Source organism: Parasphingorhabdus sp. (assembly GCF_048269865.1).
Classification (GTDB): Bacteria; Pseudomonadota; Alphaproteobacteria; order Sphingomonadales; family Sphingomonadaceae; genus Parasphingorhabdus.
In genome coordinates this window covers 1-115,343 of sequence record NZ_JBLWUA010000007.1, presented here as the reverse complement: position 1 = coordinate 115,343, position 115,343 = coordinate 1, and the positions used below count along the sequence as shown (strand labels likewise).

Annotated in this window: 101 protein-coding genes and 2 tRNA genes (1 of these 103 running past the window's edge); 54 read left to right on the top strand and 49 right to left on the bottom strand. The window is 57.2% G+C overall.

The genetic code is table 11. From position 1 onward, the window contains the following. Together ACN0WW_RS10900 and ACN0WW_RS10895 are read left to right on the top strand one after the other, a co-directional pair. Positions 1–827, top strand: the 3' portion of a protein-coding gene (locus ACN0WW_RS10900; protein ID WP_417612329.1) for a ParB/RepB/Spo0J family partition protein. 127 nt of this gene lie to the left of the window's left edge; 827 of the gene's 954 nt are visible here — the last part of the coding sequence; the start codon falls outside the window, past its left edge; it ends in the stop codon at positions 825–827. A 265-nt stretch (positions 828–1,092) separates the two neighbouring features. Continuing rightward, positions 1,093–1,983, top strand: a complete 891-nt coding sequence (locus ACN0WW_RS10895) for an alpha/beta fold hydrolase (RefSeq protein WP_417612327.1) — start codon at positions 1,093–1,095, stop codon at positions 1,981–1,983. 10 nt (positions 1,984–1,993) lie between these two features. Here ACN0WW_RS10895 and ACN0WW_RS10890 read toward each other — a convergent pair whose 3' ends face one another. The 7 genes from ACN0WW_RS10890 to ACN0WW_RS10860 all read right to left on the bottom strand — a co-directional run bounded on the left by ACN0WW_RS10890 (position 1,994) and on the right by ACN0WW_RS10860 (position 11,888). Beyond that, entirely contained in the window at positions 1,994–2,902 is a 909-nt protein-coding gene (locus ACN0WW_RS10890) for a diacylglycerol/lipid kinase family protein (protein ID WP_417612325.1), read from the bottom strand. 72 nt (positions 2,903–2,974) lie between these two features. Continuing rightward, complete coding sequence (locus tag ACN0WW_RS10885; RefSeq protein ID WP_417612323.1) at positions 2,975–4,615, bottom strand: acyl-CoA synthetase; 1,641 nt, start codon at positions 4,613–4,615, stop codon at positions 2,975–2,977. A gap of 93 nt (positions 4,616–4,708) precedes the next feature. Continuing rightward, positions 4,709–5,860 (bottom strand): CaiB/BaiF CoA transferase family protein, encoded by a 1,152-nt coding sequence (locus tag ACN0WW_RS10880; RefSeq protein ID WP_417612321.1) that lies wholly within the window; start codon positions 5,858–5,860, stop codon positions 4,709–4,711. 92 nt (positions 5,861–5,952) lie between these two features. After that, positions 5,953–7,107 carry an NAD(P)H-dependent flavin oxidoreductase gene (locus ACN0WW_RS10875; protein WP_417612319.1) on the bottom strand — a complete coding sequence of 385 codons (1,155 nt, stop codon included), beginning with the start codon at positions 7,105–7,107 and terminating at the stop codon, positions 5,953–5,955. Between the two features lie 129 nt (positions 7,108–7,236). Next, a complete protein-coding gene (locus ACN0WW_RS10870; RefSeq protein ID WP_417612317.1) occupies positions 7,237–9,231 on the bottom strand; it encodes an acetyl/propionyl/methylcrotonyl-CoA carboxylase subunit alpha in 1,995 nt (664 codons plus the stop codon). 106 nt (positions 9,232–9,337) lie between these two features. Continuing rightward, positions 9,338–10,150, bottom strand: a complete 813-nt coding sequence (locus ACN0WW_RS10865) for an enoyl-CoA hydratase/isomerase family protein (RefSeq protein WP_417612315.1) — start codon at positions 10,148–10,150, stop codon at positions 9,338–9,340. A gap of 115 nt (positions 10,151–10,265) precedes the next feature. Then, a complete protein-coding gene (locus ACN0WW_RS10860) occupies positions 10,266–11,888 on the bottom strand; it encodes an acyl-CoA carboxylase subunit beta (RefSeq protein ID WP_417612313.1) in 1,623 nt (540 codons plus the stop codon). A gap of 120 nt (positions 11,889–12,008) precedes the next feature. Between ACN0WW_RS10860 and ACN0WW_RS10855 the strand changes: the two genes are divergently transcribed. After that, positions 12,009–12,737, top strand: coding sequence for a TetR/AcrR family transcriptional regulator (locus tag ACN0WW_RS10855; protein WP_417612311.1), 729 nt, complete (start codon positions 12,009–12,011; stop codon positions 12,735–12,737). A gap of 55 nt (positions 12,738–12,792) precedes the next feature. Here ACN0WW_RS10855 and ACN0WW_RS10850 read toward each other — a convergent pair whose 3' ends face one another. The 3 genes from ACN0WW_RS10850 to ACN0WW_RS10840 form a co-directional block, all read right to left on the bottom strand. Next, positions 12,793–14,982, bottom strand: coding sequence for a 3-hydroxyacyl-CoA dehydrogenase NAD-binding domain-containing protein (locus tag ACN0WW_RS10850; RefSeq protein ID WP_417612309.1), 2,190 nt, complete (start codon positions 14,980–14,982; stop codon positions 12,793–12,795). A gap of 108 nt (positions 14,983–15,090) precedes the next feature. Further along, on the bottom strand, positions 15,091–16,305 hold the full coding sequence (locus ACN0WW_RS10845) for an acetyl-CoA C-acetyltransferase (protein ID WP_417612307.1): 1,215 nt from the start codon (positions 16,303–16,305) through the stop codon (positions 15,091–15,093). Between the two features lie 138 nt (positions 16,306–16,443). After that, positions 16,444–17,604 (bottom strand): acyl-CoA dehydrogenase family protein, encoded by a 1,161-nt coding sequence (locus ACN0WW_RS10840; RefSeq protein WP_417612305.1) that lies wholly within the window; start codon positions 17,602–17,604, stop codon positions 16,444–16,446. A 141-nt stretch (positions 17,605–17,745) separates the two neighbouring features. Here ACN0WW_RS10840 and ACN0WW_RS10835 point away from each other — a divergent pair, with 141 nt between their 5' ends. Continuing rightward, the gene (locus tag ACN0WW_RS10835; RefSeq protein WP_417612303.1) at positions 17,746–18,312 is read left to right on the top strand and encodes an NADPH-dependent FMN reductase; all 567 of its coding nucleotides are present in this window, start codon (positions 17,746–17,748) and stop codon (positions 18,310–18,312) included. A 12-nt stretch (positions 18,313–18,324) separates the two neighbouring features. On the opposite strand, the gene ACN0WW_RS10830 is transcribed toward ACN0WW_RS10835, so the two are convergent. The 6 genes from ACN0WW_RS10830 to ACN0WW_RS10805 form a co-directional block, all read right to left on the bottom strand. Further along, positions 18,325–19,326 (bottom strand): SDR family NAD(P)-dependent oxidoreductase, encoded by a 1,002-nt coding sequence (locus ACN0WW_RS10830; protein WP_417612301.1) that lies wholly within the window; start codon positions 19,324–19,326, stop codon positions 18,325–18,327. A 175-nt stretch (positions 19,327–19,501) separates the two neighbouring features. Further along, positions 19,502–22,942, bottom strand: coding sequence for a TonB-dependent receptor (locus tag ACN0WW_RS10825; protein WP_417612299.1), 3,441 nt, complete (start codon positions 22,940–22,942; stop codon positions 19,502–19,504). 250 nt (positions 22,943–23,192) lie between these two features. After that, complete coding sequence (gene udk / locus ACN0WW_RS10820) at positions 23,193–23,798, bottom strand: uridine kinase (RefSeq protein ID WP_417612297.1); 606 nt, start codon at positions 23,796–23,798, stop codon at positions 23,193–23,195. Further along, positions 23,795–24,739, bottom strand: a complete 945-nt coding sequence (locus tag ACN0WW_RS10815; protein WP_417612295.1) for an isopenicillin N synthase family dioxygenase — start codon at positions 24,737–24,739, stop codon at positions 23,795–23,797. The genes udk and ACN0WW_RS10815 overlap by 4 nt, the downstream gene beginning before the upstream one ends. A gap of 44 nt (positions 24,740–24,783) precedes the next feature. Then, positions 24,784–26,016: a NupC/NupG family nucleoside CNT transporter gene (locus tag ACN0WW_RS10810; protein WP_417612635.1), complete on the bottom strand. Its 1,233-nt coding sequence runs from the start codon at positions 26,014–26,016 to the stop codon at positions 24,784–24,786. 40 nt (positions 26,017–26,056) lie between these two features. Beyond that, on the bottom strand, positions 26,057–26,626 hold the full coding sequence (locus tag ACN0WW_RS10805; RefSeq protein WP_417612293.1) for a TIGR00730 family Rossman fold protein: 570 nt from the start codon (positions 26,624–26,626) through the stop codon (positions 26,057–26,059). Positions 26,627–26,752: 126 nt separating this feature from the next. Between ACN0WW_RS10805 and ACN0WW_RS10800 the strand changes: the two genes are divergently transcribed. Then, entirely contained in the window at positions 26,753–27,394 is a 642-nt protein-coding gene (locus ACN0WW_RS10800; protein WP_417612291.1) for a queuosine precursor transporter, read from the top strand. Further along, positions 27,391–28,161, top strand: a complete 771-nt coding sequence (locus ACN0WW_RS10795; RefSeq protein ID WP_417612289.1) for a hypothetical protein — start codon at positions 27,391–27,393, stop codon at positions 28,159–28,161. The genes ACN0WW_RS10800 and ACN0WW_RS10795 overlap by 4 nt, the downstream gene beginning before the upstream one ends. Here ACN0WW_RS10795 and ACN0WW_RS10790 read toward each other — a convergent pair whose 3' ends face one another. The 5 genes from ACN0WW_RS10790 to ACN0WW_RS10770 form a co-directional block, all read right to left on the bottom strand. After that, positions 28,162–28,761 carry a nucleotidyltransferase family protein gene (locus tag ACN0WW_RS10790; RefSeq protein WP_417612287.1) on the bottom strand — a complete coding sequence of 200 codons (600 nt, stop codon included), beginning with the start codon at positions 28,759–28,761 and terminating at the stop codon, positions 28,162–28,164. A 7-nt stretch (positions 28,762–28,768) separates the two neighbouring features. Continuing rightward, a complete protein-coding gene (locus tag ACN0WW_RS10785) occupies positions 28,769–29,239 on the bottom strand; it encodes a c-type cytochrome (protein WP_417612285.1) in 471 nt (156 codons plus the stop codon). Between the two features lie 13 nt (positions 29,240–29,252). Beyond that, a complete protein-coding gene (locus tag ACN0WW_RS10780; protein WP_417612283.1) occupies positions 29,253–31,499 on the bottom strand; it encodes a molybdopterin cofactor-binding domain-containing protein in 2,247 nt (748 codons plus the stop codon). Beyond that, positions 31,496–31,981, bottom strand: a complete 486-nt coding sequence (locus ACN0WW_RS10775) for a (2Fe-2S)-binding protein (protein WP_417612281.1) — start codon at positions 31,979–31,981, stop codon at positions 31,496–31,498. The genes ACN0WW_RS10780 and ACN0WW_RS10775 overlap by 4 nt, the downstream gene beginning before the upstream one ends. A 120-nt stretch (positions 31,982–32,101) precedes the next feature. Next, positions 32,102–32,842 carry a hypothetical protein gene (locus ACN0WW_RS10770; RefSeq protein WP_417612279.1) on the bottom strand — a complete coding sequence of 247 codons (741 nt, stop codon included), beginning with the start codon at positions 32,840–32,842 and terminating at the stop codon, positions 32,102–32,104. 121 nt (positions 32,843–32,963) lie between these two features. On the opposite strand from ACN0WW_RS10770, the gene ACN0WW_RS10765 reads away from it, so the two are divergent. From ACN0WW_RS10765 to ACN0WW_RS10725, 9 genes are all read left to right on the top strand, one after another. After that, positions 32,964–33,629, top strand: a complete 666-nt coding sequence (locus tag ACN0WW_RS10765) for a hypothetical protein (RefSeq protein WP_417612277.1) — start codon at positions 32,964–32,966, stop codon at positions 33,627–33,629. Next, positions 33,626–34,906: a DUF4350 domain-containing protein gene (locus ACN0WW_RS10760; protein ID WP_417612275.1), complete on the top strand. Its 1,281-nt coding sequence runs from the start codon at positions 33,626–33,628 to the stop codon at positions 34,904–34,906. The genes ACN0WW_RS10765 and ACN0WW_RS10760 overlap by 4 nt, the downstream gene beginning before the upstream one ends. Then, positions 34,903–35,859, top strand: coding sequence for an AAA family ATPase (locus ACN0WW_RS10755; RefSeq protein WP_417612273.1), 957 nt, complete (start codon positions 34,903–34,905; stop codon positions 35,857–35,859). Before ACN0WW_RS10760 ends, ACN0WW_RS10755 begins: the two co-directional genes overlap by 4 nt. Continuing rightward, entirely contained in the window at positions 35,856–37,178 is a 1,323-nt protein-coding gene (locus tag ACN0WW_RS10750; RefSeq protein ID WP_417612271.1) for a DUF58 domain-containing protein, read from the top strand. The genes ACN0WW_RS10755 and ACN0WW_RS10750 overlap by 4 nt, the downstream gene beginning before the upstream one ends. Then, positions 37,175–38,197: a stage II sporulation protein M gene (locus tag ACN0WW_RS10745; protein WP_417612269.1), complete on the top strand. Its 1,023-nt coding sequence runs from the start codon at positions 37,175–37,177 to the stop codon at positions 38,195–38,197. The genes ACN0WW_RS10750 and ACN0WW_RS10745 overlap by 4 nt, the downstream gene beginning before the upstream one ends. Next, positions 38,194–39,141: an RDD family protein gene (locus ACN0WW_RS10740; protein ID WP_417612267.1), complete on the top strand. Its 948-nt coding sequence runs from the start codon at positions 38,194–38,196 to the stop codon at positions 39,139–39,141. Before ACN0WW_RS10745 ends, ACN0WW_RS10740 begins: the two co-directional genes overlap by 4 nt. Positions 39,142–39,274: 133 nt before the next feature. After that, positions 39,275–40,471 carry an acyl-CoA dehydrogenase family protein gene (locus ACN0WW_RS10735; protein WP_417612265.1) on the top strand — a complete coding sequence of 399 codons (1,197 nt, stop codon included), beginning with the start codon at positions 39,275–39,277 and terminating at the stop codon, positions 40,469–40,471. A gap of 24 nt (positions 40,472–40,495) precedes the next feature. Further along, positions 40,496–41,629, top strand: a complete 1,134-nt coding sequence (locus ACN0WW_RS10730) for an acyl-CoA dehydrogenase family protein (RefSeq protein WP_417612263.1) — start codon at positions 40,496–40,498, stop codon at positions 41,627–41,629. A gap of 150 nt (positions 41,630–41,779) precedes the next feature. Further along, positions 41,780–43,081: a spinster family MFS transporter gene (locus ACN0WW_RS10725; protein WP_417612261.1), complete on the top strand. Its 1,302-nt coding sequence runs from the start codon at positions 41,780–41,782 to the stop codon at positions 43,079–43,081. 1 nt (position 43,082) lies between these two features. Here the strand turns inward: ACN0WW_RS10725 and ACN0WW_RS10720 are convergent, their stop codons facing one another. After that, a complete protein-coding gene (locus tag ACN0WW_RS10720; protein WP_417612633.1) occupies positions 43,083–43,820 on the bottom strand; it encodes an SDR family NAD(P)-dependent oxidoreductase in 738 nt (245 codons plus the stop codon). A gap of 87 nt (positions 43,821–43,907) precedes the next feature. Between ACN0WW_RS10720 and ACN0WW_RS10715 the strand changes: the two genes are divergently transcribed. Together ACN0WW_RS10715 and ACN0WW_RS10710 are read left to right on the top strand one after the other, a co-directional pair. Beyond that, a complete protein-coding gene (locus tag ACN0WW_RS10715) occupies positions 43,908–44,681 on the top strand; it encodes an SDR family NAD(P)-dependent oxidoreductase (protein ID WP_417612259.1) in 774 nt (257 codons plus the stop codon). Positions 44,682–44,749: 68 nt separating this feature from the next. After that, the gene (locus ACN0WW_RS10710) at positions 44,750–46,066 is read left to right on the top strand and encodes a spinster family MFS transporter (protein ID WP_417612257.1); all 1,317 of its coding nucleotides are present in this window, start codon (positions 44,750–44,752) and stop codon (positions 46,064–46,066) included. 4 nt (positions 46,067–46,070) lie between these two features. Here ACN0WW_RS10710 and ACN0WW_RS10705 read toward each other — a convergent pair whose 3' ends face one another. The 3 genes from ACN0WW_RS10705 to ACN0WW_RS10695 all read right to left on the bottom strand — a co-directional run bounded on the left by ACN0WW_RS10705 (position 46,071) and on the right by ACN0WW_RS10695 (position 49,596). After that, complete coding sequence (locus tag ACN0WW_RS10705; protein WP_417612255.1) at positions 46,071–46,844, bottom strand: SDR family NAD(P)-dependent oxidoreductase; 774 nt, start codon at positions 46,842–46,844, stop codon at positions 46,071–46,073. 24 nt (positions 46,845–46,868) lie between these two features. Then, positions 46,869–48,473, bottom strand: a complete 1,605-nt coding sequence (locus tag ACN0WW_RS10700; RefSeq protein WP_417612631.1) for an FAD-binding protein — start codon at positions 48,471–48,473, stop codon at positions 46,869–46,871. 208 nt (positions 48,474–48,681) lie between these two features. Next, positions 48,682–49,596, bottom strand: a complete 915-nt coding sequence (locus tag ACN0WW_RS10695) for a hydroxymethylglutaryl-CoA lyase (protein WP_417612253.1) — start codon at positions 49,594–49,596, stop codon at positions 48,682–48,684. Positions 49,597–50,089: 493 nt separating this feature from the next. On the opposite strand from ACN0WW_RS10695, the gene ACN0WW_RS10690 reads away from it, so the two are divergent. After that, on the top strand, positions 50,090–50,851 hold the full coding sequence (locus ACN0WW_RS10690) for an SDR family oxidoreductase (protein ID WP_417612251.1): 762 nt from the start codon (positions 50,090–50,092) through the stop codon (positions 50,849–50,851). An 83-nt stretch (positions 50,852–50,934) separates the two neighbouring features. On the opposite strand, the gene ACN0WW_RS10685 is transcribed toward ACN0WW_RS10690, so the two are convergent. Continuing rightward, complete coding sequence (locus ACN0WW_RS10685) at positions 50,935–52,023, bottom strand: glycosyltransferase family 4 protein (protein WP_417612249.1); 1,089 nt, start codon at positions 52,021–52,023, stop codon at positions 50,935–50,937. A 199-nt stretch (positions 52,024–52,222) separates the two neighbouring features. On the opposite strand from ACN0WW_RS10685, the gene ACN0WW_RS10680 reads away from it, so the two are divergent. Further along, positions 52,223–53,233, top strand: coding sequence for a DUF1702 family protein (locus ACN0WW_RS10680; RefSeq protein ID WP_417612247.1), 1,011 nt, complete (start codon positions 52,223–52,225; stop codon positions 53,231–53,233). A gap of 115 nt (positions 53,234–53,348) precedes the next feature. Here ACN0WW_RS10680 and ACN0WW_RS10675 read toward each other — a convergent pair whose 3' ends face one another. The 3 genes from ACN0WW_RS10675 to ACN0WW_RS10665 are packed head-to-tail and all read right to left on the bottom strand — an operon-like array spanning position 53,349 to position 57,396. Further along, positions 53,349–54,041, bottom strand: coding sequence for a GntR family transcriptional regulator (locus ACN0WW_RS10675; protein ID WP_417612245.1), 693 nt, complete (start codon positions 54,039–54,041; stop codon positions 53,349–53,351). A 59-nt stretch (positions 54,042–54,100) separates the two neighbouring features. After that, complete coding sequence (locus ACN0WW_RS10670) at positions 54,101–54,856, bottom strand: SDR family NAD(P)-dependent oxidoreductase (RefSeq protein ID WP_417612243.1); 756 nt, start codon at positions 54,854–54,856, stop codon at positions 54,101–54,103. Positions 54,857–54,915: 59 nt separating this feature from the next. After that, complete coding sequence (locus tag ACN0WW_RS10665; protein WP_417612241.1) at positions 54,916–57,396, bottom strand: TonB-dependent receptor; 2,481 nt, start codon at positions 57,394–57,396, stop codon at positions 54,916–54,918. Positions 57,397–57,675: 279 nt separating this feature from the next. Between ACN0WW_RS10665 and ACN0WW_RS10660 the strand changes: the two genes are divergently transcribed. From ACN0WW_RS10660 to ACN0WW_RS10635, 6 genes are all read left to right on the top strand, one after another. Then, on the top strand, positions 57,676–58,878 hold the full coding sequence (locus tag ACN0WW_RS10660; RefSeq protein WP_417612239.1) for a class I SAM-dependent methyltransferase: 1,203 nt from the start codon (positions 57,676–57,678) through the stop codon (positions 58,876–58,878). Continuing rightward, a complete protein-coding gene (locus ACN0WW_RS10655) occupies positions 58,875–59,246 on the top strand; it encodes a hypothetical protein (RefSeq protein WP_417612237.1) in 372 nt (123 codons plus the stop codon). Before ACN0WW_RS10660 ends, ACN0WW_RS10655 begins: the two co-directional genes overlap by 4 nt. 61 nt (positions 59,247–59,307) lie before the next feature. Continuing rightward, positions 59,308–60,366, top strand: a complete 1,059-nt coding sequence (locus ACN0WW_RS10650; RefSeq protein WP_417612235.1) for an LLM class flavin-dependent oxidoreductase — start codon at positions 59,308–59,310, stop codon at positions 60,364–60,366. 226 nt (positions 60,367–60,592) lie between these two features. Beyond that, positions 60,593–62,650, top strand: a complete 2,058-nt coding sequence (locus ACN0WW_RS10645; RefSeq protein WP_417612233.1) for a hydantoinase/oxoprolinase family protein — start codon at positions 60,593–60,595, stop codon at positions 62,648–62,650. A gap of 1 nt (position 62,651) precedes the next feature. Continuing rightward, positions 62,652–64,550, top strand: coding sequence for a hydantoinase B/oxoprolinase family protein (locus ACN0WW_RS10640; RefSeq protein ID WP_417612231.1), 1,899 nt, complete (start codon positions 62,652–62,654; stop codon positions 64,548–64,550). Further along, a complete protein-coding gene (locus ACN0WW_RS10635; protein ID WP_417612229.1) occupies positions 64,547–65,761 on the top strand; it encodes a CaiB/BaiF CoA transferase family protein in 1,215 nt (404 codons plus the stop codon). Before ACN0WW_RS10640 ends, ACN0WW_RS10635 begins: the two co-directional genes overlap by 4 nt. A gap of 198 nt (positions 65,762–65,959) precedes the next feature. Here the strand turns inward: ACN0WW_RS10635 and ACN0WW_RS10630 are convergent. Next, positions 65,960–66,047, bottom strand: a tRNA-Leu gene (locus tag ACN0WW_RS10630). Positions 66,048–66,160: 113 nt separating this feature from the next. Next, a complete protein-coding gene (locus ACN0WW_RS10625) occupies positions 66,161–66,907 on the bottom strand; it encodes an MJ0042-type zinc finger domain-containing protein (protein ID WP_417612227.1) in 747 nt (248 codons plus the stop codon). Positions 66,908–67,104: 197 nt separating this feature from the next. Between ACN0WW_RS10625 and ftsE the strand changes: the two genes are divergently transcribed. The 4 genes from ftsE to ACN0WW_RS10605 are packed head-to-tail and all read left to right on the top strand — an operon-like array spanning position 67,105 to position 69,960. Then, entirely contained in the window at positions 67,105–67,833 is a 729-nt protein-coding gene (gene ftsE, locus ACN0WW_RS10620) for a cell division ATP-binding protein FtsE (protein ID WP_417612225.1), read from the top strand. Then, positions 67,830–68,726: a cell division protein FtsX gene (locus ACN0WW_RS10615; RefSeq protein ID WP_417612223.1), complete on the top strand. Its 897-nt coding sequence runs from the start codon at positions 67,830–67,832 to the stop codon at positions 68,724–68,726. Before ftsE ends, ACN0WW_RS10615 begins: the two co-directional genes overlap by 4 nt. A gap of 9 nt (positions 68,727–68,735) precedes the next feature. Continuing rightward, on the top strand, positions 68,736–69,269 hold the full coding sequence (locus ACN0WW_RS10610; protein ID WP_417612221.1) for a YdcF family protein: 534 nt from the start codon (positions 68,736–68,738) through the stop codon (positions 69,267–69,269). Position 69,270: 1 nt separating this feature from the next. Continuing rightward, positions 69,271–69,960, top strand: coding sequence for a lysophospholipid acyltransferase family protein (locus ACN0WW_RS10605; RefSeq protein ID WP_417612629.1), 690 nt, complete (start codon positions 69,271–69,273; stop codon positions 69,958–69,960). A gap of 39 nt (positions 69,961–69,999) precedes the next feature. Here ACN0WW_RS10605 and ACN0WW_RS10600 read toward each other — a convergent pair whose 3' ends face one another. The 4 genes from ACN0WW_RS10600 to hisC form a co-directional block, all read right to left on the bottom strand. Next, entirely contained in the window at positions 70,000–71,484 is a 1,485-nt protein-coding gene (locus ACN0WW_RS10600; RefSeq protein WP_417612219.1) for a spinster family MFS transporter, read from the bottom strand. 176 nt (positions 71,485–71,660) lie between these two features. Beyond that, entirely contained in the window at positions 71,661–72,089 is a 429-nt protein-coding gene (locus tag ACN0WW_RS10595) for an antibiotic biosynthesis monooxygenase (RefSeq protein ID WP_417612217.1), read from the bottom strand. 93 nt (positions 72,090–72,182) lie between these two features. Beyond that, positions 72,183–73,091: a prephenate/arogenate dehydrogenase family protein gene (locus ACN0WW_RS10590; protein ID WP_417612215.1), complete on the bottom strand. Its 909-nt coding sequence runs from the start codon at positions 73,089–73,091 to the stop codon at positions 72,183–72,185. Continuing rightward, on the bottom strand, positions 73,091–74,191 hold the full coding sequence (gene hisC / locus ACN0WW_RS10585) for a histidinol-phosphate transaminase (RefSeq protein ID WP_417612213.1): 1,101 nt from the start codon (positions 74,189–74,191) through the stop codon (positions 73,091–73,093). Before hisC ends, ACN0WW_RS10590 begins: the two co-directional genes overlap by 1 nt. Before the next feature lie 115 nt (positions 74,192–74,306). Here hisC and metX point away from each other — a divergent pair, with 115 nt between their 5' ends. After that, a complete protein-coding gene (gene metX, locus ACN0WW_RS10580; RefSeq protein WP_417612627.1) occupies positions 74,307–75,431 on the top strand; it encodes a homoserine O-acetyltransferase MetX in 1,125 nt (374 codons plus the stop codon). Between the two features lie 124 nt (positions 75,432–75,555). Continuing rightward, complete coding sequence (metW, locus tag ACN0WW_RS10575) at positions 75,556–76,143, top strand: methionine biosynthesis protein MetW (protein ID WP_417612625.1); 588 nt, start codon at positions 75,556–75,558, stop codon at positions 76,141–76,143. A 140-nt stretch (positions 76,144–76,283) separates the two neighbouring features. Here metW and ACN0WW_RS10570 read toward each other — a convergent pair whose 3' ends face one another. From ACN0WW_RS10570 to ACN0WW_RS10515, 12 genes are all read right to left on the bottom strand, one after another. Continuing rightward, complete coding sequence (locus ACN0WW_RS10570) at positions 76,284–77,585, bottom strand: hypothetical protein (RefSeq protein ID WP_417612211.1); 1,302 nt, start codon at positions 77,583–77,585, stop codon at positions 76,284–76,286. Positions 77,586–77,757: 172 nt separating this feature from the next. Then, the gene (locus ACN0WW_RS10565; protein WP_417612209.1) at positions 77,758–79,701 is read right to left on the bottom strand and encodes an alpha/beta hydrolase family protein; all 1,944 of its coding nucleotides are present in this window, start codon (positions 79,699–79,701) and stop codon (positions 77,758–77,760) included. 71 nt (positions 79,702–79,772) lie between these two features. Continuing rightward, positions 79,773–81,341, bottom strand: coding sequence for a peptide chain release factor 3 (locus ACN0WW_RS10560; protein ID WP_417612207.1), 1,569 nt, complete (start codon positions 81,339–81,341; stop codon positions 79,773–79,775). 63 nt (positions 81,342–81,404) lie between these two features. Continuing rightward, positions 81,405–82,316 carry an aldose 1-epimerase family protein gene (locus tag ACN0WW_RS10555; protein ID WP_417612623.1) on the bottom strand — a complete coding sequence of 304 codons (912 nt, stop codon included), beginning with the start codon at positions 82,314–82,316 and terminating at the stop codon, positions 81,405–81,407. Continuing rightward, the gene (gene pheT / locus ACN0WW_RS10550; RefSeq protein ID WP_417612205.1) at positions 82,297–84,669 is read right to left on the bottom strand and encodes a phenylalanine--tRNA ligase subunit beta; all 2,373 of its coding nucleotides are present in this window, start codon (positions 84,667–84,669) and stop codon (positions 82,297–82,299) included. The genes ACN0WW_RS10555 and pheT overlap by 20 nt, the downstream gene beginning before the upstream one ends. Positions 84,670–84,790: 121 nt before the next feature. Then, the gene (gene pheS / locus ACN0WW_RS10545; protein WP_417612621.1) at positions 84,791–85,906 is read right to left on the bottom strand and encodes a phenylalanine--tRNA ligase subunit alpha; all 1,116 of its coding nucleotides are present in this window, start codon (positions 85,904–85,906) and stop codon (positions 84,791–84,793) included. Positions 85,907–86,015: 109 nt separating this feature from the next. Beyond that, positions 86,016–86,378 carry a 50S ribosomal protein L20 gene (rplT, locus tag ACN0WW_RS10540; protein WP_417612202.1) on the bottom strand — a complete coding sequence of 121 codons (363 nt, stop codon included), beginning with the start codon at positions 86,376–86,378 and terminating at the stop codon, positions 86,016–86,018. Between the two features lie 39 nt (positions 86,379–86,417). Then, positions 86,418–86,621, bottom strand: a complete 204-nt coding sequence (gene rpmI, locus ACN0WW_RS10535; RefSeq protein WP_066741203.1) for a 50S ribosomal protein L35 — start codon at positions 86,619–86,621, stop codon at positions 86,418–86,420. A 390-nt stretch (positions 86,622–87,011) separates the two neighbouring features. After that, positions 87,012–87,791, bottom strand: coding sequence for a histidinol-phosphatase (gene hisN / locus ACN0WW_RS10530; protein ID WP_417612200.1), 780 nt, complete (start codon positions 87,789–87,791; stop codon positions 87,012–87,014). Next, a complete protein-coding gene (locus ACN0WW_RS10525) occupies positions 87,788–88,195 on the bottom strand; it encodes a hypothetical protein (RefSeq protein ID WP_417612198.1) in 408 nt (135 codons plus the stop codon). The genes hisN and ACN0WW_RS10525 overlap by 4 nt, the downstream gene beginning before the upstream one ends. Before the next feature lie 33 nt (positions 88,196–88,228). Next, entirely contained in the window at positions 88,229–89,164 is a 936-nt protein-coding gene (locus tag ACN0WW_RS10520) for a ribose-phosphate pyrophosphokinase (protein ID WP_417612196.1), read from the bottom strand. Positions 89,165–89,268: 104 nt separating this feature from the next. Further along, entirely contained in the window at positions 89,269–90,066 is a 798-nt protein-coding gene (locus ACN0WW_RS10515; RefSeq protein WP_417612619.1) for a LytTR family DNA-binding domain-containing protein, read from the bottom strand. Between the two features lie 167 nt (positions 90,067–90,233). On the opposite strand from ACN0WW_RS10515, the gene ACN0WW_RS10510 reads away from it, so the two are divergent. The 7 genes from ACN0WW_RS10510 (at position 90,234) to ACN0WW_RS10480 (ending at position 96,733) form a co-directional block, all read left to right on the top strand. After that, a complete protein-coding gene (locus ACN0WW_RS10510; RefSeq protein ID WP_417612194.1) occupies positions 90,234–90,752 on the top strand; it encodes a DUF2306 domain-containing protein in 519 nt (172 codons plus the stop codon). A 57-nt stretch (positions 90,753–90,809) separates the two neighbouring features. Continuing rightward, entirely contained in the window at positions 90,810–92,465 is a 1,656-nt protein-coding gene (locus ACN0WW_RS10505) for an NAD+ synthase (protein ID WP_417612617.1), read from the top strand. Continuing rightward, positions 92,462–93,799, top strand: a complete 1,338-nt coding sequence (gene gltX / locus ACN0WW_RS10500; RefSeq protein WP_417612192.1) for a glutamate--tRNA ligase — start codon at positions 92,462–92,464, stop codon at positions 93,797–93,799. The genes ACN0WW_RS10505 and gltX overlap by 4 nt, the downstream gene beginning before the upstream one ends. A gap of 148 nt (positions 93,800–93,947) precedes the next feature. After that, positions 93,948–94,613: a TonB family protein gene (locus ACN0WW_RS10495; RefSeq protein WP_417612190.1), complete on the top strand. Its 666-nt coding sequence runs from the start codon at positions 93,948–93,950 to the stop codon at positions 94,611–94,613. 96 nt (positions 94,614–94,709) lie between these two features. Further along, positions 94,710–95,117, top strand: coding sequence for a hypothetical protein (locus ACN0WW_RS10490; RefSeq protein ID WP_417612188.1), 408 nt, complete (start codon positions 94,710–94,712; stop codon positions 95,115–95,117). Next, entirely contained in the window at positions 95,111–96,091 is a 981-nt protein-coding gene (gene ribD, locus ACN0WW_RS10485; protein WP_417612186.1) for a bifunctional diaminohydroxyphosphoribosylaminopyrimidine deaminase/5-amino-6-(5-phosphoribosylamino)uracil reductase RibD, read from the top strand. Before ACN0WW_RS10490 ends, ribD begins: the two co-directional genes overlap by 7 nt. 33 nt (positions 96,092–96,124) lie before the next feature. Next, entirely contained in the window at positions 96,125–96,733 is a 609-nt protein-coding gene (locus ACN0WW_RS10480; protein ID WP_417612184.1) for a riboflavin synthase, read from the top strand. 40 nt (positions 96,734–96,773) lie between these two features. Here ACN0WW_RS10480 and ACN0WW_RS10475 read toward each other — a convergent pair whose 3' ends face one another. Continuing rightward, a complete protein-coding gene (locus ACN0WW_RS10475) occupies positions 96,774–97,556 on the bottom strand; it encodes a DUF1134 domain-containing protein (RefSeq protein WP_417612182.1) in 783 nt (260 codons plus the stop codon). 220 nt (positions 97,557–97,776) lie between these two features. Between ACN0WW_RS10475 and ACN0WW_RS10470 the strand changes: the two genes are divergently transcribed. Beyond that, positions 97,777–97,866, top strand: a tRNA-Ser gene (locus ACN0WW_RS10470). A gap of 84 nt (positions 97,867–97,950) precedes the next feature. Here the strand turns inward: ACN0WW_RS10470 and ACN0WW_RS10465 are convergent. Then, complete coding sequence (locus tag ACN0WW_RS10465) at positions 97,951–98,358, bottom strand: hypothetical protein (RefSeq protein WP_417612180.1); 408 nt, start codon at positions 98,356–98,358, stop codon at positions 97,951–97,953. Positions 98,359–98,381: 23 nt separating this feature from the next. On the opposite strand from ACN0WW_RS10465, the gene ACN0WW_RS10460 reads away from it, so the two are divergent. The 15 genes from ACN0WW_RS10460 (at position 98,382) to ACN0WW_RS10390 (ending at position 115,210) form a co-directional block, all read left to right on the top strand. After that, entirely contained in the window at positions 98,382–99,413 is a 1,032-nt protein-coding gene (locus tag ACN0WW_RS10460) for an N-acetylneuraminate synthase family protein (RefSeq protein ID WP_417612178.1), read from the top strand. A gap of 80 nt (positions 99,414–99,493) precedes the next feature. Next, positions 99,494–99,937 (top strand): hypothetical protein, encoded by a 444-nt coding sequence (locus ACN0WW_RS10455; RefSeq protein ID WP_417612176.1) that lies wholly within the window; start codon positions 99,494–99,496, stop codon positions 99,935–99,937. 167 nt (positions 99,938–100,104) lie between these two features. Beyond that, on the top strand, positions 100,105–101,451 hold the full coding sequence (locus ACN0WW_RS10450) for a hypothetical protein (RefSeq protein WP_417612174.1): 1,347 nt from the start codon (positions 100,105–100,107) through the stop codon (positions 101,449–101,451). Between the two features lie 423 nt (positions 101,452–101,874). After that, a complete protein-coding gene (locus tag ACN0WW_RS10445) occupies positions 101,875–102,543 on the top strand; it encodes a polysaccharide biosynthesis/export family protein (protein ID WP_417612172.1) in 669 nt (222 codons plus the stop codon). 24 nt (positions 102,544–102,567) lie between these two features. Then, positions 102,568–104,787, top strand: a complete 2,220-nt coding sequence (locus tag ACN0WW_RS10440) for a GumC family protein (RefSeq protein WP_417612170.1) — start codon at positions 102,568–102,570, stop codon at positions 104,785–104,787. Between the two features lie 46 nt (positions 104,788–104,833). Then, positions 104,834–106,027, top strand: coding sequence for a hypothetical protein (locus ACN0WW_RS10435; protein ID WP_417612168.1), 1,194 nt, complete (start codon positions 104,834–104,836; stop codon positions 106,025–106,027). A 41-nt stretch (positions 106,028–106,068) separates the two neighbouring features. Next, the gene (rfbA, locus tag ACN0WW_RS10430) at positions 106,069–106,944 is read left to right on the top strand and encodes a glucose-1-phosphate thymidylyltransferase RfbA (RefSeq protein ID WP_417612166.1); all 876 of its coding nucleotides are present in this window, start codon (positions 106,069–106,071) and stop codon (positions 106,942–106,944) included. Between the two features lie 7 nt (positions 106,945–106,951). After that, entirely contained in the window at positions 106,952–107,497 is a 546-nt protein-coding gene (rfbC, locus tag ACN0WW_RS10425; RefSeq protein WP_417612164.1) for a dTDP-4-dehydrorhamnose 3,5-epimerase, read from the top strand. Continuing rightward, on the top strand, positions 107,494–108,351 hold the full coding sequence (gene rfbD, locus ACN0WW_RS10420) for a dTDP-4-dehydrorhamnose reductase (RefSeq protein WP_417612162.1): 858 nt from the start codon (positions 107,494–107,496) through the stop codon (positions 108,349–108,351). Before rfbC ends, rfbD begins: the two co-directional genes overlap by 4 nt. Further along, entirely contained in the window at positions 108,344–109,399 is a 1,056-nt protein-coding gene (gene rfbB, locus ACN0WW_RS10415) for a dTDP-glucose 4,6-dehydratase (protein WP_417612160.1), read from the top strand. The genes rfbD and rfbB overlap by 8 nt, the downstream gene beginning before the upstream one ends. Positions 109,400–109,409: 10 nt before the next feature. Beyond that, complete coding sequence (locus ACN0WW_RS10410; RefSeq protein WP_417612158.1) at positions 109,410–110,381, top strand: glycosyltransferase family 2 protein; 972 nt, start codon at positions 109,410–109,412, stop codon at positions 110,379–110,381. Further along, a complete protein-coding gene (locus ACN0WW_RS10405; protein WP_417612156.1) occupies positions 110,378–111,547 on the top strand; it encodes a cytidylyltransferase domain-containing protein in 1,170 nt (389 codons plus the stop codon). The genes ACN0WW_RS10410 and ACN0WW_RS10405 overlap by 4 nt, the downstream gene beginning before the upstream one ends. 82 nt (positions 111,548–111,629) lie before the next feature. Next, positions 111,630–112,646 carry a hypothetical protein gene (locus tag ACN0WW_RS10400; RefSeq protein ID WP_417612154.1) on the top strand — a complete coding sequence of 339 codons (1,017 nt, stop codon included), beginning with the start codon at positions 111,630–111,632 and terminating at the stop codon, positions 112,644–112,646. Positions 112,647–112,685: 39 nt separating this feature from the next. Further along, on the top strand, positions 112,686–113,939 hold the full coding sequence (locus tag ACN0WW_RS10395) for a polysaccharide pyruvyl transferase family protein (RefSeq protein WP_417612152.1): 1,254 nt from the start codon (positions 112,686–112,688) through the stop codon (positions 113,937–113,939). An 8-nt stretch (positions 113,940–113,947) separates the two neighbouring features. Then, positions 113,948–115,210 carry a lipopolysaccharide biosynthesis protein gene (locus ACN0WW_RS10390; protein ID WP_417612150.1) on the top strand — a complete coding sequence of 421 codons (1,263 nt, stop codon included), beginning with the start codon at positions 113,948–113,950 and terminating at the stop codon, positions 115,208–115,210. Positions 115,211–115,343: the final 133 nt, after the last annotated feature.

Genomic DNA, 115,343 nt, shown 5'->3' with positions numbered 1-115,343 from the left:
CCGCCGATGGTGAAGGAAGCGCTGCATCTCCGGTCATCGACGGTTTGCGATCGATAGCGGTTGCCGATATCCGGCCCAACCCCGACCAGCCACGTCAGCATTTTGATTCCGACGCGCTGGATGAACTGGCTGACAGCATGCGGCAACGCGGTGTGATCCAGCCGATCGTCGTCCGCCCGCAAGGCAAGACATTTCAGATCGTTGCCGGAGAACGGCGCTGGCGGGCGGCCCAGCGTGCACGCTTGCACCAGATCCCGGCGGTTGTCCGCGACCTCAGCGATGAAGAAACGCTTGAAATTGCGATCGTGGAAAATGTTCAGCGCAGGGACCTCAATGTCATAGAAGAGGCAGAGGCCTATGCGCGGCTGAGCCAGGATTTCGGGCATAGCCAATCGCGGCTGGCCGAGGTCGTCGGCAAGTCGCGGAGTCATATCGCCAATCTGATGCGGCTGCTGGAACTACCCGCGACCGTCAAGGCGCTGGTCGTTGATGAAAAACTGTCGATGGGTCACGCGCGGGCGCTGATCAACGCACCGAATGCCGAAGAACTGGCACCCCAGATTGTCAAACAGGGCCTGTCGGTTCGCGATGTCGAGCGTCTGGTGCGGAAATCATTGTCTGGCGACAAGTCGCCTTCGCCGAAAAAAGCGGCAGCGACGTCGGAAAATGACGCCGATATACAGGCTCTGGAAAATCATCTCGGAGATCTGCTGGGGTTGAAAGTGAAAATTCAGTCGAGCGGGCAGGGCGGTACGTTGGCGATCGAATATGCCACTCTCGATCAACTGGACCTTATTTGCCAGCGTCTTACCGGGGAGCATATTTAGGATAGCCCAAAGTCGAATATTCATTGGCCCACCTTGTAAATAAACCTATATTTATCAGTGGGTTACATGATTCTTGGAACCTATTGAAGGCAATGGCCCGGTCTCTGCGTGAAGGCCAGGATGGCTGATGCCATCGAAAAGTCGCGCCGCGCAACTTTTTGGCCAGCGGCCCACAACGCATCGGGTTCGCCGCGTCGCTGGCCGTTCTTGTAACCCCAGCATATTCTGGTACTTAACCTCTTTTCCCGATGATCAGGATGAGCCCATGCAAGTTATCGCCAATGGCATCAATATTGAGGTCGAAGACCATGGGAATCCGGACGATCCGGCGATCCTGCTGGTTATGGGATATACCGCGCAACTGATCTACTGGCCGATGGATTTCGTCAACGGTCTGGTGGCAAAAGGCTTTCGGGTCATCACCTTTGACAACCGTGATGTTGGACTGTCCTACAAATTTGATGGCGTGCGCGGCCCCAATCCCATCCGGCAGCTGATTACCAAGCGTTTCTTTCCGCACCGGCAGATGGCACCCTATAATCTCAGTGATATGGCGCGGGATGCGGTGGGCGTGCTCGATGCTCTGAAGATTGACCGGGCGCATATTATCGGCGCTTCGATGGGCGGAATGATCGGCCAGCTGATCGCGGCGGATCACGCCAAACGGGTGCTGTCATTCACGGCCATCATGTCTTCAACCAATGGCCCCGGCCTGCCGGGGGCCAGTGCCGATGTCCGCCGGGTGCTGATGAAAACCGCCCGCGCCAACGCGCGAACCCCGGACGAAGCACTGGAACTGGGGCTGGCCTTCTCTTCGCTGATTGCCTCGGACGAGGGACGCAACCGTCCGGACGAGCGCCGGGCGATGATGAAACTGGCGCAGGAACGGGCTTTTTATCCGGCGGGTCCCAAGCGCCAGATGGCGGCGATCATCGATACCGGCAATCTCAGGCCGGTTGCCAACCGCATAAAAGTCCCCACGATGGTCATTCACGGTGCCGACGATCCGCTGATTCCGCCCGCTTGCGGCAAGGATATTGCGGCGAACGTCAAGGGTGCCCGGTTTGAGCTGGTCGAGGGCATGGGGCATGATCTGCCGTCCAGCAAATTACCCCAACTGGTCGATCTTATCGCCGACCATTGTCAGGCCACGTAAAAGCCGCCGGCTATTCCGGAATGGGCAGGCAATAGGTAACGGTTTGGCCGGTAATGCCGATCGTCCGTGGCTGCAGCGGCAGCATATCGCCATCGACCTGAAAGGCCGCTTCCCGTGTCGGCTCGTCCGCCGGGTCTATGGTCAGCCGACGGGCCGGTAAGGATTCAACGAAATCAAGCAGCGCCGGATCGCGGCCCAGCGCCACGGTTGCCAGAAAGCGGAAAAAATCCCGCCGCCGCGCAAGGTTGAGCAACAGGACATGACAAATATCCGTTTCCAGCGCGGCCTCCGGCGCCAGCACCCAGCGTCCGGCATAATGGCGCGCCTTGATCACGTAGATCGCAGCACAGTTGCGCTGTATTTTGCTTCCGTCCGGCGCTTCCACTTCTACTGCGAAACGCAATTTGGGCCAGTCGCCGAGCAGCCGGAGCATTGAAAAGGCATAGGCCGCGCCGCCGATCCGCTTCTTGAGCCTTGGACTGTGCCGTGCCACTGCCTGTCCGTCGGGACCGGCGCTGATGCAGGCGACGAAGGGCTGGTCATCGCTAGTGATCACCGGGGCCTGCAAGCGGGCGGCATCTCTGGCCAGAAAGCCGGCCATGACTTCCCGGGCAAATTTCTCCGGATGCGCCGAATAGCCCAGTTCCTTGGCAACCAGATTAACGGTACCGGCCGGAAAAATGCAGAGCGGTTTGGTGATCCCGGATTTGACCATCGACGCGACCACCAGCCGCAGCGCACCATCACCGCCGGACACGCAGACCAGATCGCATTCCGGGAAAATCTCGAACTTGCCATCGCGCTCGGTGCGCCCGAGCCGAACCTGCGCACCGCAGGCCTGAAACGCATGTGACAGGACCTGCAACCGGAAATCGTCGTGGGTGCCGGAGGCCGGATTGTGAATGAGCTCGACTAGCATGCGCCGTCCATGGAGCCGTCGGGAACCTCCCGTCAATGGTTGATCGGGCCGTCTCGCCGGCGCAGCCGCGCCTTAGGCCGGCACCTGCAGGCGTTCCAGTGCGATGTCTTTGGCTGCTTTATAGTCCGCTTTGCCATTGGCCGCGCGCGGCACCTCGTCGACCAGGATAAACACCCGGGGGGCTTTATAGGCCGCCAGTTTGGTCCGGACATGCTCGGCCAGCGCCGCTTCGTCGAACCGCGCGCCATCGACCATCGACAGGACCGCAGTCACTTTCTGGCCAAAGCGGTCGTCGGGCAAGCCGACAACGAGGCAGTCATAGACGGACTCGTCGGTCTTGAGCGCTTCCTCGACTTCTTCCGGGAAGATTTTTTCACCGCCGCTGTTGATACAGGCCGAGCCGCGGCCGAGCAGGGTGATCGAACCATCCGCCTCGACCGTCGCAAAGTCGCCCGGGATCGAATAGCGGACGCCATCGAAGGTTTTGAACGTGGCGGCGCTTTTCGCTTCGTCCTTGTAATAGCCCAGCGGCACCATACCGCCGTTGCAGATCAGTCCCATTTCGCCAGAGCCTGGTGCCACTGGCTTGCCATCTTCGGTCAGTACCTGGGTCGTCGGATTGAGTTCGAATTTCGCCGTCTGATCGTTGTCGACATTTTCTATTGTGGTGATTGCGGTCCCCATGCTGCCCTCGGTCGAGCCCATGCTGTCCACGATCGCCATCTGCGGCAGATGGCTTAACAGGCCGCGTTTCACTTCGGTCGACCACATCACGCCGGATGACCCCATCAACATCAGCGACGATAAATCATAGACTTGACCAGCGGCCTTGGCATCGTCGAGAGCGGCGAGCATCGGCTTGGCAAAAACATCGCCAACAATGGTGATGTCGGTGACTTTTTCGTCTTCCGCCAGTTGCCAGAGCGCAGCAGGATCGAAATGGCTGTTGTTGAACAGGACGACGCACCCGCCCAGACTGTGCGGGATCATCGCCCCGATCCACATGCCGGTACCGTGCATTAGCGGGCAGGCGGGGATGGCGCGCGAGGATGCGTCGAGTTCGTGCAGCTGCCTGGCCAGCGGGCCAAAGCCTGAAGCATCCGTTGGCGGCTCCATCATCCGCATTTCGAACCCCTTGGCGAGCAGTCGGCTGGCAAAGGTCTTGTGATCATACATCACGCCCTTGGGCATGCCTGTGGTGCCACCTGTATAGAGCATATAGAGATCATCATCAGACCGTTCGATCACCGGCATCGGCTGCGCGGCCTGCAGCGCCTCTTCGTAAGACACCGCCCCGTCGAGATGCTCGCCGGAGCCGTCGTCAATTTCCAGAAACAGTTTTATCTGGTCGAGCTGATCACGGATCGCGGCAACCCGCGGCGCGAACTGCGCCTGATAGACCAGCGCCTCGCTGTCGCTATTATTGATGACATGGGTCAGCTCCGCTTCGAGATAGCGGTAATTGACATTGACCGGGCAAATTCGCGCCTTGAAGGCTCCGAACTGGGTTTCCAGATATTCTGCCGAATTATAGGAATAGATCGAGATTTTTGCGCCTCGCTTGAGACCATGATCGGTCAGCACCTGCGCGACCCGGGCGGCGCGATTTTCATAATCCGCCCAGCTGTAGCGTTTGTCGCCGTCAACGATCGCGGGCTTTTCAGGTATCGCCGCGGTGATATTCTCCCAGATATCGGCCATCTGCCAGGTCATGCGATTCTCTCCTATTTTTTTCGATAGGATAGCTACATTGCAGCTTTTCGCAACAAAATGACCCAGCACCTCAGCGATTGAAATAATCTATCGTCAGGGTGCGCCGGCCAGTTCAGCGCGGATCACCTCACCATGCTCGCCCAACGCCGGGCTGGGGCCGCCGCCGGTCCGCTTGGCACCACCAAAGCGGGCAGGGGGTGTAACATGTTGGACCGGGCCGAGCAGCGGATGGTCGGCCTGTTCAAAAATCTCCATCGCCAGCACCTGCTGATCGGCGGGCAGATCCTCGAGCGACAGGCAGGGAGCTGCCGGTACGTCCTGTTCGGCCAGTCGGGCGACCATCTCGGCGCTGGTCAGGTCGGGCTTTTCGCTGGCGATGATCGAGGCCAGCTCGGCCATGTGGATGCTGCGGTTGGCCATGCCCCTGAATTTTTCCTCGGTCTTCAGGTCGGCGCGGCCGACGACATCGAATACCGCATCCCAGTGGGCATCGGTCATTGCGGCATAGGCGATGGCCCCGTCTTTCGAGCGTAGCGGCAGCTGATAATAGTCGGCGAAGGGTGCACCTTGCGCCACATCGTCGCCCTGCAACGTGAGATGCATGCCAGCGTCGGGCCAGAGGAAGGCGATGCAGCTTTCCAGCATCGACAGGTCGATATGCTGGCCGCTGCCGGTCCGTTCGCGGTGAAACAGCGCAGCGGTGATCGCCTGCGCGGCGGTATAGGCGGTGAGCTTGTCGCAAATCAGGGTTTTGACATAGGCAAAGCCTTCGGGGTGGCCCTGCAGGGTCATGAAACCGGACATGGCCTGCATCACATGGTCATAGGCAGGGCGTCTGGACAGCGGCCCTTCATGACCAAATCCAGTGATCGCGCAATAGATCAGGTCCGGCTTGTCTGCGCGCAGGGCGTTGCTGCCGAGCCCCAGCCGGTCCATCACGCCTGGCCGGTAATTGTGGATCACGACATCCGCCTGCAGGCAAAGCTGGCGCGCGGTGGCGACATCATCGGGTGATTTGAGGTCCAGCGTGATCGAGCGCTTGGCCTGATTGCAATTGTGGAACAGGCCGGAAATCCCCGCCTTCTGGCTCCCCAGCCAGCGCATCGGATCACCGATCCCCGGCGGTTCAACCTTGATCACATCCGCGCCCTGCTGGGCAAACATCATCGTCGCCAGCGAGGCGGTGATCATGGTGGAAAATTCAACGACCTTGATTCCCGCCAAAGGTTGCGCTGTGCCTGTCATGCCATCCTCAATCCGTGCACCGTCTTTGCGGAGCCGTCCGGACCATATGGTGCATTTAAATCGGCGACAAGCTCAGGATGGATAGGGGACAGTCATTCCCCGAGATTGGCGGCCAGTCTTTCATAGGCGGTGAGGAAATCTTCCTTGAAGCCCTGCACCACCTGGCCGGCCGTCATCTGCTCGTTCATCAGGCCGACGCCCTGTCCGACCCAATAGGTGGACAGATCCTTTGCGCCCTGATTATCGCCCTGACTGAGCTTGTCGAGCACTCGCAGCGGCGGTTCGGCGACCAGCGACTGCAGCGGCATCGGCAGCGGATTCGGGGCGCCTTCCGCTTCCCAGGCATCGGTCCAGGGCGAGCGTAACTGCCGCGACGGCTTGCCGGTGCGCGAGCGCGCCCGCACTGTGTCGCGCGAGCTGGCGGCGAGCATCTTTTCTTTTACCACCGGATTGGTTTCCGCCTCGACGGTGGTCAGCCAGACCGATCCGCACCAGACGCCGCTGGCACCCATCGCCATGGCTGCCGCCATCTGCGCGCCGGTGGCAATGCCGCCGGCAGCGAGAACCGGCGTATCATCGCCGATCTGGGCCAGCGCGTTGCAGACTTCCGGGATCAGCACCATGGTCGATATATCGCCCGTGTGACCACCCGCTTCGCCGCCAACGGCTATGATAATATCGACGCCCGCCGCGACCTGACTCATCGCATGGTCTCTGGTGCCGACCAGTGCTGCGACGGGCACACCATGGCTTTGGCCCATTTCCAGCATCACCTGAGGCGGGATGCCCAGCGCATTGGCGATTAGCTTGATCGGGTGGCGGAAAGCGACCTCCAACAGGGCCGCTGCCGTACCGCCGCGCAGATTGTCGGTGAAGGCGACCTGCCTTTTCCGCTCTTCCTCGACGTCTTGTGCGACACGCTCGGCATCGACGCCGTGGCGCTGCATTATCTCATTTGTAAATTGCTTTATTTCCGCGGGAATGGCGGCGAGAACCGCTTCATGGTCCGGCTGTTCGCCTTTGCCTTCGACCTTGTTCGGCACGATGATGTCCAAGCCATAAGGCTTTCCATCGACATGGGCGTCGATCCAGCTCAGCTCCTCCTCGAGTGTCTCGGGCGAGCAGTTGACGCCGCCAAAAACGCCCATACCACCGGCTCTGGAGACAGCGGCCACGACATCGCGGCAATGGGAGAAGGCGACCAGCGGGAATTCGATTCCGAGCATGTCGCAGATCTTGTTGTTCATGATATTCCTCCTCCCGTTAGCCCTGAGCCTGTCGAAGGGCGTCTGGCGACGAGAGGCGTGGTTCGACAGGCTCACCACTAACGGTATCCCTCTGACGTCCTTTGACAGGCTCAGGGTGAACTGAGTCCATCAAGCTTCTTCCTCCGCTTCGTCCGCGACAATTTCCAGGATCAGATCATCGGCGGCAATCTGCTTGCCTGCGGTTGCTGCGATGCTTTCGACTGTGCCATCGATCTCGGCGAGTATCTCATGCTGCATCTTCATCGCCTCGAGCACGGCCAGCTTGTCGCCCCTGGCGACGCGGGCACCGGTCTCGACCAATATTTCGAGAAGCAACCCGTGCATCGGGGCGATGACAGTGCCGCCACCACCGGCGTCCTCCATGGCGCTGAGACCGGTCAGGTCGGTGACGGTCAGCGATCGTTCGGGCAACGCCAGATAGAGCGTGCGGTGATCGTCATAATAGATCGTATCTACGGTACGGTCGTCGACGCGCAATTTTGCCTGGTCGGCGGTCAGGCTCATCAGGGTGACGGAGACCTCGTCTTCACCGGATATCACCCGGTACTGGCCCGGCTGGTCGACATGGACATGAACGGTCTGGGCAGCTTCGCCCTCGGCATATTGTACAACCGTCTCCAGCGCGCCGGTGTTCGACCAGTCGAGCATCTCCGGATTGACGTTGAGCGCGAGTCGGTGCGCTGCCTGTTGCCGCAGCTTGTGATGGATGACGGCGGCGATCGCGTAGGACGCAAAATCGGGCGCGCCGAGATCGACTCCGTCCTCACCATAATTTTCGGCGATAAAGGCGGTCGTCGCTTCGCCACGGACGAAATCGGGCTTGTCCAGCGCATCGATAAGGAAGTCGCGATTGGTCTTCGGCCCGAACAGCGCGGTTTCCGACAGGGCCTTGATCATCCGCCGCCGGGCCTCGTCGCGGGTGGCACCATGGGTGACGATCTTGGCGACCATCGAATCATAGAAGGGCGACACCTCGCCGCCGCTGGCGATGCCACTGTCGACCCGCGACAGATCGGACGGCTTCCAGAGATGGACCGGTCCGGTGCTGGGCAGGAAATCGTCCGCCGGGTCCTCGGCATAGAGCCGGACTTCCATGGCGTGGCCGGTAAGCGTGACATCCGCCTGCTCGAGACCCAGCGAGTCGCCTGACGCAACTGTCAGCTGAAGCGCGACCAGATCGAGTCCGGTGATTTCCTCGGTCACCGGATGCTCGACCTGCAGCCGGGTGTTCATTTCGAGAAAATAGAATTCGCCGGACTGGTCGAGCAGAAATTCGACCGTGCCGGCGCCGACATAATCGACGGCCTTGGCCGCGTCGACCGCCGCCGCACCCATTTGCTCGCGCAATTCGGGCGTCATCACAGGGCAGGGCGCTTCCTCGATCACTTTCTGGTGGCGGCGCTGCACGGAACAGTCGCGCTCGCCGAGATGGATGGTGTTGCCCTGGCTGTCGGCGAAGACCTGGATCTCGACATGGCGCGGCTTGATGATCGCCTTTTCGAGGATCAGTTCGCCATTGCCAAAGGCATTTTCCGCTTCCGAGCGGGCCAGCTTGATCGCATTGGGGACATCGTCCAGATCATGGACCAGACGCATGCCCCGGCCACCGCCGCCCGCTGCGGCCTTGACCATCAGCGGTACGCCGATTGTCTTGGCTTCGGCGATCAGCACATCGTCGGATTGATCGTCGCCCTGATAGCCGGGGACGCAGGGCACGCCCGCGGCGATCATCGCGCGCTTTGAACGGGCCTTGTCGCCCATCACGTCGATCGCCTTTTCCGGCGGTCCGACGAAGATGATGTCCGCATCGGCGCAGGCTTTCGAGAAGGCCGCATTTTCCGACAGAAAGCCATAGCCCGGATGGATCGCATCGGCGCCTGTGTCCTTTGCTGCCTGTATGATCTTGTCGATCAGCAGATAGGATTCGTTGACCGGTGCCGGACCGATCCGCACGGCGTCGTCCGCCATTTTGACATGGGGAGCATCCGCATCGGCGTCGGAATAGACCGCAACGGTGCGCATGCCCAGGGCCTTGGCTGTGCGCATCACCCGGCAGGCGATTTCGCCGCGATTGGCGACAAGAAGCGTATTGATTCTGGTCATAGGGAAACCTCGTCATGCTGAACTGGTTTCAGCATCTGGTCAGATGATGAAGGAGAAGGATCCTGAAACACGTTCAGGATGACGATCATGGGGCAGCGCCGCTTTTTCATTGCGGTTTCACCACCCAACTCGGCTTGCGCTTTTCGAAGAAGCTGGCGACGCCTTCCTTGGCCTCGTCGCTGACCATGCGATCGGCGAAATTTTCTGCCGCCAGCCGGATCACTTCGTCGCGCGGCTTGCCGGCGATCTGGCCGAGCAGCTCCTTGGTCGCGGCGATCGCGCCGGGCGCGGAGCCCAGCACCTGCTTGCGCAGCTGCATCTCGATCGCTTCGAGGCCTGCTACATCGTCGGCGATAAAATCGGCAAAGCCCAGTTCATGCGCCTCTGCGCCATCAAAGCGCGCAGCGGTCAGCATCAACCGGCGACCGGTGGCGTAGCCGAGTTTCTGGATCACGAACGGCGAAATCTGGGCCGGGGTCACGCCGATCGCGGTTTCGGTCATCGCGAAGCGCGCGCCGCTTTCGCAGATCACGACATCGGCGCAGCAGGACAGACCGAAGCCGCCTGCCATGGCCGCACCCTCGATCAGCACGATTACCACCTGCGGCGCGGTGTTGACGAGGTCGAAAATCTCCGCCGCTCCGCTCGACATTTTGATGATCGCCGCCCGGTCGCCGCTCTGCTGGAAATTTTCCTTGAAATTTTTCAGGTCTGCTCCGGCGCAGAAGACGCCGCCGCGACCGCGCAGGGTAATGCCGCGGACAGTCCGGTCGTCGCGTACGCCTTTTAACACCGTGGCCAGCTCCGCGACCAGTGCATCGCTGAGGGCGTTGCGATTGTCCGGCTGGTTGAACCAGATGGTGAGCCAGCCCTGCTGGAGCTCGAGTTCCAGGGTTTTTGTTTCGGGGAGATTGGTCATAGGTTGTATCCCTCGCTGTGCTCCGGCCTGCGAGCCGGAGCCTTGGCGTCGACCGTGCTTTGACTGCAGGGCTCCGCATCGAGTGCGGAGCATAGCGCGCCTTTGGGCAGGCCACTCATATCCGTGCCACCCCGAAGGCATTGGGGTGCAGCGTCCTGTTCTGCGCCTCGAAGATCGTTTCCAGCGCGAAGCCGAGCACCTTGCGGGTGTCGCGCGGATCGATCACGCCATTGTCGAGCACCCGGCCGGATGTGAAGAAGGCGCTTTCCTGCGCTTCGAAAATATCCTTGATCCGCTGTTCCTGCTTGGCAATCGCTTCCTCGTCCGGCTCCACGCCTTTGCGCTTCGCCTGGACCCGGGCGACATGGCTCATCGTGTTGGCGGCCGATGCGCCGGCCATCACGCCGGTCTTCGCATTGGGCCAGCTGAACAGGAAATCGGGTTCGAACGTGGTGCCGCTCATGCCGTAATTGCCGGCACCAAAGCTGGCGCCGATATAGAGGGACAGTTTGGGAACGCGGACGTTGGACACGGCCTGGATCATCTTGCTGCCCAGCTTGATCATGCCCTTATGCTCGGATTCGGTGCCAACGATATAGCCGGTGGTGTTGTTGAGGAAGATGATGGGCAGCTGCGACTGGTCGCAGAGCTGGAAGAAATGCGTGGCCTTCGCTGCAGCCTCCGGATCGAACGGACCGTTGTTGCCGATGATGCCCACCGCATGGCCCATGATGCTCGCCTGCATACAGACCGTTCCCGGACCATAGCGGGCCTTGAACTCTTCAAAGTCGGACCCGTCGACAATCCGCGCGGCAACCTCCCGCACGTCATAGGGCGTCGTATAGTCAACCGGCACGACCCCGGCGAGTTCGTCGATATCGTAGATCGGCTCTTCATAGTCGTTGCGGCGGATTGGCGTGCTGTTCTTGTTCCAGTCCAGCCGGCCCATGGTCTCGCGGGCAATCGCAATGCCGTGGGCGTCGTCATCGGCGAGATATTCGACGCTGCCGGTGGTCGCGGCGTGCATTTCGGTGCCGCCCAGTTCCCGGTCGTCGGCGACTTCGCCGGTCGCGGCATGGACCAACGCCGCGCCGCCGAGCGCGGCCATGCCATTGTCGCGCACCCCGATCACATAGTCCGACATGCCCGGCATATAAGCACCACCGGCCGTCGACGGGCCGTGCAGCACGACCATCGTCGGGATGCCGTCCGCGCTTAGCCACGCCAGGTTGCGGAACAGCATGCCGCCGTGCGCCCAGAGCTCGACCTTATATTCCATCAGGTTGGCACCGGCGCTTTCGACCAGATGGATGAACGGCAGTTTGAATTGTTGTGCCATTTTCTGGGCGCCCTTGCTGGCATCCCAGCCGCCTGCCGTCGCCGCCCCGGCGCGAATGCCGCTGTCATCGACCCAGATCATGCAGCGCACGCCTTTGACGAAGCCGATGCCGAGGATAACGCTGCCGCCGGGAATGCTGGTTTCCGGATTCTCGTCCTCGAGCAGATAATTGGCCATATTGTAGAGCTGCAGCCAGGGCATGCCGGGGTCGAGCAGCCGCTTCAGCCGTTCGTGCGGCGTCAGCTGGCCGCGCTTTTCAAAAGTCGGGCGCCGCTTTTCCGATGCTGCCACCGCGCGTGCTTCAAGGCTGCGCAGATGATCGATCAGCGTCAGCATGTCCTTGCGATTTTGCTCAAAACTGTCCGAGCCGACGGCGATCTTGGATTTAAACTGGGGCATGGGTGCAGCGCCTCTTTCCGATGTGATCGTGGGAACCATTCACCATTTGACACGGCGAGTCCATAAAGGCTAATTGAATAGCACTCGATATTATCGAGTCAAGTTCGCAAAGGAACACTGGTGGCTTCAAAGGCGGTCCCGTCGGAAACCCAGCGCAGCAAGCTTCAGCGCAAGGAGCGTGTCATATTGGACGCCGCGCGGGCGATTTTTGTCGATCACGGGTTCGACGGTGCCCGGATGCAGGAAATTGCCCGCCGCGCGGGGATCGGCGAAGGCACAATTTACAGCTATTATGAGTCCAAGGCGGAACTGATGCTCGCGGTGCTGCAGCGATTCTGGGACAGCCTTACTCTGGAAGCGGAAGGCGTCATGGCGTCAGCGCAAGCTACGGATTTCTTTGGCCGTCTCGAGGCGCTGGCCCACTATCATCTGAACACGGTGATCGTGAACGTGGATTTCATCAACCTCACCTTTGCCCTGCGCCGCAACAACAGCGAAGTGAGCGTGTCACGCGACCATCTGCGCCATTATGTCGCCGTCTTCGACCGGCTGTTTCTGCGTGGGCAGGATCGCGGCGAGTTGCGCGCCGATGCAGTGCTCTGGCGGGCCCGGGATATATTCTACGGGAGTCTCGAATATAGCGCCCGGTCGATCGAAATGACGATGGAGGCGGGTCGCAGCACGCGCGAGCAGACGCCCGTGGTGGAGGATCTCGTCGCGCTGTTCCGGGCGCATTATGGCGCTCTTCCCAAAGATGAAGCGATCGACGGTCCGACGGCGGCAAGCCTGTCCGCGCAGATCGAGCGATTGACCGAAAAAGTCGATACGCTTTCGAAACGTCTCGACTGACCGCCAAAAAAAAGGGCTCCCGAAGGAGCCCTTTCTTGTTGTTCTTTTGCCCTGATCAGGCGGCCTTGTAAAAGCTCTCGCCAGCATCCGCTTTCTCGCGGAAGCTCATCGGCGGCTTGAATCGTTCGCCATATTTCTGCGCCAGATTGTCGGCGATGCGGACAAAATTGTCGATGCCCATCGTGTCTATATGGCTCATCGGACCGCCGGTCCAGGGTGCAAAGCCCCAGCCGAAGATCGCGCCGAGATCGGCCGACTGCGGATCGGAGACCACTTCCTCGTCAAAGCATTGCGCAGTGGCGATCAGCTGGATGAACATCAGCCTTTGTTTGACCTCTTCGACGTCCGGCTGTTCTTCGGCCAGCGGGAAATGCTCGGCCAGGCCGGGCCACAATTTCTTCGAGCCGTCCTCGGCATATTCATAGAACCCGCCGCCGAAGCGCTTGCCGCGCCGGTCGATCTGGTTGACCATGATGTCCATCAGCTTTTCGGTGCCGCTGGGGACATAGGCGTCGCCCATTTCTTCCTTGGTCGATGTCATAATGTCATAGCCAAGCTGCAGCGTGGTTTCGTCGACCACGGCGAGCGGGCCGATTGGCATGCCCATGGCGATGGCAGCATTCTCGATCAGCGCCGGTTTCACCCCTTCGGCGACCATCAGCATCGCTTCATTGGCATAAGGCGGGAAGACGCGGTTGGTGTAAAAGCCGCGGACATCCTTGACGACAATCGGCACCTTGCGGATCTTGGCGTTGTAATCGAGCGCTGCCGCCAGGGCCCTGTCGCCGGTTTCGGCGCCGGGGATGATTTCCAGCAAGGGCATTTTCTCGACCGGCGAGAAGAAGTGCATGCCGATAAACTGGTCGGGCCGTTTGCTGTTCTTGGCAAGACCGGTAATCGGCAGAGTCGAAGTGTTGGAGGCAAAGACCACATCCTTGCCGATCACCGCTTCGGTTTTCGTGATCACATCTGCTTTGACATCGGGCCGCTCGAACACAGCCTCGATGATCAGGTCAACATCTTTCAGATCATCATAATTGTCGGTCGGTTTGATCCGCGCCATGAAGGCCTCGGCCTTTTCCTTGGTCATCTTGCCGCGTGCGACCTTCTTGTCGACGATCTTCTGGCTGTAGGCGATGGCTTTCTGCGCCTCTTCCATATTGCGATCCAGGACCACGACATTCATCCCCCCCTTGGCGGTGACATGGGTGATACCCGAACCCATCAGGCCGGCACCGAGCACGCCAACCGTCTTGATGTCGGATTTGGGAACGCCTTCCGGACGCGCCGCGCCCTTTTCCGCTGCCTGCTTGTTGATGAACAGGGTGCGGATCATGTTCTTGGCCTGCGGGCCGCTGAGCAGCTTGGTGAAATATTTGCTTTCGACGCGCAATGCGGTGTCGATTGGCAGCATCGAGCCTTCGTAGAGGCAGGACAGGATCGCCTTGACCGCTTCGTAATTGCCCTTGCTCTGTTTCAGCGCCATGGCCGAGGAGCCGAGGTAAAGAGGAACAGCGCGGGGGTCCATGGAGCCGGCACCGCCAGGAAACTTAAAGCCCTTCTTGTCCCAGGGCGCGGACGCTTTGGGGTTGGCCTTTACCCATTCTTTCGCCTTGGCGACGACTTCGTCAGCTGGCACGACTTCATCGATAAAGCCTTGTGCTTTGGCCGTCTGCGGATTGGCGGGATTGCCCATCATGATCATCATGCCAGCGGCTTGCAGACCGGCGAGGCGTGGCAGACGCTGCGTGCCGCCACCGCCGGGCAGCAGCCCAACCTGCACTTCGGGGAGGCCGAGCTGGATCTTAGGGTTGTCGGCGCAGACGCGATAGTGACAAGCGAGCGCCAGTTCGAGGCCGCCCCCGAGGGCAAGGCCGTTAAGCGCGCAGGCTACTGGCTTGGCGTGGGCCTTGCCCTTGAGCAGGTCCTTGGCGCTGTTGCCGCCGGTTTCCATGCGGCGCAGCATGCCGTTCAGTTCCCATGCGCTTTCAAAGGCTTCCGCCATGCTGTCGGCTTTTGACGCGCCCAGCATGTTGAGATCGGCACCGGCCAGAAAGCCGGAAGGCTTGCCGGAGGTAATCACCGCGCCCTTGATATCATCGTTGCTGATCAGCTCGTCGACGAAGCTTTTGAAATCGGTAATCAGCGCCTGGTTCCAGACGTTCATCGACTGGCCTGGCAGATCAATGGTGACGAGAGCGATGCCATCGCTGTCCGTATCGACTGTGAATGTTTCGTAGGTCATGTTTTATTCCTTACTGTCTCATCCGGTGCTCCGCATTTTATGCGGAGCCTTGACGAGAGGGCGGTTGCCAGCCCTCCGAAGCTCCGCATCAAGTGCGGAGCACAATTTCTAGTTCACGCGCTCGATGATCGTGGCGATGCCCATGCCGCCGCCGATGCAGAGCGTGGTCAGCGCGGTCGACTTGTCCGTGCGTTCCAGTTCGTCCAGCACCGTGCCGAGAATCATCGCGCCGGTCGCGCCGAGCGGATGGCCCATGGCGATCGCGCCGCCGTTGACGTTCATCACGCTGTGGTCGACATTCATCGCATCCATGAAGCGCAGGACGACCGCTGCAAAGGCCTCGTTCAATTCCCACAGGTCGATGTCATTTCCGGTCATGCCGGCGCGTTCCAGCGCCTTTTTCGCGGCAAATTCGGGGCCGGTCAGCATGATCGTCGGTTCGGAACCGATAGCAGCCATCGAGATGATCCGCGCGCGCGGCTTCAGGCCATATTTCTCGCCGGCCTTTTCGTTGCCGACCAGAACCGCTGCCGAGCCGTCGACGATGCCGGAGCTGTTGCCGGCATGGTGGACGTGGTTGATCTTTTCGACTTCAGGATGCTTGAGGATCGCGACATCGTCAAAACCGGGCATCTGCTTGCCCATCATCTTGAACGCCGGGCCCAGCGCGCCGAGCGACTGCATGTCGGTTTCGGGCCGCATCAGTTCGTCCCGGTCGAGCACAACCTCACCGATCACGTCGCGGATCGGCAGGATCGAATTGGCAAAGCGATTCTCGTCCCACGCTTTGGCAGCGCGCTTCTGGCTCTCGACTGCATAGGCGTCGACATCGTCGCGGCTATAGCCATATTTGGTGGCGATCAGGTCGGCCGAGATGCCCTGTGGCACGAAATATTCCTGAAAGACCAGAGACGGATCGGCCATGCCGCCGAGGCCGTCGCTGCCCATCGGGATGCGCGACATGGATTCGATGCCGCCACCGACCGCCAGATCGGTTTCGCCGGAGCAGACCTTGCCGGCTGCGATATTGACCGCTTCCAGCCCGGACCCGCAGAAGCGGTTGACCTGGATCGCCGAGGTGGTGTCGGCATAGCCGGCCTTGAGCGCGGCCATGCGGCTGATCACTGCGCCCTGCTCGCCGACCGGGGAGACGCAGCCAAAGGCGATGTCTTCCACTTCGTGGCCGTCCAGGCCGTTGCGGTCATTGACCGAGGCCAGCACCTGGGAGGCGAGGTCGAGGGCGGTGATTTCATGCAGGCTGCCGTCGTTGCGGCCCTTTCCGCGCGGGGAGCGCACTGCGTCGTAGATTAAAGCGTCGGTCATAGGGGGTCCTCTCGATAGACGAATATATTGGCTTGCCGACAATGCTAATGTTGCACTGCAGCGCAGTCAAGCAGTTTACGTAAACGTCAATTAGCAGAGAGAGGCGACTCGCCTCCTCTTCCTGACCTCCACCCTAAACTATTCGAGGATCGATTGGTATTTCTGGCTGAAAATGTCGCGTCCGACGATATAGCGCATGATCTCGCTTGAGCCGGCATAGATGCGGCTCATCCGGGCGTCGGTGAAGATCCGGCTGATTTCATATTCCTTCATATAACCGGCACCGCCGTGCAGCTGCAGTCCCAGATCAGCCATTTCCCATTCAATCTCGCTGCCCAGCATCTTGCCCTTGGCGGCGATATTGGCGGTAAGGCCGCCCTGGTTGTGGATCTCGACGCAATGGTCGACATAGACCTGCAACATGTCGATTTTGGCATCCATTTCGGCCATTTTGAACTGGGTATTCTGCATATCCGACAATTTCTTGCCGAAAACATTCCGTTCCATGACAAATTCGCGCGTGACATCAAAAGCCCGCCGCGCGGATGCGGCATAGCCGACCATCCCGATCAGCCGTTCCTCGGCCAGGCCTTCCATCAGATGGATGAAACCCTTGCCCGGCGTGCCCAGCGTGTTTTCCTTCGGTATCTTCACGTCATTGAAGAACAACTCCGCAGTATCCTGCGCGTGGAGGCCGATCTTCTCTAGATTCTGGCCACGTTCGAAGCCTTCCATGCCCCGTTCGACGATCAGCAGGACCATCGCATGCTTGTCATCGACGCCGTCAATCTTGGCAGCGGCAATGACGACGTCGGCGTTGATACCGTTCGAGATATAGGTTTTGGAGCCGTTGAGCAGCCAGTGGTCGCCCATGTCCTTCGCCGTGGTTTTCATCCCGGACAGATCGCTGCCGGCGCCGGGCTCGGTCATTGCGACGGCGAGAATCGTCTCGCCGCTGACGCATTTCGGCAGGAAGCGTTCGCGCTGTTCCTCGTTGCCGATATTCTTCAGATAAGGCCCGACCAGCCGGCTGTGCAGGGTATTATACCATTCGGAGCATCCGGCCCGCGCGGTTTCCTCGATGATGATCTGTTCATAGCGAAAATCGTCATCGCCCATGCCGCCATATTTTTCGTCGGGCCAGATCATCAGAAAGCCCTGGTCGCCAGCCTTCTTGAAGATTTCGCGATCGACAATCCCGGCTTCGCGGAATTCGTCCATCCGCGGCGCGACATCGTCGGCGAGAAAGCGGCGATAGGCATCGCGGAACATATGCTGTTCTTCGGTAAATTTGCGCATGAGAATATCCTTTGGTCAGACAGGGAGAAAGGCACGCGGTAACGCGCCGAATTTGCGCCAGTCTTAATGGGCGCGGTTTAATCGGTCAATTAAGAAACATGCCCGTTGCAATTGCCCGGCAACCCTCGGTATGGCGTGCCCGTGGAACAGATAAAAAAACCCTTCATCCTGGGATTGGGCGGAACGACCAATTCCGTATCATCAACCGAACAGGCGCTGGCGATTGCGTTGCACGCCGCGGAAGAGGCCGGAGCGGAAACCGCCCTGTTCGGATCCGATCGGATGATGGCCTTGCCGCACTATCGTTCCGATCCCGCGGGCCTGAACGAGACCGGTGAAGAGCTGGTTGCGCTGGTGCGCCGCGCCGATGGTCTGATCCTCGCCAGCCCTGGTTATCACGGCACGGTTTCCGGGCTGGTCAAAAATGCTATCGACTATATCGAAGAGACGGCCCGCGATGAGCGAATCTATCTTGATGGCCTGCCGATCGGCCTGATCGTCACGGCTTATGGCTGGCAAGCAGTTGGCAGCACGCTTGCGGCGCTGCGCTCGATCGTCCATTCGCTGCGCGGCTGGCCCACGCCGATGGGTGTCGGAATCAATGCATCGGGCGGGATCTTCAACGACGGTGTTTGCACGGAACAGGGTGTCAACGAACAACTGCAACTGGTTGCGCAGCAGGTCATGCAACGCGCCGAAACGCGCTGAACATTTCGCATATTAGCGAGGCGGCATATTGCCGTAAAAATCTCTGTACCAGCTGACAAAATTCTGCAGACCTTCCTTCAGCATCACCTTTGGCTGATAGCCGGTGAGCGCATGGAGCTTGCTGACGTCGGCAAAGGTTGATGTGACGTCGCCTGGCTGCATCGGCCGCATGATCTTCTCCGCCTTTATCCCGAGCGCGTCTTCCAATGTCTGGATCATCTCCATCAGACCGACCGGATGGCTGTCGCCGATATTGAGAATGCGGTTGCCGTGCGGTTCCGGGACATTGTCCAGTGCGCCCAATATGCCGTCGACGATATCGTCGATATAGGTGAAGTCCCGCGCCATCTTGCCCTCGCCGTAGACCTCGATCGGTTCGCCCGCCAAAATCTTCTGGGTGAAGCCGAAATAGGCCATGTCGGGGCGGCCCCAGGGACCATAGACGGTGAAGAAGCGCAGGCCGGTCTGGGGAAAACCGTAAAGCCTGGCATAGGACTGGCTCATCAGTTCGCAGGACCGCTTGGTCGCTGCATAGAGCGAGACCGGCTCGTTGACTGGTTCTTCCTCGGTGAAGCCGACGCCGCCCATCGGCTTGTCGCCATAGACCGAGCTGGAGGACGCATAGACGAGATGCTGAAAATCGGGCGCATGGCGGCTGGCTTCGAGCAGCGACAGATGGCCCTCAAGATTGGATTTCTGATAGGCGAACGGATTTTCGATACTGTAGCGCACTCCGGCCTGAGCGGCGAGATGGATGATCCGCTGCACGCCATTGTCCTGCACCAGCGCCTTCACGCGATCTGCGTCAGACACATCCATCTGCTCAAAACCAAAACCGTCCAGCGCGTTGAGATTGGCAAGCCGGGCGGATTTCAACGCCGGATCATAATAATCATTGAGATTGTCGATCCCGATTACCCGTTCCCCGCGCTGAATCAGCCGCGTCGAAACCGCATGGCCGATGAAACCGGCGGCACCGGTTACCAGAATGGGAGAAGGATCAGTATCGGACATAGTGGTTTCCATCGCTATCAATGGCGCGGCCTCTAGCATGAACCGGTAAAGATTTCACAAGCGAAAGCCGCCTGCCGGTTTGGTTCATCGCGATGCTTGCGCCCCAATCGACGACCGCCAAACAAAAACGGCGGCGCTTTGCAGCACCGCCGTTTTCTTGTTCTTGTCCGTTCGCCTAGAATTCGTAGCGAACACCGACCTTGATGGCCCAGCGGGATGGCAGGACATCGATATCATTGTCGCTGCCAACATTGAAGCCGCTGATGATATACTGGCCAGTGGCATTGTCGATGCCTCCGTCGACCAGATCAAGGAACCCGTCGGTTGTCTGGTTGCGGCGAGCATTACCATTGCTGTCGATAAAGTTCAGGAAATTGTCGAACACACCGAAGATTTCGATGTGATCTTCAACCCCGAAAAGACGTCCGGGACCAGGAATTTCCTGTGAAATTCGAAGATCCAGGTCATAATACCAGTCGTTGTTACAGGTGTTCCGTGGGATTGTCTGTCCGCGATATTTGGCGATGCATTTATTCTGACCGATAAACGCATCCAGATCATCCAATGCCGACTGATCTGACAGAGGCGAGACATTGGCATCGCCGGTTGCTCCGGTCGGGATATACAGCAATCCAGCGTCGCGGCTGCTCGAAATTTCGTCAAAGCCCGGATTGCCATCGAAGGTTATGCTGTACGGCAGGCCTGATTGAGCAGTGAAGACAAAGCCAAGGCTGGTCGCATAGTCGCCGAAGAATTTTTCTTCGAAATTCATCGCCGCAGTGAAGTTGTGCCGTGTCTCGAAGTTTGACGTTCCCACAGCAGGATTTTGCCGATCGAATGCAGCGGTTCGCGTGTAGTTTGAGGTGGCCGTCGAACTTGAATTATTCCGGTTATTATTGGAATCGGTCCAAGCATAGCCCAGGCTCACAAATACGCTGCCATTGTCGGTGAATATTCCGCTGTTGAAATTTTTCGTCAAGATGGCGGAAGCCGTATGGCTGTTGTAGGCACCGGAATTGGTAAGCTGAATTTCGTCTTCACGTCTTGAACCAGAAGTTGTGAAACATTCCGGATTGGCGTTGACGAATCCGCCGTTGGTTCCCGTGCCCTGATAGACAGCATTACAGCCGGGTTCCAACGGATCGATTGATTCATAGATTGGGCGGCCATCGATCATGAAGCCGTTCAGACCTTTTGTCGTGTTCACTGCATAAGTCAGATCGATGAAGTTATACGGATTGCGATTGCGGCTGAAAATATAATCGAGATTCAGTCCCCAGCCGTTAAAAAATCCACTTTCCGCGAAATTCAGACGGGTAGAGATACCAAGATTGGCACGCAACACCGTTGGAATTTTCAGGTTGGGGTCGGTGGACTGGACAGATGCGGTTCCACCAGCAGCTTCGGCGCTGGCTGATGCAACGGCACATCCGGGAATACCCGAGAATGTCCCGCCGGGCGTGATATCAACCTGGCCGTTCACTCTGGGCAGGGACGCACAGGCGGCATCGGACAGTTTCCCGATGGCGGTTACAAAGCCATCGTTGGAAAATGCATTGGAAAACCAGACGGTCGGGTCGCCGCCAGAGAATATGCCAACGCCGCCCTTGATCTGCGTATCCGAAAACAGGCCGTCGTTATACATGTCATACGTGAAGCCAAGCCGCGGCATAATGACCGGATCCAGTGCGCCGAAAGAGACGGCATTGGTATATCCATAGCGCTGTTGGAAAAGCGGGTTGGCGCGCGGCGCATCGCCCGAATACCAGTCTGCCCGGATACCAGCCAGCACGTTAAGCTGGTCAGTGGCTTGCCACTCGTCCTGCGCATAGACGGACCAGATTGTGCGTTTGAAACTGGCGGCCGCTTCATTGATGTCGCCCGAAGGTGTCGCACTGATCACGAAACCGTTGGCCTGTCCATCGATAATGTCATCTGTGCTAACAAATGTATCACGCGCGTCTCCGCCGCTCAACAGTCCAGCCTGAAGATCGGCAAAATTGTCGAAGAAGAATGTACCGGTGGCATTGACAGCGAACAGGTTGAACACATCGGCGCGATTGACTTCTCCACCAAATGTAAATGTATGATCGCCGGCAACGAGTTCCGCCTTGATCTTTGCCTGGTCGACTGTTTGCAGCAGAATATTGGCTGAACGGAACTGACCGGGACCTGCCTGGAATGTGCCGCGTTCACCCGTTACAGGATCTTCTACGCCAACTACAATCCGCGGGATGGGGTTACCGTCTTGGGCTTCGCCACCGTTGATCGGGTCCTGCTTGTCAGTGATGTCTGCACGCGAGAAACGAATTTCGGTCGAGAAATTGTCGCTCCATTCCGAGAACACACGACCGGAGAAATAGTCAGACCGCGTGCCTTCGTTTCTGTAACTTTGCAGACCGGTCACCTGCTCGGTGCCGAAGTCATCCGACAACTGCTTGTCTTCGTTCAGATATTGATAGGTGAACTCTGCACGATGACGGTCGGAAATCAACCAGTCCAGTCGGGCGAAATAGCGCGTATTGGTCTCAGGGTTGTTGCGAACCAGTGGTCCGACGGGGACGCCATAAATATTCTCGATGGTGGATGCGATCGCGTCATATGTTGCCTGATCGATAAAGGGCTGCTCATTCGGGTATCCGGTGCCTTTCGGGCCACGATTCTGGGGGCTGCCGGTAAAGTCAGCTTCTTCATATCCGACATGGAAAAACAGGTGATCAGGAACGATCGGTCCGGAGAGCGTAGCGCCCCAGCGCTTGTTTTTAAACGGCGACGGAACGGCAGCTGTGCCGCCTGCAGTATCGCCCGTCAAACTGTCGTCCTGATATTCGAAAAATGCGGTGCCGTGAAACTGATTGCCCCCCGATTTGGTAACGACGTTGATCGCGCAACCGGTAAACTGGCCATATTCAACATTGAATGGTGCCAGCTCGACCGACGTTTCCTTAATCGAATCAAAGGGAAGAGGAAGCGAGTTTCTGGAAGCAAAAGGGGTACCATTGAGGCCAAAGGTATCGGCTTGAACAATACCATCGACGGTAAACGTATTGGCACGGTCATTCGCACCAAGGCAGGTCACGCGATCGACTGATCCTCCTTGCTCCCGGTTCAGACTGACGCGCGGGTCAAGCCGGATGATATCTCTGATGTCACGGTTTACCGAGGGAACATTCGCGAGTACATCGGCGTCAAAAGATTGTCCTGGACCGATTGCCCGCTGCGAAACATTGGCACGAGATGCAGTAACAACGATCATTTGATCACTGGAACCGCCGGCCAATGCAAAGGTAAAGCGGGTGCTTCCCTGCAAGTTAATATAAACATCCTTTACGGTTTGACCTTCGAACCCGTCGGCTTCAGCCGTCACGGTGAACGGGCCGCCAGTGATCAAGGAAGCTGCGCGAAAGGTGCCATTGCTGTCGGAAGTAACCGAGCGAGCCTGCCCTGTCCGAGTATCGGTTACGACGACTGTTGCATTTGGAATCGCCATGCCATTTTCGTCGGTCACGCGGCCTTCAATAGATGAAGTTGTTTGCTGTGCCGCTGCTGGCGTGGCCATCAGGCCTGCTGTAGAAAGGCTGACAATGCTGGCAGCCAAAAGATATTTGATTTTCATGATATGCATTCCCCGTTTCATGAACCACTTAAAATAAAACTGTCTAAAAATGATCGTCTGCGAACTATCGCGAGCTCGGCCGAAGCAAGCCGTCTGTAGGGCCCATAAATGACAGTTTTGTCTCAAGTGAAACGAGAAATGCCGCGCTGCAGCATTTTATTTTCGCACTGCAAAATTCTGGTCCGCTATTTCGCGCGCAAAAACCGGTTGCGGCCCGAAATCGCCAAGACCAACCCGTTGGTTTTGCTTGCTATATTCGAGCGCATATTTGCGCGAACAGCTGTTCAAACGCGCTGGCGCACTGTTGCGAATTTATCACGATATCGGCATGGTGTTTTGAGGGCTCGACATGCAAGTCATGCATCGGCCCAACCTGATTGGCGAATTGTTCGTGCACGGATTGCGGGGTCCGCCCCCGTTCGCGAACATCGCGTTCGAGTCGCCGGGCAAAACGCGTCTCGGAATCGCATTCGACGAAGATACTGAGATCGAGAAGGTCGCGCAGGGGCGCATGCTGCAGGATCAATATGCCGTCGATCAAAATGATGGGGCGGGGTTCCGTTCGCTCGGTTTCCGCTTTGGGCATATGGGTGGGAAAGTCATAGAGCGGCCGGTCGATCGTCTGCCCCTTCTTGAGCTGCGCTAGCTGGGCGCACAGCTGGTCGAAGTCGACCGCATCGGGATGATCGAAATTGGGTCCGCCCTTGCCCTCGGGAGCATCGCCCAGGCCAAAAAAATAATCATCCTGCGGCAGAATCACGCATTGGTCGGGGCCGAGACGTTCTAATATTTTGTGGGTCAGCGTCGTTTTACCGGAACAGCTGCCGCCGCTGATGCCAACCGCTTTGGGCTTCATATCAGGCCGATCTCGCGCAGCCGCTGCTGCAGATAGTCATGCGCAGTGATCGGTTCCGGGTAGCGATTAGGATGCTCCTCATCGATGCAGCTCGGCAGCGTCTCGATCAGATAGTCGGGCCGGAAATGCAGGAAGAAGGGCATGGAATAACGCGAAAAACCGCGGCGTTCCGGTGCCGGGTTGACAACGCGGTGAGTGGTCGAAGGCAGGCGATCATTGGTCAGGCGCTGCAGCATGTCGCCGATATTCACCGCCAACTCGCCGGCTTTCGGCGTGACGGCGCGCCAGTCGCCCTTCCGGTCGAGCAGTTCCAGGCCCGCTTCCTCGGCGCCGATCAGCAGGGTGATGGTATTGATATCCTCATGCGCTCCCGCCCGCACGGCGGGCGAATCTTCCGGCACCGGCGGATAGTGAATCAGCCGCATCACCGAATTGCCGTCGCGTACGGTATCGACGAAAAAGTCGGGCGACAGCTCGAGAAAACGCGCGATCGCCTCGAGAATGCGCGCGCCAGCCTTGTCGAAGGCAGCGTACATTTCGCGATAGGTTTCCCTGAAGCCGTCGAGTTCCTTTGGCCAGATATTGGGCGGCATATAGGGTTCGAACTTGTGGCCGGCTGGCAGGTCGCGGCCGATATGCCAGAATTCCTTCAGATCCTGTATGTCCGAGTCCTTGGCGCTTTCGGTGCCGAAGGGCGTATAGCCGCGTGCGCCGCCGCCGCCGGGGATATGATAGGCGCGCTTGACCTCTTCCGGCAGCGCAAAAAATGCGCGCGACATCGCTTCGGCGCGTTCGATCAGTTCTGCCGGGATGCCATGGTCGGCGACCACGGCAAAGCCCCAGTCGGTAAAGCTGCGACCGATCCGCTCGGCAAAGCCATCGGGATTGTCATCCGCCATGGCCAGCGAAACGGCGGCGAGCGTGTCTTGGGTCTGGTTCATGGCGTTAAGATGCGTCCTTGCGCGTGTTTGTCAATCGGGATCGCTCAGCCGAGCGACAGCAGGATACCGGCGAGCGCGGCGCTCATCAGATTGGCGAGCGATCCGGCGGCCAGCGCGCGCAGGCCGAGGCGGGCGATCACCGGGCGCTGATTGGGGGCGAGCCCGCCGGTCACCGCCAGCTGGATGGCGATGCTGCTGAAATTGGCAAAGCCGCACAGGGCGAAAATCACGATGGCATTGGTCAGCGGCGAGATGCCGGGCTGCAGCTTGCCCAGTTCGATAAAGGCGACAAATTCGTTGAGCACGACCTTGGTCCCGAACAGGCCGCCGGCGCCGAGCGCCTCGTCCCAGGGCACGCCGATCAGATACATGATCGGCGCGAAAATATAGCCGATCACCTGCTGGAAGCTGAGGTCGGGATAGCCGAACCAGCCGCCGATGCCCCCGAGCAGGCCGTTGGCCAGCGCGACCAGCGCGACAAAGGCGAGCACCATTGCGCCGACGGCGACGGCGAGCTTGACCCCGGTCTGCGCGCCCATGCCGGCGGCCATGATGATATTGGCCGGTTTTTCGTCTTCATATTCGACCGCAACCACCAATTCTTCCGGGGTGGGGTCATCAGGGTTGTCGGGCATGATGATCTTCGCCATCAATATCCCGCCCGGCGCCGACATGAAGGCGGCGGCGAGCAGATAGTCGATGCGGATGCCCATCGCGGCATAGGCGGCGAGGATAGTGCCGGCGACGCCTGCCATGCCGACGCTCATCACGGTAAACAGCTGCGACTGGGTCAGACTGGCGAGATAGGGGCGTATGACCAAAGGCGATTCCGACTGGCCAACGAAGATATTGGCGGCAGCACAAAGCGATTCGACTTTCGAGATACCGGTGATTTTCTGAATCCCGCCGCCGACCCATTTGATGATGAACTGCATCACGCCGAGATAATAGAGGATCGAGATCAGCGCCGAGAAGAAGATGATCACCGGCAGCGCGGCGATCGCGAAGCTGTTGCCGCCAATCGTCGGATCGGCCAGCGGCCCGAAGATGAAATTGGTGCCGGCCGAAGCATAGCCCAGCAGATTGGAGACGCCGAAAGCCATCGCTTCGATGATCCGTTTTCCGGCAGGTATATAGAGCACGATCACTGCGATCCCGGCCTGCAAGGCAAAGGCGGCACCGACCACGCGGAACCGGATATTGCGCCGTCCGGTCGACAGGCCGAAAGCGATCAGCAGGATCAGGGCCATGCCGGCGATGCTTGTCAGGATAGGCATCATGCGATTCCTCCGATCAGATTTGCGGGCCGCAGCGAGTTCACCATTTGAAACTGCCGGCTTCGGTGGTGCACGCATCGGCGAGGCGCTCGAGACAATCGTCGACATCATCGGACACGATCAGATGTTTGCGTCGTTCCGCAGACACGAAGCCCTGTTCGGCCATGGTGTCGAGAAAGGCGATCAGCGCATCCCAATAGCCCTCGATATTCAAAATCGCGAAAGGCTTGTTGTGATAGCCGAGCGCATTCCAGCTCCAGGCTTCGAACAATTCATCCATCGTACCGACCCCGCCGGGCAAGGCCACAAAGGCATCGGTCAGATCGGTCATCCTGGCTTTGCGCTCGTGCATGTTGGGCACGATGTGGAGTTCGGTGACCCCGGTATGCGCGACTTCCAGATCTTTCAGCATTTCCGGTATCACGCCATGCACCTTGCCGCCTTCGGCGAGCACAGTGTCGGCGATGGTGCCCATCAGACCAAGCCGACCGCCGCCATAGACCAGATCCACGCCGCGGGCCGCCATGGCCTTGCCGAGCAATATAGTGGTGGCGGCATAAGCGGGATTGTTCCCGCTATTGGCGCCACAATAAACAGCCAGTCTTTGCAAATGTTCCCCCGATCGCGCGACATACCGGGCCGCGATCTGATATTGTCTGTCTCTATTTCCCTATAGAAAAAATGCGCGGTGTGACTATTTCTTTTTTTTTGCCACCGACCGCGCTAGGTCTTCGCGATGACAGAAACTGCACCGAAAAATCTCATCCCGCGCTCGCTGTTCGTCTTCGCCGTGCTCTATGGCGGGATGACCTGCATCGCCGGCATCCTGGGCGCGAAACAGGTCGCGATCGGGCCGCTGGCGGTGGAATCCGGTATCTTTCCGTTCCTGCTGCTGGTGGTCTTGTCGAGTTCGGTTGCGGAACTGCATGGCCGGGACATCGCCAACCGGCTGGTCCGCTTCGGCTTTATTCCGTTGATCACCGCGATCGTCCTGATCCAGATCGTGCTGGCGCTGCCGACCGATCCAGGCATGTATGAACCGGCCAAGGAAGCCTTTCCGATCATATTGTCGCAAGGGACCCGGCTGATGTTTGCCGGCATTATTGCCTATGGTGTGTCGCAGTTTCTCAATGTCTATATCTTTTCCCGGCTGACCAATATGCAGGGGGCATTGCTGGCGTTGCGCGCGGCCATTGCCAGCGCGTTGTCGCAAATTGTCGACACGGTCATTTTCATCACCGTCGCCTTTTACGGCGAGCGTCCAATTGGGCAGCTGCTGTTGGGGCAGGGCTCCGCGAAGGTCGTGCTGTCCTTCCTGCTGGTGCCGTTCCTGATCGTGTTTTTCGTCAAGCTGGGGCGGTGGCTGGACCGGGAATGAAGGCTTTTGCCTGTTCCCTGATCTCTCTTTTGCTCGCACTGACCGGCTGTTCGCCCGCCACATCTGATTCACCGCCAGCAGGCGCGACGATGGTTACCGTCCTTGGTGCCATCCATGGCCAACATCGCAGCAGCGAACGCTATTCGCTGGCGGTTTTGCGCGACGCTATTGTCAGATTTGATCCGGACCTGGTGCTGGTGGAACTGCCGAAGGATAGCTTCGCCACAGCCTCCGCGAATTTCGGCAAATATGGCGAGGTGCGCGAAAACCGGGTCGATGATTTTCCGGAACTGACCGACGTCGTCTTTCCGCTGCGCGAGACGCTCGGTTTCAGGATGATCCCGGTTGCGGCCTGGAGTGCGGAAATCGCTGCGGAGCGGCGCGCGACAGAAAAGCGGCTCGAACAGGATCCCACGCGCGCGGCGGACTGGCTGGAATATCAGGAAGCGGCCCGAGGCTACGCCAAAACGGTTTCTGGCCGATCGGATGACCCTTCTTTCATCCATTCCAGCCCCTATGATGTTGCGGTCAAGGCGCGGCAGGAGACATACAACCGGCTGTTCGGCGATGACTTGGCAGCGGGCGGCTGGCAAACGATCAATGCCGCGCATCTCGCCAATATCACGGCCGCGCTGGATTTGGTCAGCGGCCAGGAAAAGCGTGTACTGATCCTGTTTGGCGCGTGGCATAAATATAAGATCGTGGAAGGATTGCAGGCTCGGCAGGACATCTTTTTGGTCGATGCGGCACCGCTGTTTGAGAGATGATTAGCCGCTATTGTTATGGATCATAGTTTCTGCGCGGGCGAGATCCTCCTCGGTATCAATATCCATAAGAACACGGTCGTCGCCCGGTATCAGATGCGCCTCTGCCAGGAGGTTCCGGGCACCGGAATCACCTTCGAGCGCCAATAGGCTTTCTAGCCGGTCGCGCGAAAAAATCGCCGGGGGCATGGCTTGTCCGTCGCGCGAGGAGGCGATGGTGCCGCCTGATCGGGCGAAGGCGGCCAGCAGCTGGCCCAGATGGTCGGCCGCCACAAAGGGCATGTCGGCCAGCAGGATGCACAGCGCGCTGGCGTTGCTATTGATAGCATGGGCAGCGGCAAGTCGGACCGATGTTGCCTGCCCGCGCGCGGCGTCCTGATTGGCGAGGATCTGATAGCCCAGAGCGCGCCACTGCGGCGCGCAGCGATGATCTGGCGAACCGATCACCAGCTTGCCGGCAAAAGGAAGCGCTGCAGCGGTCTCAGCCGCGTGCAGGCCCAGCATCTTGCCACCCAATGATGCGCTCAGTTTGTCGCGATCGCCAAATCTCCGGGATTGTCCGGCGGCGAGCAGCGCCAGAGTGATATCGGGGCGCTGGTTCAACGGGCGCTCAATTGGCAGCGGTGCTTTCCAGATAGGCGATAATCGCTTCCCGCTTGCCGGCGTCCGTGACCGCGCCGGCGACCATCGCGGTGCCGGGGATTTTTGCCGATGGATCGGCAATATAGTCGTCCAGATTGGCTGCGGTCCACGTGATGCCAGACGCTTTCAGCGCGTCCGAATAGGAAAATCCGGCAACCTGTCCGGCGGCTTGGCCGACGATCCCGAACAGATTTGGCCCGGCACCATTGGCGGCGCCTTTATCGACGGTGTGACAGGCCCCGCAATTGGCAAAAGCCGCTTTTCCTTCCGCCATCAGGCTGGTGGAAGTATCCTTGTCGGTGATGGCAGCGGTCGCCGCCGGTGCCGCTCCGGGTTCACGCACAATGGTCTGTTCCACAGGCTCGGGCGCAGGGTCCGGGCCACAAGCGGTCAGCATGATCAGCGAAGCCAGCGCGGCTGCGGGAGAGAGTTTCAACATTGCAGGGCTCCGGTCAGGCAAAATCATGCTTGGCTATGGGCAGCTCGCGGATCCGCGTGCCGGTGGCGGCAAAAATCGCGTTGGTCACTGCCGGGGCGATGGGTGGCAGGCCCGGTTCGCCGCCGCCGCCGAGATGCTTGTGGTCGCCATTGATCAGAGCCACTTCGACCTCCGGCATTTCGTTGATCCGGAGCATCGGATAGTCATGGAAATTGCTCTGCTGCACCTTGCCATCCTTCAGCGTGATTTCGCCATGAAGCGCTGCGGTCAGACCATAAGCAATGGCGCTTTCCATCTGGGCGGTAAAGCCGTCGGGATTGATGACAAAGCCAGGGTCGGCGGCGACATGGACTTTTTTCACTTTTGGTTTCGCGCCGCTCATGTCGACTTCGGCGACCTGCGCGACGATTGATCCGAAAGAAGGCACAAAGGCGATTCCCCGTCCGTGCTTGTCGGGCAGCGCAGTGCCCCAGCCGGACATTTTCGCAGCGGTGTCGAGCACGTTCAGATGCCGCGGTGATCTGGCCAGCAATTCGCGGCGGAACGCATAGCCGTCCTTACCGGCGGCGTGGGCCATCTCGTCGACAAAGGATTCGATGAAGAATCCGTGCTGGCTGTGATCGACCGACCGCCAGGGACCAAAGCGCAACTGGGTCGGGACATCGACCTTGCGGATCCTGTGACTGGCGATGTTGTAATAAGGGACAGTGGGCGCATCTTTGGGATCGAACAGATGGGTATGGATATTCTCCCAGCTGATCGCCTTGCCATTCTTGTCGAGGCCGCCCCGGAAGCGGCTGGTTGCCGACGGGCGATAATGGTCCTGCGCCGTATCTTCTTCGCGCGACCAGATCATCTTGACCGGATAGCCGGTGGCCTTGGCGATTCGGGTCGCCATGGTGATATTGTCGCTTTCCGACCGCCGCCCGAACCCGCCGCCCAGATAGGCATTGTGATAGGTCACATCCTCGAAGGCGAGACCCGCGGCATCGGCGGCGGCCTGCCGCGCATTGACCGGCGCCTGATGGCCCGACCACACATCGCATTTGCCGTCGCGGACCCAGGCGGTGCAGTTCATTGGCTCCATCGTCGCATGGGCGAGGAAGGGCACCTTATATTCGGCTTCGACTTTGGTCGCCGCATCAGCGAAGCTCTTGCCGACATCGCCGCTTTCGGTTTCCATGTCGCCGCCGTCGTCGCCCGCTTCGTCGAGATGGCTGGCGTAGCGGGCAAACAGCGCCTCCTGATCGAGACTGTCGCCTTCGGTCTTGCTATATTTCGTGTCGATGCTGTTCAGCGCCTGTTGCGCCTGCCAATAGCCGTCGGCCACAACGGCGACAAAATCCCCCATATTGAGGATCTGCAGCACGCCGGGCATCGTTTTGGCGGTCGTCGCGTCCATCGATTCAACCGTGGCGCCGACCACCGGAGGGGCCTTGACCGCTGCATATTTCATGCCCGGCACATCGGCATCGATACCGAAAGCCGCGCTGCCATCGACTTTCGCCGGGATATCATGGCGTGCTTTCGGCTGGCCCATGATGGTGTAATTTTCCGGAGATTTGAGCGCCGGCTTTGCGGGCAGGCTTTGTTCCGCTGCGGCCAGCGCGAATTTCGAAAAGGGTTCCGACTTGCCGCTTTTGGTATGCATGATCATGCTGTCGGCGGTGGTGATCTCACCAGCCGGCACCTGCCATTCGCTGGCGGCGGCTGCGACGAGCATCTCGCGGGCAGCGGCACCGGCGGTGCGCATCGCTCGCTGACCGGTGGCGCGCACGGAATAGCTGCCACCGGTAAATTGCAGGCCCATCGCCTGCGCCAGTTCCAATATACCGCCCGAGACCGTCGGTTCGAAAATCGCCGGGACCTCGAGATCGGGAAACAGAAAATCGCGGCCGATTGAATCGGAGACATATTGCATGTCCGCCGGGGCCTCGAGAATCTGCACCTTGTCCCAGTCGGCGTCCATCTCGTCCGCCAGCATCTGGGCGAGCGCGGTATAGACGCCCTGTCCCATCTCGACGTGGGGGATCACGGCAGTGACGACGTTGTCGGCATCGACCTTGACCCAGGCGTTGAGCAAATGCTCATCCGCGCCATTGGTCAGTAGCGGACTCAGCCGGTCAGTCGGATTGCCCTGACGGACGGCAACGCCGACCACCAGCGCGCTGCCGGCGACTACGCCAGCACCGATGAAGGCGCGTCGCGTCCATTTACCCGATTTGCCGGGGTTTTTGCCCGCTGTCTTGGTCTTGTTCATGCCAGCGTCTCCTGCACAGCGGGCTGTTCCATGCCCGCTGCGGCCTTGATCGCCTGACGAATCCGGTTGTACATTCCGCAGCGACAGACATTGCCCGCCATTGCGGCGTCGATCTGCGCGTCAGTCGGCTGCGGGTTTTTCTGCAACAGCGCAGTGGCCGACATGATCTGGCCCGACTGGCAATAGCCGCATTGTGGGACCTGCGCTTCGATCCAGGCCTGCTGAACCTTGTGCAAGGTGCCGTCTTCGCTGGCAATGCCTTCGATGGTGGTGATCGCCTTGCCTTCGGCCGCGGATATCGGCGTCGAGCAGCTGCGGACAGGCTTGCCGTCCAGATGCACAGTACAGGCCCCGCATTGCGCAATGCCGCAGCCGAATTTGGTGCCGGGCAGTTCCAGATTCTCGCGCACGACCCACAGGATCGGCGTCGCTGGGTCGACATCGACTGTCTTGGCTTGACCGTTGACGTTCAGCTTGATCATGGAAATTTCACCCGGATAATTTAATAGCAATTTGCAACTTATAGCGAAACGGTCAGATCAAGCCAAGTGGCCTTTCGGACAGGGGATGGCCGCTGCTGCCATTATGGGGTTCGGCCAATGTCAGGCGAATATATCAGCAAGGCTGGTGTTGTCCGTGCCCTCTTTTGCGGTGCGCAGATCCACATAGACAGAGGCGACGCCGGCACCCTGAATCGCTCCGGTCAACGTGTTCACCAGAGTGGATACCAAGACAACCGCTGTCGTGCTCCAGAAGCTCATCATGCCGCCGATAAAACCGATAACCGACGCGAGGATGATGAAGATGATCAACAACAGAAATATCAGACCCTTGGACCCCGAGGTCAGTTCGGCGCTGCGTTTCAGGGAATCGATCACTCCCTTGTCCTCGGCCATCATGACCGGTGTGGCGATGATCCACATCAACGTCAATATCACGCCGGGCACGACAAGCAGTAGCAAACCGAATCCGATCCCCAATGACATCAGGATGCCAAGTCCAATCAACGGCAGGAATTTCCGGACAGCACGGGCCACACAATCTCCGAGATTGATCGGCTTGTTACCGAGATCATTGATCGTCGCCACGATCAGCGTCGCCTGCAGCACGACGGAAAAAAATGTCATGACGAAAAAGCCGATGACCGAACCCAAAACCGCGGTCGGTGACAGGAAAGCGGTCGCCAGCGCTTCCGGCTGGCCCTGTACTATTTCCACCAATCCATTGGGAATCCCGACAATCAGGAAAGACAGGCCCAGAAAAATGGCCGGATGACGACCGATCACCCCGAATGTGTTGTTCATCACCCGCCCGATATCGAGCCTGTTTTCCGAATTAGCCATTTGCCCTGCCCCCAAGATGTTAACCCGTCGCAGATTTGCACAATGATTGCCGAAGGTAAAGGATGGATGAGGGGCAATCTTCACTCTTGCTCCCGATACCGGTTTCTGCGACATCCCGACCGTGGCTGAAGCGCAAGACAGAAGTGGTGATGTAGGTGCTTCCTTTGATGCGATGTGGAACGATGTCCGCGCCGACAAAGATATCCAGTTTGTTCCAACTCCGCCTTCCAAAGCCCCCGAAATCCCGCAATGGTGGCGCGATTTTCTAGGCTGGCTGGGCGATCTTATCGCACCGGTCTTCGAAGCCATTGCCGCCGCCTGGCCGATCTTGCGGATCCTGCTGCTGGTCCTGCTGGCCGTCGGGGTGCTGACCCTGATCTGGGTGATAGTGGCACCCTATGTCGAGCAATGGCGCGGCCGCAAGCCAGCCGAAGAGGAGAGCTGGCAACCGCAGCCGGAGGACGCCCGCGCGCTGCTCAGCGAGGCGGAGGCGCTTGCTGCAGAGGGTCAATTTGAGCGGGCGGTCCGGCTTCTCCTTCAGCGCAGCATCGCCGATATCGAGCAGCGTCGTCCTGACTTGCTGCGGCCGTCGAGCACCGCGCGGGAGATCGAGCGGTTTGAAAAGCTGCCCGATGCGCCGCGCGCGATGTTCGCGGTGATTGCGGGTCAGGTCGAGCGGGGCGTATTCGCGGCGTTGCCGATCGACGAAAGCGGGTGGCAGGCAGCACGGGATGCCTATGCCGGATTTGCGCTGAGCGAAAGCTGGCGGAAGGCGGCGCAATCATGAGCAGCCAGGTCAATCCGTTCCGGCGCACCACGATCATCATCATGTTCGCAGTCGGCTTCGCCGCCTTTGTGGCTTTGCTCTATGGACTGGGCATGGGCGATCCGCTGGCCTCCGGCAAGAATGGCGAGGCGCACGGCGCATCCAACAGCATCGTGGGGTACAAGGCGCTGGTCAGCCTGCTGGAAAAAACCGGGGTGCCAGTGCAATATTCGCGCTCCCAGGCCGGCATGGACAATAAGGGCTTGCTGGTTCTGACGCCCGGGCCGTTCACGCCCGCCGCCGATATTGACGCTGTCGTTCAGCAGCGCGCCTATATCGGCCCGACCATGATCATCTTGCCGAAGTGGCAAGTGGCCGGCGACCGGAAGCTGCAGAAAGGCTGGGTGTATCGCGGAGCCCCGTGGGACGGGGAGCTGGGCGCGGAAATGCTTGCAGAGGTAGCAGAGGTTGCCGTTGCCATCGATGACAAGGCTAAAGGTGGCAAATCGCTTGCTTCCGCGGTTGGTGTGCCGGTGAAAGCCCCGGAAATGCCAGTGACGATCACCGGCGATTCGGTCCGTACGATCGTTCGCGGACCGACGTCCAAGGGCGCGCTGGTTGCCTATATCGATGATGGCGGCGTCTATGCCCAGCTGGATAGTCTGGACGAATCGCAAATCACCGATGAAGACAAGATAGATGCAGACTTTTATCCGGTGGTGGTTGTCGCCGATGCGGATCTGCTCAACAATGCCGGTATGGCCGACAAGCAAACCGCCCGCCATGCGCTTGCGCTGATCAAGGCGGCGGCAATGGCCAGCGACGGCGGCGTCACATTCGATCTGACATTCAACGGTCTGGGGAGCGCCAAAAATCTGCTGACTCTGGCTTTTTCGCCGCCCTTTCTTTCCGCCACGATTTGCCTGATCACCGCAGCGCTGGCGGCCGCGTGGATGGCCTTCAACCGGTTCGGTCCGCCGGTGATGGAGAAGCGCAGCATCGATTTCGGCAAAAGCGCGCTGGTCAACAATAGCGCTGCATTCATCAGCCGGATGCAACGGACCTATCTGGTCACGGACCCCTATGCCGAACTGATCCGCAGCCAGTCGGCCGAGGCGATCGGTATCAGCTCGCAGGCGAATGCTCAGGAAATCGATCAAAAACTGGATGCGCTCGGGGAGAGTGATGGAAATCGCTTCTCGGCCCTGTACCAACAATTGGTCCGTGCCCGCAAACCGCAAGACATCGCGGACGGGGCCGCCGCCCTCCACGCCTGGAAAAAGGAAATGATTGGATGAATATCGACGAACTGAAGAGCCTGGCAGACAATATCCGCAGTCAGGTGGGCAAGGCGATCATCGGACAGGAAGAGATTGTCGACCACCTGCTGATCGCGCTCTTCTCGTCCGGCCATGTCCTGCTCGAAGGACCGCCGGGGACCGCGAAGACTTTTCTGGCGCAATGTTTCTCCGCCACCCTTGGTCTGGATTTCGGCCGGATCCAGTTCACGCCCGATCTGATGCCCGGCGACATTATTGGGTCCAATCTGTTCAACTTTCAGACCAGCAGTTTCACGCTGACTCGCGGCCCCATTTTCTGCGATCTGCTTCTGGCCGATGAGATCAACCGGACACCGCCGAAAACGCAGGCGGCGATGCTCGAGGCGATGCAGGAACGGTCGGTCACGATCGATGGCGAGACCCATGCGCTGGGTTCTCGCTTCATGGTCGTCGCGACCCAGAATCCGATCGAGCAGCAGGGCGTTTATCCTCTGCCCGAAGCCCAGCTCGACCGGTTCCTGTTCAAGCTGCTGATCGAATATCCCGATGCAGAGGAAGAGAAAAAGATCGTCAGCCAATATGGCGAGCGCAGCGGCGCGCCGGTGCCCGAGGATTTTGGCATCGCCCAGCAGGTGGATGGCGCTGCGCTGACCGCCGCCACCGAGGTGGTGCGCTCGGTCAAGCTGGTCGATGATGTAGTTGATTATGTGGTCCGGCTGATCCGGGCGACGCGCGAAACCGCTGATCTCGAAAATGGAGCCAGCCCGCGGGCCGCGATCATGCTGGCCCATGCGGCGCGAGCGCGGGCCGCGATGTCCGGGCGCGACTATGTGATCCCCGATGATGTCAAGGCGCTGGCCCCGTCGGTGCTGCGCCACCGAACCATGCTCTCCCCCGCGGCAGAGATCGAAAGCCGGCAGATCGACAGCATCATCGCCGGGCTGGTCGAGCGGACGGAAGCGCCGCGTTGAATTTTTACCCGACGACACGGGCCATCTGGCTGATTGCGCTTGGCGCGCCGATTGCTGCTGTACTGGCAGCGATCATCCCGTCGCTCTGGGCGATCGGGGCTGCCTGGGCGCTGATGCTGATATTGCTGCTCCTGCTCGACGGACTGGTCGCGGCCAAGGCGAACAGGGTGCAACTGGCGGTGGCCAAAAGCGCCGAAATCGGATCGCCCGTGCAATTGGGTCTGGAGGCTGCGTTTTCCGGCAAGATCGCGCCGCGAGAAGTGTTCGGCACTCTGGGGCTGGACGAGCGGCTGGCGGAAACGGGCGCCGTCGCTTTTTCGCTGGACAGCGGCGTCGCCGCAAATGGCGCTTTTTCCGGCCAGGCTACCATCATACCGGTCCGGCGCGGGATTGGTGAAATCGGCCGATTGTGGCTGCGATGGAAAGGGCCGTTGGGCCTCGCCTGGCGGCAGACCCAGAAACAAAGCAAGCAGACCGTGGCGGTGATGCCGAATATTGCGGCGGTGCGCAGTCCGACGGTGCAAATGTTCCTGCGCGATTCCCTGTTCGGCTTGCTCGCCCGGAAGTTTCGCGGCGAAGGCAGCGAGTTCGAAGCGCTGGCTGAATATCAGCCGGGCATGGACCGGCGCAGCATCCACTGGAAAGGGTCGGCGCGGCACAGCAAATTGCTGGCCAAGGAATATGAAACCGAGCGGAACAACCAGATCGTGTTCGCGCTGGATTGCGGTGCTGCCATGTGCGAGCCGGTCGATGGCCTTCCGCGCATCGACCGGGCGGTGTCGGCGGCGCTGTTGACCGCCTATATTGCGCTCAAGGCAGGCGACCGCAGCAGCCTGTTCAGCTTCGCCGCCAAGCCGGAACTGTCGACTCCCTTCCTCTCGGGCAGCCGCAATTTTTTCGGCTTGCAGCGGGCAGCCGCGACCATTGAGTACCGGCATCAGGAAAGCAATTACACCCTGGCGCTATCGACCTTGCAGAGCCAGCTCCAGCGACGCTCGCTGATCATCATTTTCACCGATTTCACCGATCCGACCGCAGCCGACCTGATGCTGGAAGCGGTCGGGCGGTTGATCGACAGGCATCTGGTGCTGTTCGTGGTGCTGGAGGACCGCGAGCTGACGTCGATTATCAATAAAGCGCCGACAAGCGCGGAAGATGTCGTGCGGGCGGTGACCGCCCAGAATTTGCTCGCTCAGAAAAAGCTCGTGGTAACCAGACTCCGCCATATGGGCATTGATGTGATCGAGGGCGCGCATCAGGATGTCGGCACGCGCCTGATCAATTCCTATCTCAGCATAAAAAGGCGGGGCAGCTTGTGAGCACCGAACAGGCCCTGAGTGCAGCGGTGCTCCGCAGCGACCGCTTCCGGCTGGAACGGGAAGCCGACTGGATCCGCCTGGAAGAGATTGTCAGCAAAATCGAAAAGGGCAAGGCCAGACGGCTTTCCGACGACGATGTACTGGCGCTGCCGACGCTGTATCGGACGCTGCTGTCCAGTCTGTCGATCGCTCGGGAAAATTCGCTCGACGCTGGCCTGATCGACTATCTCGAAGGGCTGGCGCTGCGCTCCTATTTTCTGGTCTATGGCACCCAGACCAGCTTCGTACGCTGGCTTGGCAGTTTCTTCGGCGGGGGCTGGAGCCGGGCGGTGCGAGCGATCCAGTTTGATATCTGGATTGCGTTGTTCGTGATGATCGCGGGGGCCGCGATCGGTTATATATTGGTCGCGGGCGACAGCGACTGGTTTTACGCGCTGGTGCCGGGCAATTTCTCGGACGTGCGCGTGCCGGGGGCGAGTGAAGAGGCCCTGCGCAGCACGCTGTTTGGCGGGCAGCAGGAGGACGGGCTGGGCGTATTTGCCGCCTTTCTGTTCAGCAATAATGCGCAGGTCGCGATTCTGGCTTTTGCGCTCGGCTTTGCCTTTGCCATTCCGAGCATATTGCTGCTGATTCACAATATGGCTTTGCTCGGCGCGATGCTCTGGGTCTTTGCGCAGCGCGGGTTGACGGTGGACTTTGTCGCCTGGCTCTCGATTCACGGCACGACCGAATTGTTTGCGATCCTGCTCGCCGGCGCGGCGGGCGTCCATGTCGGCCGTTCGATCGCCTTCCCGGGCGCTCGCTCGCATCTCAAGGCGGGGAGTGATGCCGGGAAGCGTGCCGCTCTGGTGATGGCCGGGGTCATCATCATGCTGATCTGTGCCGGTCTGCTCGAGGGCTTTGCCCGGCAGCTGATTGACAATACCGCCGGTCGTTTTGGCGTCGGCGGCGCTATGCTGCTGATGTGGCTGAGCTATTTCATCGGTTTCGGCCGGGACCGGCGGAGGCCAGGGGCATGAGCGACAGCAGAGCCGTTGAGCCATGGATCCGGCGATCCGCAAACCCCAAGCTTGACCGCATTCTCGTCACGCCGGAAGGCGTCCCGCTGAACGTGACCGTCGCAGCAGCAGGCGCGCGGGCGGGAGCGCTGGCGCTCGATATCGTGATCATCATCGGACTGATCCTGGTGGCAACGCTGATCGGAGCCGTGCTGCTATGGGCATTTGGCGTTGCCTTCGACGGCGGGCTGGAAAATGCCAGCGGCCCACTGCAATTTCTGGCTGTATTGTGGATCATTTCCGTCTTTCTGTTCCGCAACGCCTATTTTCTCTATTTTGAATTGGGCGACCGGGCCGCGACATGGGGGAAACGTGCCATGGGCATAAGGGTCGCGGCGCGGGATGGCGGCCGGCTAACCGCCGAAGCCGTGATTGCGCGCAATATCGTGCGGGATGTCGAGCTGTTCCTGCCGCTCGTATTCCTGACCTCCGGCGAAGCCAGCGGGACGATGACGGATATGACCGCATTGGCGGGATTTCTATGGGTTTTGATGTTTCTGCTGTTTCCGTTGTTCAACCGGGACCGGCTGCGCGGCGGTGACGTGATCGCAGGCACCTGGGTGATTCAGAATGTGAAGAAGAATCTGGGGGACATCGTTGCCCCGGCAGCATTGGAGGCCGGGACGGATGGTCGCGCACCAGCCGCGCTCTATCAGTTCTCGGATGACGATTTGTCGGTCTACGGCGAATATGAGTTGCAGACTCTTGAAAATGTTCTGCGCAGCGATCAGGACGACGCGCTGCAAAAGGTCGCCGCGTCGATCTGTCAGAAAATTGGCTGGGAACCGGGAAGCGGTGACGAGCGAGCGTTTCTGGAAGCTTATTATACTGCGCTCCGCGCGAGGCTGGAACGCAGCATGAGATTCGGCAAGCGGCGAAAAGACAAGCACAGCGTCGAGGAATGAGTAGCGGGATACCGAAGACCGGATAGCGGTGATCCTTGCATGCCGTAGCGTCACCTTAATTGCTCGGTTAATTGCTTGTTTCCGGCGGTTTTCAGCCTATAGTCCGGCCAAATTCAGACCGAGGAGTGCCATCATGAATCTGGAATTCACTGAAGAAGAAAAGGCCTTTCGCGCCGAAGTGCGTGAATTTATTGACAATAATTATCCGGAAAATATCGGCACGCGCGGCGTGCAGGACGAGATGAGCCGCGAGGACATGCTCGCCTGGCACAAGATTCTCGGCAAGAAGGGCTGGTCGGTTCCGGCCTGGCCGAAAGAATATGGCGGCACCGACTGGACGCCGACGCAGCGCTATATCTGGTCGGAAGAAAATGCCCGCAAGAATACCGTGATGCCGCTGCCTTTCGGCGTCGCGATGGTCGGCCCGGTGATTTACACCTTCGGCAATGAAGAACAGAAAGCGCAGCATCTGCCCGGCATCCTCTCGGGCGACGTATGGTGGTGCCAGGGCTATTCCGAACCGGGTGCCGGCTCGGATCTCGCCTCGCTGAAGACCACCGCAGTACGCGATGGCGATGACTATATTATCAACGGGCAGAAAACCTGGACGACGCTGGCCCAGCACGCCGACTGGGGTTTCTTCCTCTGCCGCACCGATCCCGATGCGCCGAAGCCGCAGATGGGCATCAGCTTCATTCTGGTCGACATGAACACGCCCGGTATCGAAGTCCGCCCGATCAAGCTTATCGACGGTGGCTATGAGGTCAACGAAGTGTGGCTGACCGATGTCCGCGTGCCGGCGACCAATCTGATCGGCGAAGAGAATAAGGGCTGGACCTATGCGAAGTTCCTGCTCGCGCACGAACGCTCCGGCATTGCCGGTGTCGCGCGCTCCAAGCGCGGCGTCGAACAGCTGAAGGAAATTGCCACCTCGGAAATGCTCGATGGCAAGCCGCTGATCGAGGATATGGGCTTTGCCACCAAGATCAGCCAGCTGGAAATCGATCTCTCGGCGCTGGAAATTACCGAACTCAGGACGCTGGCAGGTGAACAGGCGGGCAAGGGCCCGGGGCCGGAAAGCTCGCTGCTGAAGGTGAAGGGCACGGAGATCCAGCAGCGGCTCACCGAGCTGACGCTGGAAGCGGTCGGCTATTATGGTGCGCCCGATTTCCGCAGCTTCCCGGACGACGGGTCGAACGACTTCCCGATTGGTCCGGACTATGCCCATCATGCGGCACCGACCTATTTCAACATGCGCAAGACGTCGATCTATGGCGGATCCAACGAGATCCAGCGCAATATCATCACCAAAATGATCCTCGGCCTTTAACCGGACCGATACAGGGGAACGAATATGGATTTCGATTTTACCGACGAACAGAATATGGTGCGCGACGGCATTTCGCGCCTGATCCGTGAACAATATGACTGGGACACCCGGCGCAGCGTCGTCGAAAGCGAGTCCGGCTGGCGGCCCGAGCTTTGGGCGCAGCTCGCCGAACTCGGCATGCTCGCCGCGCCTTTTTCGGAAGAAGATGGCGGCTTTGGCGGTGCGACCGAAGCGATGATCATCATGGAAGAATTCGGCAAGGGCCTTGCGGTCGAGCCGTTCATCCCGAGCGTGGTCTGCGCTGGCGGCTTTCTGAAACATGGCGGCAGCGCCGCGCAGCGCGAGGAATATATCGGCGGAATCATTTCCGGCGAGATGGTCTTTGCCTTCGCCTATGCCGAACCGCGTGGCCGCTACGATCTGGCCAATCTGGAAACGACCGCCAAGGCCGATGGTGGCGACTATGTTCTGAACGGGCACAAGGCCGTGGTGATCGGTGCGCCCTGGGCGACGCATTTTGTCGTCACGGCCCGGACATCAGGCGAGCGTACCGACAGCGACGGCGTGTCCGTCTTTATCGTGGCGAAGGATGCGCAGGGCGTCAGCACCCGCGATTATGCCACGGTCGATGGCCGCCGCGCGTCGGAAGTCTATCTCGAGAATGTGAAAGTTTCCGGCGATGCTCTGATCGGCGACGCGGGGGCGAGCCTGCCGCTGATCGAGAAAGTGGTCGATGAAGCCACCGCCGCCGTTTGCGCTGAAGCGGTTGGCGCGATGAAGGTGACCAACGAAACTACCGTCGACTATTCGCGCCAGCGCAAGCAGTTCGGCGTGCCGATCGGCTCGTTCCAGGTGCTTCAGCACCGGATGGCGGACATGCTGATGGAATATGAGCAGTCGGTGTCGATGTGCTATCTGGCGACGATCAAGCTCGACGAGGATGAGGTCACGCGCAAGAAGAACGTCTCTGCTGCCAAGGTCCGCATCGGTCAGGCCGGCCGGTTCATCGGCCAGTCGGCGATCCAGACGCATGGCGGCATGGGCATGACCGACGAGCTTGCGGTGGGCAGTTATTTCAAGCGGCTGTCGATCATCGAGAGCGAATTCGGCAGTGTTGACCATCATATGCGGCGACATATTGCGCTGACGGCGGCCTAGCCGGATATAGAGCCGCTCGTCCTGAGTCTGTCGAACGACGAACGGATTTAGTCCGCCTATGTTTAACCCTATCAATTAAGGTGATAGAGCCTGTCTGGCTCTGTCCCCTTTTTCACGCTACGCCGTCTTCATCCTTTGGAGAGGGCGCAGATGAACATGAAATCCGGGCCGGCCGCTAGCGGCGTCTATCGTTATTATGTGTTGGTCATGCTGATGCTGACCTTCATGTTCAACATCGCTGATCGACTGGTGATGTCGATCCTGATCGAGGACATCAAGGCGGATTTTGTGCTGAGCGACACGCAAATCGGGCTGCTTGCCGGGACCGCTTTCACCTTTTTCTATCTGATATTGGGAATCCCGGCCGGCCGGCTGGCGGATCGCACCAATCGCAAAACGATGGTGGCTGTTTCCCTGGCCCTGTGGAGCCTGATGTCGGCCTTGTGCGGCGCGGCGCTGGGCTTCTGGACTCTGCTGCTCGCCCGGCTTGGTGTCGGTGTAGGGGAGGCGGGCGGCGGGCCGCCTTCGGCGTCAATCATCACCGATTATTTTGCGCCGCATGAGCTGTCGCGAGCGATGGGTATATTTGCTGCGGGTGCCGTGCTCGGCCCGGTGCTCGGCTATATCGCCGGAGGATTGATCGCAGAAGCCTATGGCTGGCGCTGGACGTTCGTGATCCTGGGGCTGCCCGGGATATTGCTGGGCATTCTGCTCTATTTCACGGTCCTCGAGCCCCAGCGCGGTCGCTTCTATGCAAGGACGTCACCGGCAGCGGTTTCCTACAAGCAGCAGCCGTTCATGACCACCATGCGGTCTTTGTGGGCGAACAGCGTCTTCGTTCGCGTGGTCATCGCCAACAGCTTTACCAATATGCCGGCCTATGCCTTCGCGATATGGCTTGCGCCGATGCTGATCCGCAATTTTGATCTGACGTCGGGAGAGGCAGGCGTGTATCTCGGTGCCATGCTGTTTTTCGGCGGCGTGCCGGCAATGATATTGGGCGGCTATCTTGCGGACTTTCTCGCCCGGAAAAATCCAAGATGGCGTCCATGGTATTGCGGGGTGGCGGTTTTCCTGACCATGCCCTTCTGGATCCTGTGCCTGTTGACGACCAGTCTGGAAGTGACCCTTGGCCTGTATATCTGTGGCTATGTTCTGCTGGTATCGACACAGGGCGCGGCCATTTCGATGGTCCAGGCGGCCGTGTTGCCTACCGAACGCGGCACTGCCTCCTCGATCAGCAGCCTGGCGATCACTCTGCTCGGTTACGGCATTGGCCCGGCGCTGATCGGATTGATGAGCGACAATTGGGCCGATGCTTATGGCAGCCTTTCGCTGAACTATGCGGTCATCGCGACCGTTTTTGTCAGCCTGTCACTGGCAACAATATTGTTCTGGTGGACCGGCAAGGCAGTTACAGAAGAGCTTGAGCCCTCGCCGGCGGCTGCCTGAATCAAAGCAGCAACCCGCCATCGGCGATGAGTGTCTGACCTACCACATAGCCCGCCAGCGGCGATGCGAGAAACAGCGAGAGACCGGCCATATCGTCGGGATCGCCGATGCGGCCCAGCGGGATCGAGCGGATCGTGGCATCCCGGCGCTTGGGATTTTCGGTCGTTACCTTGGTCATCTTGGTTGCGATCAGGCCCGGCGCGATACCGTTGACCCTTATGCCGTCGGGCGCCCATGCCTTGCCCAGGGTCCGCGTCAGCCCGGCCGCGCCGGCCTTGGAGGCATTATAGCCCGGATTGCCGACGGTCGCATGAAAGGCGGCGGTCGAACTGACGATGATCAGCGAACCCTTCGCCTCTTTCAGCAAATCGTAAAACTGTCCGGCGCAGGTCATCAGGCTGTTGAGATTGACCTGCACCACTTTGGCAAAATTTTCGGGTTCGAATTCGGCCCGCTTGTACAGCACCATGCCCTGCGAGCAGATCAATATGTCCAGCTTGGTAAATTTCTGCCGCAGCGCGGCGATCGCGCTATCATCTGCGGCATCGAGCTGATGATAGGTCAGTCCGTCGAGATCGGATCCGTCCGCCTTGTCATATTGCCCTTCGCTGTCGCGGGTGCCGGTGACATGCACATCCGCGCCACAGCTGCGGAAAGCCTGCGCGGTGGCGTTGCCGATGCCGCTTGAGCCACCGATGATGCAGACGGTTTTGCCGGTAAAGTCGAGGGATGTGTCGATCATATTCTTCTCCTATGCAATTGACTATTGGCCGAGCATTTGCTGTTCGTCTAGACCCGCCAGGATATTGGCATCGCACGGAGCATCATGATGGACATTCCCTTTTCTCTGGCAGGTCGTACGGCCCTGATCGCTGGCGCCTCTTCCGGTTTCGGCGCCCGTTTTTCGGAACTATTCGCGGCGGCTGGCGCGCGTGTGGTCCTCGGTGCGCGGCGCACCGATCGTACGGCAGAGCTGGCGGAAAAGATCAATAGCGCTGGCGGCGAGGCGCTGGCGGTTCCGCTCGATGTTACCGACGAAGCCTCGATTATCGCCGCCTATGACGCCGCAGAAGAGAAATTCGGTACGGTCGACTCGATCGTTGCCAATGCCGGCGTTTCGGTTGCCGGTCGCTCGACCGATGTCCCGGCGGACCGGTTGCAGACGTTGCTCGATACCAATTTCAAGGGCGTCTATCTGGTTGCGCGCGAGGGCGCAAAACGCCTGATCGCCGCGGGCAGCCGCGAAAAGGAAAATGGCCGGATCGTGATCATCGGCTCGATCACCTCGCGCCTGACCGGCGAGGGCGACAGCGCTTATGCCGCCAGCAAGGCCGGCGTGACTCATCTGAGCCGCAATCTGGCGCGCGAATGGGTGCGGCAGGGCGTGAACGTCAACACTATCCATCCCGGCTATATCCCGACCGAAATTCAGGGCGACTGGTATCAGACCCCCGGCGGTGAAGCGCAAATCGCCGGCTTCCATCGCCGCCGGTTGCAGGACATCGAATCGCTCGATCCAATGATGCTCTACTTCTCGTCCGATGCGTCGCGGATGGTGACCGGATCGGATATCATCGTCGACGACGGCCAGTCTCTCTGAGGGCCGGGTGAGCGGCCCTAACTAAACAAAGGGTGCCGGGGCAAAAATAAACCTGTCATAGCCTGCCTATGGCAGAGGACATCCGCCCCAACGAGGGCATCGAGCATTCGGCAGATTCCGTATCTGCCTCGCGACGGCGCGCAAACTATGCGCTGGCCGTGATCTTCATCGTCACCATGCTCAATTTTCTCGACCGACAGGTGATCTCGATCGTCGCCGAGCCGATCAAGCGTGATCTCGGCCTCTCCGATACCCAGCTCGGATTGATGACCGGCCTGTCCTTTGCCGTCTTCTACACCACTTTGGCAATTCCGCTGGCGGCGCTGGCGGATCGCTGGAACCGCAGTCGGATCATCGGCATTGCCATCGCCATCTGGTCGCTGATGACGATCCTGTGCGGTCTCGCCGGCAGTTTCATCCAGCTGTTTCTCGCGCGGGTCGGAGTCGGCATCGGCGAAGCCGGTTCGGCGCCTGCCTCGCACAGCCTGATTGCCGATCTGTTTCCGCCCGAACGGCGCGCCGGAGCCCTCGGGATCATGGGCGCGGCGGTCCCGGTCGGCGCCTTTCTTGCCTATGCCGGTGGCGGCTATGTCACCGAAATGTTCAGCTGGCGGGCGGCCTTCCTGCTCGCCGGTGTGCCGGGCCTCCTGATTGCCCTGCTGGTCTGGTTCACCGTGCCCGATCCCCGCGGCAAGGTCAGCCTCGCCAAAGCCTTTCAGCCGACGGAAGGCGAAATCACTCTGCGTACGGCGCTGCTCGAACTGTCGCGCAAGCCGGCCTACTGGCATCTCGTTGCCGCCGGCATCCTGGTGCAGTTCATATCCTATGGGCTGGCCAGCTTCTACGGCGGCCTGTTTGTCCGGGTGCACGGCATGGACTATGCCGAGCTCGGCTGGAAACTGGGTGTGCTGGTCGGGGTGACGGGCGGCTTCGGCGCCTGGTTCGGCGGCAAGGTCGGCGATATTATCGGCAAGCGTGATCCGGTGCTGCCGCTGCTGGTCAGCGGCATCGTACTGCTGATCGCTGCGCCCGGCATGATTGCCGCCATCTATGCCGGCAATGCCAATCTGGCCATCATCCTGCTCGGCTTCCCGACCTTTTCCGCGACCTTCTATTTCGGGCCGAGCTTTGCGGCGGTCCAGATGCTGGCCAGTGACCGTACCCGGGCGATGGCTGTCGCTATCTATCTGATGCTAGCCGGTCTGATCGGGCTGGGCCTTGGCCCGGTATTTGTCGGCGGCCTTTCGGACTATTTCGCCGGCGGCAATCGCGCCCTGGAAGCCAGCGCGCTACAAAAGGCGCTGGCTGTACTGGCGCTGTTCAACCTGTGGGCAGGCTTTCACTACTGGCGGGTGTGGACCTGGATGAAGCGCAAGCCCGCCTGACCGCTTACTTGCCGCCGGTGACGTAGAGACATTGTCCGGTCACCCAGCCGGACGCGGGCGACGCCATATAGACGACGGCTGCGGCAATATCCTCTTCCCGCCCGAAGCGCGCCAGCGGGATCTGGAACTGCTTGAGCAATGCCTCGCGTTTCTCTTCGGAATCGATGCCCATGGATTCGTCGAAATTCTCGGTCGGGATCGGGCCAGGCGCGACGGCGTTGACCCGGATCTTCGGGGCCAGTTCCAGCGACAGGCTGGCGGTCAGGCTGTTCACCGCCGCCTTTGACGCGCCATAGGGACCGTTCTTGACTTGGCCACCGAGCGCCGCCCGCGAGGAGATATTGATGATCGCACCGCCCTTGTCGCCCATATGCGCCGCTGCAGCGACTGCCCCCATCCAGACGCTTTTCAGATTGAGCTCGATCTGGGCATCCCAGCTTTCTTCCGGCGTGCGGGTCAGATAGCGGGGCGTGCCATCGGGCAGGCCGCCAGCGTTGCTGACCCAGATGCTGAGGCGGCCGAGCTCCTCGACCGCGCGATTCGCAAGATTCTCTAGGGCCGCCCGGCTGGTCACATCGGTAGGAACCGCAACGGCCTTGCGACCCATGGCCCGAATTTCGTCGGCGACTTTTTCCAGATCATCAGCAGAGCGGGCTGCAATAGCGACGTCTGCGCCCGCGTCTGCCAGGCCCAGAGCAATCGCTCGTCCTATACCCTTGCCCGCGCCGGTAACCACCGCGACTTCTCCGTCCAGTTTGAATTGATCCAATATACCCATTATCCCGCTCCCTGTTCTGTGTTGTCAGTGATTGACCCGTCGGGCCGCCGCGCGCCCGGCAATATAGCCGAAGGTTAGCGCCGGCCCCAAAGTGCCGCCGGCCCCGGCGTAGACGCTGCCGGTCGGCGCGCTGATCACATTGCCCGCCCCGAACAGTCCGGCGATCGGCTGGTCATCGACATCGAGGATCTGGCCCTGCGCATTGGTTCTGGGGCCGCCATTGGTGCCGAGCGCGCCCATATTGATCTCGACCGCATAGAAAGGTGCTTTGGTCAGCGATCCGAGCGTTGCTGCGGCACCGGCACGCGAGCGGTCACCGTAAAAGCGATCATAGTCGGTCTTGCCGCGACCGTAATCCGCATCATCGAGTTGCTCGGCAAGCCTGTTGAAACGCTCGATCGTTGCCGGGAGATTATTGCCATCGACGCCGATTTTCTCCGCCAGCTCGGCCATTGTCTCTGCTGTCGCGACCCAGTCGGGGAGCGCTGTGCCCGGCATGAACGATGCCAGCGGATAGCGTTCGCGATATTGGGAGTCGAAGACCAGATAGGCCGGCAGATTGGGATAATCATAGGTCGCCGGATCGAAGGCATGAAAGGCGCCGGCCAGTGCCGAATAGTTAGCGGCCTCGTTGCAGAAGCGTTTGCCCTCGCGGTTGACCATGATGCCGTGCGGCAGGGTGCGCTCGATCAGCACCGGAATATTGCGGGTCTCGCCGCTCTGCCATTCGGAGTCGGGAACGGCTAGGGTTGGCACCCACCAGGCGCTGGTCATATTGCCGAGACTCGCACCGGCCGCCATTGCCATTTTCAGACCATCGCCCCGATTGGTCGGCGGCGAGGCCGGCGCATCAAGCGGCCCGCGCAAAAAAGCGTGTTTCAGCGTATCGTTCCATTCGAATCCGCCGGTGGCTAGAATCACGCCCTGGCGCGCCGTGATTGTTTCCTGCTGTCCGTCGCAATCAACAATTGCACCGGTCACCCACCCTTCTGCGACACACAGCCGGTAGCCGCCGCAGCCGAGCACCGGCTCGATCCCCCGGTCGAGACAGGCCCGGAGCAATCGCCCGACCAGCGCCTGCCCCCAGCCGCGCAGATCCTGCTCGGCGCGCTTCTGTAACTCCGCCGGGTCCACCATGCCGCTGCTGCCGCCCAGCGGCGTTTCACGCAGCATCATCCGGGGCGCGGGGCCATTTTGAAAGACGCGGTCCTTCCACTCCCCGAGCGAGGTAAAATCGAACAGTTCATTGTCGAGCGATCGGCCGCCATCGGCTTTCGCGCCGGGGCGTTCGCCATAATAGTCCGGGTAATCCGGCATCATTGTCAGCGCGATCGCGTCGATGCCGGTAAGGAAATTGTGCATCTGCCGGGCTTCGGTCACAAAGGCGCCGAGCACCTGTTCATCCATCTCGCCATGATCGAGCGACTGGAAATAGGCCTTCGCCTCGTCGGAGCTGTCGGCCTTGCCCTGCGCTGCCATCTGTTCATGGTCGGGCAGCCAGACCACCCCGCCGGAGATGGCTGCGGTTCCGCCAAGCCGGTCCTGCTTTTCAATCACCCGGACCGAGGCCCCGGCTTCATGCGCAGCCAGCGCCGCGGTCAGTCCCGCTGCACCGGCGCCGATGATCAGAACATCCGTTTCGCTATCGACTATCGCACCTCTCCCCCTATCGGATGAGGCAATAGTCTAAGAGGTTGTGCGACCCCGGACAAACCGCACTTTGGATAGCGCGGTACGGGTGAGGCAGAGGTGCTCCGCGATTTGAGCTTTCGACGCCCGCGGTTCAGCGCTGCTGACAATGCGGTCGCCGCCAGCCTGCGCTTGCTCAGGCTACCATTCAGGCTTCGGCTCGGGCGACCAGCGATGGCAGCGGACGACCGAGCACGCTTTCGAACCATTGGTTGGTAGCAATCGCCTTGTCCAGATCGAGATCATGGTCAATCCCGGAGCGGTTGAGCAGATTGACCAGATCCTCAGTCGCGATATTGCCGGTGGCGTTTGGTGCAAACGGGCAACCGCCGAGACCGCCGAGGCTAGAATCGAGCGTCTCCACGCCCGCCTCAACGGCGGCCCATGCATTGGCGATGCCGGTGTTGCGGGTGTCATGAAAATGGGCCCGCATTCCGATATGGGCGGGAAGCAGTTCGCGAAGCCTGCCGAACAGATCTGTAACCTGCGCCGGAACGCCAACGCCGATCGTATCGGCCAGCGCAATTTCCATCGGATCCTCGGCGGCCAGTTCCTCCGCGATCCGCACGATCGTCTCGGGTGCAACCTTGCCTTCAAACGGACAGCCGAAAGCGGCCGAGATCGTAACCTGCGCTTTCAGACCCTCGGCCTTCGCAAAGCGGATCATCTCGCGATTTTCCTGGATGCCCTGTTCTATCGTCTGGCCCTGGTTTTTCTGGCCGAAAGTGTCGCTGGCGACAACCACGCATCCGACTTCGTCGATGCCGCGCTTGTTGCCTTCGCGCGTTGCCAGTCCGCGCAGCACGCCGCGCTTGTTCAAACACAGGCCGATGTAGGAAACATCCGCACGGTCGGGCAAGCCGGCGATAACCGCTTCCGCGTCGGCCATTTGTGGCACCCGTCCCGGATGGACAAAGCTGGCCACTTCCATTCGCTTGGATCCTGCTTCCAGCATGCGGGTGATCAACCCCAGCTTGTCGGCTGTGGAAATGATCTCGGCTTCATTCTGCAGCCCGTCCCGCGGACCGACTTCCAATATTTGTACCGGCTTGTGATTCATCATGTTCATTTCAATTGTATACAATCAGGAGGGGCGTTTGTATATAAGAAAGCATCATGTCGGCGCATTTTCTGTCATGCCATCCGCTTGACGATTATCGCGACGATATGGCGTATCTTTACTCCTGCTGCCATCCCTCCAGGCCTGCATTGTCTGGCGATTGATTGCATACCAAGATATTGGGTGTCGGGTCGGTATGGGCTGGCCGCGTTCATACACGTCCTGCGCGGTCGGTCGCAGATCGCCGGATTTTAGCCCGATGAGTACGGCTCGATCCGTTCCGATATCGGCGGCATATTTCGCTTGACTGGCCATCACCTTGTATACAATAAACGCCGTCAGGGGGTTTCCAGCAATGATATCGTAGCCAAATCCGTGTGGACTGGGTCAGGGCAATTTTCCCTTTCGTCATCTGGTGCCGGGACGGTCTTGGCAATGCTTACAATCCGCCACCGGATCTGTTTGGACCGGCACATCATGACAGAAAGGAAAATGCATGGGAAAAGCAAAAGCAGCGCTGGTATCGGGGGCAGGAATAGGAATCGGCGCGGCGACTGCCAAGGCCCTGGCCGCTGACGGTTTCCATGTCTTTGTTACCGATGTCCTCGTCGACGAGGGGCTGGCCTGTGCCGAGGCGATCAGGGCTGCAGGCGGGGAAGCCGAATTTTTCGCGCTGGACGTCACCGACAGTGCTGCCTGCGACAGCATGGTCCACACCATCGAATCGAAATTCGGCCATATCTCCGCTCTCGTCGCGAACGCCGGCATCGCACCGCGGGCGGCCTATCCGATACTCAGCGATGAGAAATGGGATGCGGTTCAGGATGTCAACTTGAAGGGCCAGTTCCGGCTGCTGCGCGCTGCCGCTCCGGCGATGGAAGCTGCCGGTGACGGCGCTATCGTTTGCATTGCTTCGATCGCTGGCGTGACCGTGGGGTGGGACGATCACTGGCATTATTGTGCGGCCAAGGGCGGAATATCGGGAATGATTCGGGGGGCCGCGATGGCGCTAGCCGGCGCTGGTGTTCGGGTAAACGGCATCGCCCCGGGATTTGTCCGCACCGCGCAAATTCTGTCGGCGGAAAATTCTCTGGGCGCAGAAGGACTTGCCGAGGCAGAGCAAACCGTCCCGCTTCGTGGCCGTTCGGGTGAACCTGAGGAAATCGCCAATGTGGTGGCGTTTCTGGTATCGGAAAAGGCGAGCTATATTACTGGCCAGACGATCGTTGTGGATGGCGGTCTTACGGTTTCGATGTAAGGTCAATCATGGTGATCGGTCGGCAGGCCCGGCAAATAGTCATATTTAACGGGTTTTGGGCAGATTTGGTCACTGCTGCCGTTTTATGCCGTCTGCTGGCGGACATCCAGCGCCCGCTTTTTCTCGTAAAGGTCAATCGTCTGTTCCGCGACTTGCTCCCAGTGGGGAAATCGGTCCTTGGCGACCCGGAACAGATGGGGATTAGCATAGGCGCGGCCCAACGCGCTCGCGATGCTGCCGATCCGGGCCGGGTTGAAATAATGCTTTGCATCAAGCCGAAGATCCCGGTTCTCCGGAAGATCGCTCAACAGAACCGGGCAGTCAAAGCTGATCGCTTCGAGCAGCGTATTGGAATGGCCCTCGCGGATTGATGGATTGACGAAAAAGCGCGCGTAGCGATAAAGCGGAGCCAGGGCGGAACGCGGCAAGCTCCCGAGCATGACGACCCGGTCGCCATCGATCTTTCCGGCATTTTTGCGTGCGCTCTTATTCCTCCAGTCTCCAACAATCACCAGTTTCATGTGGGGATGCCGTTTGGCGAAGTCGCGAAAGGCAGCGATCAGGTTCTCGATATTCTTTTTGTGCGATATCTGGCCGACGAACAGCGCATAATCGCCGCTGACCGGCGGGTCCCGGTGATCGGGGTAATGTTCTGGACGGTCGAGCGCGTGCCCGATAACATCGACATTGGACAGGTTTGCCGATGTTCGCAGATTTCTGGCGAGAGCGGGGGCGACCGCGATGACTTGATCCGCCCAGTGCAATTGATGGCGGGCAACGCTCCTTGCCCATCGAGCCGGGGCACTTTCAGCGTTGTCATGGCAGTCTGCGCCATAACGCACGACAATCTTGCAGCCGAGCATTTTATAGGCCCAAAGCAGCACCGCCGATTGCAGGCTGGCGAAATGGACAATCGCTGGCCGCATCCGGAACGCCTTGAGTAGCGCCGCGATCGGATAGATTTTGCGGTCAATCCCGGGAATTCCGATCGAGGGAGCGCACCACAGTGAAACACCACGATAGTCACCCGTTTCCATGAACGGTTTCATTCCCGCAACACAAACGGTCCAGCCCTGTCGGACCACCAGCGGGAAAAGGCGTTGGGCATATTTTTCGATGCCGCCTTCGACATCCGGCATACCGCGCACGCCAACGACCAGTACCCTTTTCATTCTTGTTATTTCCTGCCGGTGCCGAGTTTCCCCAGCATGTCGTCCGAAGCATGGTCCAAAACTCAAGCACCATCGGTTCAATTGGCCGATTTAGACAAATATCCGTCTCAGACGGGCGTGATGCAAAGGATGGATGAAGAGGAGCCTTTGCCCGCAGCCTTTGAATGGGATATAAGATTTGCCGGAAGGCGGAGAAGATATGGCACATCATGCGACGACAAGCGCGAACCGGAACGAACCGCTGCAGGGCTATGCCGATCCAATCCGGCCGCCACCTGCTTTTATCCGCAAATTTCTGGCCCTCGATCCCAAGCGGGTTGAATTCCGCGTTCGTGGATTTGACCTAGCGGACAAAAGTCATGAAGCGAGGCTGGAATCCATAGGCAAGGCATTTTTGCGCGGCTATAATCTTACGCTGACTATGCGGTCATTTGACGAATTCGGGCACGCTATGGCCCAGGAAACCGATTTGCTGCGCGGCTTTTTTATCGAAGGCGGCGCCATGGGCAGCGCGCTGGTTGACAGCCTGCCATTCCGCAAGGCGATGCTGCCACGCTATATCGCCCGCTTTGCCGGGCAGTTTCCGATACTGGTCCATGCTGGTGTCGGTTTGACGATTTCAAAGCTGCCATGGCGAGAGAAAGGGATATTGGCCGAGCTGGACCCTTTCTACCGCTGGCTGGCTTATGATGGTCTGGGTTATCACAATATGTATTTTGAACCCGAAAAGACGCTGACCGGGCCAAAACGCGCGCTGTCAGGCTATGCGTCTCGTGCCTATGATCAGGGCGCCGGACGCGGAATCTGGTTTATCAGCGGAGCCGATATCGGCAAGGCGGCCGGAACGATCGCGACCATGGCTTCCGATCGGCAGTCCGATCTCTGGGCGGGCGTCGGACTGGCCTTATGCTATGCAGGCCCGGCAGGTTCGGCGGCATTTCTGGAAGCGAAGGCGCTCGCCGGACCGCATGCCGCCAATATGGCGACGGGCGTCGCGATAGCCTGCGCCGCCCGGGTGAAGGACCAGTCGCTCTTGCCGGAAACCCGCGAAGCGATATCCGATCTATGGCGGATCTCGCCAGAGGTGCTGGCAGAACAGGTCGAATCAATCCGTATGGCTGTTGCAAGCTCTGCGCTTGCAGATGGTACCGCCTATGCGACATGGCGTGCCGAAATAGCCGCGCATTTTGGCGTGAATCAGGCTGGCTAACCGCCGAACGCTTGGTCTGTGAAATCAGCTTGATGGAGAGGCATTATCATTATCGTTCATCTCCAGACGACATCGGAGCTCAACCAGCGTGCCGTCTGAGCCGCCCATACAGGATTCAGCCGCGGGCCTCCGACAGCATGTTTTCTTCGGACTGCGCTTGCGGCTTGCTCAGGCTTCGACGATAGCTATTCGCTGCTCGCCGGATATGGGCGCTGGCGATCGCACCGGCCCAGTCGGCATCGCGGGCCTCGAAAGCGGCCACGAAATCATTGTGGTCGCGTTGGCTTTGCCTGACATCGTTGAGCACATAATGCTCAGCCGTTTGGTGAACGATGACCTGGCTTACTACCAGATTGAGCATCTGTTTCAACGGTTCGGATTGTGCCGCTTCGGTCATGACGGCGTGGAATCTCCGATTTCCCTCGACAAATCCTGGAACGTCGACGCCGCTCGGGTTCTCGATTTTCTCTTCAATAAAGGCGCAATGCTGTTTTAGTTCGGACAATTGTTCTGCGGTGATAAATTGCGCGGCCCGCTGCGCGCAATGCCGTTCCAGCATCGTCCGCAAATCAAAAATTTCTTCGACATCGCTTTCGGACCAGTTCGGAACAAACACCCGGTTTGTTCCGTTCCTCTGCAACAGCATTTCCGACACCAGCCGTGCAATCGCCTCTCTCACCGGCGTCCGGGAAACACCGCAATATTGCGCGAGTTCATCTTCCGGAACCAATTTTCCGCTGGTGAAGTCCCCCGCCAATATGCCAGCGCGTATCGTTTGATATGCTTTTTCAGAAGAGGTCGACATCATTATATTCCACAAGTTCCCGAGATGAATGTCTAATCATTAGATACTGCTCAACACCGCGGCTATAAAAAAACGTCCCCTCCATTGGGGCTGATACATTGACCCTGAAAATGATCGCCGTCCTTTGAGGCAAGAAAAACATAAGCAGGGGCTATTTGGTCCGGCGTCGCCAGCTTGCCAACCGGAATAGCCGCTGTCACCTGTTTCAGGACGTCCGGGGGGACGCTGTCCAGTATCGGCGTTTGTGTCGTGCCTGGCGCGACGCAATTCACCCGGACGTTGCGGGAGCCGATTTCCCGCGCCAGTGATCTCGAAAAGCCGATGATACCGGCTTTGGCGGCGATATAGGCAGAAACCCCCGGAGCGCCCAGATAGGCGAGTTGTGAAGCGGTGTTAATGATACGGCCATGACCCTGTTCATACATCAATGGCAGAACGGAGTGGGTCACGAGAAAAGTGCCACGCAGATGCACGCCTATGACGCGATCCCAGGTTTCAATATCCAGATCTTCGACCATATTGGCGTGCGCAATGCCCGCATTATTGACCAGAATATCAATATGCTCGCAAAAAGACAGGGTTTCGGCAACAAGGTCGCCGACGGCATTCTCGTCACTGACGTCGGCCGGGATGAATGTGACGCGAGCACCGGCGGCCTGTATTTTTTCGCTTAAATCTAGCACCGTTTCCTGATCGACGGAAGGCGGGCCATTGATGACAATTGAGGAAGCGCCTTCGCGGGCAAACTGGAGCGCTACCTCGGCACCGATGCCGGATGTGCTACCGGTAATCAGCGCCGTTTTTCCATGAAGGCGCATTATCTTTCCCCTCGATTAGCGGCATAAGGTGTCTCCACCCCATGCCGCCAGTAATTGGCCTAAAAGTCAAATCCGAGTTCTACGCCAAATTGACGCAACGATCCCGGCGTGGCGAACGAGCCACCGAATTCAGGAGCGGGGATTACCTCTTCGAGATAATGTTTCTTGAACAGGTTATTGGCAAAGGCGGTCAGACGCCAATTTTCCGCTTTCAACCCGGCGCGCAGATTGACAATGCCATAAGCATCACGCTGCGTTTTCGAATAATCGCCTGTGCCGAGACCAGGATAAAACGCGTCAAACACGGTTCGGCGGGTCTGGTCCTGCACGACATGAAACCAGGTAGGCCCGACGAGATTATAATCTGTCTTGAAGGTAAAATCCAAACTGTCGTTGATCGGCTGTTCGATCAGGAAGCCTGCATTGAGCGTGTAATCTGCGGAATAAGGCGACTTGTTGCCAATCGTGTCCGGACGAACCGTATTTTCCTTGATCTTGCTATCCAGAACGCTGCCGCCGATGTTGATGGTAAAGCCTGGTGTGACCTTGTAGTTGATGCCGAGTTCGGCGCCATAGAGACGCACCTTGTCGATATTGGACACGACCCGCAACAGACCGAAGGTTCCGGTATAGAATTCGAAGAATTGCATGTCCCGAACGATGTTGCGATAAGCTGCGCCCGACACCTGCAGATCGCCGCCCAGAGCATTCAGCTTGAAGCCCAGTTCCAGCGCATCAGATTTTTCTTTCTTATAGTCGTCGGTGACGCCGAGATTTGATCCCAGCAGATCGTTGAAATAGATCTGGACCAAGGCTCCGCTGCCCTGACTGTTAAAGCCGCCAGCCTTAAAGCCGACGCCGTAATCGGCATAGACGCTGAAATCCGGAGTAATTTCATATCTGGCCGTCAGCTTTGGTTGCAGCAACTGATAGACATTGGATTTCTTTTGGAGCGTCCCGATATCATAGCCGGGATTGATGGAATTGCCTGTTACAGGATCAATCTCGTTGGGGACCAACGGAGTGACGCTTCGTTCTTCCCGATCAAAGCGCAATGCGCCCGATATGGTCAGCGATGGCGTCACTTCATATTCAAGGGAGCCAAAGCCAGCGAAGACATCGGTGAGAAGCCGATCGTCAAACAATTGTGTGGTCGGGTTAATCGAGTTTGGCCCATTGTATAAGCTGACAAGCACTTCGCCGCCGGTGTCCTCGTTGACCGCCGTTCCATAATGCCGGTTGATATGCAGATAATAGGCACCCAGCGACCATTGCAGCGGAGAGCTGGTGTTGGAGGCCAACCGGATTTCCGCGCTGATGTCGCGCTGGTCCCTGACGGTGACCTGGATCCCGTCGCAGGTGGTTGGGCCAAATGCGCCGTAAATTGAATTCGCCGGCGTTGGAGCGAGAACCAGTGGCGACTGCAGAACCACACCTTCTGCGAACAGCTCGGCCGTCGAATCGATACAAGACTGCCTGTTGTTGAACCGGCCCAGTCCACCGGCAGTGGCGTCGCCGGTCAGGGTCTCGTCGATGTCGGAAAAAGATCCCCAGGCGGACAGCGTGAAATTGTCAAATTCATAGTCGAATTTCAGCGATGCTTCGATCGTTCGCATATTGTTTATATTGGGAACGTTCCGGTTAAACGTAAAACGATGGTCGTTTACGTCCTGGAAAAAATCCGGATTGCCGAACGCACTGGCAAAGCCGGGCAAGGCAAAGATCGGTTCGAATTTCAGCGAAGCGGACTCCAGCTCACCATAGCGGGCTTTGGCGTCGATTGTCAGGCGATCACTGGGGGTCGCGATGATGCGACCTCCAACGTTCCATTCTTCGGCATTGTCGACCGTCTTGCCCTGGGTGCGCGGGGTCGGACCGGTATTTGAATAGAAGCCGTCCGTGTGGCGATAGCGGCCATAGAGCACCGCGCCGATGGTATCCGAAATTGGGCCCGAAATGGACATTTCGCCCAATTGAGAGTTCTGGGTAGCCACGCTGGCCCGTCCGGAAATTTCCAGATAGTCAGACGGCTTTTTGGTTGTCATGATGATCGCACCGGCGGTGGCTCCGCGTCCATAATAGGCGCCTTGCGGGCCTTTCAGGACTTCGAATTGCTCCAGAACGCCCTGATACTGATTCACCGCTGCAGTGTTGGTCTTGAGGATGCCGTCAACGACCAGTGCAACGTTATTTTCAGCATCGCGAGCGCCGTTGACGCCGCGGATATTGATCTGAGCGTCGCCTGCCTGGGCCGCGTTGGATACAATGGTAACGCCCGGAATGAACGCGATCGCCTGTTCGGTCGTGACAATACCGGAATCAGCAAGATTATCGGCGGTCAGCACGGATACGGATGCGGGAACGTCGGTCAGTTTTTCGCTTTGGCGGCGAGCGGTCACGGTAATAATGTCATCGGCAGGGGCGGTATCAGACGCCGCTTCCGAGGACGCCATCGTGCTTTCTTGTGCTGCCGATGGTGTTGCGGTGAGCAGTGGCAACGCCGCCACCCCAGCCATGAATAAAGTTTTCCGTGAATGCATGGACTACCCCCTTGGTGTTTTGATTGTGCGAGATGATCATTTCGAATCACCCATTCTGGAAGCTGCACGACCATTTGTTAAATGTACACAAAAAATTAAAAGCAATATTCAAAAAGCCGATAAAGACATTCTATCCTTGCCATCAGACGCCGAAATACGTAACAATATATCTATAAACTCGGAATCGAGCAAAATTTACGGCAGTCAGCAAGCGCTGAAATTAAAATATTGTACACGATATGACATCTTTGGTATACATTTTTGCACAGGAGGTTTGATATGGTTGAGCAAAGTTCAGGAGAGCAAATTCGCCACCCGATGTTGGTGGAAAATACCGGTGACGAATTGTCACGACAGGAGTTTGTGAAAAGTTTGAAATTGCATCTGGCGACAAGTGTTTCGCCAGGCGTTCATGATGCGCTGGATGGCCGAGCGGCCAGCAAATTCGCCAAGAAAAATGGTCGCCCACCAGAAACAATGGATGAAATCCGGGACGCGCTTTCCGATGACCCGTATTTCTGCTTCTGGAGCGCATTGTTGAGGAACAGCCAGGAAATGATGTGGCGTTCGGTACAGATTCCGGTCGAGCGTCAAATTCCTGAAATTAACAAAGCCGCAGAATCGGCATCCGGCGCTGGCGGGACATTGCGGCTGGACGAGAATTTGGAAATTCCCGCGTACCACCGTTCGGTCGATATCCACTGTATGCCCGGCGGCTACCACACTGAGTTTACCGATGGCGACTCCACTAACGGAGCGGTCTATGACCGGGCGGTTTATCTGTATGCCATGGGTCGTTTGGGGGGCATGAATTCGGATATCGGCGATACGACCATTGCCTATCTGAAAGACAAGCATCCGGATTTCAAGCCGAAGCGGATCCTCGATCTCGGCTGCGCGGTGGGGCATTCAACATTGCCCTATTGCGATGCCTGGCCTGACGCCGAAGTCTATGCGATCGATGTCGGCGCGCCGGTCTTGCGCTACGCCCATGCCCGTGCAGAGCGCCTGGGGAAGAAGGTTCACTTCAGTCAGCAAAATGCCGAAGCGACCGACTTTCCCGACGCGCATTTCGATCTCATCGTGAGCCATATTCTGGTTCATGAGACCAGCAATCGCGCCATTCGCAATATCATGAAGGAAGCGAATCGGCTGTTGAGTCCCGGTGGCCTGATTGTTCACGCGGAAACGCCGCCTTATCGCGATTTGCCCGCTTATGACGCTTTCATGCTCGACTGGGATACACGCAACAACAACGAACCCTATTGGGGCGCCAGCCACAAGATCAAGGCAAAGGCGATTTCTGCGGAAACCGGATTCGATCCCGAGCTCGCATTTGAAGCCTATCAGCCGAGTGCATTTGAAGAGGCGGAAGCGAAGAGACTGAAGGTCTTTCAGGGTGGCGATTTTGGTGGTGGTGGAGCCTGGTGGGTGTGGGGCGCTCAAAAGCCCGCGTCTGCGTCGGTCGGAGGTGTGCAATGACGGAGACGGTTACGATACAACGCAAGGCGCGTGGCGAACGGCCTCGCTATTTTGAGGATCCGGCGATCGACAAGGTCCTGTCGATTACGATGGCTCTGGCGGGCGAAGTTGCCGTGCTGAGGGACCGTCTGGACAGTGTTGAGCGGCTGCTTGAAAAGGGTGAGCCCCTCACACAGGATTTGATCAACAGCTACGCGCCCGACGGAAGCGTTCGGGAAGAGCGCGACGCCTGGAGAGAGTCTTTCTTGTCGACCATATTGAGAAGTGTTCACGAGGAGCGCGAAGGCTTGGCAGAGATCGCGCAAACGCAGGCGAGCGAACAGTCGACAGCCTATGATGATGCGGTCCATCTCGTCGAGGCCGACTGACATCCAAAAATCTATGGCTGGATACACAAGGTGTCTGGCAGACAATTGATAGAGGGAAAACATGAAATACGGAGTATTTTTGCCAAGCGCGCGGAACGGGTTCACAATTTCTGAGGCAGCACCTTTATATGATCCTACGTTCGAGCATAATCTGGAAACCACGCTGGAGGCAGAAAAGCAGGGCTTTGAATTCGCTCTGTCGATGATGAAATGGAAGGGTTTTGGCGGCAGCACCGGATATTGGGATAGCTGCCTCGAGACCTTCACGCTGGTGGCAGGGATGGCGGCCAGAACATCCAAAATCCAGCTCATTCCCAGCACAACCTTGTTGACGACGCATCCCGCCTTGTGCGCGCGCCTGATCGCAACCATCAACGATATCGCGCCCGGGCGCTGCGGCCTGAATATCGTAACCGGCTGGAATCACATTGAATATGAATCAATGGGGATTTGGCCTGGTCCGGATTATTATGAACGACGGTACGAATATGCGGCGGAATATATCGATGTCGTCAAGCGACTCTGGACCGAAGATGACGTCACCCATGACGGTGAGTTCTTCAACCTGAAGTCAGCCAATGTCAGTCCCAAGCCCAGCAAGATGCCGACCATCGTCGCCGCTGGCCAGTCGCCAAAGGGCCTCGACTTCACCGTCAATAACGCCGATTTCAGTTTCGTCATGACCGGCCTCGAAAATCTCAAAAAATATTGCGCCAATATGAAAGAACAGTCCGGACAGGTTGGCCGGGAGGTTGGCACCTTGCCGCTTTATGCAGTGATTACCGGCCGCACCGATGCAGAAGCACAGCGCCTCGCTGAAGACGTGGTCGCAAAGGCCGACAAGACCGCCATTGCCAATATTATCGGCAGCGCGTCGCTGGATACCAACGCCGGCGGTTCCAGTGAACATCTCAGGGCAGCGCTTTCGCAGCCGCTCGAACAGGGCAATATGGCCTTCATGAGCTTTCCACTGTTGCACGGAACGCACGAGACGATTGCCAGCAAGATCAACGATATTGTTGCCGAAACCGGCGTGCCGGGCATCATGCTGAGCTGGCTGGATTTTGTACCGGGCATTCGCGAATTTGGCGAAAAGATCGCGCCGAAAGTAAAATATTAGAATCCAGACCCTTCACAACGCCCGTCAGGACCGCGTTGGTCGAGACTGGGCCCTACAGCGGACTTCAAAACGGAATGACAATCATATCGACCGAACTTGACCTGAATGGACGCAGCGCGACGCATGACCGGCGATCACCGGGCCTGCGGCATATGCTGCTTGCCGTGCCGGCCAAGGCTGTGCGATTTCCAATCAGAATGACAATAGAAACAAAGGAAATATCCTAATGCGTTATCGCCTGGGCGTGGATGTCGGCGGCACATTCACAGATTTACTGCTGCTCGACAATGAAACCGGCGCGTTCTGGCGCGACAAAACACCGTCAACACCGAGCGATAGTTCGGAGGGTATCCTCAATGGCGTGAACGCGATTACCGCGAAAGCCAATGTTGATCCCGGTGATATCGAGTTTTTCCTGCACGGCACTACGGTTGCGACCAATGCCGTCCTCGAAGGCAAGGGTGCACGCGTCGGGCTGATCGTCACTGAAGGCTATCGCGATATCATGCAGATCGCCCGCAGCTTCGTGCCGGGCGGTCTCGCGGCCTGGATCGTCTGGCCCAAGCCTCAGCCACTGGCGGCGCTGGAAGATACGTTGACCGTAAAAGGCCGGATGGATGCCGATGGTAACGAAGTCCGTCCACTGGACGAGGACCAGGTTCGGGGGGTTTTGGAGCAGTTCAAGGCGTCCGGCGTCGAGGCTATTACGGTCAGCCTGATCAATGCCTATGTCAACGGTGCGCATGAAAAGCGCATCGGCGAACTGGCTGCTGAAATCCTGGGCGATATTCCGGTATCGCTGAGTCACGAAGTGCTGCCGGAAATGCAGGAATATGAGCGGACCTTGTCAACGGTCGCCAATGCTGCGGTACGGCCGGTCGTCGGCAATTATATATCCAATCTGCGCGACAAGCTCGAGATTGCGGGAATTACCGGAAAGCTTTCCCTGTTGCGGTCCGATGGCGGCTTGATGAGTTCGCAAAAGGCGGAAGAGCATCCGGTCAACATATTGATGTCCGGTCCGGCGGGCGGCGTCACCGGGGCGCTTTGGGTCGGCAAAAATGCGGGCGTAAAGAATATCCTGACGCTCGATGTCGGCGGCACATCCACCGATGTTGCGCTGATCGAAAATCTCGAACCACGGCGTGTGCGCACGACGGATGTTGGCCATTTGTCGGTGCGCGCTTCGTCGCTGGACGTCAAAACGGTTGGTGCCGGAGGCGGCTCGATTGCCTATGTTCCTGAACTGACTGGCGCCTTGCGCGTGGGTCCACAATCGGCAGGCGCGGTTCCCGGTCCGGTGGCTTACAGCAAGGGCGGAACAGAGCCCACCGTGACCGACGCCAATGTCGTGCTCGGCTATCTGCCGGAAGATCTGCTGGGCGGGTCCTTTCAGCTGGACCGGGAAGGCGCCAAGGCATCGGTGCAGAAAATTGCCGACGCGCTCGGCGTTGACCTGATGGCGGCGGCGCGCGGCATCATCGATATCGTCAACGAAAACATGTTCGGGGCGCTCCGGATGATCTCGGTGCAGCAGGGTTATGACCCGCGTCATTTTGCCCTGATGGGCTTTGGCGGTGCCGGTCCTCTGCACGTTAACGCCGTGGCCAAGCTTATGGGAAGCTGGCCGGCAATTTCGCCTGTCTCGCCGGGCGTATTATGTGCTCTTGGCGATGCGACGACGCGGATGCGCACGGAAACCGCGCGCAGTTTCAGCCGATTGGCGAAAGATACCGACGTCGAGGAACTGGTTGCGTTGCTGGACGAAATGGCCAGCCAAACCCGCTCCGAGCTGATTGCAGACGGAATCCCGGATGAAACCATCAACAGCGAATTTGAAGTCGATGTGCGTTATGCAGGCCAGGCCTTTGAAGTGCCGTTGACCATCGATCAGGCGACGCTGCACGAGAAAGGGATCGAGGGCATCCTCGACCGCTTCAATCGCGAACATCACCGGCTCTTCACCTTCAATATGGATACGCCGCACGAGATCGTGAATTTGCGCGCCGTGGCGATGGGCGAGCCGTTCGAACTTCCCGCCCAGACGCTCGAAAAGGGCAATGGCGATCCATCCGCTGCAAAAATCCGTGATCACAGCTTGTGGATGGATGGGAAGTCGCAGGACGCGATTATCTATGACCGGTCAAAACTGCTGCAAGGCGATGTGATTCCTGGCCCGGCAATCATCACGGAAATGGATTCCACAACATTAATTGATGCAGATTGTGTCGCGACTATCGACGCGGTCGGCAACATATTGATCAATCTGGCGGAGGACGCGTAAAATGCCTGCAGAAATTATCCAAGAAAACTCTGAGCCGTTCAAGGAAATTGACCTTGATCCGGTCACGCTGGACATCATTGAAAACGCTCTGCGCAACGCCCGGATCGAGATGGATGCGACGCTCGTCCGCACCGCCATGTCACCCGGTATTCGCGAACAGGGTGATGCGTTCCCGCTGATTGCAGACCCTGCCGGTAAAATGATCGTCGGCCAGTTCGGCAGTTTTATCGACGGCTTTTTGAAGACGTTCGACGGCACGATCGAAGACGGCGACATGATCTTTCTCTCCGACCCCTATTCTTGCGATGGCGCCGTCAGCCATTCGAATGACTGGATGGTCATGCTGCCGGTGTTCAAGGACGGACGGCTGATCGCCTATACTGCGATGTTCGGCCACCAGTCCGATATCGGCGGCAGCGTCGTCGGTTCGATGCCGATCGGCGCCAAGTCCATATTCGAGGAAGGTGTGCGTATTCCGCCGGTGAAGATCTGGAAAAAAGGCGAATATAATGATGATCTGATGAAGCTGGTCATGCACCAGACGCGCAAGCCGGACTGGTGCCAGGCCGATCTCAACGCGCTGATCGCATCCTGCCGGGTTGCTTCGAACCGCCTGATCGAGATGGCGGAACGATTTGGCGATGATGTCTATTACTCGGCAACGCAGGAGTTGCTGGCCCGCAATTACCGCGCGATGAAAACCCTGTTGAGTCAGGCCGTCGCCACCGAGAAAGTCAGTTTCGAGGATTATATCTGCGATGATGGCATGGGCTATGGCCCCTATAAGATAAAGTGCACGATGTGGCGGGAAGGCGAGAAGGTGATTCTCGACTTCGCAGGCACCGACCCGCAGTCCGTCGCTTCGATCAACTTTCTGCTGAACGAAAATATGTTCAAGATGTTCTTCGGCATCTACATGATCATGGTCTTCGATCCGCAGATTCTGTTCAACGACGGCTTTTATGATCTGATTGATGTCCGCATTCCGGAAGGGTCTTTGCTCAAGCCGCAATTCCCCGCGGCGCTTTCGGGTCGCACCCACGCGCTGGGCCGCATATTTGATATTTTGGGCGGGCTGCTGGGGCAGGGTACGCCAGAATTTCTCAATGCTGCCGGGTTTAGCTCTTCGCCGCATCTGTTCTATTCAGGCTGGGATGAGCGGGAGGGTAAACCGCGTGAATGGTTCCAGCTCTTCCAGATCGGTTTTGGAGGCATTCCGGGACGACCAATGGGCGACGGCCCCGATGGCCATTCGCTCTGGCCGGGTTTCACCAACGTGCCTAACGAGTTTCTGGAACGCTATTTCCCGTTGCGGATCGAGCGATATGAGACCGAAGTCGACAGCGGCGGTGCTGGGCTGAATCGCGGTGGTAACGGTATCCACATGACCTACCGTTTCCTGGCCGATGGTGCGATTGCCGTGCATGATGATCGCTGGTTCGTTCCGCCCTGGGGCGTCAATGGCGGCCGGCCGGGGGCACGCGCACGCAAAATTCTCGAACGCGTCGACGGCAGCACTGAAATTGTTGGCAATAAGATCGAGGATCTGCCCGTCAAGGCCGGAGAGCAATTGCACTTCATCACCTGGGGTGGTGGCGGCTGGGGCGATCCGCTGGAACGCGATTCCGAACTTGTGGCGCTGGAAATTCGCCAGGGGCTGGTGTCGATCGAAGGCGCTCGGGAATATGGCGTGATAATCAACGAAGACATTACGGTCGATCAGGAAGGCACTGACAAACTGCGGGCAGAGCTGAAAGCGAGCCGGGGCGAATTGCCCTTGTTTGATTGCGGTCCGTCGATCGAGACATTGCGGGAAAATTGTGAAGCGGAAACGGGGTTACCAGCGCCGATCCAGCCGGAATGGAGTGAGAAGCCAGAATTTGTAGAGGCAGCGGAATGAAACTGGAAAACCTGATAAGAGAAGAATCAGCCGGCGCGCTTTCCGATATTCGTGTCGTCGAAATGGGGCAGTTGCTTGCCGGCCCGTTTTGCGGCCAGCTGCTGGGCGACATGGGCGCGGAGGTCATAAAGATCGAACCCCCGAAAACCGGCGACCCGATGCGGCTTTGGGGCCAGGGCGATGAAAAGGTGCAATGGGAGGTTATCGCCCGCAATAAAATGTCGGTCACATGCAATTTGCGTGAGTCGGCCGGGCAGGAACTGGCCCGTAAACTGATCGCCACGGCGGATGTTCTGGTCGAAAACTTCAAGCCCGGCACGCTCGAACGCTGGGGCATGGGCCCCGACGTATTGCAGGCGGAAAATCCCGGTCTGATCATTGCGCGCATGTCGGGCTATGGCCAGGACGGCCCCTATTCCGACCGGGCCGGCTTCGGGGGCATCGGCGAAGCGATGGGCGGCTGGCGCTATATCGTTGGCGACGCCGATCGGCCGCCTTCGCGCATGGGCGTTTCGATTGGTGACACATTGTGCGGCACTTATGGCTGCATGGGTGTGTTGGCGGCGCTGCATCACCGGGAACGAACCGGCGAGGGACAGATTGTCGATACCGCTTTGTACGAGGCTGTTCTGCAGGTGATGGAGGGACTGGTTCCCGAATATGACAAGAATGGCGTGATCCGCGAACGAACCGGCTCTGTCTTGAAAGGCATAGCGCCGTCCAACGTGTACCGAACCAAGAATGGCCATTTCATGATCGGTGCGAACAAGGACGAAATCTTCAAGCGGCTGGCGATGGCCATGGGAAAACCCGAGCTGGGCGACGATGAGAAATATAATACGCATATCGCGCGCGGCAAAAACCAGACGGAACTGGACGATCTGATCAACGAATGGACAGAGACCCTGACCGTCGACGAGCTGGATGATCTGATGATCGAATATTCGATTCCTGCCGGCAAGGTCTATCGGGCACCGGACATGATCGACGATCCGCATTTTAAGGCGCGTCAGGCGATCATTGAGGTGGAAACCTTGCGGCACGGGAAATTGAAAATGCAGAATGCATTTCCGAAATTTTCCAAATCCAAGACCGGTTTCAGAAACCCGGCGCCGGCCGTTGCGGGGCAGGACAATGAAAAGGTCTATGAAGCGGTTCTGGGCTATGACGCAGACCAGCTCGCCCAACTGGAGGCCGACGGAATCATATGATGCCGGTCAGGGCGGATCCGTAGACCCGCCAGGCAGCTTTTTTGTTAGATTGATAGCCATTCAGGGTCGCTGGTGGCCAGCAGGGCGGCGGTGTGTTGCGAAGCACATCGCCGCTTTACTTATGCGCAGTCGCGGCAAGACCGTGATGGCAGCCTAGGGTCGCCGAACGGCGCAAATCTTGTCTTTTGGGATTTAGTCTGGTGCGGTCGAGAAGACTCGAACTTCCACGGGATATTATCCCACAGCGACCTCAACGCTGCGCGTCTACCAATTCCGCCACGACCGCACTGTCTCTAGCTTGGGACAGCAATGTCCCGGGTAGGCGCGTGCCCTTAGCAAAGGGGTGTGGCAGCCGCAACAGATATTCGCTGCTGGATCGCGACTATCGTCACTGCGCGTTTAGTCGCGGCTCTGGTCTGCCCATCCGACTTCCAGCTGGCTGGCCCCGCGCGGTACGTCGAGCTTGGCTTCGTTGAAGTTGATTTTTTCGCCCGGCGCCAGAGATTTTTCCGGCGGGTTCATTTTCCAGCTGTAGACGATCCGGCCACCGGCATCGCGCAGGATCACCAGCATTGGCGGGACATCCTGGTCGGTGGTGGTCGGGTTGATAATCGTTCCGCTGGCGGCAAAATATTCCGTGCCGTCGGGCAGGGTGCGACGATCCTGTTTGGCGCTCAGCTCGATCAGCAGTGGTGTTTCCTCTCCCGAAGCGAACTCATACTCGGAAATCCATCGCGGCGGCCCGAAATAATAGAGTGCAGAACCCGCGCCGATTACCAGTGCGGCAAATGCGATCGCTGCGATTGTCCACAATTTCGCCGGATTGCGGCGGGCCTTGAACGGCGGTTCGTGCGCAAAACTGCTTTCGCCGACACTATAGCCGGGCGCGGCGGAAATCGGCGGCGGTGGTGAACGGGTGACGGCTGGGGCAGGCGGGGTCGGCACCCAATTGCGTGTCGGCTCGGCCGCGCTGGTCGGTGGCAGTTGTCCGGATGCGTCGGCAGTGGCCAGCTCCGGCTCGGGAATCGCAGCCTCCTGAAACCAGCTGTGGCGACAGGAAGCGCAGCGTACCGACCGGCCATTGGGTCCAATAGCGCTGTCGGGCACGAGGTAACGTGTTTTACAAGCCGGGCAATTCAAAATCATGACAGCTTCTCTAAACACGCCATCAGGACAAACTGCAAGTGGCTGTATGACGGATTTGAGACCGAAACGGGTTTTTGCGCGTTTTACCGCCGAATCGATTGCTACGGCTCGATAGCGGAGTTGATTTGGAGGGTCTTCCCGGCCTATTGGTCGCGGGACCGGGCAATATTTCGCCGCGATATTGGAATGTAGAGCTGATGGACGAAATTGTTCGCTTTGAAAATGTCGGCCTGCGCTACGGTGCAGGCGCAGAAACGCTGGCCGATCTGAATTTCACCTTATTTCCCGGCAGCTTCTATTTTCTTACCGGCGCATCGGGCGCGGGCAAGACCTCGTTGCTCAAGCTTCTCTATCTGTCCCAGCGGCCCAGCCGCGGGGTCATCCGGCTGTTCGGCGAGGATGCCGTCACCATGCCGCGCGAACGCCTGCCGGGTTTTCGCCGCCGGATCGGCGTGGTCTTTCAGGATTTCCGGCTCGTCCCGCATCTGTCGGCGTTCGACAATATCGCGCTGCCGCTGCGGGTCGCCGGGGTCCGCGAAAAGGATCTGGAGACACCAGTCACCGAAATGCTGGACTGGGTAGGGCTTGGCGACCGCGCTTCGGCCCGGCCGGCAACGCTGTCGGGGGGCGAGCAACAGCGGGTGGCGATTGCCCGGGCGGTGATCGGCCGGCCGGAAATATTGGTCGCCGACGAACCCACGGGCAATGTCGATCCAGACATGGCGATCCGTCTCCTGCAATTGTTTGAGGCGCTCAACACGCTGGGTACGACGATTGTCGTGGCAACCCATGACATCCATCTGCTCAGCAAAGTACCCGGTGCGCAGATGATGCGGCTCGAAAAAGGCATGCTGGCTGATCCGACCGGCTCGCTGCGTTTCCCGCCGTTGTCGAAGCGCGGTGGCGATAAGCCGGCGGAATCATGATCAAGCTCTTTGCCATTCCGGCGCATGACCGGCGCCTGATTCCCGAGGGACGCTTGTCCGGTCCGATGCCCTGGGTCATCGCAATTATGATTTTTCTCACCGTGCTGGCCGCGGCGGCCGGTCTGGCCATGACCCGGGCGATCGGTGACGTGTCGGATGAACTGTCCAGTCGCGCGACGGTACAGATCATCGAAGCCAATCCGGAAGTCCGGGCCCGCCAGGCCGCCGCCGCGGCTAATCGGCTGCGCGGCCTGCCGCTGATTGAGGAAGTCCGGCTGCTGCCGCCGGAGGAGATCGAGGCGCTGATCGAGCCGTGGCTCGGCACGCAGGATCTGGCCGACGAAATCCCGCTGCCGGCGCTGATCGACCTGAAGCTGGCGCGTGTGGCCACGGACGCCGAATATCAGTCGCTGCGCGACCGGCTGCAATCCATTGCCCCGGACGCCCGGGTCGAACCGAGCAGCGGCTATATCGCGCCGGTGATATCGCTGGTGCGATCGTTTCAGTGGATTGCCTTCGGGCTGGTGGCGCTGCTCGCGCTGGCGACCGGTGCTGCGGTGATCATCTCGGCGCGCTCAGCGCTCAACACCCACAGCGAGACCATTGCAGTCGTCCATTTGCTGGGCGGCACCGACCAGCAGATCAGCCGCCTGTTCCAGCGGCGTATCGCGCTCGACGCCTTGCTCGGCGGCCTGATCGGACTGGTCGGCGGGGCAGCGATCATCTGGCTGATCAGCACGCAGCTGAACGCGCTCGGCTCCGGCCTGGTCGAATCGGTCGGCCTAGACTGGTGGAGCTGGTTGATAATTGCCGCCATTCCGATATTGGGGATGTTCCTTGCCATGGTTACCGCCAGGTTGACGGTGATCGGCGCCCTGAGAAAGATATTGTAGCACGGCCTGATGATCCTGCGTTTTGTCTCGTTCCTGATCCTGTTGTGGATCATCGGCTTTGCCTGGTTCGCCATCGACCTGCCGCGTCCGGCACCCGATGAGGCGCAAACCGGCTCGGTCGTCGTGCTGACCGGCGGCGCGGGCCGGATCGACAGGGCGCTTGATATCGTCGGGTCAAAGGCTGCAGACCGCCTGCTGATCTCCGGCGTCGATCGCGACGTGAAGCCGAAAGAGCTCGCGGCCGAATATGAGCACGCCGGTGACTTGTTTGATTGCTGTATTGATCTTGGTTTTCAGGCGGTCGACACGCGCTCCAATGCGCTCGAAATTGCCCGCTGGGCGTCCCGGCGGGGTGACAAGTCGGTGCGCCTGGTGACGTCCGACTGGCATATGCGGCGGGCCCGGCTGGAACTGGAACGGGCGATGCCGCCGGACGTCGAGATCCTGTCCGATGCGGTTCATACGCAGCCGTCGCTGGGGACGCTATTTGTCGAATATAACAAATATCTGATGCGCCGGCTGGCGGCGCTGGCGGGTGTCTGAGATGCTGGCCGTCATCCGATCGCTGATCTTCATGGCCGTCTTCTATCTCGGCTCGGTGCCAATTATCATCGCCACGTTTATCGGCGCCTTTTTCTGGCCACCGACCATCTATTATATGGCGCAATATTGGAGCCGCTATCACTATCTGTGCGCACGCCTGATCCTTGGCATCCGGGTCGAGGTCAGGGGCGAGCTCCGCGACGAGCCGCTGCTCTATGTCTTCAAGCATGAAAGCATGTTCGAGACGATCGACCTGCTGCGGCTGTTCGACAAGCCGGTGGTGATCGCCAAGAAAGAGCTGCTGGTGATCCCGCTGTGGGGCTGGATCGCCACCAAGCACGGCCTGCTCGGCATCGACCGCGACGGCGGCGGCGCGGCGATGCGGCAGATCATCAAGCAGGCCAAGAAAGCGGTCGCCGAAGGCCGCCCGATCGTCATCTTCGCCGAAGGCAGCCGCGCCCATCACGGCCAGCGCCCGGAACTGCAGACCGGTTTTGCCGGCATCTACAAGCTGATGGGCATCCCGCTGGTCCCGGTCGCCCTCAACAGCGGCATCATCTCCCCCCGCGATACCTTCGTCCAGAAAAGCGGCGTGATCACCTATGAGGTGCAGCCGGAGATTGAACCGGGCCTCGACCGCGAAGATATCCGCCAGCGGGTGCACACCGCGATCAATGTGCTGAATGATTGAGTGACGGTCCGATCGCGGCAAGTCAGGATGGACTGACGCTCACCGTCCCATATCGCGCTGGATCGTCCGGCTGGCCATATAGAAGTGGAAGATCGACCACAGATAGAGGCATTTGAACAGCACCATCGACCATCTGAGTCCGTCGGCATTGGCCGAAGCGCAGGCGCTCTGCGCAGCGGCGGTCAGATTGCTGGCCTTGCACGCCTCCAAGGTCAGCGCCGGATCAAGGCCAGACAGGAAGGTCGCGTTCAGGATGGTTGACAGGCCGCCGATCAGTGGCGGGCCCAGACCATAGCCGAGCAGATTGACGATAAACAGGGTGACCGCCACCGCAGTGGCCCGCATCCGGCTGTCAACCACGCCGCTGGGGACGGCATAGAGCGGGCAGAGATAGGTGTAGAGCAGCATCTGGCCGACCATCATCAGCGGGACCGCCAGCCACAAGGATTCTGCCAGATAGCCTACCACGTGCATGGGGATCACCCCGATCAGCGCGAACATCGGGATCAGCGCCAGCGCCTTTGGGAAGCGCTTGGCATATTTGTCCGCCAGATAGCCTGACATATAGGTACCGATCGCCGCCATCACCGCCAGCGCCAGCGCGATCTTGACCGACGCGTCGAATATCGACAGCTCATGGGTCCGGATCAGAAAGGATACGAAGAACTGGCCGACGCCATAATTGACGAAGGAGGCGATGGTGACGCCCATGGTGACGTGCCAATAAGCGGGCTTTTGCGACAGGATCTTGAGCACGGCGCCAAATCCGACCTGCTCCCGGTTTTGCATCTCCGCCGGATCGGTATAGCCGCGTGGCGGCTCCTTGATGGTCATTTTCACGAGCATCGCAACCATGATGCCGGGCACTCCAACCACGACAAACGCAACCCGCCAGCCCTCGATATTCTGCCAGTCCAGCAAATTGACGGCCCAGGTCCAGTTCCAGCTGGCGAGCAGGGCACCGACGATCGGGCCGTCAAGATTGCCGACGATATAACCGCCGAAAACATAGGCGACCATGCCGCCAAGCGGGATGCCAAGCGCGTAGACAGAGACGGCCGTGGACCGCTCGGCTGGCACAAAATAGTCGGCGATCAGGGAATTGGCCGGCGGCGAGCAGCCCGCTTCGCCGATGCTGACGCCGATGCGGAAGATGAAAAGGGCGATGAAACTGGTGGCAAAGCCGCACAGGACGGTCATCAGGCTCCACAGGGCCACCGATCCGGCGATGATCCACACCCGGTGATGTTTCTCGGAAAAGCGCGCGATCGGGATGCCGACAAAGGTGTAGAGAATGGCAAAGGCGGGGCCGCCGAGCAGACCCATTTGCCAGTCCTCGACACCAAAGCTCTCTTTAATCGGCTCGGTCAGGATATTGATGATCGTGCGGTCGATGAAATTGAAAATATAGACGGTGAGCAATATGCCGAGAATATAGTTCCGGTAGCTCTTGCTGCCATAACCGCTATCCGGATTTCCACCGTGCGCGGGATGCGCGTCGCTGATCGCTGTCGCTTCGGCCAAATCCGGACTCCCCTGATGTTTCCCGGTGGCCCAGCTGTTTAGCAGCTTGTCACCCACCGGATTTTTCTGACACGATACCGAATTTTTCGGCTTTGTATATTCCGTTAACCCCGCGCCGACCGCTTCTTGCCTTTCGATCGTTTCCTATGGAGGTCTTAACTGTCAAACAGGCTCATTCATGCCCTAACCAGCGGCGCAGCTCTGCTGGTTCGGGGCGCGAGATAGCTCAGGTCCCCATGATTCAGGCTTGGATTAAGAAGTTTTGACGGTCGCCCCTCGGTCCGCATGCGCTGGTCGGCGTCCTGCCAGTCGGGCAGATTCGTCCCGCTTTGCTCCCAGTGTACGATACTGGCTTCGTCGCACCATTGCATCAGCTTGGGCATCGCCCGCAGATGCGCGCCGCTTGTCATAAAGCGCCGCATCGCCGCCTGGTCTTGCCACAGCGTCATCGTCCAGAAGGTCCGCTTGCGGTCAGGCAGCAGGGAGCCTGCAATAAATCCGTCCGCGCGTCTGACCTGCGCATTTGCGCCAAAGGTATGAATGGCGAAGCTCGGGAGAAAGCGGATCGACCGGATTCTCAGACGGGTTATGCTGACGAAGACCATGCAGGTTCCTTTTACGGTACATGGCCTTGGCTCTTACGTATTACAAGCAGGGCCGCAGTCCCCCCTTGAGGATGGGCCCGGGATATGTGGTCTTCAGTCGTGCGTCCGTCCGAAATCCGGTGCGGCGTCGTCCTGGCCTTCCTCGATGATCCGGCGGCGGATCGCCCGGGTCTTGGTGAACAGGTCAAACAGTTCGTCGCCCTTGTCCCAGCGGATCGCCCGCTGCAGCGCGGTGAGATCCTCGGAAAAGCGCTGCAGCATTTCCAGCACCGCTTCCTTGTTGGACAGGAAGACATCGCGCCACATCGTCGGATCGGAGGCGGCGATCCGGGTAAAGTCGCGGAAACCGCCAGCGGAATATTTGATCACTTCGCCGCGCGTGACGTCTTCCAGATCGGATGCGGTGCCGACGATCGTATAGGCGATCAGATGCGGCAGATGGCTGGTCACCGCGAGCACCAGATCGTGATGCTTGGGATCCATGATCTCGATATTGGCGCCCAGCTTCTCCCAGAAGGCCTTCAGCCGCTCGACATCGCCTTTGGCCGCGTCATTCGGAGGGGTCAGAATGCACCAGCGGTCGTGGAACAGGGTGGCAAAACCGGAATCCGGGCCGCTGTTCTCGGTGCCGGCGACGGGATGGGCGGGAATGATCCGCGCGCCGGGCAGCGCTGCGGCGAGCGCGGTCTGAACGCTGTCTTTGGACGATCCGACATCGCTGATCACGGCGTCGGCTGGCAGGTCGGCAGCGATCTCGGCGGCGACATCGGCCATCACCCCGACCGGCACGCACAGGATTACCAGTTCGGTATCGGTCACTGCGGCCCCGGCGCTGTCGCTGACATCATCGCAGAAACCGAGTTCGAGCACGCGCGCCCGCACCGCCGGATCGCTGTCATAGCCGATGATCCGGGCGGACGGCATTGTCTGGCGGACGGCATGGGCGATCGAGGAGCCGATCAGCCCCAGGCCGATAATCGTGATCTGGGCAAAAGGCAGCATCAGCCAGCGGCTTCCAGTATCTCGCGCAGGGCCGTGGCGACGCCGCGGGTCTCTTCCTCGGTGCCGATGGTAATCCTGAGGCCGTTGACCAGTCCCTGTCCGGGCAGCCAGCGCACCGCATAGCCGCGCTCCATCAGCTCTGCATTGGCCTGTTCAGCGCTTACTTTGCCCTCAAACAGCACCAGCAGGAAATTGGTGTGGCTCGGCACGACGCGCAGCCCGTGATTGCCCAAGGCGCTCATCTCGTCGGTCAGCCATTGCCGCCACTTGGCGTTATGCTCGCGGCTCATGGTGACAAAATCATCGGCGGCGAGGGCGGCAACGGCGGCTTGCTGGCCAGCGGTGGTGACATTGAACGGCAGCCGGATTCTGTTCATCGCGCCGATGACATCGGCATGGGCATAGCCCCAGCCGATCCGCTCCGCCGCCAGCCCGTGGATCTTCGAAAAGGTGCGCGTAACCAGCACATTGGGCTGGGTTTCGGCCAGTTCCATCGCGCCATCATCTTGCCCCTCGTCCATATATTCGGCATAGGCGCAATCGAGCACCAGCAGCACATGGCCGGGCAGTGCTGCGTGCAGCCGCGCAATCTCGGCGCGCGGCGCAAAAGTGCCGGTCGGATTATTGGGATTGGCGATAAAGATCACGCGCGTATTGTCGGTGACCTTGGCGAGGATCGCGTCGACATCGGTGCCATAATCCTTGTCATCGGCGATCACCGGCGTCCCGCCATAGCGCCGTGCCGCGATATCATAGACGGCAAAGCCATATTTGACATATATGATCTCGTCGCCCGGCCCGCTGAAGGCGTTGGCGGCCAGATGCAGCACATCGTCGGAGCCGGTGCCGCAGATGATCCGCGCCGGATCCAAGCCATGTTTCGCGGCGATCGCCTCGCGCAGTTTCGTCGAGCCGGGATCGGGGTAGCGATCCACCGAAGCAGATGCCGCGTTCAGCGCTTCGCCCGCCGCCGGGCTGCAGCCGAGCGGATTCTCGTTGGCCGACAGCTTGACCAGCTTGCGCCCGTCGTCGCCGCTCGATTTGCCGGGCACATAGGGCGCGATCCCCATGATCCAGTCTTTCGGTTTTGGTCCGTTCATTGGCTTTGCCCGCTTGTGCTGTGATGATCCAAGAGGCCGGACTAATCATTGCGGCTGGTCAGTCAACCGCATTATCATTTGACGCTCGGGATTTCGCCGCTTAGCTGCCTTGATGATGAGCGAAGATGAGCGTTTTGGACTGGACCGCAAGGTCCGCCTGCTGGGACCGCTGCCGCTGGACAGCGGCGCCAGTCTCGCGCCCGTCGAATTCGCCTATGAAACCTACGGCAGTTTGAACGCAGACCGCAGCAACGCGATCCTCGTCTGCCACGCGCTGACCGGGGATCAATATGTCGCCTCGACCCACCCGCTCACCGGCAAGCCCGGCTGGTGGGAGCGGATTGTCGGCCCGGGCAAGCCCGTCGACACCGATCGCCATTTCGTGATCTGCGCCAATGTCCTGGGCAGCTGTCTCGGCAGCTCCGGTCCGGCCACCATTAACCCCGCCACCGAAAAACCCTGGGCGATGGATTTCCCGGTGATCACCATCGCCGACATGGTCCGGGCGCAGGCGATGCTGCTCGACCATCTCGGGATCGAGCGGCTGCACGCGGTGATCGGTGGCTCGATGGGCGGCATGCAGGCGGTCAGCTGGGCAGCGCTTTATCCCGAGCGGGTTGCCTCGGCGGTGATCATTGCTTCGGCCGCGCGACACAGCGCCCAGAATATCGCTTTTCACGAGGTCGGGCGGCAGGCAATCATGGCTGATCCGCGGTGGCGCAAGGGCGCCTATTATGCCGATGACGATCCTCCGAGCAGTGGCCTCGCCGTCGCCCGGATGGCCGCGCATATCACCTATCTGTCGGAAGCCGGCCTGACCGAGAAATTCGGTCGCCGCCTGCAGGACCGCGACGCCAAGACCTTCGGCTTCGACGCGGATTTCCAGGTCGAATCCTATCTCCGGCATCAGGGGATCGCCTTCGTCGACCGCTTCGACGCCAACAGCTATCTCTACATCACCCGAGCGATGGACTATTTCGACCTCGCCGAATCGCACGGCGGCGCCCTGGCCAACGCGTTCCGGGGCTCGAAGACCCGCTTCTGCCTGATCAGCTTCGACACCGACTGGCTCTATCCGACCAGCGAAAGCCGGGCGATCGTCCACGCGCTCAACGCCGCCGGCGCCGAGGTCAGCTTCATGGAACTCTCCAGCCCGTTCGGCCACGACAGCTTCCTGCTGGACAATCCCGAAATGTACCGGATCATCGATGGCTTTCTCAAGGCGGGAGAGGGCAGATGAGCCTGTCTAGTCCGTTCGTCCTGACCCTATTTCTTCCGTTAGTCCTGAGCCTGTCGAAGGACGCCTCTCGACCAGGCCCGGGCTTCGACAAGCTCAGCCCTAACGGCATGGGGCCAGGTCAATGATAAAACTCCGCCCCGACCTGCAGATCATTGCCGACAATATCGCTCCGGGCAGCCGGGTGCTCGATATCGGCTGTGGCGATGGCGCGCTGATGGCTGCCTTGCGCGACCAGAAGGGCTGCGATGCGCGCGGGCTGGAGATCGACCCGGCCAATGTCGCCAGCGCCGTGGCCAAGGGCCTCTCCGTCGTGCAGGGCGACGCCGACACCGATCTCGCCGCCTATCCCGACGGCAGTTTCGACTATGCCGTGCTCAGCCAGACGCTGCAGACCACGCGCCGGCCAGATATCATGCTCGACCAGCTGCTCCGCATCGGCCGCCAGGCCTTTGTCAGCTTCCCCAATTTCGCCCACTGGCGCATCCGTCTGTCGCTGCTGGCCGGCGGCCGCATGCCGGTCACCCGGCTGATCCCGCAAAGCTGGTACGATACGCCCAATATCCACCATGTCACCATCGCCGACTTCCGCGCGCTGGTGCAGGACGGCAAATATGTCCAGGAGGGACAATGGTTCCTCAGTGGCGACAAGCAGACCGGCACAGCGGCGGCCAACCTGCTGGCGGAACATGCGGTGTTTTTGCTCAGGGGGTGACCGTTGTGCTCCGGCCTCCGAGCCGGAGCCCTGCCGTCGGCAAGATACCTTCCAAGGCTCCGCACCAAGCGCGGAGCACAACCGTCATTGCGAGCGAAGCGAAGCAATCCGGAGCCGCCATCGCGCCTGGCGGGGAAAATTCACCCCTGCTGCACCTCGTCCAGTCCCCAAGCCGCCAATATCGCCAGCCCGCTCATCCCGGCCATGATCGCCAGCACCACCTCCCCGCCAAACCAGTTCGCGATCAGGCTGAACAGCCCGCCGGCCAGCAACAGCACGCCAATGATCGTGTTCGACAGCGCGGTATAAGCGGCGCGGGTGTCTGTGTCGGCCATATCGACCAGATGGGTGGCGCGGCCCAGTCGCACGCCCTGATAGGCGATCATCAGGCCGAACAGCAGCACCGGCAGGAAATAGCCGCCGGCCAAACGGCCTGTCAGGGCAAGCCAACTCGTAGCCGCTAATATGACCGCAGCGACCAGCGCGGAGAAAATCAGTACCTTGCGGCTCGACCGGTCCGACAGCCGGCCCCAGACAAAACTGCTCAGCAGGCTGGCCAGCGCCGAGGCCAGCACCAGAAAGCCGAGCTTGTCATAGCCGTCACCCGCCTCGCTGCCGACCGCGATCATGAACGGCGGCGCCAGCGCAGTGGCGGTCAGTAGACCGCGGGTCAGGATGAAGCGGACGAGCTGCGGATCGTCGCGCAAATAGGCGAAATTGCGCACCGCTTGCTTGATCGCCGACCGGCCGCCCTCGGTGGCTCCGGCCCGTTCGGTCAGGGTCGCGAACAGCAGCGCGCTCGCGATCCAAGCGCCGCCAGCCAGAAACAGGCCGCCGATCACCAGCGTCATCCGGTCGACCAGATGGAAGGACAGCGAGAGCGCATAGACGATCACCGTCACCGAAGCGATCGAACCGGCCAGTCCGGTAGCGGTGCCGCGCCGCGACTTGTCGATCGTCTTGCCGAGCACATCCTTGTAGCAGACCGAACAGACGCTCCGCGCCAGCGCCAGGATCGCCAGTGCTAGGACGATCGTCCAGCCGGCGGTGGCGCCGGTGAGGCTGGTCGCGATCAGGCCGATGGCGGCAGCGGACAGACCCTGCACCGCCGATCCCACCGCCCAGGCCCATTTGCGGCGCGGCAATTTCCGCAAATAGCCGGCGGTGACCAGCTGCGGCAGCAAGGCCCCCGCTTCGCGGACCGGCACCAGCAGCCCGACCAGCGCCACCGGCGCGCCCAGCGCGGTCATCAGCCAGCTTAGCACCAGTTTCGGATCAACCAGCCCGTCGGCGCTTTTGGTCAGCGCCAGCGCGCCGACATGGCGGAAGAAATTGCCCGGCTCCTGCTGGCAGGCGCTTTCCGGTATATCAGCGCAGACGCGGCCCTCGTCATCAATGACGATGGCCTGAAAGGCCATATCGGTGGTGGTTCGGCTCGCCATGGCCGTTATTTAGTGGATTAGCGTTCGCGTGTCGTGCTGAACTTTAGGTCAGGATTGGCCTGTGGCCGACAGCCATTCCGCCGCGCGACGGTTGGGATGATCGCAGGATTTCGCCATCCCGCCCGTCATCTAGTCCCGCAGACCAGCGACCATCATCGCCCTTTGGCCTGAATCAGGCCGGGTTATGTTTTGCCAGAAACTTTTCGAGCTGGTCCAGCCAGTCTTTTCGATTTTCAAATTCCCGAAGACCGTGCCCCTCGTCATCATAGGTGACAAACACGGCATCCGCTCCACGATCTTCGAGCTTGTCCTTGTAAAGCGTGAACTGGCTGTAGGGGACGGTGCTGTCCTTCTTGCCGTGGACCAGCAGAACCGGACGCTTCAGTTGATCCACCATCCTGACGGGCGACACATCGTCGAGATCAAAATCATCCGTGCCTTCGATGAATTCTTTCCATTTTTTGCTGTAGCGGCTTTTCAAAAACTGACGATCAAACCGTAGCTGTTTGCCAAAATCTGTGACCCCGGCAAATGAGGCGGCGCACCGATATCGTTCCGGATTGCGGGTTACGCCCCAGAGCGCAGCATAGCCTCCATAGGAAGAGCCGACAATGCAGACACGGGCGGGGTCCACGATGCCGCGTTTCGCAAGCCAGTCCATGCCATCATCGAGATCGTCTTGCATGGATCGACCAATCTGACCCTCTCCAAACTTGTAAAATGTCTCACCGTAGCTACCGGAACCCCGGAAGTTGGGTTGCAGAACCACATATCCAAGATTGGCCAGAAACTGCACTTCCATATTAAAGTCCATATTGTCGCGAATACCATACGGCCCCCCGTGCGGAAGGATGATGAGGGGCAGGTTTTTGGGATCCTTGCCATTGGGGATCGTTACATAGGCGGGTATTTGGATGCCATCTCGGGCCTGATAGTGCTCATATGTCGTGACGGCCATGTCATTGGGATCAATCTGGTCTTTCACCCCGGCAAAGCGGTCCATTTTTCGAGCAGCGGGCTCATAGAGATAGAAACTTCCCGGATCCTTGGGCGACGTAGAAAATATGATCATTTTGCTTCGGTCGCGCGAAGCCGATACGATCCAGATTTCCTCTCCTGGCAACGCGCGGTTGAGCATTTTCTGCTGCTCTGCAAGATATTCATCAAACCAGTGAATGCGGTCACGAGAATCCGTGTAATAGGCCGCCTGCAATGCGGCGCCGTCTTCCGTCATCGAAAATCTCGTCACATCCTGTTCGTCGTGATCGAAGACTTTCTCTCCGATTTCACGGGTCCTGACATTGAACCTGTAAAGACCAAAGCGGCCGGTTTTCCCGTTGGAAAGTACATAGCCCTCATCGGAGCCGGCAATGATGGTGAATCCGTCCAGAAGCGGTTCCTCTTCGTTGTTGAGGATATCCGTGTCCTTGACCTTGTCGATACGCCGGAACTTCTCGGCATCAGAGCTTCGGTAAAAAACCAGAGTGCTGCTTCTTCGATAGCTTATGCCCATGCGGATTTGGCCTGCATTATCGGCGATCCAGTCCATAACGCGCATCTGATCATCGACGACCTGTTCGGCTTCGTTTGTAGCCAGATTGATCCGGTAAACGGCAGGATATTTGTAAACGGATTCTCTGATTTCGAGAATGAGGAAGCGGCCATTGGGGTCAAGATACAGAATATTGTCGCCATCCGGACCGCCATCCTCGACGCCAATATATCGGGTGTTTCTGGTCGTGCTGTCGATAAGGTACATTTCGACTTGACGAAACTCGTTACCCATGTGCGGGCGCCGTCCGAGATATTGCTTGAGACTGGACACGCTGAAGAGGACTTGCCCGTTGCCAGCCCAGCGATACCAGTTCAGGTCAGTGTCGTCGGGCATGGCGGTGCTGTACGACTTGTCGTCAGAGAGGCTGCGGATTGTCAGAAAGGTCTTACCGCCAGCATTTTGACGATAGACCATTTGGGAACCATCAGGGGACAGCAGCGGCCGATAGACATCGCCTTCGGCGGCAAATGTCTCGGTCGCGATTTTTTTAACCTCTGCTTGGGACTGGCTGGATAGCCCGATAATCAAAAAGGCAAATGCCACCGACAAAATTCCGCGCATGTTTTCTCCGGCTGTTCAACAATTCCTGCCGAAAATACATTAGAGTCGTGGCGTCTCGGTGCAAGCAGGTTTTAACGCTCCCGTGTCGTACTGAACTTGATCTCCGGATTGCGCTCTTCCTGATAGCCGACGTCCCAGGCCGACTTCGCGAGGAACACCAGATTGTCGTCGCGGTCGCGGGCCAGTGAACTCTGGTTGATATTGGCAAAGGCGTTCAGCGTCGCGTCGTCGCCGCTGATCCAGCGCGCGGTTTCAAACGGTGCCTGTTCCAGATAGGCATCAACCTTATACTCCGCCTGCAGCCGCGACACCAGCACCTCGAGCTGCAGCTGCCCGACCACGCCGATGATCCAGTTGGCCCCGAGTTCGGGATAGAAAACCTGGACCACGCCCTCTTCCGACAGATCATCCAGCGCCTTGCGGAGCTGCTTGGTCTTGGTCGGGTCGCGCAGGATCACCCGGCGCAGGATTTCCGGGGCGAAATTGGGCAGGCCGGTGATCCGCACCTGATCCTTCTCCGACAATGTGTCGCCGACGCGGAGCGTGCCGTGATTGGGAATGCCGATGATATCGCCGGGCTCGGCCGTGTCGGCAATTTCCCGGTCCTGAGCAAAAAACAGAATCGGCGAGTGGATCGCGATCGGCTTGCCGAGACCCGAGGGGGTCAGCTTCATGCCGCGCTTGAACTCGCCGGAGCAGAGCCGCATGAAGGCAATCCGGTCGCGGTGCTGCGGGTCCATGTTCGCCTGGATCTTGAAAATAAAGCCGGTGACATCGTCGCTTTCCGGATCAATCGGTGCCGGTTCGGCCGGCTGCGGGCGCGGGCTGGGCGCATAGTCGGCAATCGCGTCGATCAGCTCCTCGACCCCGAATTGCTTGAGCGCCGAGCCGAAATAGACCGGAGTCAGATCGCCGTTCTGATAGGCTTCCAGATCAAAGCCGCTATAGCCGCCTTGCGCCAGTTCGCCCTCACTGGTCAGCCGCTCGAGCGCGCTATCGCTCAGCACTTCTCCCAGCTTGGGATCGTCGAGCCCGGTAAATTGCTGGGTGACGCCGTCATATTGCTTGCTGTCACCGGTCGGCTGGTGCAGCTGGTTGCGCTGCAGATCATAGACGCCTTCGAACTGCCCGCCCATGCCGGTCGGCCAGCTCATCGGGCAGACGTCCAGGGCCAGTTTGTCGGCGACCTCGTCGAGCAGTTCAAAAGGATCGCGGCCTTCGCGGTCGACCTTGTTGACAAAGGTGATGATCGGCACGCTGCGCATCCGGCAGACCTCGAACAGCTTCAGCGTCTGCGCCTCGATGCCCGACGCCGCATCGATCACCATGATCGCGCTGTCGACGGCGGTCAGCGTGCGATAGGTGTCCTCGGAAAAATCCTCATGGCCCGGTGTGTCGAGCAGGTTGAAGATGATATCGTTGCGCTCGAAGGTCATGACGGATGAGGTCACCGAAATCCCGCGCTGCTGCTCGATCTTCATCCAGTCCGACCGCGCCCGCCGGTTATCGCCCCGCGCCTTGACCTCGCCCGCCAGATGGATCGCGCCGCCCTTTAAGAGCAGCTTTTCGGTCAGCGTCGTCTTACCCGCGTCGGGGTGAGAGATGATCGCGAATGTTCGGCGGGGTTTGGCGTTGGTCATGACAGGCTTTCCGATGGAATAGGGACGCAGATAGACGGTAAATGGGGTAAATCAACCGTGCGCTCAGCTTTCCTTGAGCCGGATTTTCATGCGAAATGATCGCTGAGCCCCGATATCCAGCATCAACAAGCCGGGTTTCCCGACAAAATCGCCATCGAAACCAACGGGATCCGCGATACCAGCCCACGGCTCAATGCAAAGATATCGCGCGCCCGACTTCTGCCAGACACCCAACATTGGCGTGTCCGGAAAATCGATTTGCAGCATTGGATCACCGGCAGCACCCCAAGTCAGCGACCGGCTTTGCAGATCATCCCAGATGATGGCATCATCTTCGAAATCAGCGTGAACGGGGCTGAAGACCCTCCCTTTTACCGGGCTATCTTGGCGTTCATCTTTGACAAGCCCCGACTTCATCTCGAGCCGGCGAATGGGAGCTGGTTCCCGCTTTTCGAAGATGATGCGGTGATCATGGATGTCGCGGCCATAAGGCAGTGGCCAGGCAAAAGCGGGGTGGTAACCGAAACTGAACGGCATCGGCTTATCATCTTCGTTGGTAATGGTAGCGGTCATCAAAAGGCTGTCACCGGCAACTTCGAACGCCATTTCCAGTCTAAATTCGAACGGATATTGTGCGCGGGTTAGATCATTCGCGCAAAGAGAAAATAGGGCGTGATGCTGGCCCTGCTCGATGAGCTCGAATTTCTGCCTGCGCGCAAAACCATGTTTTTCAAGTTTATAGATCGTGTCGTTGAATCGATATTGGTTATCACGCAATTGGCCGACGATGGGAAAGAGCAGTGGTGCCCGGCCGGACCAAAAGGCCGGATCAGCATCAGTCATCAATTCTCGGCCATCGCCGTCCTGAAGGGATGAGAGTTCCGCGCCCAACGGGTTGATTCGGGCGGAGAGGGTCTCAGATTCTATACTGATCCAGGATTCTGAAGAGAAAGCCTCACCCACGCAACTCGGCACCCAATTTGCTAGCACTGGCCACCACCTTGTCCGACAGCGCCTTCAAATCCTCTTCAGTCAGCGTCGCCTCGACCGGCTGCAGGGTAATTTCCACCGCTAGCGACTTCTTGCCTTCGCCCACGCTGGGCCCCTCGAACAGATCGAAAATCCGGGCATCGGTAATCAGCTTCTTGTCCGCGCCCTTGACTGCGCGCAGCAGATCGCCGGCTGGCAGATCCGCATCGACGATGAAGGCGAAATCACGGGTGACGGCCTGCAGCGCCGGTGGCGCAAAGGCGTCGCGCATATGGCCGGATTTCTTCTTCAGCGGAATCGCGTCGAGGAAAATCTCTCCGCCGACCGCCGCGCCTTTCAGGCCAAGCGCCTTGGTCACCGACGGATGCAGCGCACCAAAGGCGGCGAGAATCTTCTTTGGTCCCAGCCGCAGCGTGCCGGACTGGCCGGGGTGGTAGGCATCGCCCGCTTCCCCGAAATCCATCAGCTTGTCGACCGGTGCTCCAGCCGCTTCGAGAATCGCCAGCACTTCCGCCTTGGCATCATAGGCGTCGAACTTGCTCGCTGCGCCGCCCTGCCAGCTGCGCGCGCTCTTTTCGCCGGTCAGTACCAGGCCGATCGTCGGATGCTCGCTGCTTTCCAGATAGCGCCGTCCGACTTCGAACAGCCGGATCGACGTGGCGCCGCGGGCGCTGTTGCGCTTGGCGGCGGCGATCAGGCCGGGCAGCATTGACGGCCGCATCACCTTGAGGTCCTCGCTGATCGGGTTAGCCAGCGACCAGTTGCCACCGCCAAAGGGCGCGGCTTCCTTCTCGGAGATGAAGCTCCAGTTGACCACTTCGTTCAGCCCGCGCGCAGCCGCCGCCCGTCGCGCCTTGCGTTCGGCCAGTTGTTCGGGCGAGGCAGTTGGTCTGGCGACGCCGGGTTTCCGTGGCAACGGGGTTGAGGGAATAGTGTCGAGCCCCTCGATGCGGACGATTTCCTCGACGATATCCTGCCAGACGGCAACATCCCGGCGCCAGGTCGGAATGGTGATCGTCCAGTCATCGGCGATGGCGAAACCCAGCGCTTCCAATATGTCCTGCTGCCGTTCAGCAGCGACATCAATCCCGCCCAGCGCCAGACATTGTGCCGGATCATAGGAAAGGCTGCGCTGCTCCGTCGGCGGCGTGCCGGCTCGCGTAACCTCGCTGGCCTTCCCGCCGCACAGTTCCAGCACCAGCGCGGTGGCCAGTGCCAGCCCGTCATCCAGAAATGCCGGATCGACGCCGCGCTCGAACCGCTGGCGAGCATCGCTGGTCAGCATCAGTTTCTGGCCGGTCCGGGCGATATTCTCCGGCGTGAAATAGGCGCATTCGATCAGCACCTCGGTCGTGCCTTCGTCAGAGCCGGTGCTGGCACCGCCCATGATGCCGCCGATATCATGCGCGCCCTTGTCATCGGCGATCACGGTCATGGTCTCGTCGAGCGTGTACTCATTGTCATTGAGCGCAAGGACGGTTTCGCCCGGTTTCGCCTTGCGGGCAACCAGACCGCCGTTGAGCTTGGCGACGTCATAGACATGCAGCGGCCGCCCATGGTCGAGCATCACATAATTGGTGATGTCGACGAGAGTGTTGATCGGTTTCTGGCCGGCTGATTTCAGGCGCGCCTGCATCCAGTCCGGTGACTTGCCATTGCTCACACCTTTGACGGTGCAGGCGTAGAATGCGGGGCAGCCATCGGGGTCCTCGGTGCGGACATCGGGACCGCCGCCGCTACGACTTATGTTGGCAACGTCCATTGGCTTCAGTTTGCCCATGCCCGCAGCCGCCAGATCGCGCGCAATCCCGCGCACGCCCATGCAGTCCTGCCGGTTGGGGGTGATCGCCACGTCGAACACCGGATCGTCGAGATCGGCATAGTCGGCGTAGCTGGTGCCAACTTTAGCGGCTGCATCTTCGGGCAATTTGATGATGCCGTCATGGTCGTCGCCCAGTTCCAGCTCGCGATAGCTGCACATCATGCCGAAACTCTCGACATCCCGGATTTTTGCGGGTTTCAGCGTGAAATCGCTGCCCGGAATATAGCTCCCCGGAGGTCCGAAAACGCCGATCATTCCGGCCTTCGCATTGGGCGCGCCGCACACCACCTGCCACGGTTCCGCCCCACCATCATCAACTTTAAGCAATTGCAACTTGTCGGCATTGGGATGCGGTCCCGCTTCGACGACTTTCGCTACGCGGAAGGGTTTCAGGGCATCGGCCGGATTTTCCATGCCCTCGATTTCCAGACCGATGCTGGTCAGTTTTTCGGCGATCTCGGTCGCGCTGGCATCGGTGTCCAGATGGGCCTTGAGCCAGGAGAGAGAAAATTTCACTTCAGGTCTCCCGCTTTGTCATTCCCACGTAGGCGGGAATCTGATCCGCTTGGGCACGCCAACTGGATCCCCGCCTTCGCGGGGACGACAGATGCCTTTATTTTCGGATAGGCTGTCGATTTCATGCGCCGACTCCTCCGCTCAATGTGGGCACGTCGAGTGCGCCAAAGCCGTAATGATCCGCCCAGCGCAGATCGCCGTCGAAAAAGGCGCGCAGATCATCCATGCCATATTTCAGCATCGCCAGCCGGTCTATCCCGCAGCCAAAGGCAAAGCCCTGCCAGACGTCGGGATCGAGCCCGCAATTGCGGATAACATTGGGGTGGACCATGCCGCTGCCCAATATCTCCATCCAGCCGCCATTGTCGCCGCGTGGGTCGCCGCCGATGATGCGGCTGCCCTTCTCGACGGAGAAGCCGACATCGACCTCGGCGCTCGGTTCGGTGAACGGGAAATAGCTCGGGCGCAGACGCAGCTCGATATCGTCCCGCTCGAAAAAGGCGCGGACGAAGGTTTCCAGCGTCCATTTGAGATGACCCATATGGATATTCCGGTCGATCACCAGCCCCTCGACCTGATGGAACATCGGCGTATGGGTAGCGTCGCTGTCACTGCGATAGGTGCGGCCGGGGGCGATCAGATAAATCGGTTCGCCCGCGCCATCGGTCCTTTTTGCGACATCCATCATCGTACGGATCTGCACCGGCGAGGTATGGGTGCGCAGCAGTTTCGGCATGCCGCTGTCATCGGTCTGAGGGAAATAGAAGGTGTCGTGCATGGCTCGCGCCGGATGCGTGTCCGGGATATTGAGCGCGGTGAAATTGTGCCAGTCGTCCTCGATTTCCGGACCGGTGGCGACCGAGAAACCGAGATCGGCGAAGATTTCGGCCAGTTCGTCCATGACTTGCGAGACCGGGTGAACACTTCCCTTGGGCGCAGGAGGCGCGGGCAGGGTCAGATCCAGCTTTTCGGTCGCCAGCTTGGCATCCAGGGCTGCTGCTTCCATCGCTTCCTTGCGCGAGGTCAGGGCATCGGCGACGGCCTGCCGCGCACCGTTAATCTTCGGGCCCTGTTCCTGGCGCTCTTCCGGCGTCATTTTGCCGAGGGTTTTCAGCAGCAGCGAAATCTCGCCTTTCTTGCCGAGCGCGGCCAAGCGAATCGCTTCCAGCGCATCGCCATCGGATGCAGCGCCTATCTGCTCCAGATATTTGTCCCTGATCGCCTCGATGTCGCTCATCATATTGTCCCGTTTTAAATCGCTGCCCATCTAGCAAGCCCTGCGAAAAACCCAATAAAAAAGCGCCGCGAGATTGCTCTCCGGCGCTTCTTTGAATGTATGAAAATGCTTAAGCTTTCGCCAGAGCATCCTGCGCCTGTTTGATGATACCGCTAAACACAGCGGGTTCATTCATCGCGAGGTCAGCCATCACTTTGCGGTCGAGTTCAATGCCAGCCAGCTTGGTGCCGTGGATGAACGTGCCATAGGTCATGCCTTCGGCGCGAACCGCAGCGTTGATCCGCTGGATCCAGAGCGCGCGAAACGCCCGCTTCTTAACCTTGCGATCGCGATAGGCATATTGACCGGCTTTTTCGACGGCCTGCCGCGCGATGCGGATGGTGTTCTTGCGACGGCCATAATAGCCCTTCGCCTGAACCAATAATCTTTTATGTTTGGTACGAGTGGTCGTACCCCGTTTTACACGTGCCATATTCTATATCCTGTAAGTTTGAATGTCGCTGCGGCGGGCTTAGCCCAGGCCGTATGGCGCCCATTTCTTGACTGTCCGAGCATCCGCATCACACAATTTCTTGGTGCCGCGGTTCTGGCGGATATATTTGCTGTTATGGCTCATCAAACGGTGGCGCTTGCCGGCTACGCCGTGCTTGACCTTACCGGTTGCGGTGATCTTGAAGCGTTTCTTCACACCACTTTTGGTCTTCAACTTGGGCATTTTGGTCTCCTCTAGGTGGTACCGTTACGGACACATGTGGCAGCCCAACACTGGCCAGTGCGTCACATTGGAACGCGGTCTTTAGCGGGATTCGGCAGGAATGCAAGTTTTTTGAATTCTCCCCGATTGAATAATGCGGGGATGGCGGGGTTACTGTATATTGGCTTGATGCCTAGTAATAAAAAAAACGAGCGAAAAATATCGAGCAGCAAGACCGTTTATTACGAAATCCACTATTCTAGTGAACGAAATTTGAACCGTTGGTTAGAAGATCACCTGGAAGGGCCTTTTAAAACTCATCCCTGCATGACTGGATTTGCTCGGAATGTGTTTATATTCAATTCTGATGACGATATGGTCATGTCGTTGAAATTCATCGGGACGTGAAATTTAATGATGGCAGGCAATAGCCTCCAGCACATCATCGACCCGTGCCTGATCGCCTAGCGCCAGCACATGGCCATCGGATTCCGCGTGCAGCGGTTCGCCGTTCCAGTCGCACATCATGCCGCCGGCGCCATCGACAATCGGGGCGAGAGCGGCAAAATCGTGGAGTTTCAGGCCTGCTTCGCAGACCACATCGACATGGCCGCTGGCGACCAGGCCGTAATTATAGCAGTCTCCGCCATAGATGATCTTGCGCGAGGCGACCTTGCTGGCGAGACCCATGAAATGCTCGGCATCATGCTCGCCAAACAGATGCGGCGAGGTGGTGGCGAGAACGGCGTCCTTGAGCTCCCGGCACCGCGCGGATTTTGCCGGTTGACTGTTGAACAGGGTAGGGCGGCCCACGACGCCCAGCCAGCGTTCCCTGCCAATCGGCTGGTCGATGATTCCAATTACCGGGAAACCATCCTGCATCAGCGCGATCAGGGTACCGAATATCGGGCGCCCGGCGATGAAGCTGGTGGTGCCGTCGATAGGGTCGAGCACCCACTGACGTGAAGCGCCCTCGTTGTGCGTGCCATATTCCTCGCCGATGATCCCGTCATCGGGCCGTTCCGCTTCGATAATTGTCCGCATCGCTGCTTCCGCCGCGCGGTCAGCCTCGGTGACCGGGGACGCGTCCTCTTTGGTTTCCTCGTCAAATTTGGCGCGGAAGAACGGGCGAATGGCCTCGCCAGCGGCGTCGGCGAGTTTTTGTGCGAGATCGATATCTTTTGGGGTCATAGCTTTTCTGTCTCCGAGGGAGCCGGTCGCCAGGCCCACAGGTACAGAATCAGACCGGTGATGATGAACAGCGCGCAGCCGGAGAGCATCCAGGCGTTTGCGTACCAATATTCCCCCCAGGAAAACTCGCCGGACATGATCTTTTTCCAGCCATTGAAATGCTGCATGCCAGCGACGACCAGTCCCAGAACCGCCAGCGTTGACGCGATCCAACGGTTGAGCCAGTGCAACGGGTTGGCAAGCAGCAGCAGGCCGAGCAGCCCGATAACCGTCCGTTGGGTGCGACAATAAGGGCAAACATAGACCCAGTCGGCCCACTCGGTGAACCAGGCGAACAGGCAGATGAGAATGGCCAGAACACCAATGGCAAGGCGATATTTCAGCAGTTGTTCGAGACTCGGCATGGCTGTCTCCGGAGTTCAGGATTGCGGGCGCGGTTAGTCAAACAGGCTGCTGACCGAACTTTCATCGGCAATCCGCTTGATGGCTTCGCCCAGCAGCGGTGCAATCGGCAGGATCCGGATCTTGCCGGAGTCGAGCGCGGTTTGCGGGGTTTTGATGGTATCGGTGATGATCAGCTTGCGCAGCGAGGAGTTGTTGACCCGCTCCACGGCCTTACCGGACAGCACACCGTGGGTGATATAGGCAGCGACATCGGCTGCGCCTGCTGCAAGCAAGGCATCGGCTGCGTTGCAGAGCGTGCCGGCGCTGTCGGCAATATCGTCGATCATCACGCAGAAGCGACCTTCAACGTCGCCGATAATATTCATCACCTCCGAGACACCGGCATGTTCGCGGCGCTTGTCGACAATGGCAAGTGGCGCATTGTCGAGCCGCTTGGCCAGCGCGCGCGCGCGGACCACGCCGCCGACGTCGGGAGAGACGACCATGATATCCTTGTCGCCATGGCGGGACTTGATGTCTTCGCTGATCACCGGCGCGCCATAGAGATTGTCCGTCGGAATATCGAAGAAGCCCTGAATCTGACCGGCATGCAGGTCGACGGTCAGCACCCGGTCGGCACCGGCTTCGGTGATCAGATTGGCGACCAGCTTGGCGGAGATCGGCGTGCGCGGTCCGGGTTTCCGGTCCTGCCGGGCATAGCCGAAATAGGGAATGACCGCGGTGATGCGCTTGGCCGAGGCGCGGCGGAGCGCGTCGATGCTGATCAGCAATTCCATCAGATTGTCATTGGCCGGATGGCTGGTCGACTGAACCACAAAAACATCTTCACCGCGCACATTTTCGTGGATTTCGATGAAAATCTCGTCATCGGCGAAGCGCTTGACGCTGGCATCGGTGAGGGGGATTTCGAGATATTCGGCGATCGCGGTGGCAAGCGGCAGATTGCTGTTACCGGACATGAGTTTCATAGTGCGCTTCCCAGATAATGGCGGGCCGCCAGAATCGCCGACGACACTCCATGACAATTTTGTGACCCTGTTAGACAGATGGTCAGGAAATCAAAAGAGACATTTCACCTTATCCACCCCATTTTTCTAAGCTTTGCGACCTGACTGCGGGCGACGGGCACTTCAAGGCCGTTTTTCAAGACCAGTCTCCAATTGCGTTCCCGCCTTATTGCATGGGCCACGCTTGCGGTCGCGACCCACCAACTGCGGTGCACCTGGGTCCCGTCGATGCCGTCCATTTCTGCAATCGCGTCGCCCAGTCGCATCAGCAGCATTTCGCTGCGGCGGTCGGCATGGACCCGGACATAATGGTCCTCCACCGACAGCGCGAGGATTTCGGACGGGAACCCCGGCGGCAGCCGCTCGAGCAATCTTACACGTTGTTCCGTTGCAACTGGTGCATGCTCTTGCGGGGAGCTCAAAATTTCATTTCCGGTTGGCGCGGATTTTACCGCCCCGGTATGGACACCACTGGGAATACCATCGCGCGGAAATATTTGTTGCATCAGTGCGGTGACCGCAAATCCGATCCCGGCGCATTGCAGATATAATATGCCAAAAAGCTCGCCGAGCATCGGTCCCGAAAACTGCATACCGTTGATGGCATACCCGACCAGAAAGGCCAGAGGGAGCGACGCCACCGCCACCGCGAGGCCGAGCGTAAGTATGCCGGGAAGGTTGCTCATCTCCTGCAACCATCGGGCGGCGTGCGTGATTGGTCGAAAGATCAGGTAGCCAGCGACGGTGAAGCCGACCCAATAGGAAAGTCTCAGAGCGAGCGGCATGGGATAGGTGCCGAAAGGTCCGAGCAAGCCAAGCACCATGCCGATTCCGGCAATGATGAGCAATTCGACGCTGATCATGCGCGGCAAAACCGGCTCCTTTCCTGCCCTTTCACGCTTCGTGAACGGTCCACTGGTCCATTATGACGCGATTGACGAAAAAGAAAACCGGTCTGCGCACCTCTGATCGCGCTTTCCCGGGAAAGAGTCATGCTGCCTGCACATTTACCGATGCAGGGAGCATTTTTATGACAAAGTCATCTTTCCACGAAGGGTTCTCACCGCAGACCATCATTCTTACGATTGCGGCGACGGTTCTCGTTGCGCTCATTTTGATTGCGCTATCCACACTGGCGGCGGATGTCGCTGGCACGGCACCGCTGCGCACGCCGATTTCCTTGGCGCTTGCCATCCATCTGGCAACCGTCATTCCGGCCATCCCGTTGGGAGCGGTTGTTCTGTACCGGCGCAAGGGAGATGCAATGCATCGGCTGCTCGGCAAGGCCTGGGCGGGACTGATGTTGACCACTGCGGTTACGACATTCTGGCTCGGCCATTCCGGCGGCGGGTTGTTTGGTATCGGCTTGAGCTTCATTCATCTGTTCTCTGTTCTCACCCTTTTTTCGATCCCCTATGGTATCTGGCAAGCCCGCCGCGGCAACATCACCGGGCATTATCGGGCAATGCAGGCTCCCTATATCGGTTTGATTGTCGCAGGTCTTTTCGCCTTTATTCCGGGGCGCCTGCTGGGCGGGCTGGTTTTCTGAAAACCGGACAATCATAAATCGTTTGCTGTCATGGTCCGCCCTTTCTATCAGGGCCAGATGACGGAAAAGCTTACTATCACCATGGCGCAATTGACCCAGAGCGTGGGCGATTTGCGCGGCAATGCCGATGCGATGATTGCAGCCCATGGCGCCCGGCCCGACAGCGATCTGATCGTGTTTCCCGAACTGCAGCTGATTGGCTATCCGCCAGAGGATCTGGTGTTGAAGCCGGCCGTTTGGGAGCGGGCAAAAGCAGAACTCAACCGGCTTGCCGCCGCCACTGCCGGGCCGGGGCCGGCGATGCTGGTCGGATCAATTTTTCGCGAGGACGGCAAGCTTTATAACGGCATTGCCCTGCTCGACGACGGACATATTCGTGATGTCCGGTACAAGGTAGAATTGCCCAATTACGGCACATTTGACGAAAAGCGGCTGTTCGCGTCCGGCCCGTTGCCGGAGCCGATTGAGTTCAAGGGCTGCAAAATCGGCTTGCCGATCTGCGAGGATGTCTGGTTCCCGACCGTCTGCGAGCATCTGAAAGCACAGGGCGCTGATCTGTTTATCTCGGTGCATGGCAGCCCCTATGAAATCGAGAAGGACGACATGCGTCTGGGGCAGGTGGCCACCAAGCGGGTGCGGGAAACGGGCATTCCGATGCTGTTCCTGAACCGGGTCGGGGGGCAGGACGAGATCGTGTTCGATGGCGCCAGCTTCGTGCTCAACGGCGATGCCAGCGTGATGCACCAACTGCCGGACTGGGACGAGGTGATTGTGGATACGCACTGGTCCTGCGAAGACGGCAAGTGGAGCTGTGCACAAGGTGATATTCACGCACTGGATGACCATCCCGCCGATATCTACAATGCGATGATCGTGGGCTTGCGGGATTATGTGAACCGCAATCGTTTCCCCGGCGTTTTGCTCGGGCTTTCAGGCGGGATCGACAGCGCTTTGTCAGCCGCGGTTGCGGTCGACGCACTGGGTGCCGACCGGGTGTGGAACGTGATGATGCCGTCGCGCTTCACGTCGCAGGAAAGCCTCGACGATGCAGAGGGCTGCGCCAAAATGCTTGGCACCCGGCTGGACACGATCCCGATCAATCCGGCGGTCGAAGGCTTTGACGCAATGCTGGAGGACAGTTTTGCCGACAGCAATGTCGATATCACCGAAGAGAATATCCAGTCGCGGATCCGCGGTGTTACCTTGATGGCGCTATCGAACAAATTTGGCCACATGCTGCTGACCACGGGTAACAAAAGCGAGATGAGCGTTGGCTATGCGACCATCTATGGCGACATGGCGGGCGGCTATTCGGTACTCAAGGACGCCTACAAGCTGACCGTCTTCAAGCTCTCAAAATGGCGCAACGCCAACAAGCCGAGCCTTGGCATGGGCCCGGATGGGCCGGTGATGCCGGAGACCGTAATCACCAAGCCACCCAGTGCCGAGTTGCGCGAGGACCAGAAAGACAGCGACAGCCTGCCTGACTATGAGATTCTCGATCCCCTGCTGCACGGCCTGATCGAGGAAGAATTGTCGGTTAACGATCTTGTTGCAAGAGGCTTCGATCGGGAGACCGTGGTGCGGATCGAGCGGTTGCTCTATATCGCAGAATATAAACGGCGCCAGGCCCCGCCGGGTGTCAAGCTTGGCACCAGAAATTTTGGCCGTGACCGGCGCTATCCGATCACCAACGCATTCAGGACAGTATGACCATAAAAACCCGCTTCGCTCCGTCACCGACGGGCCATCTCCATGTCGGCAATATCCGTACGGCACTGCACAACTGGATGTTCGCGCAGAAAGAAGGTGGCACATTTTTGCTCCGGCTCGACGACACCGATGCCGAGCGGTCGAAAGAGGAATATGTCGATGCCATCCGGGCGGATCTGGCATGGCTGGGATTGGTGCCCGACGAAGAGCAGCGGCAATCGGACCGCTTTGATCGCTATGAAGAGCAGCTGGAAAAGCTGAAGGCGGCTGGCCGGGTCTATCCGGCCTATGAAACCGCACAGGAACTGGACCTGAAGCGCAAGATCCAGCTCGGACGCGGGAAGCCACCGATCTATGACCGGGCCGCGCTGGACCTGACCGAAGCCCAGATTGCCGAGTTTGAAGAGCAGGGCCGCAAACCGCATTGGCGGTTCAAGCTGGATCACGAGACACCGATCACCTGGACCGACCTGATTCGGGGAGACCAGCATTTTGATCCGGCGCTGCTGTCCGATCCGGTCATCCGGCGTGAAGATGGCAGTTGGCTCTATATGCTGCCGTCAGCCATTGATGATGTGGACATGGATATCACCCATGTCGTGCGCGGCGAGGATCATGTGGCGAATACCGCGGTGCAGATTCAGATGTTCCATGCGCTGGGTGCAAAGCCGCCGGAATTCGCGCATGAAGCCTTGCTCGTCGGCACCGAAGGGAAGTTGTCGAAACGGCTGGGTTCGCTGGGCGTCAGCAGTTTTCGCGAGAAACATATTGAGCCGCAGGCGATTGTTGCCCTGCTGGCACGGATCGGAACCAGCGATCCGGTGGAACCGGTTGCCGATGTTGCGCCGCTGATCGCCAGTTTCGACTTTGCCCGCTTTGGGCGGGCACCGGCGCGGTTTGACGAAGAGGAACTGTCGCAGCTCAACCAGAAGATTGTCCATCTGCTTGAGTATGAGGATGTGAAACCTCGACTGCCGGATGCGATGAATGCTGCTGCATGGGAGGTCATCCGGCCCAATTTGCATGATATGGGCGATGTCGGTTCATGGTGGCAGGTCATAACCGGGCCGGTGGTTGTGCCCGATCTTTCGGTGGAGGATCAGGCTTTCATAGGCATCGCTGCTGCAAAAATGGAAGAATTGGAAGCATCTGATGATCTCTGGAAAGATCTGACCAGTGCGCTCAAGGAGGCCACTGGCCGAAAAGGCAAGCCGCTCTTCATGCCCTTGCGCCAGGCGTTGACGGGTCTCGACCATGGTCCGGATATGAACGCATTGCTGCCGTTGATCGGCAAGCCCGCTGCGCTGGCAAGGCTGGCTGAAGCCGCCGCCTGAGCCAATCTCATCGTTGCCGCGCCACAGGCCGAGCGAGGCGTTTGCTATTGGTTATGTAATAGTATAACATAACCAATAGGCGATGCGGACAGATAGTCAAAAAGGCACAGGCCGCTCCGCCATTTTTGAGGATGGTTGAGAGGATGTAATGATGAGCTATGTTTCCGTTTACGAGAATAAGACACCCCGAACCAAAGGTGTGATACTGGCCGGCGCTGTTCATGTGGTGATTATCGCCGGGGTGATTGCGATGCCCGGAATCGAGATTCCGGAAAAATTTCGCGGCACGGTGATTGCTGTGCCGGTTCTGGCCCAGAAGCCTCCGGAACCGGTGAAACACAAAGTCGAGCCAGTGATCCAACTCCCGGTGCAGCCCCAGCACAAGGCGCCGGACAAGTTGATCGTAGATTTGCCGGCCGCTCCGGTGGAGCCGCTTCCCAGCTATGCCGAGAATGCGTTGGACACGGGACTCACCGGTGCGGGAAATGAAATTCCGTTTGAGGCGATCAAGGTCGTACCGGATCCGGTGATTGTCGATGCGCGGCTGAACGCTCGTTACGCCGCGCAGTTTCAGCCAGCCTATCCGCCTGGCCAGTTGCGGCTCGAACGGGAAGCCGAGGTGAGTGTCCGGGTGCTGGTCGGGACAGATGGCCGGGTGAGGCAGATTGAACTGATCGATTCGCCCCATCCTGACTTCTGGGCAGCGACGCGCAAACAGGCTTTGAGTAAATGGCGGTTCACGCCGGCAACTAGAGACGGGAAGCCATTTGAGAGCTGGATGACGCTGAAAGTCCGCTTCGAAATCAACAGCTGATCCCGTCGCCGGGTGGCCTGATCCCTGATTCCCGCTGCAAATTTGCGGGAAGGGCTGGTCATCCGGCGGCGCGCGCCCTATTTGAACGCCATGGGAATGTTGAAAGATGTATCGGTCAGCGGCGGTTTTGGTGACCTGATCGCTGTTTTCCGTCAAAGTGAGCCGGGCGAGCGCTTGCTTCCGGCGGCATTGGCGATTGCCTGCACGGCGTTCATTCTGCTCCTTTTCTATCTCGATCCGAAGGTGAATACTTACACTTATGTGCCGCAGGAGGTCGTTTATGTCGAAAACTGGACAAACGACCGGACCGATGAAGAAATCCTGCAGGACCGCTGGCAGGTCCAGTGCCTCAAAGACAAGCTGGAGACGGAACGGCGCGAGGCGATGAAGGAACTTGGCCGGATGTCGGGCATGGATGTCGAGGAAATCGAACGCGAAGCCGAAGCGGCCCGGGCTGCACGCGGCGAGGTCGAGGTCGATCGCCCGGCCGGACTGCAATGCTGAGGTCCGTTGCCGACGCGCATTATATGGCGGCGGCTTTGGCATTATCGGAACGGGGACGAGGCCGCACCGGGGCAAACCCCAATGTCGGTTGCGTGATCGTCAAAAATGGCATCATCATCGGTCGCGGCTGGACACAGCCGGGCGGACGCCCCCATGCCGAGGAAATGGCGCTTGCCCAGGCCGGCCGATCGGCCCGCGGCTCGGACGTCTATGTAACCATGGAGCCCTGTGCGCATGATAGCAGCCGCGGCCCGACCTGCAGCATCGCGCTGATCGAGGCGAAACCGAAAAGAGTGATTGTCGCGACCCTAGATGCCGATGAACGCACCCGGCGCAGAGGCATTGACCGGCTGGGCGACGCGGGCATACCGGTTTCTGTCGGAATTCGCGAGCTGGAAGCGCGGCGCGCAATGGCCGGTTTCCTGTGCCGCATCGACAACGGGCGACCGTTTGTCACGCTGAAGCTGGCGATGTCGCTGGATGGTTGTATCGCCCTGGCGGATGGGTCCAGTCAGTGGATCACTGGCGATCGCGCACGGGCTCACGCCCACATGGAGCGCGCACGCAGCGACGCGATTCTGGTGGGAGCAGGAACGGCGCGGACGGACAGACCCGGCCTCGATGTGCGCCTTGCCGGTCTGTCCGACCGTTCGCCACAACCGGTTATACTGGGCAATGACAAGGGCAAGCCAGAACACTGGCAGCAAATTGCTGAACCGTCCGGGATTTCCGATCTTTCCGATATCAACTGGCTGCTGGTCGAAGGCGGCGCCAAAACCGCCGCATCATTCTTGCAGGCGGGGCTGGTGGATCGGCTGTTATTCTATCGCGCCCCTATCATCATCGGTGGGGGTCTGCCCGGCATTGCCGATATTGGGCTGGAAAAGCTCAGCGAGGCGCATGGTCAGTGGCAGCGCGTCGATCAGCGCGCACTCGGGCAGGATATGCTTGAGATATATGACCGCGCCGCCTAGGTTCCGCTTCGTTCACAGCAAATAGGATCGCCCATGTTCACCGGCATTGTTTCAGACATCGGAACCATCGAATCGCTCGACCAGCGCGGTGACCTTCGCGTGAAAATCACCTGTGGCTATGATATGGATGGCGTCGATATGGGCGCATCGATCGCCTGCTCCGGTATTTGCCTGACGGTCGTTGATAAGGGTACCGGCTGGTTTGCAGTGGACGTGTCAGGGGAAACCATCTCGTGCGTTGCTGCTGGCCAATTTGAGGCGGGACGGCGGATCAATCTGGAACGCGCGCTGAAGGTAGGCGATGAACTGGGCGGCCATATCGTCACGGGCCATGTCGATGGTGTCGGCGAAGTTGTTTCGAGCAGCGCTGTTGGCGATTCAACAGAAGTCGTGATCCGGGTTCCCGAAGATCTGGCACCCTATATCGCGGCCAAGGGATCGATCACCGTCGATGGCGTGTCGCTGACCGTCAATGCGGTGTCGGACGAAGCGCCGGGCACGCAATTCAGCCTCAACATCATTCCCCATACCGCGCAGGTGACCACGCTCGGCGAATTGCAGCCCGGCCGTGCCGTCAATCTCGAGATCGATATATTGGCGCGCTATCTGGCGCGGATGGAACAGGCCAAGTCGCTCTCCTGACCGTCTTGCAGCGAGACAGGGGTGCCGATTGATCAGCTGATCAGAACGGCAACCATTTCTGCTTCTTGCTGAACTTCATATAGCCGACATTGGCGCCGAGCCGAAGGCCCGCGCCCAGCCGCACCGGAATCAGCACCTTGTCGCCGCTCCGTAAGTAGCTGACCTGAAAGCCGCCGACGAAATATGCGGCGCCTTCGCCAGCCGGGAACCGTTGAAACAATTCTTCGGTATCGTAGAGATTATAGACCAGAACAAAGGTGTTGGCCGCATTGCCGCCAATATCAAAGCCGACCGACGGGCCGGTCCAGTAGACCGGACGTTCGCCCTCGATCTTGTGATAGAGCTTGCCCGAACCATAGCGCAGCCCGACAATGAAAGCGCCGCTGGCTTCGCGTCCGGCGATATAGGCATTGGGCCGGCCCTGTTTTTTGAGGATACCCTCGATCACCTCGGCCAGGCCTTTTGCGCCCTTGCCGAAAACGCCTTCCGCAGCGCCGATCAGGTCATCGTCCTGATAGGTTTCGCTGTCGTCGACCGCTGGTACAGCAGCGCTGCCGGTCTGGTCGGTTGTGGTGGTATCGCCATAAGGGGCCACAATATCGGCATTGATATCGCTGTCGATCGTGGTGTCATCGACCGTCGTCGAACCCGCAGGAGCGGAATCGAAATTCCCGTCATAATCGGGTGCTGCCAGATCGGCATCGATCACGTCATTCGGATCGACATTTTCGACCTGGGCAAAGGCGGGTGACAGGGCTGGTGCAGTGGCAAGGGCCAAAACAGCAAATGTTCCCAAAAATTTCTTCATACATAACGGTAACATGGGTTAACTCCTTCCCATTACCAGCCAGCGTCGGCTCTCGGCTGTTGCACCTGACCACGCAATGAACGGACGACGAACTGAGTCGATTCTGCGGCGGTCCGAGTCGGTTTTTCAAAAGCGGGGCATTTCCGGCATTCTCGATGTGTTTGGATATCGGCCATTTTTCCCGTTGCAGCCAGCGCGATGGTTGGTTATAGCGCGCTCTGTAGCCAAGCTACGTGGACACGTGGGTGAGCGGCTGAAACCACCTCCTTGCTAAGGAGACAAGCCTTTACGGGCTTCGAGGGTTCGAATCCCTCCGTGTCCTCCATTGAATCTCATCAATTCTCTAGACGAATGCGCGTCGGGTGGCATGCGAGCTATTGTCGGACTTGCGAAAAACCAATTTTGCTAATCACGTGTTTGCTCCAAGGCTCTTGCTTGATTTACTGCATCTTGTTTTGAGGTTCCGATGCCTTTTGTTAGTGATCAGGTTGTGGAGGTCTCTAAAATCGCGTTTGCCAGCTTCGAGGTGGAAAAACATTGCTTTAATATTGAGCTGATAGACAAGCAGGCCATTTGGTGCGCTGCGTATGGTAGGAGCTGCTCTTTTTCTTGCTATCCATCGTAGTTCCGGCGATTTGTTCATACCAGTTAGAAAGGCTGGCCGGTAATTACCGTTGGAGCCGTCTCTTGCCTTGCGGATGTAGAAGCAAACGATCCGAGCTGCGTTGCGGGCGATGCCAATATTGTCGGCTAGCTGATTGACAGAGGTGCCGCTCCTCCTGACCTCGTAAAAAGTAAGCCGCATCTTAATCAGCATTCTCGAAATATTGAATGCATCGCATGTCGGCTTTTTACACCCCTTATGGTGCGTATCTGGGGGGGGGGCTGAGTCATTTTGGACGAGCAGAAATTTTTTGGACTAAGTTCTATCCATCAGAAGTTTTCGCTGCTATGCGCGAGCAGGGTCACGATCATACTATTAATTCGGAGAAAAAAATGCCAGCTGCGCCTAAAATTGTTGCGGAAATAGGCTGTAACCATAAAGGTGATATGGATATTGCAAAGGAAATGATCACTACTGCGGCAATTTTTTGCAAAGCGGATTACGTGAAATTTCAGAAGCGGAATAACCGCGAATTGCTTACAGAAGAGCAATATAATGCACCCCATCCAAATCCTATCAATAGCTATGGTGACACCTATGGCGAACATCGTGAGTTTTTGGAATTCGATGTAGAGCAGAACCGTGAATTGATGGAATTCTGTGCTTCTGTAGGCATAGGGTACAGTACGTCCGTTTGGGACACTACTTCGGCGAAGGAAATGGCTTCGTTGAATCCGGATTTCTTGAAGGTGCCATCTGCTTGTAACCTTCATTTTGAAATGCTGGGCGTGCTTTGTGAGGAATTTAAAGGCGGTATACAGTTGTCGCTGGGCATGACGACTCAAGAGGAAGAAGAAGAAATTGTTGCATTCTTTGAGTCGAAGGGACGTGCCGAAGATTTGTTGATTTATGCATGTACATCTGGCTACCCAGTTGCGTTTGATGATGTCTGTTTGCTTGAAATTGTTCGATTGAAGGAAAAGTTTGGCGACCGTGTGCAGGCAATTGGCTTCTCTGGCCATCATCTCGGTATTGCAGCGGACATGGCTGCGATAGCGCTGGGTGCTGAATGGATTGAGCGTCATTTCACGATGGACCGGACATGGAAGGGTACTGACCACTCAGCGTCTCTCGAGCCCGATGGTTTGCGCCGTCTTTGCAGGGATTCAAAGGCTGTCGCCAGTTCTCTAAAATATAAGAGCACTGATATTCTTCCGATAGAAGCGGAGACCCGAAATAAGTTGAAATGGCAACCCAAAGCAGCTTGAACTAGGGTGTCGGGAGTCTTCGTTCTATTCGCGCCCGAGAATGCCGCTGGCAATCTTGTCATTTGAAACTATGAGCAGCTATGCAGATTGTTAGTATCCTTGAAAAGAACCGCGCCGATTTGCGCGGCGTAGGACTGGGTTGGGCAGTTCAGCGCCGCCGCAAGTCAATTGCTAAAACGGGCTTCGATTCCAATCGAAAGGATGCTTGCAAATTGCATCTCGGTCCGGGGGCGAATTGGGCAAAGCCTTCAGACGACTGGCTGAGTGTCAATCTCGACGCTGACCGGGATGATTTTGTTTTACAAAGCCATCAACCTGAACTGTTGGGTGGCAAGCTGATCCACCGGAGCGATTGGGATTTTGAGGCTATGCAGGCAAACTTAACACGGGTTGGGTGTGACGAATCAGGGGTGATTGGTAGAATATTCAGTGAGCTGGGAAGTAGCCACTTTGATTTCGAAGGTACCTACCCATCTGAAGCAAACGAGTTTGAGCGCAGCCCTTATGTTGAAGCTCAAAAATAGAGCTTATGGCAAGTTTTGTGTATGAGTATGGATTTTCAATTGCCTTTCTCGTGCTATTGGCATCAAGTTATATCTACTTGGTATATAAGTTTTCTGCCCTGCTATATCGATTGCCAGTATAGTATTTTTCGCTAACATCAGTAATCCTGTAGAAAACCTATAATCTTATGTATCCGCCGAAAAACATTAACGCCCCCAACATCCGCCGACGTAAAATAACACCGCGCGCTATTAACTACATCTTGATCTCTATTATTGTGATTAGTCTATATCTCAACTTAGGGATGACAATATCTGGTTTTTATATTCCTATGTTTGGTGTATATATTGGTGCCGGAGTTTTGCTAATTTTTAAATTATACCAGCAGAAAAAATTAAGTTTCTTTAGAGATAATAGGCTTAATAAAGATATATCTACCGCGCTTTTATTTTCACTATCTTGGATTATAACAATTCCTTTTTCTCCTGGCGGACTAGGGTATGTTAGTGAGCATTTGAAATCTGTTGCTCTTCTATCCTTAAGTACAATATCGGCGGTGATTGTATTTTATGAAATTTTGCAATGGAAGCATAGTAAGTTAGGGAGATATTTTCTTATTATTTCCCTGTTTTTGACAACTTATGCAGTTCTCGAGACGATGATTCCTTTTTTCCGGGACATCTCCAATGATTTCAGAAGTGTGTTATATACGGATAGATTTATCTATGGTTCGAATAAACGAGATCTCGTGATCTCCGGCTTCATAAGGCCTAATGTTTTTACACAAGAGCCGTCACATCTCGCTAAGATGCTGGCCATCTCAACCCTGCTATATTTTGTTTCTAACAAGGGGCGGGGGGCGCTTCAGGCATATATCGCCCTAACGATTATACAGCTACTATTTACCGGCTCTCCTACTATCCTAGTCGGGCCAGTGCTTCTTACGATCTTTTATTTCTGGAAAACTATCGATACGCTAAATGTTGGGTTCTCGCTCTACCTCAAGATTCTAGCTTTGGTGGGCGTTCTGATAGGTGTGCTTTTTGCACAGCAAATAATATCTTTATTGCCTTCGGAGCGCGCGGCTTTGATTGCGAGTGGGCGGGACGCAAGTTTTGTAATTAGGACCCTAGGTCCCGCCACAATAGCGTGGGACACAATCAGCGCTTATCCGTGGGCAGGGTCCGGTATAGGTGGCCGAGAGTTAGTACAGGATATTCTTATTAAGGCATATCGAGAGTTTCCTTCTATGCGGGTAGAGAGATTCGATGAAAATATTGGTTATGCGGGATGGGGAAACGCTTTCTTTGAAATATTCACCTATTCGGGCTTTGTATGCGGACTCATTCTGATACCAGCTTTGATTATACTGTTAAAAAGGTTCCGGGCGGGGGTTCTTTCATCAATTTTAATTTTCTTGGTTATCTTCAATATGGATGCTGGCTTCACTTCAGTACGGCCGTGGATATATTTTGCATTTACGATGATCGCTCTTAAATTATGGTACAGTCAAAATTCAGAACTGAATGCCTGACTTTTATTAGAGAAAGATATTTCTAGCTAACGTCAGTTCAGTGGTCGCTAGCTAGTCCAGAACATTAGAGTGCCTGGGAATAGAGCCGACGGTCGAGGATTAGGTAAGTGCCGTAACGACAGCCGGAGTGGATCTATGGCCGCTTACTTTGGAAATCTTTGAGTAAATTGGATTCAGCCCACTGGACTCTTGGGACTGAAGCTGGGGCGAGGGGCCTTCCTTACTATATGCCGACAATATGTCCAAAGAATGCTGGCTGGAAACATTTAAAGGTTTTAAACCGTGCGAATGTCTATATGGGTGTCCCTATGTACCGTCCATGATTTTTGTGGTGGACTCAGTACATGAGGGGTGAGATTTTTTGCTAACCTAACTAAGCTCGTGGAATCTAATATTAATAGGGTACGTATTGTGCGGTTTTTTATGATTTTATTATCGCTGGCGCTTTTGCCAGGCTGTAGCTCGAAAACTGAGCTTCCTATTGGCGCTGCAGCATATGAGGTAATCCCATCGCCTTCCGATAGCCCCGTCTCGGGCGACTATACCATCGGCATATTAGATGTTTTGGAGGTTCGGGTTTTTCAAGAGCCGGATCTTTCTTTTGAGATGATACCAGTCGATTCGAGTGGTAATATCATGTTTCCGTTAATTGGAAGCGTTCAAGCGGCTGGACTGAGTAGTTCCGAGCTGTCGGCGGTGATAAGTCAGCGTTTGAGTGCTAATTATCTGGTCGATCCGCAGGTCGCGGTGGTCGTTCAAAAGTCCGCTTCCCAGCGAATTACCGTCGAGGGTGCGGTCACCAAGCCTGGCGTTTTTGAAATTGAAGGCCAGACTACGCTCCTGCAGGCAGTTGCGCTTGCGCAAGGGCCCACACGAACTGCTAACCTTGACGAGGTCATCGTTTTCAGATCCAAAAGTGATGGCGTATATGGCGCTCAGTTCAGCCTTCAGGATATCCGCAAGGGGCGCGCGGCGAATCCGGAAATTTTAGGTAATGATATCGTCGTGATCGGCAACTCTTTTGCTAAATCAATGTTCCGAGACTTGCTGCAATTGTCACCGATCCTGACAACCGTATTCATCAGACTCTAAAAACTTTAAGACGAAAAGCTATTCATGGATAAACAGTATACACCATTACCTGACTCAAACTCGCAAATCCACAATGACGGCACCGCCTTACGCATAGGTGAAAATTCGACCGAGAATAACACGTACTCATCCGAACAACTCGGCCTGTTTAATTTTTCGGCGATGTTGATAGCTGTATATCGATCAAAAAATTGGATAGTTGGGATTGTCACTGCTTGCGTGCTGGTGGGCATTGTCGTTTCAATCCTTACATCCCCAATCTACGAGTCATCTGCGTCTATACAAATTGATCAACAGGCAGCGCAGGTTACTGGTACCGAAGACAGTGATGTGACCGCTTCGATCCAAGATTCTGATAGATTTCTGCAGACCCAAGTTGATGTAGTGAAGAGCCGCGCGCTGGCCATTACGGTTGCTGAAGATGAAAATCTATTTAACAACCCTGAATTTCTTGAGGCAATGAATGTTAGCCGAGATATCGAGGCTGTGGGTTCGCTAAGCCAGGAGGATGCCGAAAGGGAAGCTGTTCTTGAGGTCCTCAAAGAGAACTTAAATGTGTCGCTTCCGGTCGATTCTCGAATCGCGGCGATTCGATTTAGGAGCCCTGATCCAGTTCTTGCTGCTCGGCTCGCGAACAGTTTTGCAGAGAATTTCATTCAGGACAATCTCCAGAGAAAATTCGACCAATCCTCGTATGCTCGGGAGTTTTTGAAGGGCCAATTAGACGTTGCAGCTGCCCAACTCGCTGAATCCGAAAGCAAGTCACTGAACTACGCGCGGCGCACCAGAATTATCGACGCAACGAACTCGGCATCAGAAGAAACCGGCGACTCTCCCAGATCCCTGATTTTATCGACGCTCGTTCGGCTCAATGAGGAGTTGGCGGTGGCAACATCCCGGAGGATCGAAGCTCAGCAAAAATGGGAAGTTGCTAAGCGAGTGGCTCCGCTTGATATGCAAGAAGTCCTTGCGAACCAGGCCGTTCAACGGTTGCTAGAAGAGAGGGCGAAGGCCGAGGCAAACCAAAAGCAGCTTTTAGAGCGTTTTAAGGCGGGCTACCCACAGGTAAGGCAACTTAGTGCGCAGCTCCAAGAGTTAAGTAATCAAATCAGCGCGATCTCGAGCAGCATCAAAGCTTCTGTTCGCGATGAATATCGAACCGCTGCCGCTCAAGAAGCAAAGCTCAAGTCCGAAATTGCTCGAATGAAGGGCGCTGTTTTGGATGAGCAGTCGCAATCAATTCAACTGGGGCTTTTGAAGCGGGCGGTAAAAACCGACCGCGAGCTTTATGAATTATTGCTCAATCGATATAATGAATTAAACGCCCAAGCTGGGGTTCAGGCGAACAATGTTGCTATTTTGGATCAGGCTGTCCCGCCATCTGACCCAATTGAGCCGAATATACCGCTAAATCTTCTGCTCGCTTTGTTCGCTGGGTTTGCGGTCTCTGCAGGCTTTATATTTGTACGTGAACAAATATTTGAAACGATCAGGTCTCCTGACGACGTTAGCCAAAAGCTCGATATGAGGGCAATTGGCGTCATTCCTGAGGTGTCGGATGATACTGATATGTTGGACGAGATACAGGATCCTAAAAGCCATGTTTCGGAAGCCTATGCCACTTTGCGTACATCGCTGGGATTGGCGCTTCCTCAAGGGTTACCAAAGAGCATTATGTTCACAAGTGCGAGCGCGAGTGAGGGCAAGTCGTTGAGCGTGTATGCAACCGCCGCTGCGCTAGGCAGAGCGAATAAGTCCGTGTTGGTGGTGGACTTCGATTTTCGGCGGCCAAATCAGCATAAGTTATTTAAAATTGAGAATAATCGCGGGATGTCTGATGTTCTGGCTCACAATGCCGTATCCGAAGATGTTACCAGCACCACCATTTTCAATAATGTCAAATGTATCGGCAGCGGGCCGAATCCACCTAATCCAGTGGAATTAATTGCTGCTGACAGTACGCGCAATATAATTGATAAGTTGATGTCGGAATACGATGTCGTGCTTTTGGATTGCCCACCGTTATTGGGCTTAGCTGATGCTGTAGTTCTGGGTTCCTTGGCGGAAAGTTGTGTTTTTGTTATAGAGTCCAACAGAAATCAAACTTCCGTCGTGAAAACGGCAATCAATAGGCTGAAGCAGTCAAACGTAAAAATTATAGGCATTCTTCTTAACAAGGTTAATATTATAAGTATTGGTTATTCAAATTCATCTTATTCTTACGAATATAAATCTAATGAATGATATATTGTAGGTTAATTTTGCAGTATTATCTAAAAGGTTATTTGTGATGGCGGCGCTCGCGAGGCCAAGCTTATACATTTTTTTTGCTATTTTTTTTGTGTTCCTTCTGGCGATACAGTATAGATATGCGCAGCAGCATTTCCCTTTAATCGAAATGCAGCGGCTGTTAGTGTCTCCGTCGGCAATGGATAAGTCTGAAGTCCGAAGAGCAGCAGAAAAAGACCTTGTTAAGCGGCTTTACTATAATCCGCTTGATCAAAATGCTCTGGCAGCCTATTTTAAGCTGCGGGATCCCGATATTTCTCCTGTAACGCGAAAACGTTTTTTAGTGGCTTTAAACTCAGTCGGATGGCGTTCCGTCTTCGCTCAACAGACAATCATTTCGGAAGCTGTCAAAAAGGCAGATTTTAAGACAATCGTTGAGCGCTCGGATGCGTTGCTCCGTCGTAATCAGGCCCGGGACGAGATCCTGCAACTGCTATCGCTTGCCGAAACCAGCGATCAAACAAGCGACGTGCTGGTGAAGCGCTTGCGTAGCAACCCTCCTTGGCGGAAAGACTTTTTCCAGCGGGCGTCGCTGCTGCGCACGGACCAACAGGTGTCTGGGCGAGTGAAAACTCTGCAAACAATGATAGACAATGGTTACTATATAACGCGTTCGGAACTCGTTCCTGCATCAAATGCCCTCATCAAAGCAGGGAATTATCAGCCAGTATTGGGTCTGGTGCGGAGCTATAAAAAGGTCTCTGGAAATGATGCCCAGGATTTGTCGGACAGCAAGTTCCAAACCTTGGCGAGTGTACTCGAATCAGGTGACCGGCTTTTGCCGTTTGAGTGGCAGCCAGGAGATAGCAAGGGGCTGTCTGTTCGCGCAGAAAATGTTGCCGGCAAAAGCTCATTGCGAGTTCGGTGGAATGGCAGGGGACTGCCTATTTTCCTGACACGCCGGTTATATTTGCAGAACCCTTCCTCCATCAAGATCGCATTGGATATTAGGCCAAATAAGCTGGAAGCTGCGCAAGTCATCCAAATAAATGCAACTTGCCCAGGTCAAACAGTCGCTTTGGAGCCGTCCACCCCGACAAATGCCGGCTCAATGATATGGAGGAGTCGCGAGGAAATTAGCTGCAATTTTCCGCTAATCAAAATTGGTAGTAAGCCAGCGTTCACACGACGAAATCTCGATGTAATGATAGACTCAGCTCTGATTTCGAATTTGGACACTGGTGCGCCGATCTAACTAATCGGGTCGCCAATCAGACTGCGCTGGAAGGAAACGTTATGAAAAGAAAAGGAATTGTTTTGGCTGGGGGAACCGGTACCCGCCTGTGGCCGTTGACAAAGACTATCTCCAAGCAATCGATGCCAGTCTATGACAAGCCGATGATTTATTATCCGATCAGTGTGTTTTTGCTTGCTGGTATTAGAGAAATATTGATCATTACTACGCCTCAAGACAATCAAGGCTTTCAAGATCTTATTGGAGATGGGAGCGCTTGGGGCGTTGATATAAGCTACGCAATACAACCATCACCTGATGGCCTTGCCCAGGCTTTCCATATCGGGGCAGATTTTGTCCGGAACAATCCTTCCGCATTGATTCTGGGTGACAATATTTTCTACGGGCATGGCATGCCGGAACTGCTGAATAGCGCAAACAAACGCGAAACAGGGGCCACTGTTTTTGGGTACTATGTGCAAGACCCAAAAGCATACGGGGTAGTTTCATTTGACAAAGATGGAGTTGTAGAGACCATAGAAGAAAAGCCAGAGCACCCGAGATCGAATTATGCCGTTACTGGACTATATTTTTACGATCAGGACGTTATATCTATTGCGCGTGATTTAAAACCATCTTCCCGAGGGGAACTGGAAATTACGGACCTTAACCGACGCTATCTTGATGCTAAAAAATTAAATGTTGAGATCATGGGAAGAGGATTTGCGTGGCTTGACACAGGTACTCACGACAGCCTGTTAGATGCAGCAAATTATGTCAAAATAATTGAGAACCGGCAAGGTTTAAAGATTTGCTGCCCAGAAGAAATAGCTTGGCGCCAAGGCTTCATCAATGATGAGCAGCTTGAAACTTTGGCCCACCCTTTGAGGAAGAGTGGTTATGGTGAATATTTGATCAATCTCTTAAAGCAAGGTTAGGCGCAATATGCGAATTATTGAAACGACTATTCCAGACGTGAAGATATTAGAACCGAAGGTTTTTGGCGACGATCGCGGCTTTTTCATGGAAAGCTGGAACAAGGCCGCTTTTGAAGACGTGTCTGAAGACCATCAGTTCGTCCAGGATAATCATAGCAAATCGCAAGCGGGTGTTTTGCGCGGATTACACTATCAGATAGTTCAGCCACAGGGTAAATTGGTGAGGGTTGTTTCAGGCTCCGTGTATGATGTCGTTGTCGATATTCGAGCAAGTTCTCCCAGTTTCGGTAAATGGGTGGGAGTTGAGCTGTCCGGCTCTAATCACAGAATGCTCTGGGTTCCGCCGGGCTTTGCTCATGGGTTTCTATGCTTGGAGAACAATACGGATTTTCTTTATAAATGCACCGATTTCTATGCTCCAGAGCATGAGCGAAGCTTGCTATGGAGTGATCCGGCAATTGGGATAGAATGGCCGTTAGAGAAAATCACCCCGCTCCTTTCATCTAAGGACAAGGACGCGCCCTTGCTAGCAGAAGCGGAGTTGTTTTCTTGAAGGTTCTAGTGACCGGCTTTGGTGGACAGCTTAGTACCTCGCTGTCTCTTGTTAAGCCGAGCGATGTCGAGCTTATCACTTTGTCAAAAGAAGAACTGAATATAGCAGATCGATCTGCTGTGGTCGACAAGGTTTCGGCTATGTCACCCAAGTGGATCATTAACGCCGCCGCATATACAAACGTTGACAAAGCAGAAAAAGAAGTATCGCTGGCCCATTCTATAAATTGTGATGCGGTCTCAAATTTGGCGTCTGTTGCCGAGATGGTTGGGGCCAGAATTTGCCACATATCCACTGACTTTATTTTCTCAGGACAATCATCAACTCCATACCCAGTTAACGCAGCCCCGGACCCACAAAATGTATATGGTAAGACCAAGCTTGCGGGTGAGCAAGCCGCAGGCTCCGATGCTTTAATTGTCCGCACGTCATGGGTATATTCAGAAGTGGGCAACAACTTCGTCAAGACGATGCTAAACTTGTTTGCAAAAAAAGTCCCCGTGCGGGTGGTCGCGGATCAGATAGGTTCACCGACTTATGCTCGGAATCTGGCAGAAACTATTTGGTCGCTAATTAGCTTACACCGAAGAGGTTTGTTTCACTACTCAGATTCCGGCGTCGCGAGTTGGTATGATTTTGCGGTGGCTATCAGTGAAGAGGCCTTTAGATTAAATTTGCTCGGTCAACATTCCGAAATTGAGCCAATTAAAACCTCCGAATTCCCAACGCCGGCGACGAGGCCTCATTATTCCGTTTTAGACACAACGCTAACCAGCGCGGCGCTCGGGCGCAAGCCGCCGCATTGGAGGTCATCTCTTCGACAAATGCTTAAGGAACTTCAACGCAATGGATAATATCTTAATTACTGGCGGTGCCGGCTTTATTGGTGCAAATTTCGTTCGTCATGTTCGCTCCAATTACCCGGCTGCTAATATTGTTGTCCTTGATTTATTGACATACGCTGGTTCGAAAGCGAATATTGAGGATGTTGAACGAATTACGTTCGTTAAAGGCAATATCTGTGATCAAGATCTTGTCTGCTCGCTCCTTCATAAGTATAGCATTGATACGATCGTTCATTTTGCCGCTGAAAGCCATGTGGATCGCTCAATTTCCGCGCCCGATCAATTTATTGATACTAACATTCTCGGCACCTATTCTTTGCTTAAAGCTGCTAAAGAAAAATGGCTGGATGGCACGGGTGAGCAAGAACATCGTTTCCACCACGTTTCCACTGACGAAGTTTTTGGGTCTCTTGGCCCCCATGATCCCGCATTTTCGGAAACCACTCCTTATGCGCCAAATTCGCCTTACTCTGCCTCCAAAGCTTCCTCAGACCATCTGGTCCGTTCTTATCACCACACATTCGGTTTGCAGATCACAACGACAAACTGCTCAAACAACTATGGCCCATATCAATTCCCAGAAAAGTTGATTCCACTTTTTGTGATAAACGCACTGCATGGTCGCAAACTGCCGATATACGGCGACGGTCAAAATGTTAGAGATTGGCTTTACGTTGAAGATCATTGTCGCGCGATTGATTTGGTGCTTAACAAAGGGCAAGTTGGTGAGACCTACAATGTCGGGGGTGGAGAGGAGCTGCCTAACCTTACCGTGGTGGAAGAGATCTGCTCCGGGGTCGATGCTATATTTGCTGGCAATCCGGAATTAAATCAGCGATTTCCAGACGCGCCGCCGGCAAGGGGGGGAAAATGTGATTCATTGAAAGTATATGTTGAAGACCGACTGGGTCACGATCGACGGTATGCGATTGACGAACGTAAAATACATTCTGAGTTGGGCTATAGTCCGGTAAATGATTTTCGAAACGGATTCAGAAAGACGCTGGCATGGTATATTGACAATGAGCAGTGGTGGCGCGGATTGATGCAGAATTAGGGTTGGTCGGATGGTCACTAATGAAATTCAAAAACTAATCCAAAAGTCGTCTCTGATCATCCCGGTACTTAATGCAGAGCCCCATTTGGACAATTTGCTGCCTGCGCTAAAAGAGACCGGTTATCCCGCCGACCAGATTGTCGTTATCGACTCGGCTTCGAAAGATCGAACCGTTGAACGATTTAAAGAGTTCGGAGCCCAAGTTTATGGCCTCGGCGGGCGCCCTTTTAATCACGGTGGAACGCGAAAATATGCCGCTGAGCTGGTGCCTGAATCAGAATATCTTATTTATCTTACACAAGATGCTATTCCCTTCAACAAAAGCACATTCAACAATATCCTGACTGGTATTGCGCAGGCGGGAGTAGGCATGGCTTACGGCCGTCAATTACCGCGCCGTCAAGCAAAGGCAATTGAACGGCATGCTCGGATTGTAAATTACACTGATCAGAGTGCAGTTCGGGTCCTCGCTGATCGCAAAACCATGGGCGTGAAAACTACATTTAGCTCTGATAGTTTTTCTGTCTATTCACGAAGGGCCTTGGAAGCAGTTGGTCACTTTCCGGAAGATGCTTATTTCGGGGAAGACCAGATACTGGCGGGAAAAATGTTGCTTCGGGGATATAAAATATTCTATTGCGCCGATGCAGAAGTAACTCACAGTCATGGCTATTCCATCAAAGAAGATTTTCGTCGTTATTTCGACGTCGGTATATTTCATGCAACAAACCGTTGGTTGTTGGAGGAATTTGGCGCTGCAGAGGGGGAGGGGCTGAAGTTTCTTAAGTCTGAGATCAGTTTTTTGTTGAAGCATGAGCCAACATCAATCCCGTCTGCCTGTCTACGCACTTTAGCGAAGTACGCGGGATATCGTTTGGGTAGAATGGAGGAGAAGATGTCAATTGAATGGAAAATGCGGCTCGGTATGCAACCTTTTTATTGGCGCCAAAAGCAGAGTGAAGCGTTCGGAAAAACACAATGAAGACTGTTGCCGCGATCATCCCTGCCCGTGGTGGTTCAAAGGGTTTGCCACGCAAAAACATATTGAGCCTCGGCCGCAAGCCATTGATTGCATGGAATATTGAAGCTGCGCAGTCTACTGCGTCAATAGACCGTATATTTGTTTCGACGGATGATCCGGAAATAGCATCTGTGTCGCTGAAATACGGAGCTGAAGTTATTCACCGGCCAGCAGAATACGCTAGCGATACCGCAACATCCGAATCCGCGATTTTGCATGCATTGTCACATATGAATGAGGAGCTCGACTATCATCCCGATTATATCTGCTTTCTGCAATGTACTTCGCCGTTCACAAATAGCATAGATATAGAGGGAGTAATTAACCAGTGTACCGTCGAGGGTGCAGACTGTGGATTGGCTGTCACTCCATTTCATCATTTCGTTTGGAAGCGGGATGACAATGGGCAGGCCATTGGCATTAATCATGAAAGTAGGATGCGGCAACGCAGGCAGGACCGGGAGCAGGAGTTTCTTGAGACCGGAGCAGCTTATGTTTTTTCCAGTGATGGCTTTAAGCAGCATAAACATCGTTTTTTCGGCAACATTGGAATGCACCCTACGCCGCTTGACAGAGTACTTGAGATCGATGAGCTTGCCGACTTTGAACTCGCCGAGCAAAAGCTTGCGCAGCTTTCTTCCTCCGCACAAAGTCGGAATATTCCATCGAAAATAAAGGCCATCATAATGGACTTTGATGGCGTGTTAACAGACGATAAAGTTTCAGTTGATCAAGATGGACGGGAGTCCGTGCGTTGTTCTCGGAGCGATGGTATGGGCATAGAACGTCTTCGCAAGGCTGGTTATCGTTTGGCCGTGATTTCGAAAGAAAAGAACCCAGTCGTTATAAGGCGTTGCGAAAAGCTTCAGATTGAATGCTACCACGGAATAGATGATAAAATCACTTTATTGTCCAACCTGTTGAATAGAGAGTTGATCGCTCCCCCAGAAGCTATTTATGTCGGTAATGACATCAACGACATAGAATGCATGCAATACGTCGGCTGTGCCGTTTGTCCTCAAGATGCCCATGCCTCGGTCAAAGCTGTGGCGCATATTTGTCTGTCCAGCAACGGCGGCAAAGGAGCATTGCGCGAACTTTCCGATCTCATTTTGACACATAAATGAGAGAATATATTACTCAATAATTCCTATTTCAGGAATTACGACTAATGCAGACTTGTAGGACTTTTCACCATGGAATCGACGGTTGTTAAACACTAAAATAAGGACGGTGGCCTTTCTCAACAACGCCGTGTCCGTTGACTTGGCGCTCGCGGATTTGAGAAAACGGGATGTTGATTTCAGTGCCACTGTCGTCATTCTTGCTCGGCGGGTTCCTCTGCCTGATAGCGACAAGTTTGCTAACGTTCTCGTATACCCGTCCAAGCCCAGTTCCACAATATTGGGTCAAATTCGGTTTTTACGCTTTTACTATCAGGCGGCGCAATTGCTGAAAGTGATCGGGATGCAAGATGCTGTTGAAGCCATTTATATTGTCAACAACGATAATTTAATCGCCGCACATCTCATTGACTTAGCGGAACACGCACAGGCTGTAGAACTCAATGTAGTCGTGGAAGGTTTGATGAATTTCCAGGATATTTCAGCGAAAAATCGAGAGGGTTGGCGATGGCTCTTAAAGCCATTGATGGCGCGCCTATTGGGATTTGTTTATCGAAAACCTGCCGGACATTTATCAGGAGCCTTTGAAGACAGAGTCAATCGCGTGATCAGTTTTTCGGAAGTGGGGTTGAAAGCACCGCCCGACAAAATTGATGTTATCCCCTATCCCATGGCAAAAACAACGAAGCCCACCGATCCCGGGACGTGTTTAATTGCTCTCACCGGCCTAGCCCACTGGATGCCCGAAGAAAAATTTAAGCCTTTTGCGGAAAAATTTATTGCTTGGCTGAATGCGCAAGGCTTTGATCGTGTTCTTGTTAAACGACACCCTCATGTCACAGCTGGCTATTTGGAAGAAATCCTTCCTCCCCATGAAGAGATCGGAATCGGACGAAGTTTGGAGCAAATGGCCGCTAGCTTGGAAGCGGCTACTGTCATAGGCACCTGTTGCACTGCGCTGGTGACGTTAAAGCTAATTCGCCCTGATTTACAGTGTATAGATTACGGTGCTGATTATTATTGTGAGCATGCCTATGACGGCGATCGTAGTGTTGAGACATTATTGCATAGTGCGGGTGTCAAGATTGAAAATTATCACTGAATTTAGCTCAGTGTATCATACTGGAAGACATGAACGAAAATGATATTACGTCAAAGCAGGATACTCACCAAAAGAATGGCGCACAGGCTGCAGTTCGATCGGCCAGATATAGTCCCGTCATTTTTCCGGTTTATCAAATTTGTATATCGCAAGTTTGATATTGCTCGAAACAATAAGCGCCACTTGGCAAGCAAAGGCTATATAGAGCACTATGGCGTACATATGCCTCGGAACAATGCGGGGGATACCGTATTGTTTGATGCGGTTGAGAAGCTTTTTGATCAGGAAATCAGACCATTTGAATGGCGGATGGTCCCCGTGCGAAAAAAGGTTTCTGGATCCGATATTGATCGGATTAATCACAACGCAAGCGCTGTTTTGGTCGGAGGAGGAGGGCTATTCGTGGCCGATAGTGTGTCGGAGAGCGCATCCGGTTGGCAGTGGAACATTGCCCGTGAAGATTTGGAGAAACTCCATAAGCCACTCATATTGTTTGCGGTTGGCTTCAATCAATTCCGCAATGGTGAAGAATTTCAGCCGATTTTTGACGACCACTTGAAACTAACAGTTAGCAAGGCGGATTTTATCGGCATGCGAAACAGCGGTAGTATCGCGCGACTGAAAGAAAGGCTACCGGCTGAGCTCCACACGAAGGTTCAATTTCAGCCCTGTATGACGACAGTTTTAAATCGATATTTCCCAGATGCCGTGGCGGTTTCCTCTGTGGCTGAGAATGACAAAACCATCGTTCTCAATCTTGCGTTTGATCGAAGAGAACAACGGTTTGGGATTGACGAACAATCGATATTGGAAAATATCAAAAAAGCGTTGCTTCGTCTCGTGGAATTAGGCTGGAAGATCAAGGCCGCTGTCCATGCATGGGACGATGATTCGATGGTAGAATTTTTACATCGAAATAAGATCCCCGCGGAAATATGCAGACTGAACCTGCTGTCTGGGCCGGAAATTGTTCAATTTTATAGTAAAGCGCCTTTGACAATAGGGATGCGGGGCCATTCTCAGATGATTCCTTTCGGATGCGGGAAGTCTATTTTCTCGCTTATTTCCCATGACAAGATGCGTTTTTTTCTGGATGACATCGGAGAGCCAAATTGGGGGGCAGAGATTTCAGATCCTGATCTTACCGATAAGATTGTCACGTTCGTCGAACAATTTCCAAAAAATAGACTCAATTATGAGAAAAAAATCGGACTGAAGCAGAATGAATTCTGGTCTATTACACAATCGAACATGAGTCAGATAAGTGACATTTTCGCAAGAAGTCGCGACTAAATATTCTGATGTCGATCAATAGTGCTACACAGCCGGCTGGCAAGGCGACAGGCAAAATGCGCTATGTGGGATTTTTGATATCAAACGTTGTCCAGAAGTTGGGCCAGCTTTTCCTGCTCAGTCTATTGGTTTTTATCGGCTCGCCCGAGGATGTTAACCGCTTCGGTTTGTTGATCAGTTTTCTCGCGCTTGCGGTCCCTGTTTTGTCGCTCAACATTCACACCTCAATTGGACGCGTTTACTATGACATAGACGATCCGGACGAACGGTCCCGATATGTTATTAGCTGTCTGCTCTTTAGCGTATTGGGCGTATCATTCGGCACGATCCTATTATCCGCGATCGCTATGATTGGAACCTACGACGACGGCCTAACCAACGGCAATGCTTCGTTCGGAATCGTCTTAGTGATTACTGCAGCAGTTTTCACTATTAATCAGTTTTTTAACTTACTTCTGAGGCTGGAAGGTAAAATACTGCCTTTTATAATCTTCGGGGTGACGACCGGATTGGGCTCTTTGGTGTTTTCGCTTTTGGGTGTCTGGGCCTCAATCGCTCCATTGTATGCAGCTATCGTAGGGTATAGCGGAGCGCAAATCGCAGCGATTATCGTTGGGATCTGCTTTGCTCGAGGGGATTTGTCGTCACTGGGCTTATCCTTTTCAAAATTCAAGATTGCGCTGGCCTATAGTTCGGGAACACTAATCATGGCAGTTGCCCAGTGGGTTGTGAACTACTCTGGTCGCTGGATAGGCGCTAGCTGGGTTCAAGCTGAGGAGCTTGCGAGTTACACGTTGGTTGGCCAACTTCTGGTCGGCGTAGCCATGATGTGCAGTACACTTTATGAATCGAGTAGATCTGAGATAATTCGCCAGTTTTCTGGTGGAAATATTGATGCTGCGATGAAAGTTATTCATAATCGCTATCTCGATTCTTTAAAGCTTGTGATGCTAATTTTTGGAACAGGTTTTTTAACCTACCCTTTCGTAGGTTTTATTCTTCCGCGAGAATATAACTTTCCATTCATCTGGATGATTGCAGCTTTTTTTCAAATGCTTGCCTATTGTTTCTCCTTACGGACATCCTGGACGGCAATTGGATTATATCGGTCAAAAGTCTTTGGAGTATCAGCAATTGTAGGCGCCGTCTGCAATATTTCACTGGCTCTCTCCATTGGTCCAAAGTTTGGGTTGTCGATATTATTTTTTGCTGCGGGGTTGGGGTTGCTACTTCAAGCCGTGATCACTCAACTCGTGCTTCGGAAAATATAGGGCGCACGCCTATCTTCTCCCGTGACTCCAGAAAGCTTCAAAACTGACGCAAGTAAGTAAGCGTGGCGAGGACGCCGCCTTGTCAGCGTGATTTTTTGGCCTGAGCGGCTTTGTCGGCGGCGCGGCGTTTGGC

Bases quoted from the DNA above. Each gene is read 5' to 3' on its own strand.
- ACN0WW_RS10645 (WP_417612233.1), top strand. From the start codon at position 60,593: ATGCGTTATCGCCTGGGCGTGGATGTCGGCGGCACATTCACAGATTTA.
- ACN0WW_RS10495 (WP_417612190.1), top strand. From the start codon at position 93,948: ATGATGAGCTATGTTTCCGTTTACGAGAATAAGACACCCCGAACCAAA.
- ACN0WW_RS10665 (WP_417612241.1), bottom strand. From the start codon at position 57,396: ATGCATTCACGGAAAACTTTATTCATGGCTGGGGTGGCGGCGTTGCCA.
- rpmI (WP_066741203.1), bottom strand. From the start codon at position 86,621: ATGCCCAAGTTGAAGACCAAAAGTGGTGTGAAGAAACGCTTCAAGATC.
- ACN0WW_RS10845 (WP_417612307.1), bottom strand. From the start codon at position 16,305: ATGACCGACGCTTTAATCTACGACGCAGTGCGCTCCCCGCGCGGAAAG.
- ACN0WW_RS10445 (WP_417612172.1), top strand. From the start codon at position 101,875: ATGATTTTATTATCGCTGGCGCTTTTGCCAGGCTGTAGCTCGAAAACT.
- ACN0WW_RS10810 (WP_417612635.1), bottom strand. From the start codon at position 26,016: ATGCCTATCCTGACAAGCATCGCCGGCATGGCCCTGATCCTGCTGATC.
- ACN0WW_RS10875 (WP_417612319.1), bottom strand. From the start codon at position 7,107: ATGAACAACAAGATCTGCGACATGCTCGGAATCGAATTCCCGCTGGTC.
- ACN0WW_RS10825 (WP_417612299.1), bottom strand. From the start codon at position 22,942: ATGAAAATCAAATATCTTTTGGCTGCCAGCATTGTCAGCCTTTCTACA.
- ACN0WW_RS10525 (WP_417612198.1), bottom strand. From the start codon at position 88,195: ATGCCGAGTCTCGAACAACTGCTGAAATATCGCCTTGCCATTGGTGTT.
- ACN0WW_RS10490 (WP_417612188.1), top strand. From the start codon at position 94,710: ATGTTGAAAGATGTATCGGTCAGCGGCGGTTTTGGTGACCTGATCGCT.
- ACN0WW_RS10870 (WP_417612317.1), bottom strand. From the start codon at position 9,231: ATGACCAGAATCAATACGCTTCTTGTCGCCAATCGCGGCGAAATCGCC.
- ACN0WW_RS10780 (WP_417612283.1), bottom strand. From the start codon at position 31,499: ATGAACAAGACCAAGACAGCGGGCAAAAACCCCGGCAAATCGGGTAAA.
- ACN0WW_RS10510 (WP_417612194.1), top strand. From the start codon at position 90,234: ATGACAAAGTCATCTTTCCACGAAGGGTTCTCACCGCAGACCATCATT.
- ACN0WW_RS10800 (WP_417612291.1), top strand. From the start codon at position 26,753: ATGACAGAAACTGCACCGAAAAATCTCATCCCGCGCTCGCTGTTCGTC.
- ACN0WW_RS10595 (WP_417612217.1), bottom strand. From the start codon at position 72,089: ATGGTCTTCGTCAGCATAACCCGTCTGAGAATCCGGTCGATCCGCTTT.
- ACN0WW_RS10715 (WP_417612259.1), top strand. From the start codon at position 43,908: ATGATGGACATTCCCTTTTCTCTGGCAGGTCGTACGGCCCTGATCGCT.
- ACN0WW_RS10770 (WP_417612279.1), bottom strand. From the start codon at position 32,842: ATGGCTAATTCGGAAAACAGGCTCGATATCGGGCGGGTGATGAACAAC.
- rplT (WP_417612202.1), bottom strand. From the start codon at position 86,378: ATGGCACGTGTAAAACGGGGTACGACCACTCGTACCAAACATAAAAGA.
- ACN0WW_RS10520 (WP_417612196.1), bottom strand. From the start codon at position 89,164: ATGAAACTCATGTCCGGTAACAGCAATCTGCCGCTTGCCACCGCGATC.
- ACN0WW_RS10640 (WP_417612231.1), top strand. From the start codon at position 62,652: ATGCCTGCAGAAATTATCCAAGAAAACTCTGAGCCGTTCAAGGAAATT.
- ACN0WW_RS10560 (WP_417612207.1), bottom strand. From the start codon at position 81,341: ATGACCAACGCCAAACCCCGCCGAACATTCGCGATCATCTCTCACCCC.
- pheS (WP_417612621.1), bottom strand. From the start codon at position 85,906: ATGAGCGACATCGAGGCGATCAGGGACAAATATCTGGAGCAGATAGGC.
- ACN0WW_RS10885 (WP_417612323.1), bottom strand. From the start codon at position 4,615: ATGACCTGGCAGATGGCCGATATCTGGGAGAATATCACCGCGGCGATA.
- ACN0WW_RS10705 (WP_417612255.1), bottom strand. From the start codon at position 46,844: ATGGGTATATTGGATCAATTCAAACTGGACGGAGAAGTCGCGGTGGTT.
- ACN0WW_RS10635 (WP_417612229.1), top strand. From the start codon at position 64,547: ATGAAACTGGAAAACCTGATAAGAGAAGAATCAGCCGGCGCGCTTTCC.
- ACN0WW_RS10690 (WP_417612251.1), top strand. From the start codon at position 50,090: ATGGGAAAAGCAAAAGCAGCGCTGGTATCGGGGGCAGGAATAGGAATC.
- ACN0WW_RS10465 (WP_417612180.1), bottom strand. From the start codon at position 98,358: ATGCTGATTAAGATGCGGCTTACTTTTTACGAGGTCAGGAGGAGCGGC.
- rfbC (WP_417612164.1), top strand. From the start codon at position 106,952: ATGCGAATTATTGAAACGACTATTCCAGACGTGAAGATATTAGAACCG.
- ACN0WW_RS10895 (WP_417612327.1), top strand. From the start codon at position 1,093: ATGCAAGTTATCGCCAATGGCATCAATATTGAGGTCGAAGACCATGGG.
- ACN0WW_RS10795 (WP_417612289.1), top strand. From the start codon at position 27,391: ATGAAGGCTTTTGCCTGTTCCCTGATCTCTCTTTTGCTCGCACTGACC.
- ACN0WW_RS10880 (WP_417612321.1), bottom strand. From the start codon at position 5,860: ATGACAGGCACAGCGCAACCTTTGGCGGGAATCAAGGTCGTTGAATTT.
- ACN0WW_RS10670 (WP_417612243.1), bottom strand. From the start codon at position 54,856: ATGCGCCTTCATGGAAAAACGGCGCTGATTACCGGTAGCACATCCGGC.
- ACN0WW_RS10860 (WP_417612313.1), bottom strand. From the start codon at position 11,888: ATGCCCCAGTTTAAATCCAAGATCGCCGTCGGCTCGGACAGTTTTGAG.
- hisC (WP_417612213.1), bottom strand. From the start codon at position 74,191: ATGAACGGACCAAAACCGAAAGACTGGATCATGGGGATCGCGCCCTAT.
- ACN0WW_RS10815 (WP_417612295.1), bottom strand. From the start codon at position 24,739: ATGAACCAGACCCAAGACACGCTCGCCGCCGTTTCGCTGGCCATGGCG.
- ACN0WW_RS10390 (WP_417612150.1), top strand. From the start codon at position 113,948: ATGTCGATCAATAGTGCTACACAGCCGGCTGGCAAGGCGACAGGCAAA.
- ACN0WW_RS10735 (WP_417612265.1), top strand. From the start codon at position 39,275: ATGAATCTGGAATTCACTGAAGAAGAAAAGGCCTTTCGCGCCGAAGTG.
- ACN0WW_RS10410 (WP_417612158.1), top strand. From the start codon at position 109,410: ATGGTCACTAATGAAATTCAAAAACTAATCCAAAAGTCGTCTCTGATC.
- ACN0WW_RS10865 (WP_417612315.1), bottom strand. From the start codon at position 10,150: ATGACCAATCTCCCCGAAACAAAAACCCTGGAACTCGAGCTCCAGCAG.
- ACN0WW_RS10830 (WP_417612301.1), bottom strand. From the start codon at position 19,326: ATGTCCGATACTGATCCTTCTCCCATTCTGGTAACCGGTGCCGCCGGT.
- ACN0WW_RS10890 (WP_417612325.1), bottom strand. From the start codon at position 2,902: ATGCTAGTCGAGCTCATTCACAATCCGGCCTCCGGCACCCACGACGAT.
- ACN0WW_RS10440 (WP_417612170.1), top strand. From the start codon at position 102,568: ATGGATAAACAGTATACACCATTACCTGACTCAAACTCGCAAATCCAC.
- ACN0WW_RS10760 (WP_417612275.1), top strand. From the start codon at position 33,626: ATGAGCAGCCAGGTCAATCCGTTCCGGCGCACCACGATCATCATCATG.
- ACN0WW_RS10730 (WP_417612263.1), top strand. From the start codon at position 40,496: ATGGATTTCGATTTTACCGACGAACAGAATATGGTGCGCGACGGCATT.
- ACN0WW_RS10850 (WP_417612309.1), bottom strand. From the start codon at position 14,982: ATGACCTACGAAACATTCACAGTCGATACGGACAGCGATGGCATCGCT.
- ribD (WP_417612186.1), top strand. From the start codon at position 95,111: ATGCTGAGGTCCGTTGCCGACGCGCATTATATGGCGGCGGCTTTGGCA.
- ACN0WW_RS10625 (WP_417612227.1), bottom strand. From the start codon at position 66,907: ATGATTTTGAATTGCCCGGCTTGTAAAACACGTTACCTCGTGCCCGAC.
- ACN0WW_RS10395 (WP_417612152.1), top strand. From the start codon at position 112,686: ATGATATTACGTCAAAGCAGGATACTCACCAAAAGAATGGCGCACAGG.
- ACN0WW_RS10460 (WP_417612178.1), top strand. From the start codon at position 98,382: ATGTCGGCTTTTTACACCCCTTATGGTGCGTATCTGGGGGGGGGGCTG.
- ACN0WW_RS10565 (WP_417612209.1), bottom strand. From the start codon at position 79,701: ATGCGCGGAATTTTGTCGGTGGCATTTGCCTTTTTGATTATCGGGCTA.
- ACN0WW_RS10590 (WP_417612215.1), bottom strand. From the start codon at position 73,091: ATGCTGCCTTTTGCCCAGATCACGATTATCGGCCTGGGGCTGATCGGC.
- ACN0WW_RS10755 (WP_417612273.1), top strand. From the start codon at position 34,903: ATGAATATCGACGAACTGAAGAGCCTGGCAGACAATATCCGCAGTCAG.
- ACN0WW_RS10610 (WP_417612221.1), top strand. From the start codon at position 68,736: ATGATCCTGCGTTTTGTCTCGTTCCTGATCCTGTTGTGGATCATCGGC.
- rfbB (WP_417612160.1), top strand. From the start codon at position 108,344: ATGGATAATATCTTAATTACTGGCGGTGCCGGCTTTATTGGTGCAAAT.
- ACN0WW_RS10475 (WP_417612182.1), bottom strand. From the start codon at position 97,556: ATGTTACCGTTATGTATGAAGAAATTTTTGGGAACATTTGCTGTTTTG.
- ACN0WW_RS10785 (WP_417612285.1), bottom strand. From the start codon at position 29,239: ATGTTGAAACTCTCTCCCGCAGCCGCGCTGGCTTCGCTGATCATGCTG.
- ftsE (WP_417612225.1), top strand. From the start codon at position 67,105: ATGGACGAAATTGTTCGCTTTGAAAATGTCGGCCTGCGCTACGGTGCA.
- ACN0WW_RS10605 (WP_417612629.1), top strand. From the start codon at position 69,271: ATGCTGGCCGTCATCCGATCGCTGATCTTCATGGCCGTCTTCTATCTC.
- ACN0WW_RS10695 (WP_417612253.1), bottom strand. From the start codon at position 49,596: ATGATGAATCACAAGCCGGTACAAATATTGGAAGTCGGTCCGCGGGAC.
- ACN0WW_RS10775 (WP_417612281.1), bottom strand. From the start codon at position 31,981: ATGATCAAGCTGAACGTCAACGGTCAAGCCAAGACAGTCGATGTCGAC.
- ACN0WW_RS10480 (WP_417612184.1), top strand. From the start codon at position 96,125: ATGTTCACCGGCATTGTTTCAGACATCGGAACCATCGAATCGCTCGAC.
- ACN0WW_RS10450 (WP_417612174.1), top strand. From the start codon at position 100,105: ATGTATCCGCCGAAAAACATTAACGCCCCCAACATCCGCCGACGTAAA.
- ACN0WW_RS10615 (WP_417612223.1), top strand. From the start codon at position 67,830: ATGATCAAGCTCTTTGCCATTCCGGCGCATGACCGGCGCCTGATTCCC.
- gltX (WP_417612192.1), top strand. From the start codon at position 92,462: ATGACCATAAAAACCCGCTTCGCTCCGTCACCGACGGGCCATCTCCAT.
- ACN0WW_RS10515 (WP_417612619.1), bottom strand. From the start codon at position 90,066: ATGATCAGCGTCGAATTGCTCATCATTGCCGGAATCGGCATGGTGCTT.
- ACN0WW_RS10685 (WP_417612249.1), bottom strand. From the start codon at position 52,023: ATGAAAAGGGTACTGGTCGTTGGCGTGCGCGGTATGCCGGATGTCGAA.
- hisN (WP_417612200.1), bottom strand. From the start codon at position 87,791: ATGACCCCAAAAGATATCGATCTCGCACAAAAACTCGCCGACGCCGCT.
- metX (WP_417612627.1), top strand. From the start codon at position 74,307: ATGAGCGAAGATGAGCGTTTTGGACTGGACCGCAAGGTCCGCCTGCTG.
- ACN0WW_RS10405 (WP_417612156.1), top strand. From the start codon at position 110,378: ATGAAGACTGTTGCCGCGATCATCCCTGCCCGTGGTGGTTCAAAGGGT.
- ACN0WW_RS10505 (WP_417612617.1), top strand. From the start codon at position 90,810: ATGACGGAAAAGCTTACTATCACCATGGCGCAATTGACCCAGAGCGTG.
- ACN0WW_RS10655 (WP_417612237.1), top strand. From the start codon at position 58,875: ATGACGGAGACGGTTACGATACAACGCAAGGCGCGTGGCGAACGGCCT.
- udk (WP_417612297.1), bottom strand. From the start codon at position 23,798: ATGAAGCCCAAAGCGGTTGGCATCAGCGGCGGCAGCTGTTCCGGTAAA.
- ACN0WW_RS10840 (WP_417612305.1), bottom strand. From the start codon at position 17,604: ATGCGCAAATTTACCGAAGAACAGCATATGTTCCGCGATGCCTATCGC.
- ACN0WW_RS10435 (WP_417612168.1), top strand. From the start codon at position 104,834: ATGGCGGCGCTCGCGAGGCCAAGCTTATACATTTTTTTTGCTATTTTT.
- rfbA (WP_417612166.1), top strand. From the start codon at position 106,069: ATGAAAAGAAAAGGAATTGTTTTGGCTGGGGGAACCGGTACCCGCCTG.
- ACN0WW_RS10710 (WP_417612257.1), top strand. From the start codon at position 44,750: ATGGCAGAGGACATCCGCCCCAACGAGGGCATCGAGCATTCGGCAGAT.
- ACN0WW_RS10570 (WP_417612211.1), bottom strand. From the start codon at position 77,585: ATGGCGAGCCGAACCACCACCGATATGGCCTTTCAGGCCATCGTCATT.
- ACN0WW_RS10455 (WP_417612176.1), top strand. From the start codon at position 99,494: ATGCAGATTGTTAGTATCCTTGAAAAGAACCGCGCCGATTTGCGCGGC.
- ACN0WW_RS10680 (WP_417612247.1), top strand. From the start codon at position 52,223: ATGGCACATCATGCGACGACAAGCGCGAACCGGAACGAACCGCTGCAG.
- ACN0WW_RS10725 (WP_417612261.1), top strand. From the start codon at position 41,780: ATGAACATGAAATCCGGGCCGGCCGCTAGCGGCGTCTATCGTTATTAT.
- ACN0WW_RS10650 (WP_417612235.1), top strand. From the start codon at position 59,308: ATGAAATACGGAGTATTTTTGCCAAGCGCGCGGAACGGGTTCACAATT.
- ACN0WW_RS10740 (WP_417612267.1), top strand. From the start codon at position 38,194: ATGAGCGACAGCAGAGCCGTTGAGCCATGGATCCGGCGATCCGCAAAC.
- ACN0WW_RS10660 (WP_417612239.1), top strand. From the start codon at position 57,676: ATGGTTGAGCAAAGTTCAGGAGAGCAAATTCGCCACCCGATGTTGGTG.
- ACN0WW_RS10675 (WP_417612245.1), bottom strand. From the start codon at position 54,041: ATGATGTCGACCTCTTCTGAAAAAGCATATCAAACGATACGCGCTGGC.